The organism is Halomonas sp. H33-56 (genome assembly GCF_040147035.1).
Lineage (GTDB): Bacteria > Pseudomonadota > Gammaproteobacteria > Pseudomonadales > Halomonadaceae > Halomonas > Halomonas litopenaei.
In genome coordinates, this window is sequence record NZ_JAMSHP010000001.1 from 4,646,015 (window position 1) to 4,758,327 (window position 112,313).

Annotated in this window: 109 protein-coding genes and 2 pseudogenes (2 of these 111 running past the window's edge); 52 read left to right on the forward strand and 59 right to left on the reverse strand. The window is 62.8% G+C overall.

The features are described from left to right. Together trmL and pyrE are read right to left on the reverse strand one after the other, a co-directional pair. A protein-coding gene (gene trmL, locus NFH98_RS19920) for a tRNA (uridine(34)/cytosine(34)/5-carboxymethylaminomethyluridine(34)-2'-O)-methyltransferase TrmL (RefSeq protein WP_108131999.1) crosses the window boundary here: on the reverse strand, positions 1-57 show its start. Its footprint begins 444 nt before the window's first position; the window shows 57 of its 501 coding nt (coding positions 1-57); it begins with the start codon at positions 55-57; its stop codon lies off the left edge, out of view. A gap of 98 nt (positions 58-155) precedes the next feature. Continuing rightward, complete coding sequence (gene pyrE, locus NFH98_RS19925) at positions 156-845, reverse strand: orotate phosphoribosyltransferase (protein WP_045992106.1); 690 nt, start codon at positions 843-845, stop codon at positions 156-158. 118 nt (positions 846-963) lie between these two features. On the opposite strand from pyrE, the gene NFH98_RS19930 reads away from it, so the two are divergent. Further along, the gene (locus NFH98_RS19930) at positions 964-1,731 is read left to right on the forward strand and encodes an exodeoxyribonuclease III (protein ID WP_045992107.1); all 768 of its coding nucleotides are present in this window, start codon (positions 964-966) and stop codon (positions 1,729-1,731) included. Between the two features lie 109 nt (positions 1,732-1,840). On the opposite strand, the gene rph is transcribed toward NFH98_RS19930, so the two are convergent. Next, complete coding sequence (rph, locus tag NFH98_RS19935) at positions 1,841-2,578, reverse strand: ribonuclease PH (RefSeq protein ID WP_045992108.1); 738 nt, start codon at positions 2,576-2,578, stop codon at positions 1,841-1,843. Between the two features lie 223 nt (positions 2,579-2,801). Between rph and NFH98_RS19940 the strand changes: the two genes are divergently transcribed. From NFH98_RS19940 to NFH98_RS19950, 3 genes are all read left to right on the forward strand, one after another. Further along, entirely contained in the window at positions 2,802-3,665 is an 864-nt protein-coding gene (locus NFH98_RS19940) for a YicC/YloC family endoribonuclease (RefSeq protein ID WP_108131998.1), read from the forward strand. A 375-nt stretch (positions 3,666-4,040) separates the two neighbouring features. Next, entirely contained in the window at positions 4,041-5,261 is a 1,221-nt protein-coding gene (locus NFH98_RS19945) for a tyrosine-type recombinase/integrase (protein WP_152480003.1), read from the forward strand. Positions 5,262-5,322: 61 nt separating this feature from the next. Next, positions 5,323-5,508 carry a helix-turn-helix transcriptional regulator gene (locus NFH98_RS19950; RefSeq protein ID WP_035414227.1) on the forward strand — a complete coding sequence of 62 codons (186 nt, stop codon included), beginning with the start codon at positions 5,323-5,325 and terminating at the stop codon, positions 5,506-5,508. A 213-nt stretch (positions 5,509-5,721) separates the two neighbouring features. Here NFH98_RS19950 and NFH98_RS19955 read toward each other — a convergent pair whose 3' ends face one another. The 5 genes from NFH98_RS19955 to NFH98_RS19975 all read right to left on the reverse strand — a co-directional run bounded on the left by NFH98_RS19955 (position 5,722) and on the right by NFH98_RS19975 (position 8,864). Then, entirely contained in the window at positions 5,722-6,333 is a 612-nt protein-coding gene (locus NFH98_RS19955; RefSeq protein ID WP_035470208.1) for a lambda exonuclease family protein, read from the reverse strand. 60 nt (positions 6,334-6,393) lie between these two features. Continuing rightward, positions 6,394-7,131: an ERF family protein gene (locus NFH98_RS19960; RefSeq protein ID WP_035470206.1), complete on the reverse strand. Its 738-nt coding sequence runs from the start codon at positions 7,129-7,131 to the stop codon at positions 6,394-6,396. An 11-nt stretch (positions 7,132-7,142) separates the two neighbouring features. Continuing rightward, on the reverse strand, positions 7,143-7,328 hold the full coding sequence (locus tag NFH98_RS19965) for a hypothetical protein (RefSeq protein ID WP_035470203.1): 186 nt from the start codon (positions 7,326-7,328) through the stop codon (positions 7,143-7,145). A gap of 96 nt (positions 7,329-7,424) precedes the next feature. After that, positions 7,425-8,393 carry a DUF932 domain-containing protein gene (locus NFH98_RS19970; RefSeq protein WP_035470200.1) on the reverse strand — a complete coding sequence of 323 codons (969 nt, stop codon included), beginning with the start codon at positions 8,391-8,393 and terminating at the stop codon, positions 7,425-7,427. A 138-nt stretch (positions 8,394-8,531) separates the two neighbouring features. Then, positions 8,532-8,864, reverse strand: coding sequence for a hypothetical protein (locus NFH98_RS19975; RefSeq protein WP_035470198.1), 333 nt, complete (start codon positions 8,862-8,864; stop codon positions 8,532-8,534). Between the two features lie 766 nt (positions 8,865-9,630). On the opposite strand from NFH98_RS19975, the gene NFH98_RS19980 reads away from it, so the two are divergent. Together NFH98_RS19980 and NFH98_RS19985 are read left to right on the forward strand one after the other, a co-directional pair. Further along, entirely contained in the window at positions 9,631-10,326 is a 696-nt protein-coding gene (locus NFH98_RS19980) for a YagK/YfjJ domain-containing protein (protein WP_035470195.1), read from the forward strand. Positions 10,327-10,542: 216 nt separating this feature from the next. Next, positions 10,543-10,710, forward strand: coding sequence for a helix-turn-helix domain-containing protein (locus tag NFH98_RS19985; protein ID WP_349623124.1), 168 nt, complete (start codon positions 10,543-10,545; stop codon positions 10,708-10,710). A 122-nt stretch (positions 10,711-10,832) separates the two neighbouring features. Here NFH98_RS19985 and NFH98_RS19990 read toward each other — a convergent pair whose 3' ends face one another. Both NFH98_RS19990 and NFH98_RS19995 read right to left on the reverse strand, forming a co-directional pair. Then, entirely contained in the window at positions 10,833-12,650 is a 1,818-nt protein-coding gene (locus NFH98_RS19990) for a hypothetical protein (protein WP_253554685.1), read from the reverse strand. A gap of 499 nt (positions 12,651-13,149) precedes the next feature. After that, a complete protein-coding gene (locus tag NFH98_RS19995; RefSeq protein ID WP_502878755.1) occupies positions 13,150-13,425 on the reverse strand; it encodes a MerR family DNA-binding protein in 276 nt (91 codons plus the stop codon). Between NFH98_RS19995 and NFH98_RS20000 the strand changes: the two genes are divergently transcribed. After that, the gene (locus NFH98_RS20000) at positions 13,397-13,984 is read left to right on the forward strand and encodes a hypothetical protein (RefSeq protein ID WP_349623069.1); all 588 of its coding nucleotides are present in this window, start codon (positions 13,397-13,399) and stop codon (positions 13,982-13,984) included. The two genes, NFH98_RS19995 and NFH98_RS20000, sit on opposite strands and share 29 nt — an antisense overlap. A 173-nt stretch (positions 13,985-14,157) precedes the next feature. Here NFH98_RS20000 and NFH98_RS20005 read toward each other — a convergent pair whose 3' ends face one another. The 7 genes from NFH98_RS20005 to NFH98_RS20035 all read right to left on the reverse strand — a co-directional run bounded on the left by NFH98_RS20005 (position 14,158) and on the right by NFH98_RS20035 (position 21,578). Then, the gene (locus NFH98_RS20005) at positions 14,158-14,721 is read right to left on the reverse strand and encodes an SCO family protein (protein WP_240184316.1); all 564 of its coding nucleotides are present in this window, start codon (positions 14,719-14,721) and stop codon (positions 14,158-14,160) included. 25 nt (positions 14,722-14,746) lie between these two features. Next, the gene (locus NFH98_RS20010) at positions 14,747-15,211 is read right to left on the reverse strand and encodes a copper chaperone PCu(A)C (RefSeq protein ID WP_035470183.1); all 465 of its coding nucleotides are present in this window, start codon (positions 15,209-15,211) and stop codon (positions 14,747-14,749) included. Continuing rightward, on the reverse strand, positions 15,189-15,962 hold the full coding sequence (locus NFH98_RS20015; RefSeq protein ID WP_071211138.1) for a cytochrome c oxidase assembly protein: 774 nt from the start codon (positions 15,960-15,962) through the stop codon (positions 15,189-15,191). Before NFH98_RS20015 ends, NFH98_RS20010 begins: the two co-directional genes overlap by 23 nt. Before the next feature lie 313 nt (positions 15,963-16,275). Beyond that, positions 16,276-17,274 (reverse strand): L,D-transpeptidase family protein, encoded by a 999-nt coding sequence (locus NFH98_RS20020; protein ID WP_035470177.1) that lies wholly within the window; start codon positions 17,272-17,274, stop codon positions 16,276-16,278. Positions 17,275-17,372: 98 nt separating this feature from the next. Beyond that, positions 17,373-18,845, reverse strand: coding sequence for an apolipoprotein N-acyltransferase (gene lnt / locus NFH98_RS20025; RefSeq protein ID WP_157033094.1), 1,473 nt, complete (start codon positions 18,843-18,845; stop codon positions 17,373-17,375). A 34-nt stretch (positions 18,846-18,879) separates the two neighbouring features. Beyond that, the gene (lspA, locus tag NFH98_RS20030; protein ID WP_035470171.1) at positions 18,880-19,383 is read right to left on the reverse strand and encodes a signal peptidase II; all 504 of its coding nucleotides are present in this window, start codon (positions 19,381-19,383) and stop codon (positions 18,880-18,882) included. Further along, positions 19,380-21,578, reverse strand: coding sequence for a heavy metal translocating P-type ATPase (locus NFH98_RS20035; protein WP_035470168.1), 2,199 nt, complete (start codon positions 21,576-21,578; stop codon positions 19,380-19,382). Before NFH98_RS20035 ends, lspA begins: the two co-directional genes overlap by 4 nt. A gap of 89 nt (positions 21,579-21,667) precedes the next feature. Here NFH98_RS20035 and NFH98_RS20040 point away from each other — a divergent pair, with 89 nt between their 5' ends. Next, on the forward strand, positions 21,668-22,126 hold the full coding sequence (locus NFH98_RS20040; protein WP_045993872.1) for a MerR family transcriptional regulator: 459 nt from the start codon (positions 21,668-21,670) through the stop codon (positions 22,124-22,126). Between the two features lie 306 nt (positions 22,127-22,432). On the opposite strand, the gene NFH98_RS20045 is transcribed toward NFH98_RS20040, so the two are convergent. The 3 genes from NFH98_RS20045 to NFH98_RS20055 all read right to left on the reverse strand — a co-directional run bounded on the left by NFH98_RS20045 (position 22,433) and on the right by NFH98_RS20055 (position 25,345). Next, positions 22,433-23,656: a M23 family metallopeptidase gene (locus NFH98_RS20045; RefSeq protein ID WP_197037084.1), complete on the reverse strand. Its 1,224-nt coding sequence runs from the start codon at positions 23,654-23,656 to the stop codon at positions 22,433-22,435. Beyond that, positions 23,653-24,291: a DsbA family protein gene (locus NFH98_RS20050; RefSeq protein ID WP_231498567.1), complete on the reverse strand. Its 639-nt coding sequence runs from the start codon at positions 24,289-24,291 to the stop codon at positions 23,653-23,655. Before NFH98_RS20050 ends, NFH98_RS20045 begins: the two co-directional genes overlap by 4 nt. A 139-nt stretch (positions 24,292-24,430) precedes the next feature. Beyond that, entirely contained in the window at positions 24,431-25,345 is a 915-nt protein-coding gene (locus NFH98_RS20055) for a cation diffusion facilitator family transporter (protein ID WP_045993874.1), read from the reverse strand. Between the two features lie 206 nt (positions 25,346-25,551). Here NFH98_RS20055 and NFH98_RS20060 point away from each other — a divergent pair, with 206 nt between their 5' ends. After that, complete coding sequence (locus NFH98_RS20060; protein ID WP_045993875.1) at positions 25,552-26,934, forward strand: DegQ family serine endoprotease; 1,383 nt, start codon at positions 25,552-25,554, stop codon at positions 26,932-26,934. A 280-nt stretch (positions 26,935-27,214) separates the two neighbouring features. On the opposite strand, the gene cadR is transcribed toward NFH98_RS20060, so the two are convergent. After that, positions 27,215-27,622, reverse strand: coding sequence for a Cd(II)/Pb(II)-responsive transcriptional regulator (cadR, locus tag NFH98_RS20065; protein WP_045991695.1), 408 nt, complete (start codon positions 27,620-27,622; stop codon positions 27,215-27,217). A 97-nt stretch (positions 27,623-27,719) separates the two neighbouring features. Here cadR and NFH98_RS20070 point away from each other — a divergent pair, with 97 nt between their 5' ends. Next, entirely contained in the window at positions 27,720-28,616 is an 897-nt protein-coding gene (locus NFH98_RS20070) for a cation efflux transmembrane domain-containing protein (RefSeq protein ID WP_349623070.1), read from the forward strand. Positions 28,617-28,848: 232 nt separating this feature from the next. After that, positions 28,849-29,031 (forward strand): hypothetical protein, encoded by a 183-nt coding sequence (locus NFH98_RS20075; RefSeq protein WP_035470154.1) that lies wholly within the window; start codon positions 28,849-28,851, stop codon positions 29,029-29,031. On the opposite strand, the gene NFH98_RS20080 is transcribed toward NFH98_RS20075, so the two are convergent. From NFH98_RS20080 to NFH98_RS20095, 4 genes and pseudogenes are all read right to left on the reverse strand, one after another. Then, on the reverse strand, positions 29,032-29,664 hold the full coding sequence (locus tag NFH98_RS20080; RefSeq protein ID WP_349623071.1) for a class I SAM-dependent methyltransferase: 633 nt from the start codon (positions 29,662-29,664) through the stop codon (positions 29,032-29,034). Positions 29,665-29,719: 55 nt separating this feature from the next. Further along, the gene (locus NFH98_RS20085; protein ID WP_035470148.1) at positions 29,720-31,372 is read right to left on the reverse strand and encodes a multicopper oxidase family protein; all 1,653 of its coding nucleotides are present in this window, start codon (positions 31,370-31,372) and stop codon (positions 29,720-29,722) included. A 38-nt stretch (positions 31,373-31,410) separates the two neighbouring features. Next, positions 31,411-33,810, reverse strand: a pseudogene (locus tag NFH98_RS20090) (heavy metal translocating P-type ATPase). Positions 33,811-33,910: 100 nt separating this feature from the next. Next, positions 33,911-34,633, reverse strand: coding sequence for a cytochrome c biogenesis CcdA family protein (locus NFH98_RS20095; RefSeq protein WP_124804560.1), 723 nt, complete (start codon positions 34,631-34,633; stop codon positions 33,911-33,913). A gap of 252 nt (positions 34,634-34,885) precedes the next feature. Here NFH98_RS20095 and NFH98_RS20100 point away from each other — a divergent pair, with 252 nt between their 5' ends. From NFH98_RS20100 to NFH98_RS20160, 13 genes and pseudogenes are all read left to right on the forward strand, one after another. Then, positions 34,886-35,518, forward strand: a complete 633-nt coding sequence (locus NFH98_RS20100) for a peroxiredoxin (protein WP_045991690.1) — start codon at positions 34,886-34,888, stop codon at positions 35,516-35,518. An 82-nt stretch (positions 35,519-35,600) separates the two neighbouring features. Beyond that, positions 35,601-36,008, forward strand: a complete 408-nt coding sequence (locus NFH98_RS20105) for a heavy metal-responsive transcriptional regulator (protein WP_045991689.1) — start codon at positions 35,601-35,603, stop codon at positions 36,006-36,008. Between the two features lie 87 nt (positions 36,009-36,095). Next, positions 36,096-38,585, forward strand: coding sequence for a heavy metal translocating P-type ATPase (locus NFH98_RS20110; protein ID WP_349587721.1), 2,490 nt, complete (start codon positions 36,096-36,098; stop codon positions 38,583-38,585). Between the two features lie 26 nt (positions 38,586-38,611). Continuing rightward, entirely contained in the window at positions 38,612-38,746 is a 135-nt protein-coding gene (locus NFH98_RS20115) for a hypothetical protein (RefSeq protein ID WP_275886765.1), read from the forward strand. 63 nt (positions 38,747-38,809) lie between these two features. After that, positions 38,810-39,640, forward strand: a complete 831-nt coding sequence (dsbG, locus tag NFH98_RS20120) for a thiol:disulfide interchange protein DsbG (protein WP_348827301.1) — start codon at positions 38,810-38,812, stop codon at positions 39,638-39,640. Between the two features lie 30 nt (positions 39,641-39,670). Then, positions 39,671-40,396, forward strand: coding sequence for a TVP38/TMEM64 family protein (locus NFH98_RS20125; protein WP_349623072.1), 726 nt, complete (start codon positions 39,671-39,673; stop codon positions 40,394-40,396). A gap of 59 nt (positions 40,397-40,455) precedes the next feature. Continuing rightward, complete coding sequence (locus NFH98_RS20130; RefSeq protein WP_348827303.1) at positions 40,456-42,444, forward strand: heme lyase CcmF/NrfE family subunit; 1,989 nt, start codon at positions 40,456-40,458, stop codon at positions 42,442-42,444. Next, positions 42,441-42,965 carry a DsbE family thiol:disulfide interchange protein gene (locus NFH98_RS20135; RefSeq protein ID WP_031217685.1) on the forward strand — a complete coding sequence of 175 codons (525 nt, stop codon included), beginning with the start codon at positions 42,441-42,443 and terminating at the stop codon, positions 42,963-42,965. The genes NFH98_RS20130 and NFH98_RS20135 overlap by 4 nt, the downstream gene beginning before the upstream one ends. Further along, the gene (locus NFH98_RS20140; RefSeq protein ID WP_348827304.1) at positions 42,956-43,432 is read left to right on the forward strand and encodes a cytochrome c-type biogenesis protein; all 477 of its coding nucleotides are present in this window, start codon (positions 42,956-42,958) and stop codon (positions 43,430-43,432) included. Before NFH98_RS20135 ends, NFH98_RS20140 begins: the two co-directional genes overlap by 10 nt. Then, a pseudogene (gene ccmI, locus NFH98_RS20145) lies at positions 43,429-44,675 on the forward strand (c-type cytochrome biogenesis protein CcmI). The gene NFH98_RS20140 and the pseudogene ccmI overlap by 4 nt, the downstream one beginning before the upstream one ends. A gap of 62 nt (positions 44,676-44,737) precedes the next feature. Next, a complete protein-coding gene (gene lgt / locus NFH98_RS20150) occupies positions 44,738-45,550 on the forward strand; it encodes a prolipoprotein diacylglyceryl transferase (RefSeq protein WP_124804555.1) in 813 nt (270 codons plus the stop codon). After that, positions 45,547-46,056, forward strand: a complete 510-nt coding sequence (locus NFH98_RS20155) for a protein-disulfide reductase DsbD N-terminal domain-containing protein (protein ID WP_240184315.1) — start codon at positions 45,547-45,549, stop codon at positions 46,054-46,056. The genes lgt and NFH98_RS20155 overlap by 4 nt, the downstream gene beginning before the upstream one ends. A gap of 31 nt (positions 46,057-46,087) precedes the next feature. After that, positions 46,088-46,819, forward strand: coding sequence for a sulfite exporter TauE/SafE family protein (locus NFH98_RS20160; RefSeq protein WP_108450074.1), 732 nt, complete (start codon positions 46,088-46,090; stop codon positions 46,817-46,819). Here the strand turns inward: NFH98_RS20160 and NFH98_RS20165 are convergent. Beyond that, the gene (locus tag NFH98_RS20165) at positions 46,816-47,244 is read right to left on the reverse strand and encodes a MerR family transcriptional regulator (protein ID WP_083970235.1); all 429 of its coding nucleotides are present in this window, start codon (positions 47,242-47,244) and stop codon (positions 46,816-46,818) included. The two genes, NFH98_RS20160 and NFH98_RS20165, sit on opposite strands and share 4 nt — an antisense overlap. Before the next feature lie 256 nt (positions 47,245-47,500). On the opposite strand from NFH98_RS20165, the gene NFH98_RS20170 reads away from it, so the two are divergent. From NFH98_RS20170 to NFH98_RS20205, 8 genes are all read left to right on the forward strand, one after another. Next, positions 47,501-47,740, forward strand: coding sequence for a hypothetical protein (locus NFH98_RS20170; RefSeq protein ID WP_349623074.1), 240 nt, complete (start codon positions 47,501-47,503; stop codon positions 47,738-47,740). Positions 47,741-47,856: 116 nt separating this feature from the next. Next, positions 47,857-48,510: an SCO family protein gene (locus NFH98_RS20175; protein WP_124804653.1), complete on the forward strand. Its 654-nt coding sequence runs from the start codon at positions 47,857-47,859 to the stop codon at positions 48,508-48,510. A 64-nt stretch (positions 48,511-48,574) separates the two neighbouring features. Next, positions 48,575-49,015, forward strand: coding sequence for a DUF411 domain-containing protein (locus tag NFH98_RS20180; protein WP_035414165.1), 441 nt, complete (start codon positions 48,575-48,577; stop codon positions 49,013-49,015). A gap of 15 nt (positions 49,016-49,030) precedes the next feature. After that, complete coding sequence (locus tag NFH98_RS20185; protein WP_071211088.1) at positions 49,031-49,594, forward strand: TlpA family protein disulfide reductase; 564 nt, start codon at positions 49,031-49,033, stop codon at positions 49,592-49,594. Further along, positions 49,591-49,971, forward strand: a complete 381-nt coding sequence (locus NFH98_RS20190; protein WP_185696437.1) for a hypothetical protein — start codon at positions 49,591-49,593, stop codon at positions 49,969-49,971. Before NFH98_RS20185 ends, NFH98_RS20190 begins: the two co-directional genes overlap by 4 nt. 18 nt (positions 49,972-49,989) lie before the next feature. Beyond that, on the forward strand, positions 49,990-50,733 hold the full coding sequence (locus NFH98_RS20195) for a cytochrome c biogenesis CcdA family protein (RefSeq protein WP_349623076.1): 744 nt from the start codon (positions 49,990-49,992) through the stop codon (positions 50,731-50,733). 23 nt (positions 50,734-50,756) lie between these two features. After that, a complete protein-coding gene (locus NFH98_RS20200) occupies positions 50,757-51,623 on the forward strand; it encodes a WD40/YVTN/BNR-like repeat-containing protein (protein ID WP_035470136.1) in 867 nt (288 codons plus the stop codon). Between the two features lie 31 nt (positions 51,624-51,654). Continuing rightward, on the forward strand, positions 51,655-52,074 hold the full coding sequence (locus NFH98_RS20205) for a c-type cytochrome (RefSeq protein ID WP_231498565.1): 420 nt from the start codon (positions 51,655-51,657) through the stop codon (positions 52,072-52,074). A gap of 826 nt (positions 52,075-52,900) precedes the next feature. Here the strand turns inward: NFH98_RS20205 and NFH98_RS20210 are convergent. Beyond that, positions 52,901-53,737: a LysR family transcriptional regulator gene (locus NFH98_RS20210; protein ID WP_349623077.1), complete on the reverse strand. Its 837-nt coding sequence runs from the start codon at positions 53,735-53,737 to the stop codon at positions 52,901-52,903. Positions 53,738-53,851: 114 nt separating this feature from the next. Here NFH98_RS20210 and NFH98_RS20215 point away from each other — a divergent pair, with 114 nt between their 5' ends. Beyond that, positions 53,852-55,618 carry a SulP family inorganic anion transporter gene (locus tag NFH98_RS20215; RefSeq protein ID WP_349623078.1) on the forward strand — a complete coding sequence of 589 codons (1,767 nt, stop codon included), beginning with the start codon at positions 53,852-53,854 and terminating at the stop codon, positions 55,616-55,618. 42 nt (positions 55,619-55,660) lie between these two features. Here the strand turns inward: NFH98_RS20215 and NFH98_RS20220 are convergent, their stop codons facing one another. After that, complete coding sequence (locus NFH98_RS20220) at positions 55,661-56,950, reverse strand: aminotransferase class V-fold PLP-dependent enzyme (protein WP_349623079.1); 1,290 nt, start codon at positions 56,948-56,950, stop codon at positions 55,661-55,663. A gap of 330 nt (positions 56,951-57,280) precedes the next feature. On the opposite strand from NFH98_RS20220, the gene NFH98_RS20225 reads away from it, so the two are divergent. Then, positions 57,281-57,997, forward strand: a complete 717-nt coding sequence (locus NFH98_RS20225; protein ID WP_349623080.1) for a GntR family transcriptional regulator — start codon at positions 57,281-57,283, stop codon at positions 57,995-57,997. 138 nt (positions 57,998-58,135) lie between these two features. On the opposite strand, the gene NFH98_RS20230 is transcribed toward NFH98_RS20225, so the two are convergent. The 6 genes from NFH98_RS20230 to NFH98_RS20255 all read right to left on the reverse strand — a co-directional run bounded on the left by NFH98_RS20230 (position 58,136) and on the right by NFH98_RS20255 (position 64,011). Beyond that, positions 58,136-59,380: a cysteine desulfurase-like protein gene (locus NFH98_RS20230; protein ID WP_349623081.1), complete on the reverse strand. Its 1,245-nt coding sequence runs from the start codon at positions 59,378-59,380 to the stop codon at positions 58,136-58,138. 101 nt (positions 59,381-59,481) lie between these two features. Next, entirely contained in the window at positions 59,482-60,228 is a 747-nt protein-coding gene (locus tag NFH98_RS20235; RefSeq protein ID WP_045991702.1) for an amino acid ABC transporter ATP-binding protein, read from the reverse strand. An 82-nt stretch (positions 60,229-60,310) separates the two neighbouring features. Then, positions 60,311-60,982, reverse strand: coding sequence for an amino acid ABC transporter permease (locus NFH98_RS20240; protein WP_108131989.1), 672 nt, complete (start codon positions 60,980-60,982; stop codon positions 60,311-60,313). 77 nt (positions 60,983-61,059) lie between these two features. Further along, positions 61,060-61,884 (reverse strand): transporter substrate-binding domain-containing protein, encoded by an 825-nt coding sequence (locus NFH98_RS20245; protein WP_349623082.1) that lies wholly within the window; start codon positions 61,882-61,884, stop codon positions 61,060-61,062. Positions 61,885-61,951: 67 nt separating this feature from the next. Beyond that, complete coding sequence (locus NFH98_RS20250; protein WP_108131988.1) at positions 61,952-62,866, reverse strand: allantoinase PuuE; 915 nt, start codon at positions 62,864-62,866, stop codon at positions 61,952-61,954. 290 nt (positions 62,867-63,156) lie between these two features. Then, entirely contained in the window at positions 63,157-64,011 is an 855-nt protein-coding gene (locus NFH98_RS20255) for an aminoglycoside phosphotransferase family protein (protein ID WP_349623083.1), read from the reverse strand. A gap of 349 nt (positions 64,012-64,360) precedes the next feature. On the opposite strand from NFH98_RS20255, the gene NFH98_RS20260 reads away from it, so the two are divergent. From NFH98_RS20260 to hpaI, 3 genes are all read left to right on the forward strand, one after another. Next, positions 64,361-65,836, forward strand: a complete 1,476-nt coding sequence (locus tag NFH98_RS20260) for a peptide MFS transporter (RefSeq protein WP_349623084.1) — start codon at positions 64,361-64,363, stop codon at positions 65,834-65,836. 96 nt (positions 65,837-65,932) lie between these two features. Further along, positions 65,933-67,207, forward strand: a complete 1,275-nt coding sequence (locus NFH98_RS20265; protein WP_349623085.1) for an alpha/beta fold hydrolase — start codon at positions 65,933-65,935, stop codon at positions 67,205-67,207. Positions 67,208-67,228: 21 nt separating this feature from the next. Next, the gene (gene hpaI / locus NFH98_RS20270) at positions 67,229-68,086 is read left to right on the forward strand and encodes a 4-hydroxy-2-oxoheptanedioate aldolase (protein WP_349623086.1); all 858 of its coding nucleotides are present in this window, start codon (positions 67,229-67,231) and stop codon (positions 68,084-68,086) included. A gap of 65 nt (positions 68,087-68,151) precedes the next feature. Here the strand turns inward: hpaI and NFH98_RS20275 are convergent, their stop codons facing one another. From NFH98_RS20275 to NFH98_RS20290, 4 genes are all read right to left on the reverse strand, one after another. Beyond that, positions 68,152-69,093, reverse strand: a complete 942-nt coding sequence (locus tag NFH98_RS20275) for an ATP-grasp domain-containing protein (RefSeq protein WP_108131984.1) — start codon at positions 69,091-69,093, stop codon at positions 68,152-68,154. A gap of 58 nt (positions 69,094-69,151) precedes the next feature. After that, positions 69,152-70,762 (reverse strand): M43 family zinc metalloprotease, encoded by a 1,611-nt coding sequence (locus NFH98_RS20280; RefSeq protein ID WP_349623087.1) that lies wholly within the window; start codon positions 70,760-70,762, stop codon positions 69,152-69,154. A gap of 108 nt (positions 70,763-70,870) precedes the next feature. Next, entirely contained in the window at positions 70,871-71,176 is a 306-nt protein-coding gene (locus tag NFH98_RS20285; protein WP_045991662.1) for a hypothetical protein, read from the reverse strand. Between the two features lie 149 nt (positions 71,177-71,325). Next, positions 71,326-72,819 (reverse strand): M28 family metallopeptidase, encoded by a 1,494-nt coding sequence (locus tag NFH98_RS20290; protein ID WP_349623088.1) that lies wholly within the window; start codon positions 72,817-72,819, stop codon positions 71,326-71,328. 576 nt (positions 72,820-73,395) lie between these two features. Between NFH98_RS20290 and NFH98_RS20295 the strand changes: the two genes are divergently transcribed. Then, positions 73,396-74,616 (forward strand): MFS transporter, encoded by a 1,221-nt coding sequence (locus NFH98_RS20295; RefSeq protein WP_045991661.1) that lies wholly within the window; start codon positions 73,396-73,398, stop codon positions 74,614-74,616. Between the two features lie 140 nt (positions 74,617-74,756). Here the strand turns inward: NFH98_RS20295 and NFH98_RS20300 are convergent, their stop codons facing one another. Both NFH98_RS20300 and NFH98_RS20305 read right to left on the reverse strand, forming a co-directional pair. Beyond that, on the reverse strand, positions 74,757-75,713 hold the full coding sequence (locus tag NFH98_RS20300; protein WP_108131982.1) for a phosphatidate cytidylyltransferase: 957 nt from the start codon (positions 75,711-75,713) through the stop codon (positions 74,757-74,759). Continuing rightward, entirely contained in the window at positions 75,706-76,494 is a 789-nt protein-coding gene (locus NFH98_RS20305) for a lysophospholipid acyltransferase family protein (RefSeq protein ID WP_222567978.1), read from the reverse strand. Before NFH98_RS20305 ends, NFH98_RS20300 begins: the two co-directional genes overlap by 8 nt. A gap of 331 nt (positions 76,495-76,825) precedes the next feature. Here NFH98_RS20305 and gmk point away from each other — a divergent pair, with 331 nt between their 5' ends. From gmk to NFH98_RS20335, 6 genes are all read left to right on the forward strand, one after another. After that, complete coding sequence (gmk, locus tag NFH98_RS20310; RefSeq protein ID WP_045991659.1) at positions 76,826-77,443, forward strand: guanylate kinase; 618 nt, start codon at positions 76,826-76,828, stop codon at positions 77,441-77,443. A gap of 243 nt (positions 77,444-77,686) precedes the next feature. Continuing rightward, entirely contained in the window at positions 77,687-77,944 is a 258-nt protein-coding gene (rpoZ, locus tag NFH98_RS20315) for a DNA-directed RNA polymerase subunit omega (protein WP_045991658.1), read from the forward strand. A 63-nt stretch (positions 77,945-78,007) separates the two neighbouring features. Further along, positions 78,008-80,140, forward strand: a complete 2,133-nt coding sequence (locus tag NFH98_RS20320; RefSeq protein WP_348827322.1) for a RelA/SpoT family protein — start codon at positions 78,008-78,010, stop codon at positions 80,138-80,140. An 84-nt stretch (positions 80,141-80,224) separates the two neighbouring features. After that, a complete protein-coding gene (gene ridA / locus NFH98_RS20325) occupies positions 80,225-80,614 on the forward strand; it encodes a deaminase RidA (RefSeq protein ID WP_108131980.1) in 390 nt (129 codons plus the stop codon). Between the two features lie 72 nt (positions 80,615-80,686). Next, positions 80,687-81,196, forward strand: coding sequence for an RNA 2',3'-cyclic phosphodiesterase (thpR, locus tag NFH98_RS20330; protein WP_124804546.1), 510 nt, complete (start codon positions 80,687-80,689; stop codon positions 81,194-81,196). 383 nt (positions 81,197-81,579) lie between these two features. After that, positions 81,580-82,074, forward strand: coding sequence for an acyloxyacyl hydrolase (locus NFH98_RS20335; RefSeq protein WP_052704262.1), 495 nt, complete (start codon positions 81,580-81,582; stop codon positions 82,072-82,074). Positions 82,075-82,456: 382 nt separating this feature from the next. Here the strand turns inward: NFH98_RS20335 and NFH98_RS20340 are convergent, their stop codons facing one another. Continuing rightward, a complete protein-coding gene (locus NFH98_RS20340) occupies positions 82,457-83,335 on the reverse strand; it encodes an SDR family oxidoreductase (RefSeq protein WP_222567980.1) in 879 nt (292 codons plus the stop codon). A 116-nt stretch (positions 83,336-83,451) separates the two neighbouring features. Here NFH98_RS20340 and NFH98_RS20345 point away from each other — a divergent pair, with 116 nt between their 5' ends. Together NFH98_RS20345 and recG are read left to right on the forward strand one after the other, a co-directional pair. Beyond that, on the forward strand, positions 83,452-84,369 hold the full coding sequence (locus NFH98_RS20345; RefSeq protein ID WP_108132191.1) for a hydrogen peroxide-inducible genes activator: 918 nt from the start codon (positions 83,452-83,454) through the stop codon (positions 84,367-84,369). Then, positions 84,366-86,447: an ATP-dependent DNA helicase RecG gene (gene recG, locus NFH98_RS20350; RefSeq protein WP_222567981.1), complete on the forward strand. Its 2,082-nt coding sequence runs from the start codon at positions 84,366-84,368 to the stop codon at positions 86,445-86,447. The genes NFH98_RS20345 and recG overlap by 4 nt, the downstream gene beginning before the upstream one ends. 45 nt (positions 86,448-86,492) lie before the next feature. Here the strand turns inward: recG and NFH98_RS20355 are convergent, their stop codons facing one another. The 3 genes from NFH98_RS20355 to NFH98_RS20365 all read right to left on the reverse strand — a co-directional run bounded on the left by NFH98_RS20355 (position 86,493) and on the right by NFH98_RS20365 (position 88,719). After that, positions 86,493-86,849 (reverse strand): hypothetical protein, encoded by a 357-nt coding sequence (locus NFH98_RS20355; RefSeq protein WP_045991653.1) that lies wholly within the window; start codon positions 86,847-86,849, stop codon positions 86,493-86,495. Positions 86,850-86,940: 91 nt separating this feature from the next. After that, positions 86,941-87,216, reverse strand: coding sequence for an HU family DNA-binding protein (locus NFH98_RS20360; protein ID WP_045991652.1), 276 nt, complete (start codon positions 87,214-87,216; stop codon positions 86,941-86,943). 342 nt (positions 87,217-87,558) lie between these two features. Then, positions 87,559-88,719, reverse strand: a complete 1,161-nt coding sequence (locus NFH98_RS20365) for an FAD-dependent oxidoreductase (RefSeq protein WP_349623089.1) — start codon at positions 88,717-88,719, stop codon at positions 87,559-87,561. Positions 88,720-88,880: 161 nt separating this feature from the next. Here NFH98_RS20365 and NFH98_RS20370 point away from each other — a divergent pair, with 161 nt between their 5' ends. The 4 genes from NFH98_RS20370 (at position 88,881) to phoR (ending at position 92,803) form a co-directional block, all read left to right on the forward strand. After that, the gene (locus tag NFH98_RS20370; protein WP_349623090.1) at positions 88,881-89,519 is read left to right on the forward strand and encodes a chorismate--pyruvate lyase family protein; all 639 of its coding nucleotides are present in this window, start codon (positions 88,881-88,883) and stop codon (positions 89,517-89,519) included. 197 nt (positions 89,520-89,716) lie between these two features. Then, positions 89,717-90,610, forward strand: coding sequence for a 4-hydroxybenzoate octaprenyltransferase (gene ubiA, locus NFH98_RS20375; RefSeq protein ID WP_045991650.1), 894 nt, complete (start codon positions 89,717-89,719; stop codon positions 90,608-90,610). A gap of 114 nt (positions 90,611-90,724) precedes the next feature. After that, positions 90,725-91,414 (forward strand): phosphate regulon transcriptional regulator PhoB, encoded by a 690-nt coding sequence (gene phoB, locus NFH98_RS20380; protein WP_045991649.1) that lies wholly within the window; start codon positions 90,725-90,727, stop codon positions 91,412-91,414. A 60-nt stretch (positions 91,415-91,474) separates the two neighbouring features. After that, positions 91,475-92,803, forward strand: coding sequence for a phosphate regulon sensor histidine kinase PhoR (gene phoR / locus NFH98_RS20385; protein ID WP_349623091.1), 1,329 nt, complete (start codon positions 91,475-91,477; stop codon positions 92,801-92,803). Positions 92,804-92,977: 174 nt separating this feature from the next. Here the strand turns inward: phoR and NFH98_RS20390 are convergent, their stop codons facing one another. From NFH98_RS20390 to NFH98_RS20420, 7 genes are all read right to left on the reverse strand, one after another. Further along, positions 92,978-93,313: a YnfA family protein gene (locus NFH98_RS20390; protein WP_197037082.1), complete on the reverse strand. Its 336-nt coding sequence runs from the start codon at positions 93,311-93,313 to the stop codon at positions 92,978-92,980. Between the two features lie 112 nt (positions 93,314-93,425). Then, the gene (cysZ, locus tag NFH98_RS20395; protein WP_108449564.1) at positions 93,426-94,154 is read right to left on the reverse strand and encodes a sulfate transporter CysZ; all 729 of its coding nucleotides are present in this window, start codon (positions 94,152-94,154) and stop codon (positions 93,426-93,428) included. Positions 94,155-94,293: 139 nt separating this feature from the next. Next, positions 94,294-95,028 (reverse strand): phosphate signaling complex protein PhoU, encoded by a 735-nt coding sequence (gene phoU / locus NFH98_RS20400; protein ID WP_108131973.1) that lies wholly within the window; start codon positions 95,026-95,028, stop codon positions 94,294-94,296. Positions 95,029-95,060: 32 nt separating this feature from the next. Continuing rightward, positions 95,061-95,834: a phosphate ABC transporter ATP-binding protein PstB gene (pstB, locus tag NFH98_RS20405; RefSeq protein WP_348828149.1), complete on the reverse strand. Its 774-nt coding sequence runs from the start codon at positions 95,832-95,834 to the stop codon at positions 95,061-95,063. 86 nt (positions 95,835-95,920) lie between these two features. Continuing rightward, positions 95,921-97,486, reverse strand: a complete 1,566-nt coding sequence (gene pstA / locus NFH98_RS20410; RefSeq protein ID WP_348827326.1) for a phosphate ABC transporter permease PstA — start codon at positions 97,484-97,486, stop codon at positions 95,921-95,923. Beyond that, positions 97,483-98,691, reverse strand: coding sequence for an ABC transporter permease subunit (locus NFH98_RS20415; protein WP_045994486.1), 1,209 nt, complete (start codon positions 98,689-98,691; stop codon positions 97,483-97,485). Before NFH98_RS20415 ends, pstA begins: the two co-directional genes overlap by 4 nt. Before the next feature lie 84 nt (positions 98,692-98,775). Beyond that, positions 98,776-99,717 (reverse strand): PstS family phosphate ABC transporter substrate-binding protein, encoded by a 942-nt coding sequence (locus NFH98_RS20420; RefSeq protein WP_349623092.1) that lies wholly within the window; start codon positions 99,715-99,717, stop codon positions 98,776-98,778. 244 nt (positions 99,718-99,961) lie between these two features. On the opposite strand from NFH98_RS20420, the gene NFH98_RS20425 reads away from it, so the two are divergent. Continuing rightward, on the forward strand, positions 99,962-100,369 hold the full coding sequence (locus NFH98_RS20425; RefSeq protein WP_124804648.1) for an acyl-CoA thioesterase: 408 nt from the start codon (positions 99,962-99,964) through the stop codon (positions 100,367-100,369). Positions 100,370-100,551: 182 nt separating this feature from the next. On the opposite strand, the gene NFH98_RS20430 is transcribed toward NFH98_RS20425, so the two are convergent. From NFH98_RS20430 to hexR, 4 genes are all read right to left on the reverse strand, one after another. Then, complete coding sequence (locus tag NFH98_RS20430) at positions 100,552-101,652, reverse strand: TRAP transporter substrate-binding protein (RefSeq protein ID WP_108131970.1); 1,101 nt, start codon at positions 101,650-101,652, stop codon at positions 100,552-100,554. Between the two features lie 190 nt (positions 101,653-101,842). Then, positions 101,843-102,058: an aquaporin gene (locus NFH98_RS20435; protein WP_258183932.1), complete on the reverse strand. Its 216-nt coding sequence runs from the start codon at positions 102,056-102,058 to the stop codon at positions 101,843-101,845. 39 nt (positions 102,059-102,097) lie between these two features. Then, positions 102,098-104,302 (reverse strand): DNA helicase II, encoded by a 2,205-nt coding sequence (gene uvrD / locus NFH98_RS20440; RefSeq protein WP_108449567.1) that lies wholly within the window; start codon positions 104,300-104,302, stop codon positions 102,098-102,100. A gap of 84 nt (positions 104,303-104,386) precedes the next feature. After that, entirely contained in the window at positions 104,387-105,247 is an 861-nt protein-coding gene (hexR, locus tag NFH98_RS20445; RefSeq protein WP_045994481.1) for a transcriptional regulator HexR, read from the reverse strand. Between the two features lie 298 nt (positions 105,248-105,545). Between hexR and NFH98_RS20450 the strand changes: the two genes are divergently transcribed. Further along, positions 105,546-105,758, forward strand: coding sequence for a PA3496 family putative envelope integrity protein (locus NFH98_RS20450; protein ID WP_045994480.1), 213 nt, complete (start codon positions 105,546-105,548; stop codon positions 105,756-105,758). A 446-nt stretch (positions 105,759-106,204) separates the two neighbouring features. On the opposite strand, the gene NFH98_RS20455 is transcribed toward NFH98_RS20450, so the two are convergent. The 4 genes from NFH98_RS20455 to NFH98_RS20470 all read right to left on the reverse strand — a co-directional run. Next, a complete protein-coding gene (locus tag NFH98_RS20455; protein WP_222567988.1) occupies positions 106,205-107,545 on the reverse strand; it encodes a sodium-dependent transporter in 1,341 nt (446 codons plus the stop codon). Positions 107,546-107,851: 306 nt separating this feature from the next. After that, positions 107,852-108,700, reverse strand: coding sequence for a DUF72 domain-containing protein (locus tag NFH98_RS20460; RefSeq protein WP_348827329.1), 849 nt, complete (start codon positions 108,698-108,700; stop codon positions 107,852-107,854). A 194-nt stretch (positions 108,701-108,894) separates the two neighbouring features. Next, a complete protein-coding gene (locus NFH98_RS20465; RefSeq protein ID WP_185696434.1) occupies positions 108,895-110,199 on the reverse strand; it encodes a DcaP family trimeric outer membrane transporter in 1,305 nt (434 codons plus the stop codon). 1,048 nt (positions 110,200-111,247) lie between these two features. Next, positions 111,248-112,313, reverse strand: partial view of a BCCT family transporter gene (locus NFH98_RS20470; RefSeq protein WP_108131965.1) — the 3' portion only. It continues 584 nt past the right edge of the window; only the last 1,066 of its 1,650 coding nucleotides appear in the window; its start codon lies beyond the right edge, outside the window; its stop codon occupies positions 111,248-111,250.

Genomic DNA, 112,313 nt, shown 5'->3' on the forward strand with positions numbered 1-112,313 from the left:
TATCAGATTGCCGGTGTTCGGCGGAATCTCGGGTTGATAGAGCACCACGTCGAGCATTGGACATCACCAGGATCGCGGCGGAGGACGATGTGAGGCAGGGAGATCACCGAGGCCCTCCTGGGAGGAAGACCTCGGCGCAAGGAAGCCATAGCGACTCAGGCGCTGACGCCGTAGCGTTCGCGGTAGGCGCGGATGGCCTCGGCGTGGGGTTTGAGGGTGTCTCCCCCGCTCTGTTCGAGGTAGGCCAGCACCTGGTCGAGGCCGACGATGCTGACCACCGGGATGCCAAACTCGGCCTGCACCTGCTGGATGGCGCTCTTGTCGGTGTCGTCGCTGGCGCGCTCCTGGCGGTCCAGCGCCACCACCACCCCGGCGGCCTGGGCGCCGGCGCCGTCGATCAGCCCCATCACCTCACGGATCGCCGTACCGGCGGTGATCACGTCATCGATGATCATGATGCGACCGTCGAGCGCGGCCCCGACGATGTTGCCGCCTTCGCCGTGGTCCTTGGCCTCCTTGCGATTGAACGCAAAGGGCAGATCACGGTCATGATGGTCAGCCAGTGCCACGGCGGTGGTCGCCGCCAGCGAAATGCCCTTGTAGGCCGGACCGAACAGCACGTCGGCCTCGATCCCGCTTTGCTCGATGGCCTTGGCGTAGAAGCGCCCGAGGCGCGCCAGGGCGCGGCCGGTCTTGAACAGGCCGGCGTTGAAGAAGTACGGGCTCACCCGCCCCGACTTCAGGGTGAACTCACCGAAACTGAGCACGCCCTCGCCGATGGCGAACTCGATGAACTCCCGCTGGTAGGGATGAAGGCGCGCCGCGCCTGGCGGTTGAGGTGCCATGTCAGCCACAAGGCCTCCTGTCCAATTGCCTGGCCTTATCACGTTTTTCTCGACCGGCCATTTACCCAAACGTCGAAACGTCGGGTATCATACACGCGCGACGCAAAAGGGACCACGTATGAAAATCGCCACCATCAATGTAAACGGCATCCGCGAGGCCGTCGGTCGAGGCTTTCTCGACTGGCTCGCCAACCAGGACGCCGACGTTGTCTGCGTCCAGAACATCAAGGCCAAAAGCTTCGAGCTGGACGACAGCATTCTTTATCCTGAGGGCTACGAGGGTTACTTCCTCGACGCCGAACAGGACGGTTTCTCAGGGGTCGGCCTCTACTGCCGCAAGATCCCCAAGGCCATCATGTACGGCCTGGGCTTCCCCCAGTGCGACCATGAAGGACGCTTTCTGCAGGCCGACTACGATCGCTTCTCGATCGCCAGCTTCCTGATGCCCGACGGCAGCGATCCTGACGCCAAGCAGGCGTTCATGGCCCAGTACCAGGAGTACCTGTCGAAGATGGCTCGCAAGCGCCGCGAGTACATCATCTGCGGCACCTGGCACATCGCCCACAAGACCATCGATCTGGCCAACTGGGCCGACAACCAGACGACGCCCGGCTTCAAGGCCGAAGAGCGCGCCTGGATGGACCAGGTGTTCGGTCCCACCGGCTTCATCGACACCTTCCGCGAGATCAACCGCGACGGTGACGAGTACACCTGGTGGCCGGCGCTGGACCAGGATCAGCCGCGCTCCCGTCAGGAGGGCTGGCGCCTGGACTACCAGATCGTCGGGCCGAACTTCCGTCGCCATATCACCGACGCCTGGATCGACTACGACGCCACCTTCTCGGAGTTCGCGCCGCTGATCGTCGAGTACGACCTGCAACTGTAAGCCTCCCTTCGTCGCCGTCTGGCCCGGGTCCGGGGCCGGACACGAAAGCGCCGGCCCCTCAGGGGGCCGGCGCCTTCGTTCATGCGACTCATCTCGTCACGGCGACCGCTCAGGCGCGATTGCCGAGCGCCTCACGCTGGTGCTCGAACAGCTCGTTCCCGGCCTTTTCGGCCAGATCCAGCATGGCGTTGAGCTGACCACGGGTGAAGGTGCCGGACTCCGCGGTGCCCTGGACCTCGATCAGCTCGCCGGATTCGCTCAGCACCACGTTCATGTCGGTATCGGCGCTGGAGTCTTCCGGGTAGTCGAGATCCACCACCGGCTGACCGCGATAGAGCCCCACCGATACTGAGCTTACCAGCTGCGAAAAGGGGTCGGTCTTGATCAGCTTCTCGCGCTGCAGGTAGCGGATGGCGTCGATCAGCGCCACGCAGCCCCCGGTAATCGAAGCCGTACGCGTGCCACCATCGGCCTGGATCACGTCGCAGTCCACGGTGATAGTGAACTCGCCAAGCTTCTTCAGGTTCACCGCCGCACGCAGCGAACGCCCGATCAGACGCTGGATCTCCAGGGTGCGGCCGCCCTGCTTGCCGCGTGACGCCTCGCGCCCGCTGCGCGAGTGGGTCGCCCTCGGCAGCATGCCGTACTCGGCGGTGACCCAGCCCTGCTTCTTGCCCCGCAACCAGCGCGGCACGCCGGCCTCGACGCTGGCGTTGCACAGCACCTTGGTGTCACCAAACTCGACCAGCACCGAGCCTTCGGCGTGGCGGGTGTAGTCACGGGTGAGACGAATCTCGCGGGTCTGGTCAAAAGCGCGTCCGCTGGGACGACGGATGTCCGTGGACATGGCACCTCTCTTGGTCGACACGCCTCTTGCCGCGGCATCGCCTGGCGCAGCGAAGGGGACGACGTCGATCATGGAATGGAAAACGAAGGCCGCCCATTCTACACGCCTTGACCGATGAATCGGGTACACTGCGCTCACCGGTGTCGAGCCCACCCTCGACGGCCTTGCGACACCACCGCGCCCGACGCCAGGAATTCGCCAGGAAATCGCCAGGAGACCCGCCATGGTTCACAGCATGACCGCCTTTTCGCGCCAGGACCTCGAGGCCGACTGGGGCAGCCTGCAGCTCGAGCTGCGCAGCGTGAACCAGCGCTACCTGGAGCCGCACTTCCGTCTGCCCGAGGCCCTGCGTGACCTGGAACCCGGCTTCCGCGATGCCCTGCGCAAGCGCCTGGCACGGGGCAAGATCGAGTGCACCCTGCGCTTCGATGCCAGCGACAAGAGCGACAGCCTGAGCGTCAACCATGAGCGCCTCGCCGCCCTGTCATCGGCCCTGGCCGAGGTACGCGCCACCCTGCCCGAGGTGCACATGCCCGACGCCCTGGCCATGCTCGGCCATCCTGGGGTGCTCGAAGGCGGAGGCCTCGATCTGGACGCGGTCAAGCAAGCCGCCAACCAGATGTTCAAGCAGGCCCTGAATGACCTGGTGGAAGGCCGAGCCCGGGAAGGCGAGCAGCTCAAGGCGCTGATCGAGGAGCGTCTGGCGGCCATCCATGAGCTGGTGGCCGAGGTACGCGAAAGGATGCCGCAGATCCTCGAACGTCAGCGCACCCAGCTCGAGGAGAAGCTCGCCAACCTCAATGTCGAGCTCGACCCCCACCGGCTCGAGGCCGAGGTGGTGCTGATGGCCCAGAAGGCCGACGTCGCCGAAGAGCTCGACCGCCTCGACACCCACGTCACCGAAGTCGGCCGCCAGCTTAAGCAGAAAGGCCCCATCGGCCGTCGCCTGGACTTCCTGATGCAGGAGCTGAACCGCGAGGCCAACACCCTGTCGTCCAAGTCCGTGGTCGCCGACACCACGCGCTGCGCGGTGGAATTGAAGGTACTGATCGAGCAGATGCGCGAGCAGATTCAGAACATCGAGTAGCATCCACCAAAGGCCATCAAAAACCATTAAACTACTGTTTTTCAAAGAAACAAAGACATAAGAAATCCACCAAGACCCACCAGCATCCCCGGAAATCCAGATCATATCGGGGAGTAAACCGGGGAGAAAAAGCATTGCCTCTCCTCCCTCAGACACATACCCTTGAAGATACTCCCCAACCATGTCGATCCGAGTGCATGACCGGGAGAAAGTGGGGGAGGTGCCCGCTGGCACTCTAAATGCCGTTGCAAAAAGGCCCACTGGGCGCCAGTGACGAGCTCATATGACATTGAGCCGCCTATCTAGCCCAAGCCTAGCCCGAGCAGCTATCAAACGGTCGTTTGTTTTATTTTCCACGGGGGACGAGAGGAAATAATGGGAAGCCTTACCGCCAAGAAGAGCCAGTCGCTTGTCAAGGAGGGTAAAGCAGGGCGCTACAGCGACGGCAACGGCCTGTACCTGATGATACCGAGGAAAGGAACTCCTTACTGGATGTTGCGATACACGCTGTTTGGCAAGCGGCGTGAGATGACACTGGGCAAACATGCCCACCTCTCTCTCGCCGAGGCTCGGACGAAAGCGGTTGAAAACCAGAAGTCTATCCGCAAAGGCCTTGACCCCATCGAGGAACGCAAACGCGATAGCCAAGCCTTGATCAGGACAGTGGAGGACCTGTTTGCTGACTGGTACCCGGAGCTAGAGAGAAGACTCAAGCACCCAGCTATTCCAAAGCGGATATACAAAAAAGAAGTGGCGCCCCTCATCGGGGGTAGATCGCTGGATGCTGTCACTCCAATTGATATCCGTGAAATAATTAGACGAGTAACAAATAGTGGTAGGCCGACAATAGCTAATGACACACTGATGTATCTTAAACAGATGTTCAACCACGCCATAAAACTGGGAATTTTAACTTACAACCCAGCATCAGCCTTCAACGTCAACGACGCAGGCGGTATTGAGAAAAGCCGCGATAGGGTTTTGAGCCTCGATGAGATTCGCAACGTTTTCCAAGCATTCAGAGACAATAGCGACAGCTTCAGCCGCGACAACTACCTCGCCTGCGCGCTACTGCTCGTCCTGGGAGTACGTAAGACCGAACTTACCGAAGCCCAGTGGTCAGAATTCGACCTGAAGAACGGCCGGTGGAACCTGAGCGGTGAGCGCAGCAAGACAGGCGCCGGGATCGTCATTCCCCTCCCACCGCAAACCATCGGCTGGCTGGAAGAGCTCAAGATCCGTGCCTGCGGCTCGGACTATGTCTTTCCTAATCGCCGCAGCAGTAAGCGGGCCCACATGGGCAAAGACACGCTGAATCGTGCCATTGCCAAGCTATTTGGCAAGGAGCCTGGCAAGAAGCCGCAACCAGAGAACCGGATGGGCGATATCACCGAGTTTACTGTGCATGATCTGCGCCGCACCTGCCGCAGCTTACTCGCTGCGGTTGGTGTACCGGGGCATGTCGCGGAGCGTTGCTTGAATCACAAGCTCAAGGGCGTCGAAGGCATCTACGACCGTTACGACTACTTCGACGAGCGAAAAGAAGCGATTATCAAGGTCGCAAACCTTCTTGGCCCTGCAATAAATCTGCCCTAACTCACAACGTAAATTTCTACACACCAACAACATCTCATGAGCCAATTCTGGAGAAAGCGCCATGAGACTAATCAAGCTTAAAGATGTCACCAGCCTTACAGGTCTTGCACGCTCCACCATTTACAAATACATTTCCGAAGAAAGATTCCCAAAACCAGTATCCTTGGGAGAAAGAAATGTCGCCTGGGTAGAGGAAGAAATTCAGGACTGGATCCTAGAAAAAATAGCCGAAAGAGACCTTGCATAAATAGGGTAAAAAAACACGCTCGTCATTCCACCTAGCCGCAACATTCCCGCCGACTAAAAAAATACCGCTCCACCAGCCGACACAGCTTCCTAAGCAGGAAGCTGTGTCGGCATTATCATGTTATTTTTTCAAAGGCATCCCCTCTCAGCGAAGGACACCACCTCCTCACTGCCAACCACTAGGCGTGTAAATCCACCAGGTTTTCATCAGGCATCAGGCCGCCATGACCATGGCCATGCGACGATCAAGCTCCTCGTAGAAGGCCTCGACCCGCTCGGCGATGGTGCGAATCATCACCTCGTCCCGGTAGGCCCGCTTCACGAACAGCGGCATCCCCGGCCAGTAGCTAACGAAGTCGATCCATTCCCGCTCGCTGACCCACAGGCCGCCCTGGCACTGAGCGACGTGCTCTTGAGGTAGCTCGTCGGCCAGCAGCAGCTCGATCTGGTACTTGGGCAGCTTGGTCTTGATCTCCACCAAGCCATTGGTATCCACCAGGCAGTCCGGCGAATAGCCCACACCGTGGTTGAGGATGATGCCGACCTGCGCCAGGCGGGGCAGACCGGTGGCCTCGTGATAGAGCTCCCGGGCCACGGGCTCCAGCTCATGGCCGCGCTGGGTGTGGGCATTGCCCTGAAAGGCATCGGACGGCTCGCCGGTGATGCGCTCTCCGATCAGTTGATGCATGTAGCTGAGGGCCCCGGCACCGAAGCCGCCCGGTCCCTTGCCCTTGACCAGCAGAGTCTTCAGCTCGGACATGGTGACGATACCCAGACGGGCGGCATGCCACTCGGGCGTGCCCTGGTCCAGCGCCAGTATCTGCATGACGTTCTCCTTCTCGATGACACGGCATAGGCCGCGAGGGGAGGTCCCTTCGCCGCCCGATCAGTGATGTTGATGGTTGGGCTGCGCCCGCTTCTGCAGGGAGGCACGCAATCTGTCGAAGTCGCCGCGCGGCACCTGCTCAGCGTCGCCGTACTTGCCGACGAACCACTCCTGGGTCGCAGGAGGACAGGCGGCGATCAGCTGCCGGATCTGCCCGGCCTGGAAAGGGGTGACGAGTTTGACCGGGGCGGCGGCCTGACCGTTGTCGTCCTGGCCGCGGGTGGTGATGTTGAGCAGTGCGCAGAGCACGTAGCGCTTGCCGTAGCTGGTAGAGGAGCCGAAGGCCTGAACGGCGTTCTTGCTGCCGCTGGTATCGGCCGGCAACAGCATGCTGGTCTCTTCCCGATGGCCGTCCTGGTGCATCAGCACGCCGGTGACCTGGATGCCGCGTTCCTGGGTCTGAATGCGGAAGCTCACCGCGAAGCCGTACTTTTTCATGATCGGGCGCACGGTATCGACGATGTCCTCCAAGGTGGCGTAGTGACCGTTGTTGGTCTTGCCACGCTCGGCGATGCTCGGCAGTTCGGTCTGCATGGCCGCCATCGCGGCGCTGTAGGCCATCAGCGCCTGGCGGTCGAGCACACGCTCCTGCATCTGGAGCAGACGCTCCATCTTGTCGATGTCGACCTCGGGATTGAGTGCGGCCCGCTCGATCACCTGGATGATCGCGGTGCTGTCCTGGGTGGCCTGTGCGACCGGTGCCTGGTTGGCGGTCTTGGGATGAATAGGGGTTGCCATGATGGCCTCCGTTATCGATAGCGTTGGATGACGTCAGGGAGCTGCTCGATCGGGACCGGCTCCAGGGACACGGCCACGCGATAGACCTGCCCCTTGGCCAGAACGTGGGTTTCGGTTGCCTGTTCGCCGGCCTCCAGCAGCTGACGGGTCAGCTGGGTCAGGGCCCGGCATATCTCGAACGTCATGGGCGATTGCATTGGTATCTCCTGAAACAGTAGCGCCCGGCCTTTGAAGGGGCCGGGCGCTCTGCCGCGATGAGGGAAAGGCTGGGTGGATGTTTTGCTGAGTGATGATCAGCCCACCAGCGCAAGGGCAGACTCCAGCGCCTTGTCCTTGAGGCCGGCGCCCTGGCCGAACCAGGCGGAGTCCATGCGGTAGTCGTTGCTGCGGGCGCGCTTCTCGTGATCCACGTACTCGGTGACCGCATTGAGTAAGCCCCAGGCGGTGCCTTGCGCCGTGCACAGCTGAGAGCCGCGCCCCTCACCCTGATAGAGCTTCTGGACGCGATTGAGGGCGCGAACGTTGGGCAGCTTGGACGGATCGTCCATCGGCGCCTCGGCGTTGCAGACCACCGACTGGAAGTAGGTTCTCGCTTCCTCCTGGCTGACCTTGCGCTCAGCCAGGGTCTTCAAGCGGTACATGAAGTCGTCCCACTGGGACACGGAGATCCCCAGCTGCTGCTTGACCAGCTGAGGGCGAAACTCGGTGCTATGTGGCACTTTCACGCCCTGGGAGGTGCCATCCACCGCGATGGTCAGGGTGTTGTTGCAGACCACCCGCACGGACGTCGGGGTGGCGACGGTGGCCAACGAGCCGTCGCAGGAAGTGGCCAGCAGCAGGTAGTCGTTGACCTGATCCTGGCCCTTCAATGCCCCGCCCAGGCCGCTGCGCGCCAGGGCCCAGAACTTGCGGCCACCCTTGAGCACCCCGGCCGTCTCCAATTCGTATCCCGCGTATTCCGTGAGATCACGGTAGAACTCCAACACCTCCTCCGGTTGCACCACCTTGTAACGCTGGGAGACCACCGACAGTGGATCCTTGGTATCGGAGCGGTAGAGCACTTTCTGCTCGGGGAAGGAATGGATGCTGCCCAGGTGGCCAGCGCCGTCGGCAATGAAGCGCACCAGGGATTCCTCGATGTGCCAGTCCATGCCGGCCTGCTGTCGCCAGACTTCCAGCGGCTGATGACGAGACAGCTGCTGGCCCAGGCCATGCCAGGGGGTATCGCCAACGTAGGCCATTTGTTCGATCAGGTGTGCCATGGGGAAAGCTCCTTGAGAGTCGAGCACTGCATAACAGCCCGCTCCCCAAGGAAGCAGGCCGACCGTGAGCATGTTGATAAAGGGAGTCGCGGGATCATCGCTGAGCAGCGATGGACTCGTGAGACGGATCTTTAGGGGTCAATCGATATGGGGACGAAAGGTGTGGCCGCAGGCACGGCACTCGAGATTGTCGAGCACCTGATCATCCAGCTGACTACCCAGCCGTGCCCCAGCGACACCGCCTGCCGTGCCACCGACCAATCCACCAAAGACGGCTCCGGCGATACTGCCGACAGCGATCCCGACCGGACCGCCTACTGCGCCCACCAGGGCTCCGGCCTCGGCGCCACTCCAGGCGCCGGCCGCCCCACTGGCGGTACCGGCCACCGCCCCCGTGGAGCCTCCTACCTTCCGCCCGCGATGGCGCGACACGACCCGCAACGCGCCACAGCTGGGACAAGACATGGACATGACATTACCTCTTCCATCGAAAAAGACATGAGAACGAAGCCACCCGTCTGGGGCTTCAAGGAGGTAGTACAGGTTTGAAATTCGATTGAATCGACAACGGGCAAGATCCTGGGCGACACACCCGCAACATCATCGAGGTATACGTCAGCTACGGGAAAAAGCCGGGTTTTCCGGCCTCCGTCGGCTTCCTGAGCATGTTTCAGAACATCCGTCCGATGTTTCCCAGGATGACAAGCCAGGACGACGTAATATTTTACAGCGCTGTGAGATGGGATGCAGCGAAACCGTGACGTCATCGCGTCGCGGTGTCTTGTACGGATCGATAACGGAATTTCCCGAGAAAGTTAGTGACACCTCATTCGCCAGAAAACTGGGGCGATTGGCATGTCCAGGGATAGCGTTTCCCTGGGGTTCCGACATGCGTCACTGACGGGTAAGTATTATAGGGAGATTCACTAGACTCCTAACAGGGTCTACAGGGATAGGTCACTAGGTCATGATGGGCTCACTTGTGAAAGCCCATCCAGGATCATGAAGGATCATCCGAGGAGTGGTCCCATACAGACCACTCCCAATGAAACCATCACCCAACATGACCTTCTAGGGATTGACCTCACAGGCGACTGGAAAACGCCTGATGATGAAGTTCAAGTGAGCGACAGCATCACATCAAGGTCAGTACATACCGCTTCCTATTATCCTCCTATCGATCGACAAGACCATCGCTGCGGAATCTTTCACCATTCCCACAGCGAGGTATCTCCTCATGTTTCAACATCACCCCCTCTGCCATCCGCTTAACGACAAGCTGCGCCTTCACTACGAAGACATCTATCGAGGCTTTGACGTCCAGCATTGGACAGATGGCCCACTGGTCGTGAACTACCTGGAACGGTCCTTGCAGACCCTTGACGCCGTGACACGGATCAACCATTCCACCTTCATCTTTCGCGTGGATCTCCACTTCCCGGATGAGATGCCGCGTCTGCCGATGCATGAGACCAACGCCGTGCTGGCACGGTTCTTCTACTTCTTCCGCTACGAGCTCAAGCGGAGGCAAACCAAGTACCCGACCCAGCTGCACTACCTGTGGGCACGCGAGCAGGTCAACAGCGACAAGCCGCACTACCACCTGATGATCATGCTCAACAGGAACGCCTACGACAGCCTGGGGGCGTTCGGTCCAGATTGGTTCGGGGTCTACTCATTCAACAACCTCTACCACCGCATGATGCGTTCCTGGTTGAAGGCAATGGGGTTCGATCATGACGATCCACGCTTCCATCAGCTGATCCATGTCTGCAAAGACCCGGTCACAAAAGAGCCCTGGTCCTGCGCCCTGCATCGGGATGACTGGATAGCCATGAATGAGGCGGTATTCATGGCCAGCTATCTGTGCAAGGCCTTCAGTAAACCGTTCGGCCAGAGGGCGCATGTCTTCGATGGCAGTCGTCTTTGGTGATTGAGTGACATGGTATGGGTCCGTCCTAGGCGGACCCGTCCTACCTCTCTCAACATGGTGCCTGCAATGTTTCCGACTTCGATGTTTCCCTCCCTCTCGTTCCCTCACAACACCCGTGGCAGCCAAGAAGAATCGTCATCCCACGATCCCTGGGGAGATCGTCGCCTCGCCAGGATGGAACGCAAGGAACCGACCCGTCGACTGCTACGTGACGTCATGGCCCTACGCCGGATTCGTGGCATGAGCCAGACAGCGCTGGCGGCCGATCTGGGAGTCAGCGTGCGAACCTTGCAGGAGTGGGAGCAGGGGCGACGACTGCCCTCGGGGGTTGGCCATGCCCTGCTCAGACAGTGGGTAGAGACCCACCAAAGCGATGGAGATTGAGACATTGCGATGGATTATCGTACAACATGAGCGCCGCAGGATGTCGATTTTCATGTTTTTTTAGATTTATAAGTCACAATGTCTAACCCAATACCAGTTTGCACGCTCTAGGCAGCCCATCGCTACTTCTGGCGAGAGGCATCGCATGAGGCACGCCAGCGCCCATAGGGGCCACGTTTCTCGAGAGGGACAAGCTGAACCCCGAACGTCGCAAGCAAGGCCCTGCTCTGCTTGAACTTGGCCGCCAACCCTCGGGACGTGACAGGCCAGGAACCTGAAGGATCAGGCTCAGGGCGATACCCATCGAGCAGCACAAGCCAATCCTTGACCGTGGCCTCTATCCGTCCATCTTCCGACGCATCGATGAGACGCTTCACGGCCATCGCGACAGGATTTTCCTCCAGCTCATAATCGCGACGACTTTGCTGGTTGGCATCAAGTTGTTGCCAGAATTCGGCAGTATCTCGACCCAAAGCATCAGCCACCAGTACACCTATCCGGCATAGGTCTCGCAAACCACCATAGCGGTCGCATTGTCGATCATTTTCAACATGGCTCCAGAACTGGTTAACATAGCCAAATATTTGGAGAAGGCCATGAATGATGGTTCTCTCCGCCATGCTGCGATCCTCCACAGCATTTTGAGATTTGCCCCCTCCTGCATCATCCAGCTCTATGCTCAAGGTAGCGTCGGATAGCGGTGCATAGGTCACTACACTCTCGCTGCTATTCAGCATGACCGCACAACGGACGGAAAGATCTACCCCAGAACGCTTCGTTTTCGTGCGCCACTCCATTGCCTTTCCCTGCATGATCGAAAGCAAGCCTTTCTGCTGTGTTTTGGACAGCGAATCCACTCGATGGAAACTCATCAGGTAATGGCACTGCGCCCGAATATCCACTTGCTTTATCGACTTGGGAACCTCGATCTCAAACAGACTACTCGCCGGGTCTATGACCGTCTTCAGCATCTTCTGTGAATCGATCAGCTCAGGAGTAGGCTCACCTAACAACTCAAGCAACACGGGCGCACTATCTGAGCGCCAGGCCATGACCATCCAGGCAATCACCAACAGGTCACTATCTTTCGGCAGCGAAGTGACATCGAATAAAGTAGATATCGATTGAGGAAGCACATTCCCAACGTTATCAGGAACACACACCGGCAAGCTTTCTCGAGGCATGACATGGGGAATCCCAGTCCGTATCTCATAGCTCGATAAGCCCGGTGAAAAAATCAAGCATTGATTCCCCAAGATCAGCGCACGTCGACCACTGTTCAAGTCAACGCCTGCACGACCGTAAACCGGTAGAACAGCCTCGGGGATAGCACCATAAACAAAATTGCTGATGGCAGACCTGATGACACCATAGGAGACATCCTGCTGCCTTCCTATGGAGGTTCTCCAATACTCTCCCTTCAGCCTCTCAAGGATCTTTGGGTCCAAATGTGGCAAAGTCTCGCCCGTAAACTTATCAGTCAGCAGTGGGCTTCTCGACTCATTAGTAGTGAGATAAAACTGTCCTTGAAGCATGGACATGACATCGGCTACTTGTCTATCGTGACGAGATTGCTTTGGCGCTTGGCGCGCTCCAAATAACCCCATGCCCCCAGCACCAGATTCACTGCTCAAATCAGGCGCTGCCGGCCAGGAAGGCCAAGGAGCATTGAGCGCAGCTTGGAGATCGGGGTCACTAAAGAGGGACTTTAAAGTGGCCGGTGGCTCATCATCGTGTGATGCATTGGGAAATGAGGAAGAGGGTCCTGTATCGGGCGTAGGCGAAGTCTCTGCGGCATCATCAAGCTCACCAGAAGCCACCTTCCGAGCTTGCTCACGCCAATGCTCACTCAGGCCAAACCTCTGCCGCCGGTGCTTGGTATTGGCTACCTCGTGTCCCACTGGATGAGACTCGTGGTTATCCTGACCATGATCCGTCATTCCCTACCTCGTGCCTTTTCGCCATCGAATATCTCGCAAAGCCTATCACACGGACCTCTGACATCCGCTCTTCCCGATCCCCCTCGTTAGCTGTGATACCTCAGGCTTCTTAAGCCAGGCGGCTACATGGCCGAGACAGTAGAGGCGACTTGTCGTCTCGATCACCACCCCCTGCCTTACAAATGGCGCACAGCGGCCCCGGGCCGCTTTTATACCGTGAGATACGAAATCATCAGGTAGCGGCATAAACGCCGCACAGAGCGGCATGGCGCGATAACGTCGCCGTCTCTACCCACAGCCCACTGACCACGGCGGCCACGCATGAAATTTCCACCCAACAGCCGTATCAACTCCATCATGGACGACCGGCTGGCCGCCAACAGCTGTCAAGGTCTTCGCTGCACCGCATGTCGGAGTTCTTCGAGACTGTCAGTTTCAACAGATGGCTGCATGGAATGCCAGAAGCTGGCAGCACCACATTGACGAGCCCCGTCATGACCTACCAGTCATGCAGGGCAGCGATCAACGGGCACGACACCTTTCTTTGATGCACATGGCATTCATCGACCAGCCGGGATAAGGCCGCCTCGATGCGGGTCAGATCAGCCAGCCTGGCGCGCACGTCGTCAAGTCGCTGTGACGCTAGTTCCGCCGCCTCGCTGCAATGAGCACCATCCTCCAGAGCCAGTAGCTGCCCGATCTCGTCCAGGCTGAATCCCAGCCGCTGCACCGCTTTCACGAATTTCATGCGCGCCACGTCGGCGCTGTTGCTCATGCAGTTGCTGGCTTTACCGGTCTATCTCTGGCTCTTTCTGGGCGCGGAGTGGTTCCAGGCAGCGATCAGCACCCACCTCCTCAGCGCCTTCGCGGGATTGATTCTCACCCCCTTGGCCCTGGCCTGGGTGACCGAGCGGCTGGCCGAGCGTCACCTCAATGCCAGACGGTGGGTTCATGGCCTGGGCCTACTGCCCGTACCCCTGCTGGCACTGGTGGTCTTTGTCATCGCGGCCTCCCAGGTGACGACCGTGGCCGGCCTCGGCGGGGTCTTGCTGCAAGTGCTGCCGATCTTCGTCGCCTACCTGGCCTTTGCCGCCATCCTGGGCAAGACCCTCGGCAAGCTCTTCCGGCTCTCCGCGCCATCAGCCAGGACTCTGACCTTCAGCTTCGGCACACGCAACTCCTTCGTGGTGCTACCCATCGCCCTGACGCTGCCCGATGCCTGGCAAGCCGCCGTGGTGGTCATCGTCTTCCAGTCGCTGGTCGAGCTGTTCGGCATGGTGGTGTACCTGAGATGGGTGCCAGGCAAGTTGATCCCGGAGCCCTCTCACACATAGCCCTTGCAGCTCCCCATCCAATTTCCAGGAGTAAAATGTGATCGAACGTGGTGTTCGGCTGCCTCAAGGCGCAACGACGAACCTTGCACCGTACTCCTAGCCAAGCCCCCCTCGGCAGCCCCCTGAACCGTACCGATCCTCTACGGAAGATAGGGGCGATGGACAGTGACTACTCAGGCACCGCTGGCAAGCCTTTCGAGGTCGGCAACCACGGCCTCCATAGGATCGCTGTCGCGGATCAGCAGGCGCGCCTCTCCCTGATCATTGAAGGCGAAAACAGCGCTGGAGTGCGACACATCATAGTTGCCTTCGCTGTCCTCTTCGCCATACCCGTAGGTCACCCGATAGCGGCGTGTCAGTTCATCGAGGGCCGCTTTATCCCCCGTGAGGCCGATGAACTGGGGGCCGAAGGCATCCGTGTACTCTCGCAACGTCTCGGCGTCATCGCGACGAGGGTCGACCGAGACGAAGAGCACCTGAATGTCGTCGCGCGCCGCCTCATCCATGCGTTGGGTGGCGGCGTCGAGGCGCGCGAGGGTGGTGGGACAGACATCGGGGCAGTGAGTGAAGCCGAAGAACAGCAGTGTGCTCTTGCCGAGGAACTGATCGGCGTTGACGTCTTTGCCGTTCTCGTCGACAAGCTCGAACGCCAGGGGAGGCATGAGCCCCGAGATATCCTTGGTCTGCCAAGGCGGCTCGCTGCAGCCCGCAAGCCATAGGGTCACGAATAGTGCCATGATCCATCGGTGCATCCTGCTCCCCCTACTGTGCTGTCGGCGCCACGGCGCGGAAGGTGACACGCTGTCGCTGCTCGCCGGCGAAATGAAGGTTCACCTCGATGTCGTCACTAACAACGAGGGGGCGAGTCCGTTTCATGAGCATGAGATGATAGCCCCCCGGTGCGAACTCGATCTGCTCCCCCGCTGCCAGTTCTAATTGGGCGACGGGTTGCATACTGGTGATGCCATCCTGATTGACAGTGCGATGCATGGTGACATTGCCGAAAGCGGGGCTATCCGCTCCTGTCAGGGTGACGCCCTTCTCACTGGTATTCGTGAGGGTGAAATAGCCTGCCGCGGGCAGGTCCCCGGGCAGAAGCCGAAGACGCGCCTCGCTGACCTGCAGTTCGGCAGCAGCCACCGTGCCGGGCGTCGCGATCAGCAGCAGGAAGGCCCAGCACCAGCGTTTCGCCAGGCGCGGCAGACTAGCGTGTGGCGTGAGAGACATCAGCGGCATCCTCCTTGCGGGCGTCACGGAACAGAAAGCTGAGAATGATCAGAACCCCAATGGCACTCATCATCGAGGCGGGAATCCAGGTCAGCAGGCCGCCGAGGAGTTGGTCAGTCAGAGGATCCAGCGGCCAGGCGCGACCGCAAACCTCGTAGACATCGAAGATCACGTCGCGACTGAAGGTGATATAGGCGCCCAGGAGAATTTGCGGGGGGATCACCGCCAACAGGATGGCGACACGCTTGCCATAGCCGAGACCGCCTTGTTGCGGCGAGCGGCGATCCAGGATCAGCCACCAGAACAGCAACCCATCCAGCGCCATGCTCCAGTTCATCACCTGATAGAGATCAGCGCTGAGCATGGCGTCGAAGTGGATCTCGGGAATCAGCCAGAAATAGATCAGCCCGACGAACAGTAGGGGGGCGATCAGTGGATGCTGCAGAGTCCGATAAACAGGACGCAGCAGGCGCGCGGCCAGGCTCCACCCGGGGAAGGGTCTGATTCGAGTCGGCAAGCCGTCTGCCAGTACCGGCAAGGGGGCGGCCAGGGCGATCAGGAGGGGGCCGGCGTGATGCAGCACCAGGTGCTGGGCCCGATGGGTAAAGAACATGTACTGGGCGAGGTAGTCGTAATGAGTCTGGGTGACGCCATAGATGGTGGCGACACCCAGCAGGTAGGCCAGGATTCGGCCCGCGCCGGTGGCCTCGCCGCGCCGTCTGCGCTGCCGCAGGCCTCGCAGGTAGAGCACGATGGCCAGCAGGCAGCTCGCCGACCAGGTCAGTGAGAACTCCCACGGCAGCAGGTAGCCCAGAGCGACGTCGAGCTCGATAGCCCTTCCCTCCCCAGAATCGGCACGCCAATGGTGAGCTTAGGAGCCCGCCGCACCATGCGGCAAGGTGGGCCTATAAACGCAGGCAAAGCCAGAGCCCGCACCTCGGTGCCTGGTAGGCGAGGAAGGCCGAGCCCCAACGCACCGCCAGTGGCCATGCAGAGGGCGATAGACCTTGGATAAGCCACGACCGAGTCAGCTCACGAGACTGACAAGACTCGCCATGTCGTCGTCATGGCCTACGCAGCGCGATTTCTGCGTAGATACCCTTGTAGCCAGTGTCGTGCTTTCTATCCGGTTCCGGCGCCGGCTTGGGGTTCAGGGACACCATGCGACCGCTGGGGTCATCCAATAGGCCGCGAAGCTGTCCATCATCGAAGCTCAAGCCCTCGACACCGCGTTGGTTGAGGCGTGTGACGGTGTCTTCCAACGCGGACATGCTGTGCCCTTCTTCTTCCAGCGGCGGGAATGCCTGAACCAGCGGCTGCTCTTCCTCCCAGCCGATCTTGATGGGTTGGTTGACGATTTGGACCTGGGTGTTCGGTGGCACGCGGTCGAAAATCGACTCGATGTCCTCAGGGAACATGCGAATACAGCCACGGCTGGCACGCATGCCGATACCATCCGGCTGGTTGGTGCCATGAATCAAGTAACCGTCGAAACCCAGGATAATGGCATGATCCCCCAGTGGATTATCCGGACCCGGAGGCACCACGCTGGGCGCCTTCTCACCGCGTGCCCTGGCTTCACGCTGGACCGACTCGGGTGGGTACCAGGCAGGGTTCTCGATATTCATGGTGGTTTCGGTGACACCGAGGGGGGTACCGAAGCCTTCACGACCGATGCCGATGGGATAGGTCTCAACGCGTGGCGTTTCACCATCGTCAACCTCCGGATAGTAGTAGAGGCGCAGCTCGGCGATGTTGATGACGATCCCGGTGCGCTCAGCATCGGGCAGGATGAAGCGCCCGGGTATGGTCACCTCGGTACCCTCGCCGGGAATCCAGAGACTCACATCCGGATTGGCGCGCACGATCTCCCTGTACCCCAGGTTGTGTCGCCTGGCGATATCGAGCAGGGTATCTCCTCGATCATCCACAGTTATGCGGTAGGTGTCGCCGATCACATTGCCTTCCTCAGGCAGCGGATAGTGGCCGCGGGGCCACTCGTTCTCCTCTTCGGCCTGAGCAACGCTAATGAGTGCCAGCCAACCGACCAGCACCCCCACCACTGAGCGTGCTCGGAGCTGCCACCATGGACCTTTCCTCGCTGTACTAGAGTGACGTTCCGATAAAGCCATTATTCTCTCCCTTTTCGACTGGACTATTATCATCCAGACCGACGTGTGTTGAGTTTCCATCCAAGCAGCACCAGTAAGGCGGCCAACACCCAGGTCGGCCAGCTACCGGTACGTGTGAACGGTGTGTTCCCCACCATGGGCAGCGCCTCGCCGCGGAGGCTCGTCGCCAGGAACTGTGGTGCGCGGGCCGTGACACGGCCCTGAGTATCGACGATGGCGGTCACCCCGTTGCTGGTGGCGCGGATCAGATAGCGGCCGTTCTCCAGGGCGCGCAGGCGGGCCATCTGCAGATGCTGCAGGGGGCCGATGGAGCGTCCGAACCAGGTGTCGTTGGAGACCGTCAGCAGCAGCTCGGCGTCGCGCGCCTGCTCGGCCACCCGGTCGGCATAGATGATCTCGTAGCAGATGGCGTTACCGATGGTGGTTCCGGCGGCGCGCAGCGGTTCCTGATCGTCGGTGCCAGGCGTCATGGTGGGCATGGGCAGGTCGAAGAAGGCGATGGTGCCGGCGAGCAGGCTCTCCAACGGCAGGTACTCGCCGAAGGGCACCAGGCGCGCCTTACGGTACTTTCCCTCGGCGTTACCCAGGCCGATCACGCCGTTGTAGTAGTCGCCGCCGTCGCGCTGCAGGATGCCGGTGAGCAAGGCGGTGTCGGGGGCGAGGTTGGACTGCACCCGCTCCAGTATTGGCCGGGCCTCCTCCTCGAGCATCGGCAGGGCCGCCTCGGGCCAGACAACCAGGTCGAGGTCGTTGGACTGTGCAAGGGTCAACGCCGTATAGATACTGGCCGCCTCGCGCTGCCCCTCGGGAGTCCACTTGATCGCCTGATCCAGGTTGCCCTGCAGCAGGGCGACCCGCAGCGGCTCGCCGGCCGGGAAGGTCCACTGGGTCGGCAAGGCCATCGGGGCTAGCCAGAGAACAGCGATGGGCGCCGCGGCCCACCAGCGTCGTCTCAGCAGTTCCACGCCCAGGGTGCCGGTCAGGGCGGTGATCAGCGACAGCAGATAGACCCCGCCCACCGGGGCCCAGGCCGCCAGCGGCGAGTCTACCTGGGACGTGCCCAGCAGCAGCCAGGGAAACCCGGTAAACAGCCAGGTGCGCAGCCACTCGCTGAGTACCCAGATGCCGGCGAAGCTGAGGAAGGCCAGGCGTGGGCCCGTGACGCGGCGATAGAGCCAGAAGGGGACGGCGAAGAACAGCGCCAGGCTGGCCACGAACAGGCCGGTGAGGAAGAGCGCCAGGGGCGCCCCCGTATAGCCGTAGTTGTGGATCGCGACGAAGACCCAGGAGGCACCGGAGCCGAACAGGCCCACCCCATAGCACCAGCCGCGGAGGCCGGCCTGAGCGGGTGTCAGGACATGGATGCCGGAATAGACCAGTGCCACCGCCACCGGGCCCAGCCACCACAGCGCAAAGGGCGCGGCGCTGAGAGTGGTCAGTCCCCCGGCGGTCAGGGCCAGGAAACAGCCGAGGGCCGGAGAGATCCGGCCGGCAAGCGTCATGTACCGGACTAGCAGGTTCTCTGCATCCATGCCGTTACTCAGACGCTCTGGGGGAGGGACGCTCACGTAAGGCCGCAATCGCAAAGGCGATGACACCCAGGAACAGGGCGATATCCGCCAGGTTGAAGGCGGGCCAGTGCCACTCATGCCAGTAGACGTCCAGGTAGTCTACGACATACCCTCGTACCAGGCGGTCGATGCCATTGCCCAGCGCGCCACCCAGCATCAAGCTGTACCCCAGCGCCTCCAGACGGGGCCTGGGCCTGCACAGCAGGATCGTCAGGACAATAGTCACCATCCCCGTCAGGCCCAAGAAGAGATAGCGCTGCCAGCCGCCTGCATCGGCGAGGAAGCTGAAGGCCGCTCCCGTGTTCCACCAGTGGCCCCAATTGAAGAACGGGGCTAGCGGGATGGTCTGGCCATACGGCATCAGCGCCTGCACCAGCCCCTTGATGGCCTGGTCGGCCAGGCCGACCATAACGGCCAATGCCAACCAGTACCAGCGGCGCGGCACTGTCGGTATCCGCTCTGTCCTCATGACGTGGCTTCCTGGTAGCGCGGGCTTGCCGAGCCAGTCGTGGCATTATTGCCTGGCGAGAAGCGATAGCCCAGCAGCCGCATGGCGTTCAGGGTCACCAGCACGGTGGCGCCGGTATCCGCCATCACCGCGATCCACATGCCGGTGATGCCCAGCGCCGTGGTCACCAGGAAGATGGCCTTCAGGCCCAGCGCCAGGGCGACGTTGGTCTTGACGTTGCGCAGCGTGGCCCGGGACAGGGCGATCAGCTCGGCGATGCCGCCGACGCGGTTCTTGAGCAGCGCCGCATCCGCGGTTTCCAGTGCCACATCCGTGCCGCCGCCCATGGCGATGCCCACCTCTGCCGCGGCCAGCGCCGGCGCATCGTTGATACCGTCGCCCACCTTGCCGACTGGGCCTCGGCCGGCGGCCTGCCAGTCACGAACGCGCTGGGCCTTTTCCTCGGGCATCAGCTCGCCATGTGCCTCGATGCCCAGGCTGTCACCGATGGCCGCGACGGTACGCGCATTGTCACCGCTGAGCATCACCGCCTGCACGCCCAGGCGCGACAGCGCCGTCAGCCCCTCCCGGGCATCGTCGCGAGGTTCATCGCGCACGGCGATCAGGCCCAGCGGGCGCTCGCCTTCGACCAGCACGGCGAGAGTCTTGCCGGCGTGTTCCAGCTCGGCGATCCGAGCGGTCAGATCGTGATCGAGGGCGGCCTGCTCTGCCAGGTGGCGGGGGGTGATCAGGCTCAACTCACGCCCCTCGACCCGACCGGAGACCCCTCGGCCCGACAGGGCGCGGCTCTCACTCGCCAGTGGAAGGGAAAGGCCCAACTGCTCAGCGTGGGCGAGGATGGCCGTGGCGATGGGGTGGCTGGAGTCACGTTCCATCCCAGCCGCCAGCCTCAGGATCTCTTGCGTGCCCTGGCCAGTGGCCCAGTCCTCCACGTCGGTGACCTTGGGGGTGCCGGCGGTGAGGGTGCCGGTCTTGTCCAGCGCCACCGTCCGCAGCTTACCCAGCTGTTCGAGCACCGCGCCGCCCTTGATCAGCAGGCCCCGCCGGGCGCCCGCCGAGAGGCCGGCAGCGATCGCCGCGGGGGTTGAGATCACCAGAGCACAGGGACAGGCGATCAACAGCAGGGCCAGGGCGCGATAGATCGATTCCGACCAGGCCATGGTCGAGACCAGCGGCGGCACCACCGCCATCAGCAGGGCGAGCCCCACCACCGCCGGCATGTAGTAGCGAGCGAAGCGGTCGATGAAACGTGCCACCGGCGCCTTGGCGGCCTGGGCCTCCTCCACCAGGCGGATGACCCGTGCGATGGTGTTGTCCTCGGCGCCGCGGGTTACCTCCACCTCCAGGGCGGCATCGAGGTTGACCGTGCCGGCAAAGACGTCGTCCCCCGGCGCCCGCGTGCGGGGCACCGACTCCCCGTTGATCGGTGACTCATCCAGGTCGGATTCGCCGGTCAGAATACGTCCATCGCAGGGCACGCGGTCGCCCGGTCGCACCAGGACTCGCTGCCCAGGCGTGAGCGAGGCGGCCGAGACCTCACGGGTATCCCCATCCTCCATCAGCCTCGCCGTGGACGGCGTCAGGTCCGCCAGGGCCGAGATGCTGCGTCGCGCCCTCGACGCGGCCACCCCCTCCAGCAACTCGCCTACGGCGAACAGGAAGACCACCACCGCCGCTTCGGCGGCGGCATTGATGGCCAGGGCCCCCAAGGCGGCGATGCTCATCAGCATCTCGATGGTGAAGGGGTTGCGCATCTTCAGCGCACCCCAGGCGCCTTGTGCAATGGGCACCAACCCCACCAGGGTGGCCGCTACGAAGGGCCAGTTGCCTAGGCTAGGCCAGACCAGGCGGAGAACGAAGGCCAGAGCCAGCAGCCCCCCCGTGACGAGCACCAAGCGTCCCTTGGCGGTCTGCCACCAAGAGGCCGGAGCGGCATCCGCCTCATCTCCCTCATCATCGGTGGCAAGCTGGTAGCCGAGCTCGTTAAGGATCCGCTCGATCGCCTCATGAGAAGGCGTCGTATCCTGTTGAGGGTGAATCCTCACCGATCCGGTGACCGAACTGGCCGACACCTCCCCGATGCCCTCCAGGCGGCCCAGAGCGGCCTCTACCTTGCGCTCGCAGCCGCCGCAGTCCATGCCTTCCACCTGCAGTGTCAGCGTCGACGGGATGGTGCCTTGCGTTGGTTCGGTCATGGCGCTGCCTCTCCGAATGTCTTAATCTTGTCCGGAAGCATAATCCCTGTAGCAACTACAGGTTCAAGTCATGCAAGAGGAGCATCAGGATGCCGGAGATTAGCCATGCCATCGGTATCGGGGAGTTGGCTCGCCGTACCGGCTGCCAGCCTGAAACGGTGCGTTACTATGAGCGCATCGAGCTGCTGGAAAACACCTTACGGACTGAAGGGGGTCAGCGTCGCTACGACGAGCGCGCCGTCAGACGGCTGACCTTCATTCGCCATGCCCGGGACTTCGGCTTCTCGGTGGATGCGGTACGTGAGCTACTGGCGATGTCCGACCAGCCCGACATGTCCTGTCAGGAGGTCGATGCCGTTGCCAAGCATCACCTGGAGGAAGTGGAGACACGTCTGCAGCGGCTCTCGGCACTGCGTGACGAGCTCAGGCGGATGGTGAGCCAGTGTGATGGGGGGAAAGTCGAAAGCTGCCGGATCATCGAGGTGCTGAGTGATCACCAGCTGTGTATCAGTGAGACAGCCCACAAAGGCGCTCACGACTTTGGGTAACCTCCTGCGCGTCCCAGCGTGCCCTAGTTGAGACATTCAGGAGCAGCATGATCACCATGCTCCATTGAGACTCCCAGGGTCGCCTTGTTCTGGTGACCGCTGCGATGGTCTCGGGAGTGATCTCATGGCCAATGACATACACCATCACGCCGGCGGTGAGGCTGCCTAAAAACCCAGCGTGACTGTCGAGATACCTTCCATAACCCCTTCCCGGGTGAAGCGATTGCCGCTGAGGCGGTAGGGTCTCATGACGATAGGCAGATCGTGCCCACCGAGGCGGGTTGCATCGCAAGCCCGCCTGGTGGCTTATCGATTGTCCAATGCGGCCAGATCGGGAGCAGCGGACGTTCCAATGTTTTTTTGCAGACGTGTCCGAGCCTCGAAAAGTGCGCTGCGATACTCCTGGCGTGTGGGTGACTCACTCAGAAGGATGAGCTGCCCTTCCTCGAGAGGATCCACGGGGCGGTCATCCACTCTCACCTCGTAGTGCAGGTTGGGCCCCGTGGCGAGTCCGGAGGCCCCTACCTCACCCAGTTTTTCGCCGGCTTTGATGGAGTCCCCGACCGCCAGCCTGGCGACGAACCGGCTGAGGTGCGTATAGCGACTGATGGTGCCCGTCTCGTGCTCTATCTCGACGACACGACCATAACCGCCCCGGCGACCGATGAAGGAAATGCGCCCCCGTGCGGTGGCCATGACCGGGGTGCCGCGAGGCGCGGCAAGATCGATACCGTCATGACGTCGGACCTCTCCGGATACGGGATGGCGCCGGTTGCCGAAGGGAGATGTCAGGCGTGCGCCGAGAACCGGAATCTGCAAGGAGTCCAAGAGGCTACCATTTTTAAATAGCATCACGGTGGTTCTCTGGTCCGCCGGCCACAGCACCTCCAGCCGCTCCCCCTGGTCAACCAACCTCATATAGGTCAGACGGGGAGGCCCGACTCGAGTGCCATCCTCACGGCGATCTTCTTCCCACAGTAATTGCAGGCGCTCGCCCCCCGCGATATCACGGCGTGTGTCCATGAGTCCGCCCAGCAGCATGTCAAGCTCTGCTGCGAAACGCCTGGGTATCTCCTCAGCCTCCAAGGCGGCATAGAGTGACGTCTTGACATCTACTTCACGACCCAAGGTCAGGGTGTCGAGGCGAGGCTGGACAATGCGCGTCGACGGACGCTCACCCAGGGTGACGACGTACTGAATACCCGAGTCACGCTCGATGGCCACCGACACCGGCTGTCCCGTCGCCATAGAGGTGAAAGTGATACGATCTCCGGGCAGCAATCGTCTCGGGTCGAACCTGTTCGCCAGCGAGGTCGCCGCTTGGGTGCGCATCTCGGCATCCACGCCAAGCTGCTGCAGCAGTGCGTCCAGGGTATCCCCTGGTGCCACAGTGAGCTCTTGGGCGACGCGACCTTGTGCCCTGGCCGATACCGGCTTGGCCGGTGATAATCCGGCACGCTCTTGCCAACGGGCTTCAGCCAACACGGGGCTCAGGACCATCAGTCCCGCTAGCAACCAGCGTCGTGTCATGATGCATCCCCTTCGCCGGAGACCTCGGCTACCTCACGGTTAACGGCGTCGACCAGCTCCTGCATGCCGAAGGGGTCCAACAGCTCGCCATTGACGAAGAAGGTCGGCGTCTTGCTGATCTGGTTGGCCTCGACGTCAGCCTTGTCCTGGTCGAAGACCGCCTGTACCTCTGGTGAATTGAGCTGCTCTTCGGCTGTGGCTCTGTTCAGTCCGGCCTCGCTGGCGATCTCCATGATCGCTTCCTCATCGACACTGCCATGAGCCGCCCACTGGCTCTGCCGAGCCAGCAGCGCCTCCAGCACCGGTTGGAAGGCATCCTGGCGCCTGGCCACTTCGAGCACGCGAATGGCGGTTTCGGATACGTCTCCGTGGAAGGGGGTGTAGCGCACCACCAGCCGCACCTTCTCGGGGTAGGCTTCCAGGATGCGTTTGGTCAGCGGATAGAAGGCACGGCAGGCCTCACAGGCCGGGTCGAAGAACTCCACGACCGTCACCGGTGCCTCTTCCGATCCTAGGACCGGCGAGTGCGCGCGCACCAGCGAATTCTCGGCCTGTGCACCCTCTCGGCTCGCCGTCTCGGCGCCCATGCCCAACAACGAGGGCCTCGACACGATCACGATGATGGCCGTCAGCATCAACGCTCCGGCCAGGATAAACGTCGCCTTTTTGTACATTTTTCTCTCAACTTCAAAGAGTTAGGTTTAAAAAAGCTCAGGATACTGCTGAGTGGAGCTCAGCCGCTGTTGGGTGCCTAAGTCGGCGAATAGTGGCGTGTTATCCATGCCCATAAAGGTTGGCATCCTGATGTGCATAATCAATATGCTCGAATTCCAAGCTGGAGTGGCCAATGCCAAAGCGCGCTTTCAGCTGAGCTTTGATATCCGCCTTGATCGCCTCGAGCTGCTGCCAGCCGGCTTCCGTCGTCACCACGTGGCAGTCAAGCGCGGCGGTATTCTCCTGCATTTGCCATAGGTGAACATGATGCACATCCTCAACCCCTTCGACGCTGCGCAGGAGATCAATGACGGATTGACCATCGACATCGGGTGGCGAGCCCAGCATCAGTGTCCGGATAGGGGTACCTATCTCCGTAAAGGCAAGATAGAGAATATAGAGTGCAATACCGATCGTAATCGCGGGGTCTACCCAACGCATGTCATACAGCAGAATCAGTGAGCCCCCGATGATCACGGCGATGGACGCAAAGGCATCAGACAGGTTGTGCAGGAAGAGGGCGCGGATATTGACGCTATGTTTTTGCATCGACCAGGTGAGCAAGGCCGTTAGCGCATCGACAAGAAGAGCGACAATGCCAATGATAACGACTATCCAGCCCTGAATCTCTGGCGGGTCGATCATGCGCATGAAGCCTTCGTAAATTAGATAAATGCCAACGATAATGAGGGTGGTGTAGTTGATCAGCGCTGCGACAACCTCGATTCGGCCATAGCCAAACGTCATCTGTGAGTCGGGCGGTCGTCTCGCGATCTTGCGGGCAGCAAACGCAATGACAAGCGCAGCCATGTCGGAAAAATTGTGCAGCGCATCCGCGATCAGCGAGAGGCTTCCCGCCAGAATGCCCCCAACGATCTGGGCAAGGGTCAATATCCCGTTGGCCCAGATGGCGATACTCACCCGACGGTCACCAGAGGTGGGGGCAAGATGGGGATGATCGTGATGATGTCCCATGCGTCATCCTTGTGGTGTCACCTGATGACCCAGCAGTATAAAACCTATAGCAACTCAAGCTTCAAGCCCGAACTCTGTTGAAGGCCGAGCCGGGGTTAGGAGTACGGAACTTTGCATAGTGGGCACTGTACCAAGTTGGCTACCATGTTCCATGCCCCCGGAAGGAGCCCATTGTGATACCCAAGCCTTACTCGCACGCCTGGCTGATGAGCTTAGCTTTACTGCTGATGGTGGCAACGCCAGCCCTCGCCGAGCCACAGCTGCCGGACTTCACGGAACTGGTCGACGAGGCCGCGCCGGCCGTGGTCAACATCTCCACCTCCCGCAAGGTCGAGAGGTCCATGACGTCCTCACGGCAATTTGGGGGGCAGGAGGTGCCGGAGATCTTCCGTGACTTCTTCGACGACCGCTTCCCGATGCCACCTGGCGGTGCGCCCAATCGCAATGAAGAGCCGCGTCGGTCACTGGGGTCGGGCTTCATCTTCGATCAAGACGGCTACATCATGACCAACGCGCACGTGGTCAAGGAGGCCGACAAGATTCTGGTGCGCCTCAACGACCGTCGCGAACTCTCGGCCGAGCTGGTGGGGGCCGACGAGAAGACCGATGTGGCGGTCCTCAAGGTCGAGGCGGATAACCTACCCACCCTGCAACTGGGCAACTCCGACAACCTCCAGGTCGGCCAGTGGGTCGCCGCCATAGGCTCACCCTTCGGCTTCGACCACTCGGTGACGTCCGGGATCATCAGTGCCATCAACCGCACCCTGCCCCAAGACGTCTACGTTCCCTTCATCCAGACCGATGTGGCGATCAACCCGGGCAACTCGGGCGGACCACTGTTTAACCTCGACGGTGAGGTCGTGGGCATTAATTCCCAGATCCTGACCCGTAGTGGAGGCTACATGGGCCTCTCCTTCGCCATTCCCATTGATGTGGCACTGGATGTGGCCAACCAGCTCCGTGAAGAGGGGTACGTGAGCCGCGGCTGGCTGGGCGTCAGCATCCAGCCGGTATCCAAGGACCTGGCGGAGTCCTTCGGCATGGAGCAGGCCGAGGGTGCCTTGATTGCCCAGGTCGAGCCCGGCAGCCCTGGGACAGAAGGCGGCCTCAAGGCCGGTGATGTCATCCTTGAGGTGAACGGCCAGGAAGTGGACCACTCCACCACGCTGCCGCGCCTGATCGGTGAGACGGCCCCCGGCGAAGACGTTGATCTCTCCGTGTTGCGCGATGGTCAGCAGGAGACCATCACGGTGGAAGTTGGCGAGTGGCCGGATGCCGGCCCCGGTCAATCCGATGGCGACCCGGTTCGACTGGGCATCGCGGTTCAGCCGTTGAACGACATGGAGAAGCGTCGGCTTGGCATCGATCACGGGGTGCGCATCGTCAAGGTGGCCCCCGCCGGACATGCCGCTGCCGTCGGCATTCGCCCCGGCGATGTGCTGGTCAGACTGGGCCAGCAGCCGGTAGAGAGTCCGGAACAGCTGAAGGAGATGCTGACCCGCCTGCCAGATGATCAAGCGGTGCCTGTTCTGCTCAACCGCGAAGGCCGCACCTACTTCGTGGCCCTGCGAGTGGGCAATGGTGACTAACCGCGACTGAGTAGCGTTCAATACATCAGCACAGCGGCGCCCTGGCGAACAGGATCGCTGGGGCGTTTCTTCAGACTCTCGTACATTCTAGGCTCTGTCCGAAAAGTCGGCGAGCGAAGGTTAGACAAGGCAAAAATCGGTGAGACAGCGCAGCTTACGGGGTGTAAATGAGCATGTTGATCCGATTTTTAACGCCGTATTACCGAGCGTAGGCACTTTTCAGACAAGCCCTAATGCACGGCTGGGGGGGGTATCCGGATTTAATGGTTGATGCGTCAACCTACTGTTGGTGCATGCTTCCCTCGCTAATTCCAGCAAGAACCCCACACGCCTCAACTTCCCGGCCATCGTTGCAACTCGCTCTCAGTGAAACGAGTTGTTTCTCAAGCGCCTGTAGAGCGGTTATCTGCGAGCGCACGTGAGAGATGTGATCATCGAGCAAAGCGTTCACGGCGGCACAAGGTTGGTGAGGGTCGTCCTGATACCTCTGTAGCTCGTGAATCTCTGCTAGCGACAGGTCCAGGATTCTGCAGCGACAAATGAAAGCCAGCCGCTCACCATGTTCCTCGGTATAGACACGGTAACCGTTCTCCTGCCGTTCAGGCGACGGTAACAGGCCCTGTCGTTCATAGAAGCGGATCGTCTGTGTATCGACCCCTACCAACTCTGCCAACTGACCAATACGCACCAAGCTCCTCCTCAACGGATTCTCTCCGCTCTGTTGACCTTATAGTGACTATATGGTTTTAAATGATAGCCCGATAATATTCAAGTGGAGTCGTATCATGAGCAAAACCTGTGGAGCCCCCTGTGACGGCGATGCGACGCCCATAGCGGATACCGATATGCGTCGCTCCTCCGAAGCATCGGGGAAATGGGTCAGCGTTTATGCCGTGCCGAAGATGGACTGTCCATCGGAAGAGCGAATGATTCGCCTTGCCCTGAACGGCTTTGAGGAGATTCGGGTGCTGTCCTTCGACTTGTCGAACCGCCGATTAGAGGTCGTGCATGACGGCGAGGTCGAGCCCATCACCGCAAAACTGACAACCTTGGGGCTAGGAGCCTCGCTTCAGGAAACGGCCGCTGCCGATCCTGAGTCGATCAAGGCGGTCGGTGACACGTCGGCCTCTGCCGCGCAGGAGTCCGGCACCCTGCGTTGGTTGCTCGGTATCAATGCGGTCCTGTTCGTGGTGGAAATGACGGCCGGCCTGATCGCGCACTCCACCGGCCTGATTGGAGAATCCCTAGACAATTTTGCCGATGCGGCCGTGTACGGGCTCGCCCTGTATGCGGTTGGGCATAGCGTAAAAATGCAGGTGCGTGCCGCGCATCTTGCAGGTGTGCTCCAACTGATTCTGGCGGTTGGCGTACTCGCAGAGGTGGTCAGGCGCTTTGTATTCGGTAGCGAGCCTGAATCGATGATGATGATGGCTATCGCATTCGTCGCATTGATTGCCAATACCAGTTGTCTGCTGCTGATATCCAAACATCGAGAGGGCGGGGCGCACATGAAGGCAAGCTGGATATTCTCGGCCAATGACGTGGTGATCAACCTGGGGGTCATCACCGCCGGCGCCTTGGTCGCGTGGACCGGAACCAATTATCCGGATCTGATTATCGGCACCATCGCGGGGGTCATTGTGCTCAACGGTGCCAGGCGCATTCTGGCGCTCAAGGGTTAAATAATGTCTATTAATAGCTATTCAGTGGCCTGCTGAGCCAGTTCACCTAGCAAAGTCACCTCAAGCACGACGCCAGTGTTGCGAAGACACTCTGGAGCCTGGTGGCCTCCCTCGCCACGGGCAATGGCGCGCGTCCGATCTGGACGCCTTTCGTCAGGATCCGGTCACGGCGAAGCTGCTGGGCATCGAGACCGTGCCGGCGAGAGGCCGCCTCGGCAAATACCTGGTACGCATGGGGACGGTCCACCTCGACGCGCTCCAGAGCATCGCTCGCTACTGGGCAAGGCACTTGGCGCCGCCGATCCTGGACTATCAGGTCAAGACCCTGAGCTATGTGCCAGTGTTCGTGGATGGCACCGCCATCGAAGTGGATGGCCAGTTGTTCGGGGAATCGCCTCATTACACGCGAGCTTGATCAGCGGGGAACAGCAGCCCCCCAGAAATTGAAGCCAGCGAACCTCGGGACCTTCGAAAGATAGCCCGTCTCCATCCGCTGGATACCGAAGCCTGCGTGCGCGATAAGCTCGGGTATGTCGCGGTTGAGATGGCAGCCCCCCGCCACTCTGCGCCACAGGGGATTGATACGGCGCTGCCACTGGCGTACGGCTTCGTCGGGCGCCGTGCCGTGTTCGCAGAACAGCAGTTGGCCACCCGGCTTGAGCACGCGACGCATCTGCTCCAACGCCCGGTGCCAGTCCGGAATCGTGCACAGGGTGTAGGTGAGCACTACGGTATCGACACTGTTGTCGTCGAGAGGGACCTCCTCGCCCGGCAGGTCCAGCCAGCGCACCTCGAACTGTGCGCTGGCGACGTTGTGGCGGGCCTTGCGTCGCATGCCTTCGGAAGGCTCGAGCCCCCAGACCAGCTCGACCCGGTCCGGATCGTAGTGGGGAATATTGAGCCCGGACCCCATACCCACCTCCAGAACACGGCCCCGGGCTTGCGGCACCACGGCCGCCCGCTGACGATCGACCACCGTGTTGCCACACGCCAGGTGGAGGAAATGCGGCAGAACACGATTCTCGTAGAAGGACATCTGTATCGTCATCCCGTGTGGTTGCCAGGTGATCGAAATACGGTGTGATCGAAACCAGACCGGTTCGTTATGCCACCACCTTGAAGTAGCGCATCATACCGGCATCCTCATGCTCCATGGTGTGGCAGTGGTACATGTAGAACCCCTCGAAGTCCTTGAAGGTCAGAGCGATGCGCACCCGTTCCTCCGGGAACACCAGCACCGTGTCATGCAATCCCGCGTCGATGATCCCATCGTGCAGGTCCGTCTTGCCGCCCGCCGATATCCGCTCCTGAACCAGGAATTGCAGTCCATGAACGTGCATGGGGTGCGGCATCATGGTGTTGTTGACGAACTCCCAGATCTCCGTCTGCGCCAGCCGGACGATCTCGTCATCTGCCACCGTCGCGCCCTCCATCTGCCGGCCGTTGATCGTGAACCCCTGCATCATGCGCATGCCCAGCTCGAAGCGGCGTACTGGCGTATCGGCCTGAACCGGGGAGGCCGGCAGGTCTTGAGCCAAGCGTTCCGGCAGGGTTTCCGCATCGTTCGCCCGTGCGACGACGGCGAAGGTAACTAGCGAGAGCCGCTCGCTTCCCATCATGTCGCGCATCATGCCTCGATCCATCATCTCGCCCATTCGATCACCCATCATCCCTCGATCCATCATGCCGCCCATTCGATCGCCCATCATGCCCCGGTCCATCATGTCGCCCATTCGCTCGCCCATCATGCCGAGTTGGTACTCCTCGCTCACCAGCTGTACGGACTCTCCCGGCTCGGTGTCGCCAAAATCGACCCACAGATCGATCCGTTGGGCCGGCGCCAGTGTGACCGAGCGGCGCCGCTCGGGCTTGGCGAGCAGGCCACCGTCGGTGCCGATGACGGTCACCGCCCGGCCATCGCTCCAGGCCAGCTTGTAGATGCGCGAGTTGGAGCCGTTGAGCAGGCGCAATCGATATGGCTGCGTGGACACCTCGCGTCGCGCGTCCGGGTGGCCGTTCACCAGTACCCGCTCCCCGCGAAAGCCCTGCATGCGGGTCATCATCGCCCCCATGCCACCATCGTCGATGTACTGAAGCTCATTGCCATTGCTAAAGGTGCGATCCTGCAGGATGAGGACCAGTTCCCGCTCTCCGTCGGGGAGCTCCAAGGCACGCTCGGCGTCGTCGTTGATGATCAGTGGACCGGCAAGGCCGGCGTAACTCTGAAAGCCAACCCGGCCACCATCGGGGCCGTGAGGATGGGGGTGGTACCAGTAGAGACCGGCACGATCCACGACATCGAAGGCGACCGCCATGCTCGTCGCTGGCGCGATCGGCAGGCGCGGTTGACCATCCACGTCCGGTGGTACGTGCAGACCATGCCAATGCACGGTGGTGTCTTCGGGGAGATCGTTGTCGATGCGTACCCGCAAGCGCTGACCACGACGCAGGCGAATCAATGGCCCCGTATAACTCTCACCCACGGGCGTCAGGGTATCTTCAGGCCCGACGATTCGCTCGGCCGTGTAGCGCCAGACGTCGCTCGGCGCACCGGGCAGGATAGCCACCTTGTCGGGACGGGCTCGCACACGCAGGTCGACGTCGAAGGGCCCCTCCATGGCCGTTGACGCGGACGCCGCCCGCAGAGCGGGGCGATATCTCCCGGTCCATACCCCGGCCCCCACCAGGGTCGACAACGCCGCCACACCGCCGATGCGGCGCAATACGCTACGTCGCTGCAGGTCGACATAAGCCATGATGCTCCCCCTCCTCTATGGTTGTCGGCGGCCCCGGCTCATAGCTTGGCGGCGCGTAGCCGCAGTGCGTTGGCGATGACCGAGACCGAGCTCAGGCTCATCGCGGCGGCGGCGTAGATGGGACTGAGCAGCCAGCCGGTGAACGGAAACAGCGCCCCGGCGGCCAGAGGCACCCCCAGGCTGTTGTAGACGAAGGCGAAAAACAGGTTCTGGCGGATATTGCGCATCACCCGGCGACTGAGATGCCGGGAGCGAACAATGCCGGAGAGATCCCCTCTCACCAGAGTCACCCCCGCGCTCTGGATGGCGACATCGGTCCCCGTGCCCATGGCGATACCGAGGTCAGCCTCGGCCAGGGCGGGGGCGTCATTGACGCCGTCGCCGGCCATGGCGACCACGCGCCCGGCCTCGCGATGCTCGCGCACGATACGCCCTTTATCTTCCGGCAGTACGTCCGCTTCAATTTAGTCGATACCAAGTTGGCGCGCCACGGCTTCGGCGGTGGTACGGTTGTCGCCGGTGAGCATAACCAGGCGCAGGCCATCCTCTTTGAGCGTCCGGATCGCCTGTGCGGTGGTTTCCTTGATCGGGTCCGCGACACCGATGAGTCCCATGACCTGATCATCGGCCACCAGGAACATCACGGTTTGCCCTTCGGCTTGCAGCGTCTCGGCACGCTGCGTCCATTCCCGCGCCTCCACACCACGTGTTTCGAGCAGCCGGGCATTGCCAAGCGCAAGCTCGCGTCCTTCGACCCGACCGGTGACCCCCATGCCGGTCACCGCCTCGAAATCGCTGGCATCGCTCAGCTCGACATGATGCTCTTGCGCAGCACTGACAATGGCCTCGGCCAACGGATGTTCGCTGCCTCGCTCGAGGCTGCCGGCAAGTTGCAGCAACTGCGCTTCATCACTGCCGGAAACGGGCTTGAGGGATACGACCCGGGGTTTACCCTCTGTGAGGGTGCCGGTCTTGTCGACGACCAGGGTGTCGACTTTCTCGAAACGTTCCAGTGCCTCGGCATTCTTGATCAACACGCCCGCCCGGGCCCCGCGACCGACCCCAACCTGGATCGACATCGGCGTCGCCAAGCCGAGCGCACAGGGACACGCGATGATCAGCACCGATACCGCGGCGATCACCGCGTAGGCCATCGCCGGCGGTGGCCCCCAGATCCCTCAGGCAATAAATGCCAGGATCGCCACGATAACCACCGCGGGGACGAAATAGCCGGCGACCACATCGGCAAGCCGCTGAACGGGCGGCTGCGAACGCTGCGCTTCGGCCACCATTTCCGCGATCTGCGAAAGCACCGTGTCCTCGCCGACCTTGTCGGCGCGCATGACGAAGCTGCCCTGACCACTCACGGTGCCGCCGATGACCGTGTCGCCCTCGCGCTTCTCGACGGGAAGGGACTCCCCGGTCACCATCGACTCGTCCAGCGTGCTGTGGCCTTCGAGCACCTCGCCATCGACCGGCACCTTGTCACCGGGGCGTACCCGTAGACGGTCACCGGTACACAGCTCGTCGAGCGAGACCTCCTCGTCATTGCCCTCGGCATCGATGCGTCGTGCGGTCGGCGGCGCGAGATCGAGGATCGCGCGCAGCGCACTGCCGGTCTTCTCGCGGGCGCGGGCCTCGATCACTTGACCGAGCAGGATCAGCACGACGATCACCGCCGCCGCCTCGAAATACACGCCGACCGAGCCATCGGCGTCACGGAAAGTGGCCGGGAATATCCCAGGGGCGAGCGTGGCGACGACACTGTAGCCATAGGCCGCCCCCACACCGAGGGCGATCAGCGTGAACATGCTGAGGTTGCGTGTGACGAGGGACTTCCAGCCACGCAGGAAGAATGGCCATCCGGCCCATAGCACCACGGGCGTGGCAAAGATCAGTTCGATCCAGTGACCACTGCCGGCGGGCAGCACCTCATCCACCCAAGGGCCGATACCGGGCAGCACGCTGCCCATGGCGACGAACAACACCGGCAGCGTCAGCAGGCCGCCCACCCAGAAGCGTCGGAACATCTCGAGAAACTCGAAGCTGCGTTCCTCTCCGGAAACGCGGGTGAGCTCGAGTGCCATGCCACACTTGGGGCAGTCGCCGGGCTCATCCTGCCGCACCTCCGGATGCATGGGGCAGGTATACTGGACCCTCGACGACGGTTGCGGCTTGACGGGTTCCAGCGCCATGCCGCACTTGGGACACTCCCCCGGCTCCTCGCTCTCTACGCCAGAACACATGGGGCAGAAATAATTGGCCTTGCCACTGGGCTTCGACGCAGCCGCCGAGGTGGCGGCAAGCACGGCGCCTGGATCCTCGCGAAAGTGCTCGGCGCACTGCTTGCTACAGAAATAGTAACGCTCACCGCGATGCTCGACGCTCTCCGTCGAGGCGGGATCGACGCTCATGCCACAAACGGGGTCTTTTTCCATGAAGAACCCTCCATTGTACAAAAGGTTTCTGTTGCGTGGTCGGTGGCGTTTCTCCTCGCTGATATGAACAGGTTACACCTTGCCACCGCCGCCGACCCGACTATCCCAGTGTCGCCAGCGAGGGAAACCAGTCGACCATGATGCTGGAAAGCCGCGTCATGGTGCCCGAGACGATGGCGATGCCCATCAGGATAACGATCGTGCCGGCGACTGGGCGAGCATAGGCGCTCCACCTACCCAGACTTTGCCGATGCAGGGCGAATCGATTGATCAGCAGGGTGCTGGCGAGAAAAGGCAGCGCCAGGCCCGCCGAGTAGGCGCTGAGATAGAGCATGCCGGCCTGGGCACTGGCGGCGCTGGAGGTGGCCATCAGGATGGCGCCCAGGATGGGGCCGATACAGGGCGTCCAGCCGATGGCGAAGGAGATCCCGAACACCGTCGCCGACAGCGGGGAGCCACCCTGGACGTTCGGTGTGAACTGAAGGGTGCGCTGGAACAGCGGCAACCGGAACACACCGGTCATGAACAGGCCCAGCACGATCACCGCCGAGCCGGCGACCCAGTTGAATTCCTGGCGATACCCCCGCATCAGCTGGCCGATACCACTGGCGCCGAGTCCCAACAGGATGAACACGATGCTGAAGCCGAAGACGAAGAAGGCACTGAGGATCAATGCCTCCAGGCGTCTATCGGCCTTGCCGGCACTCCCGCCCGTGACCACCGACAGGTAGGCCGGCAACAGCGGCAAGGTGCAGGGCGAGAAGAAGGAAACCAACCCGCCGGCGAAGGCGCCAATCAGACCGATAGAAGAGAGAGATTCCAAGGCGTTACGCTTCCTGGGGGGGGGCAAGGTGCTGGGCGCGAAGCAGCCTGGGGCCGGCCGCCTACTTCGGACATGGTTAGGCAGAGAATTCTAAGGGTTGCGCCTACCTCAAAGTCATCCATGAGTTAATGCCTTTTGATATAACGTAAAAGAATAGACTCCTTTCCTCGAAAGCCCTTGACCTTAAAGTTGACTTAAAGGTTATCGTGCGTAGTGCATCATCCGACACTTACCATAGATAAGGATAGTGAGATGACCCTACAGCTAGGGGAGATAGCTCCCGATTTCACGATCGAATCCACCGAAGGCACGCTTGGCTTTCATCAGTGGCTGGGCAAGGACTGGGCCGTACTGTTCTCGCACCCCGCCGATTATACGCCAGTCTGTACCACGGAACTTGGCGCGTTTGCCAGGCGAAAGGACGAGTTCGCCGCGCGTGGCGTCAAGCTGGTGGGGGTATCGGTCGACCCCCTCGCTTCTCACCACGACTGGGCGAAGGATATCGAGCAGACCCAGGGCGCGGCCCTGAACTATCCCCTACTGGCGGACGAAGACCAGGTGGTGGCGACGCTGTATGGAATGATCCACCCGAAAGCCGACCCCAAGGTGACGGTGCGTACCGTCTTCATTATCGATTCCGACAAGAAAATTCGCCTGACCTTGACCTATCCGCCCAGCACCGGGCGCAACGTCGACGAAATCCTGCGGGTCATCGACTCGCTTCAGCTAACCGACAAGCACAAGGTTGCAACGCCCGTCGACTGGCAAACCGGTGACGATGTCATCATCTTGCCATCGCTCACGGATGACGACGCCAGACAACACTTCCCCGACGGCTGGGATGCCAAGACACCCTATCTGCGGGTCGTGCGCCAACCGGACTAGTCGAAGTCACGACTCGTGACTCAGGCTGCCCGGCCCAGTCGGGCGGCTAGAAGCTCCGATTCACAGTGCGAGAGGTGAAGCCATGCAAACCCTCAGTATCGGTGAGCTTGCCGAACGTAGTGGGATCGCCAGTCAGGCGATCCGATATTACGAGAAAGAGAAGCTCATGCCCGCCCCCCCACGGACGGAAGCCAACTATCGGCGTTATCCCCTGGATGCCGTGGCCCGGTTGCAATTCATCGTCCATGCCAAGCAGTGGGGCTTTACGCTCGACGAGATCCGTGAGCTGTTGATCCTCCAGGATGCCAACGGCGACCGGGCACAGGCCAAGCGCATCGCCGGCGAGAAGCTGCACAAGATTCGCGAGCAGATCAAGCATCTCTCGCAAATCGAGGCTGTGCTGTCCAAAACGCTTGAAGAATGTACAGGCGAAGGACCGATGCAGGAAGGCTGCCCCATCGTCGACGCCATCGCCGATAGGGACGAATGAGCGGCCTCGTCGCTTCTGGCAGTGTAACGCAGGAGTCCCGAAGCGCGCACGCTGGGCTGATGAAGAACCAAGTTGGGGGAGACCGCAATGGCGGAAAACGTCGATATCGAGATTCGGGGCATGTCCTGTGCGTCCTGCGTCGGACGGGTTGAGCGGGCCCTCGGCCAGCAGCCGGGCGTGATTAACGCTCAGGTGAACCTGGCCACACAGAAGGCGGCGATCCAGATAGAGGGAGGCTCCACGACGGCCAGCCTGCTCGACGCTATCGTAACGGCGGGCTATCAGCCGGTGGTGGAGAGCCTCGAGATTCCCGTCGCCGGCATGAGCTGCGGATCCTGCGTCTCGCGGATAGAACGAGCGCTCGGCAAGCTGCCCGGCATGGTGGAGGTGAGTGTCAATCTCACCACCCAGAAGGCCTTCGTCCGTTTCCTGCCGGGGACCGTATCGCTGGCACGCATTCAGCATGCCATCCGCGAGGCGGGCTATGAACCGCAGGAAACCGAGTCGCAGCAGCAGGCGGACGACGAGGATCGCGAGGGACGACAGCTTCTCCACCGGGTCATTCTCGCGGCAGTGCTCACCATCCCGGTGGTCATCATCGCCATGGGAAAAGTGATTCCCGACTTTGATGCGCTCTTGGCGAGTCTGATGCCGCATCGCGGCTGGATGGGCGTCGAGTGGCTGCTGACCACGCCCGTGCAGTTCTATGCCGGGGCGCGCTTCTATCGCGGTGGTTATGCCGAACTTCGACATCTCAACCCGGGCATGAACAGTCTGGTCATGATCGGCTCGAGCGCCGCCTACTTCTATTCGGTCGTCGCTCTGCTGGTACCCGGCTTTTTCCCGGCTGATACCGCCGTGAGCTACTTCGAGGCGGCGGCGGTGATCGTGACGCTGATCCTGTTGGGACGCTACTTCGAGCACATCGCCAAAGGCCGTACCTCCGAGGCGATCAAGAAGCTCCTGCAGTTGCAGGCGAAAACCGCCCGCGTCATCCGCGATGGCGAAGCGGTCGAGGTGCCGATCGAGGCCGTCGTGCCCGGCGATCGCATCCTGGCCCGCCCGGGCGAGCGTATCCCGGTGGATGGCATCGTTGAAGAAGGCCATTCCTTCGTCGACGAGTCGATGATCAGTGGCGAACCGGTACCGGTTGCCAAGCAGCAGGATGCCGAAGTCGTCGGCGGCACCATCAACAAGAACGGCGCGCTTACCTTCCGCGCCACTCGGGTCGGTGCCGACACCGTGCTGTCACAGATCGTCAAGATGGTGGAAGCGGCACAGGCCGAGAAACCCCCGATCCAGCAGTTGGCCGACAAGATCGCCGGTGTCTTCGTGCCCGTGGTCATCGCCATCGCCCTGATCACCTTCGGGGTGTGGTTCGCCGTCGGGCCGGCCCCGGCGCTGTCCTTCGCCTTCGTCACCACGGTGAGTGTGCTGCTGATCGCCTGCCCCTGCGCGATGGGCCTGGCCACCCCGACTGCGATCATGGTCAGTAGCGGCAAGGGGGCCGAGATGGGGGTGCTGTTTCGCAAGGGCGCGGCGCTCGAGACGCTGGCCAAGATGGATACCGTCGTGCTGGACAAGACCGGCACCCTGACTCAGGGTCGCCCCGAGCTGACCGACTTCGAAGTGATCGAGGGGCACGAGAATGAGGTGCTGCGACTGGTCGCGGCAGTGGAAGCCCAGAGCGAGCACCCCATCGCCGATGCCATCGTGCGCGGCGCCCAGGCGCGTGGACTCGAGCTGCCGGCCGTCAGCCATTTCAGCGCCGAGCCGGGCTACGGCATCGAAGCCGACGTCGCCGGTCACCGGCTTTACGTAGGGGCCGATCGCTACATGAACCGGCTCGGGATTGGGCTCGGCAAGGCGGAAGAGCGCGCCAAGGCGCTTGCCGAGGATGCCAAGAGCCCCCTCTATGCCGCGGTGGACGGCCGACTCGCCGCGGTCATCGCGGTGGCCGATCCGCTCAAGGAGGGCTCGGCCGAAGCCATTTCAGCACTCAAGGCGCTGGGGCTGGAAGTGGCGATGCTCACCGGCGACAACCGCGCCACCGCCGACGCCATCGCCCGACAGGTCGGCATTCAGCGCGTACTCGCCGAGGTGCTGCCTGACCAGAAGGCAGACGAGATCAAGCGACTACAGGCCGAGGGCGGTAAGGTCGCCTTCGTGGGCGACGGCATCAACGATGCACCGGCGTTGGCACAAGCCGACGTGGGCATCGCCATCGGCACCGGGACGGATATCGCCATCGAGGCCGGCGACGTAGTGCTGATGCGTGGCGACCTGAGGGGAATCGTCAATGCCGTGGCGCTCTCCAAGCGTACCCACCGGACCATCATCGGGAATTTCGTCTGGGCCTATGGCTACAACGTGGCGCTGATCCCCGTGGCGGCGGGCGTGCTCTATCCGTTCATCGGCGTATTGCTCAGCCCCATGCTGGCGGCAGCCGCCATGAGCGTCTCCAGCGTCTTCGTGTTGACCAACTCGTTGCGGCTACGCCGCTTCACGCCGGATATCGATGACGCTTCGCCGGTGACGGGCGGTGAACCCCAGGCGGTTCGGGCCCGCCAAGTCTGAGTAGCAAAATTTAATAGGAGACCAAGATGATGGGAAGCGAAGCATGCACGTGGGGGATGGCAGGGATGGGGCTCATTTCCATCCTGCTGATTATCGCGCTGGTGTTTGGCGTCGCCGCGCTCGCCAAGTATCTGTTCTTCGGAAAGAAGCGTGATAGCTGACAGCCCATCGCTACAAGCAGGCACGATTCCGGGGTTGATCAGAGAGCGACAAAGAGACCGTTCATGAAGAAAATCATCTATTCCACTTATTGCCTTGTTATTGCAGGGCTGTTCGGTCTCATTACGCTCCCCGCTCTGGCGAAGGAAACGGGGGACGATTCGCTTGAAGGCCACCAGGCCATTAGTACAGCCGCTACTGGAGCCCCCCTACCCGCATCGATTACGGCATTATTGGATCAAGGACTCAAATTCCATGGAACCTTTAATGCCCCTGGAGATATACAAGGTTATGCCTTGTCCTATGATAATGAGCCCGTGGCGGCTTATATTCCCTCCACTTCCGACCACGCCATCATCGGTACCTTAATTGATCCTCAGGGCAACGCTGTAATGGAACACCAACTTCAAGCTCTGGTGCTGGAACCGATGCTGGAAGCTACCTGGAGCGCGTTCGAGGACACTCGCTTCATTCCGGAAGGTCCTGATAGTGCGTCACATATCGTGTATACGCTGACCGACCCCAATTGTCCCTACTGCAATGCGCTGTGGAAGAGCTCACGGTCTCTAATCGATCAAGGTGAGCTTCAGCTTCGTCATGTGCTGGTCGGCGCTCTGTCAGAGGATAGTCTCCGCAAGGCGGCCGCGATCCTTGAGTCGAATGCCCCAACCAAAGCCCTCGAAACCCATGAATTGAACTTCCGCAATGGCGGCATCAGTCCGGTAGTGCCGTCGGAGGAGAGTCGAGCGCTTCTTAGGCGGCATGCCCAGCTCATGCGCGAGGCCGGCGCCACGGGAACGCCGACCAGCTATTACCGCGATGATGAAGGTAATGTGCAGCGCATCAATGGTGCGGTGTCGACCGACCGGCTTCGCAACATATTAGGTGTCGAATGACGCGCCATAACGGCACAGGAGTGACATGAGATGTCACCTCACACAACTGAGATGAGTATGGCAAGTACGCTCGGTGTAAAACACAGGCTCATGTTGGGAGCTTCTGTGCTGATTGGCTTGGTGATCCTCTATTGGATCCTAATGGAGACCGGTGCCTTATCGACGCTCACCAATAAGCAGGCCCTGCGTGAGTGGGTTGGCCAGTTGGGGGTCTGGGGGCCATTGACCATTATCGCCATGATGATAGCGGCCATAGTCATGAGCCCGATACCCAGTGGGCCGATAGCCATGGTGGCCGGTGCGATCTACGGCCCTCTATGGGGGACGGCGTATGTGGTCATCGGTGCTGAGGCCGGCGCGTTGCTCGCCTTCGGCATCGCTCGCCTGCTCGGCTATGAGGTGATCCATCGCTGGTCGCGTACTAGTCCCATCCTCAACTGGCTGGGCAAAGAACGCTCTCAGACGGGGTTGATGCTCGTCGTATTCGCATCGCGATTAGTGCCATTCATTTCGTTTGATGCCGTCAGCTACGCGGCGGGCCTTACACCACTGGCCTTCTGGCGATTCTTGATTGCCACGCTGGCTGGCGTACTTCCGACGGCGTTCCTGATCGTCATGTTCGGCGAAGTCCTGATTACCGCCGACTCCCGCGTTCTCACGGTCGCGTTGATACTGCTCAGCGGTATCACGCTCCTGCCGCTCTTGGCGAAACTCGTTTGGGCCCTGCATCGAAAGCGACGGACTAGCTCCAATTGACGGCTGCCGATGCCGATTGCCTCGTCCCAAGAAATCAAGCGACTCAAGCCGGAATCACCATGCTCGTCAAAATCATTCCTGAACTCGGTCTCTTCGCGCTGATCATGGCGCTGGGCCTGGCGTTTATACAGGCGTTGGTTCCGTTAGCGGGTGTCACGCTCCGCCGCCCACTCTGGATGGCCTTCGCCGAGCCCATGGCAGGGGGGCAGTTCGCCTTCTTGCTGGTGGCCTATGCCAGCCTGACCGCGAGCTTCCTGCTCGACGATTTCAGCGTGTCCTATGTGGCCAACAACTCCAACTCGATGCTGCCGTGGTATTACAAGCTCACGGCGGTGTGGGGGGGGCACGAAGGCTCGGTGCTGCTATGGAGCCTGATCCTCAGCGGCTGGGGCTTCGCCGTCAGCCTGTTCTCGCGGAACCTGCCGCGTGACATGCTGGCCCATGTCCTGGGGGTCATGGGCATGGTAAGCACCGGATTCTTGCTGTTCATCCTGATCACGTCGAGCCCTTTTGAACGTCTGCTGCCGGGAGTGCCTCAGGACGGCGCCGATCTCAACCCGCTGCTACAGGACGTCGGGCTGATCTTCCATCCCCCCATGCTCTATATGGGCTATGTGGGCTTCTCGGTAGCTTTCGCCTTTGCCATCGCTGCCTTGCTGGGAGGGCGGCTCGATGCCGCCTGGACACGCTGGGTGCGGCCCTGGACCAATATTGCCTGGGCCTTCCTCACCACGGGCATCGCGCTGGGTAGTTGGTGGGCCTACAACGAGCTGGGGTGGGGCGGCTGGTGGTTTTGGGACCCCGTGGAGAACGCTTCGTTCCTGCCTTGGCTGACCGGGACGGCGCTCATCCATTCGCTGGCAGTCACGGAAAAGCGTGGCACCTTCAAGAGCTGGACCGCCCTGCTGGCGATCTTTACCTTTTCGCTGTCGCTGCTGGGCACCTTCCTGGTGCGCTCCGGGGTGCTGACGTCGGTGCATGCCTTCGCCAATGACCCGTCACGGGGCATTTTCATTCTGGCACTGCTGGGGTTCACGGTGGGCGCTTCCTTGCTGATCTTTGCCCTGCGTGCGCCGCGGATGAGCGGCAATGTGGGCTTCGGCTGGTTGTCTCGTGATGCGCTGTTGCTGATCAACAATATCCTCTTGGTCGTCATGACCGTGACCGTTTTGCTGGGCACGGTCTATCCGCTGATTCTCGATGCCCTGGGGCTGGGCAAGATCAGCGTCGGCCCACCGTACTTCAATACGCTATTCGTGCCGCTGACCGTGCTGCTGTGTGCCTTCATGGGGCTAGGCCCCGTGGCGCGCTGGAAGCAGATGGCGGGGCGCGAGTTGATGCGCCGACTACTTCGGTCCGGCATCGCCGCGCTGATCATGGCGGCGGCGGTGCCGTTCCTCTACGGCGGAGAATGGAACGCCGCCGTGGCGCTGGGACTGGTCATGGCCCTGTGGGTCGTGCTGGCGTTGATCCGTGACCTGTTCGACAAGACCCGCCATGCCTCCTCCCCCCTGGCCGGCTTGCGCAAGCTGTCGCTGGCGCATTGGGGCATGGTAGTCGGCCATCTGGGCATGGCCATCACCATCGTGGGCGTGGCCATGGTGTCGAACTATGCCATCGAGCGTAACGTACGTCTTGCCGTGGGGGAGCGTGTCGAGATAGGCGGTTACAGCTTCACCATGACCGACCTGAGCGAGCGCCGCGGTCCCAATTTCCTGGCCGATACGGCAGCCCTTGAGGTGGCACGTGATGGCCAGCATGTCACCACCCTACGGCCCGAGAAGCGATTGTATATTGCCCGCGGTCAGCCCATGACCGACGTCGCCCTTCGCCCTGGGCTGCTGCAGGACATTTACGTGGCGCTGGGCGAAGACTTGGGTGACGGTGCCTGGGCCATGCGAATCCAGATCAAGCCGTTCGTACGCTGGCTCTGGCTGGGGGCGTTGTTGATGGCCACTGGCGGTCTGCTGGCGGTGGCGGACCGTCGCTATCGGCGTCAGCGCTCAGTGGCAGCTGACTCCACTCTCCTCCGTGAGGTCCATACATGAAACGGCGACTGTTACTGCTTTTCCCCTTGCTGGTTTTCCTGGGACTGGGTTTCTTTCTCTACCGAGGCTTGGCCATGGATCCCAGTGCCCGCAATTCGGCACTGCTAGCCCAGCAGTTTCCTGCCTTTTCCCTCTCGACACTGAAGGATCCCGGTGCCCGGGTCGATGAGTCGCTGTTGCACGGGCAGGTCACGCTGGTCAATGTCTGGGCCGAGTGGTGTCCGACCTGCAAGGAGGAAATGCCCCAGCTGCTGACACTCGCTGAGCGCGGCGTGCGCTTGGTCGGCATCAACTACAAGGACACCCGCGTCAAGGGGCGGGAGTTTCTCGACGAGTTCGGCGACCCCTTCGAAGTCAATATCTTCGATCCGGATGGCGATCTGGGGTTCGAGCTCGGCGTCTACGGTGTGCCGGAGACCTTCCTCGTCGATGCCGAGGGCATCATTCGCTATAAGCACACGGGCTATATCACTCCCGAGGATGTCGAACGTGTCGTGCAGGAGGTGGGCAAATGGCGTTGATGACCCGGGCCGGCCTGCTGTTGCTCTTGTTGATAACGTCGGTCCCTGTGCTGGCGGATTCGGCTATCGAGGTGCGTGACTTCGAGAGGCCAGTAATGGCCGAGCGCTATCGTGATCTTACTGCCTCATTGCGCTGCCCCAAATGCGATGCCCAGGCCATCGACAGCTCGGATTCCCCGGTGGCTGCCGACATGCGCGAACGCGTTGCAGATTTGTTACGCGAAGGGCGATCCGATAAAGAAATCCTCGATTACATGGTCGCACGCTTCGGCGAATTCGTGCTTTATAACCCGCGACTCGACGAGCGTACCTGGCTGCTATGGGGATTGCCGTTCGTGCTGGTGATGATCGGGGGGTTTATCGTGGCGGTCTTCGTCAGCAAACGAAAGCATGCCCAGGTTCGAGCGCTCAGCGCCGAGGAGCGCGAGTACCTCAATGCCCTGTTTAACCGCGAGGGGAGCGAATGAATCTGCTCTGGTTGGGCATCGCCCTGTTACTGTTGCCTGCCCTGTGGCTCGTGATCCTGCCGCTGAGACGGACCCGCCCGCTGCACGATGCTCAGCAGGCCTTCGAAACCAAGCAGCGCACCGATGCCCAGAACGTGGCGGTCTATCGTCAGCGCCTGGCCTCGCTGGAAACGGCCCATGCACGCGGCGAGCTCGACACCGCGCGAGTCGAGGAGGGTCGGCTGGAGCTCGAACGCAGCCTGCTCGAGGATACCCAGGTACGCCGACGCACACCGCTCAAATCCCCCCAGGCCGGACGGTTGTTGGTGCCGCTGGTGATGGTGGCGTTGGTGGTGGCCAGTCTGCTCTGGTATCAACGGGAAGGCGCCGAGGGCGATCTGGCACTGTATGCCGTGCATCAGGAGGTGCGCAACTCGCCTGACGGCTCGCTGGCGATGCTGATCGAGCGGCTCGAGGAGCAGGCCAAGCGACAGCCGGACAATCCCAAGGTGTGGATGTCGCTGTTTCCTCTGTACCGGGACAGCAATCGGGGACGTGATGCCATCGCCGCGCTTGAGCGCCTGATTGAGCTGGAGGGTCGACAGCCTTCCCTGCTGGCGCAATTGGCACAGATCCAATTCTTCGTCGCCAATCGCTCGATGACCGAGGAGGTCCAGGCACTGGTCGACGAGACCCTAGACAAGGATCCGCGTCAGCCGACGGTGCTCGGCATGCTGGGCATCCATGCCTTCGATCGCGCCCGCTATGAAGAGGCTATCGATTACTGGCGACGCGCGATCGCCGGCTTCGACGACCCCGGCTCGGCGGAAGCGCTGCGGGAGGGCATTGCCGTGGCACAACAGCGCCTGGACGCCTCGTCCGACCAGGTCGATGCCCATCAAGCCGCGCAGGACGGCGCGTCGCTCGCGGTCAGGGTCGGCCTCGCCGAATCGCTCCGCGAGCGGGCCGCGCCGGGCGACACGGTGTTCGTCATCGCCCGCGACGTGGCTGGTGAATTGCCGCCACTGGCGGTGGAGCGGGTCACGGTTAGCGACCTGCCACTCAAAGTGACCTTGGGCGACAACGATGCCATGACACCCCGAGCGCGACTCTCCCAAGTCAATGAGGTGCGCCTGACGGTGCGCGTCTCCGCATCGGGCGAAGTCACCCCGCAGCCAGGCGACCTGATCGGCGAGGCGGGACCGGTGACACTCGGCGAGCCGGACCCCCGGTCGAAGTCACCATCGGCCGCGTCGTCGAGTAATGCAGACCTATCGCAACCTAATCCGGCAACATCCATTGTCTGCCAAAACATAAGGAAGACTCATGCTGCAGTATCCGCAGATTGATCCCGTGGCCATTTCCCTTGGTCCCGTGCAGATTCACTGGTATGGCCTGATGTATGTGGTCGGGCTGGCCGCCGCCTGGTGGCTAGGGCGTCGTCGAGCCCATCGCCTGGGTTTGAGTCACGATGATATCGGCGATCTGATTTTTTACGCTGCCGTGGGGATCATCTTGGGTGGCCGCCTGGGCTATGCGCTGTTCTATGGGCTCGACCAGTTGCTGGCCAACCCCTTGTGGCTCTTCAGGGTCTGGGACGGGGGCATGAGCTTCCATGGCGGCCTTGCCGGTGTGCTCATCGCCGCCCTGCTGTTTGCCCGCAAGCATCGCCTGGCTTTTTTCCAGCTGACCGATTTCATCGCCCCGCTGGTGCCGATCGGCCTGGGCGCCGGGCGCCTCGGCAACTTCATCAATCACGAGTTGCCGGGACGTATCAGTGACGTTCCCTGGGCCATGGTCTTCCCCCCCATGATGGGGCTGGGGCCGGAGCCGCGGCACCCTTCAGCGCTTTATGAGTTCGCCCTGGAAGGCGTGGTGCTGTTTGCCGTGCTATGGTGGCTGTCGCGCCGACCGCGCCAGCGGGGCCTCATCTCCGGGCTGTTCCTGGTGCTGTATGGCGCCTTCCGCTTCACCGTGGAGTTCGTGCGCCTGCCCGATCCTCACCTTGGGTTCGTCGCCTTCGGCTGGCTGACCATGGGGCAGCTGTTGACCCTGCCGATGCTCATCGCGGGGCTGGCTCTGGTTGTCTGGTCAATGCGTCAGCCAGTGGATAGGGCGAAAACGGCGACGGCCTCATGAACACGGCCTTCACCTTTCTGCTGGTGCTGCTGTTCGTCGCCACACCGGTAGCGGCCCGTGGAGAGTTTCCCGCGGGCAGTGGCAAGAGCTCCCCCTTCGGTACCTCGGCTCAACGGGAATTCCTGGCGACTAAAGAAGCCTTCCGGGCCAGCGCCTGGCGAGACGATAGGCGGCTCTACGTCGGTTTCGTCATTGCCGAGGACTATTACCTCCACCGCCATCGGTTTGCACTGGAAAGTCGCTCTCCGGGCGTCAGTTTCGGTGAGCTGGCAATTCCCCCCGGCGAACCCATGGTGCACGCGTCTCTGGGGGAAATCGAGGTGTTCTATGACCAGGTGGTATTCAGTGCGCCCATCGAGGCGAGCGACACCGCTGCCGAGCCGCTGGCCATCACGGTGACCTTTCAGGGGTGTTCCGACCTGGGACTCTGCTATCCGCCCGAGCTGGTCGAGCTCGACGCGCTGTACGGTTCCCCCTCCGGCAGCCTTCGATTCTCCTCCTCGTGATACTGGGAATAGCGAAGAAGGAGCGCCTTGATTGGATCCCACCGACCTCAGCCTGCCGCCGCTGGCGGCGGCCTTCGTCTTCGGCCTGCTCGGAGGGGCGCACTGCATCGGCATGTGTGGCGGGATCATGAGTGCCCTGACCTTTGCCGTGCCCTCCAGCATGCGGCAGCCGGGACGCCTGGCCGGCCTGCTGCTCGGCTACAACCTGGGCCGCATCAGCAGTTACATGATCGCCGGCGCTCTGGTGGCGCTACTCGGCTCCGTGCTCAATCATGCCCTGGACGGCATCGCCCTGGTGCTGCGTATCCTGGCGGCGGTCATGCTGATTCTGATGGCGCTGTATATCGCCAACTGGTGGAAGGGGTTGCTACGTATCGAAGCCCTGGGTCGCTCCCTGTGGTGGCGTATCGAACCGCTAGGTCGAGGCTTGATGCCCGTCGTGAAGGTACCCCAGGCCTTCGCGCTGGGCTCGATCTGGGGCTGGATGCCCTGCGGGCTGATCTATTCAATGCTGGCCTGGAGTCTGGCCGTAGCCGAGCCGCTACGCGCCGCGGCGATGATGGGGGCCTTCGGGCTTGGCACCCTCCCCGTCGTCCTGGCGACCGGTATGGCTGCCCGGCGCATCTCGCTATGGATTCGCCATCCAGCGACCCGCACGCTGGCGGCGTTGCTGATCATCGCGTTTGCCGTCTGGCAACTCTGGCATCTGCACTCCATGACCGGCATGGACGATATGGCCAGCATGGCGCCGTCGCATCACTAATGGCAACCGCACGGGCCATCCGTCACGATAGCCGGTTGTGCCGATCCCAGCGATTCGATCAGTTGCTTCAGGCTAGGGGCCTCGGAACCATCATCATGGTCGATGCTTTCCAACCATCGCGCTATCGCCTGGAGTTCATGGATCCGCGAGCGAATGTAGCGCCCTTGTTCAGCCAGGGGAGCGTACGTATCGCTAACCGGAGGCATGTCGTGCTCCGCCCAGGTCAATATCTGCTTGATGTCTGGGAGACCGACTCCCAAAGAGCGAAGGCAATTAATGAGACGCAGGCGACCCAGTGCCTTCTCGTCATAGAGTTGATAGCCGTTGCGCGAGTCCCGTTGCGGTCGTAACAACCCCTCACGGGTGTAGTGGCGTACCGTTTCCGCAGTGACCCCACCAGCCCGAGCCAGTTCAGTGACTCGCATTGTCTTTTCCTCACCTGCCCGTTTTCAGACAGCCTACAACCGTGAGGCCGCCCAAAGGTCAAGGTATGGCTGTAGCGTTCAACTGGTGGCCTGCTGCATAAAGCGGGAACGCAAAAAATAAAGTCTTGACCTTGAAGTTGGCTTTAAGGATATCTTTCCAGCAAGCAGCGCTGCTGCCAGGTAGAAATCCAAGCCAGGCCTTCTATCAGCCTTGCTGGTGGAAAGGTGATTCCCAGAAAGATTGAGGAGAAGTGTCATGCGGAAACGTCACACAGCAATCTTGACTGCCGCCATCATCGTCGCCAGCAGCTTCGGAGCCGGCTCGCTTCTTGCGCAGGAAGAGAATCAGCAGACGCCAATGGAGGGCGACATGATGCAGGAGGGCAGCATGCACGACATGATGGGAATGATGCGTGAAATGAATACCATGCTGAAAAACTGCAATGCCATGATGGAAAATATGCAACAAGGCCATGAAACCGACAGCAACACCTGAAGTGGCACTGGCCGGGGCTGCTCCGCATAGGAGCAGCCTTCGTTAGAACTGGGTAACGCGAAGGGAGGACGGTACGTGAAAAAGAACTGTATACACCACTACTCGTCTTGGCATTGATGCCCAGTTCTCCTGTCTTTTCCCATTCCCTCGAAGATACCGAGGAAGAGCTGCAAGAGTGGGAACGTTACGCCCAATTCATCGACCAGCCATCGCCGGAATTTTCGTTGAATAATACAGACAGCAATGGCGTGTCGTCTTCCGACTTGGAACAAAGCGTCGTGGTGCTCAATATCATCCACTCGCGCTATCAAGAAGCCTGCCCGGTGCATATGAACCTGATTGCCGAGGTGCAAGAGCGAGTCAACGATACCGGCCTACGAGATGATGTTGAATTTATCACCATCGCTACCGACAGTGAGGACTTTGCCGGCACGCACAACAACATGCGGGCCTACGGTGAAAATTTCGATCTGGACCCCGCCAACTGGCGGTTTCTTTATCGAAGCGAAAATGAGTTTGTCGACACCACACGCCAGGTCGCGGAAGCCTACGGTCTGAAATTCGACGATGTGGCCGAGGGCGTCCAGGCGCATGGCGTTGTGACTCATGTCATCGACCAATCAGGACGGATACGGGCCCGCTTTCATGGGCTCAAATTCGATCCGGAGCACCTAGTTTACTATGTAAAGGTGTTGGCAGAAGGACCAGAGACATTATCCACCGGTGTGTGGGATCGCATTCGCCATACTGTCGTCAACACCTTCGATTAATGCCGCGAGAGTATAGCCGGCCTAGCTGCCGAACGTTCTCGTGAACTCTATGGAGCCTTAGCGTATGAAACACTGGAAAGCGCTGACCATCGCTTCTCTATTGACCTTCCCCCTGACAGGGTTGGCAGCCGAGACGTCGGCAACCCTCTACAAGAACCCCAACTGTGGCTGTTGCGCCGAATATGCCAAGTATCTCGAACGAAACGGGTTCGAAGTGGAGACAATCGATACTCACGATCTCGCGAAGATGAAAGCCGAACACGATGTTTCCGAGAAACTGCAGGGTTGCCATACCACGCTCATCGACAACTATGTCTTCGAGGGCCACGTACCCGTGGAAAGCGTCACCCAGGTACTCGAAGAGAAACCTTTCATCAAAGGCCTGAGCGTACCCGGAATGCCACTTGGCTCACCGGGGATGTCGGGCGAGAAACAGGGCCCACTGGAGGTTTACACCCTGGCCTTTCAGCCGACCGATACCCCTGAAGTTTACGCCACCCACTGAAGGTGAGCCTTGGTCATGAGACAACTGATCGGGACCAGTTGGGTAGCGGTGGCATTGTGGGGAATGATCACCTCTTTGGCCGTCGCCGAACCACCCAAACGTGTGGGGCCGAATGGGTTTCTTCTCTGGGAAAGCCCACGCGAGGTGTCGGAAATTAGCTTCGAGGCTGGCGACGGTACCCCGCTGACGCTGACCACTTTCGGAGGAAAGCTGATCCTGCTCAACATCTGGGCGACATGGTGTGGCCCTTGCCGCGAGGAAATGCCCACCCTGGATGCCCTCCAGGCTGAATTGGGTGGTACGGATTTCGAGGTCGTCGCACTCTCGATCGATCGCAAAGGCATCGAGGTCGTCAACGAATTCTATCAGGAGGTGGGGATCGAGCATCTCGCTCCCTACGTCGATCCAACCGGCATGGCCAGCGCGAACCTCAGTGCCGTGGGTATTCCCACGACGCTTCTGCTCGACCGCCAGGGCAGGGAGATCGGACGCCTGGTCGGGGAGGCCGAGTGGGATACCCCTGAAATGATCGACTTTCTTGCCGAAACCATAGAAACCACCCAGGAGGACGCGCCATGAGTTGCTGTGACGACAAGCCCCAAAAGGGCCAAGAGAAAGCCGGACTGAAAGGCCTGGTAACAGGCCCACGCCGCTGGATGCTGCTGGGCGCTGTGGCGGTGGCTGGTGGTCTTGCCATGGGCTGGGATCAACTGGTCCTGCTGGGCATCGCCCCTATCCTGGTGACCCTGTTGCCTTGCCTAGTCATGTGTGGAGCAATGTGTATGCTGAAATGCAAGGACAAGAAAGGCAAGGCTACCGAGCCGGGCGAAGCCCCTGACGTCCAAGCCAACGTGGAAGCCTCTACCGCGGTAACCACGGAGACGGCATCTGCCAATCGCCAAGCAGCGGATCACCAGGTGCCATCCGAGCGCCCCGACTCCAAGCTCCAAGCCTAGCCACGGAATTAAGGGGGGATGTGGGAAGTTGCCAATATCGGCCTGGCCACGGCCTTTCTGGCGGGCCTGACCTCGTTCGCTTCGCCCTGTGTCTTGCCGCTCGTGCCTAGCTATCTCTCCTTCGTCGCCGGGCGCTCGCTGGGGCAGATACGGGAAGCGGATCGACGGGAGCGACTCCGGGTGTTAACCCAGTCGATCTGGTTCGTGCTCGGGTTCACCACGATATTCCTGATGCTGGGCGCCAGTGCCACGGCCATCGGGCGTCTGCTGCTGATCTATCGCCAGGAGGCGAACCTGGTCGGCAGTCTCATCGTCATCCTGTTCGGTGCCTTCATGACCGGGCTCATTCCGCTGCACTGGTTACAGCGGGAATGGCGGTTGATCGGCCGCCTCAAGGAAGCGGGCGGGGGGCCTGGTGCGGCCTACCTCCTAGGTGTGGCGTTCGCCTTCGGCTGGACCCCCTGCATCGGCCCGATCCTGGGCGCCATTCTGACCGTCAGCGCCTCGACGGCCAATGCCTCGAGCGGAATGGCGTTGCTCGGCATCTATTCGCTGGGCCTGGGGGTGCCCTTTCTGTTGACGGCGGTGTCGCTCGATCGCTTCCTGCACCACCAGCCATTCCTGCGCCGCTGGGGCCGAGTCATGCATCTGGCGGCCGGGCTGATCATGATCCTGATGGGCATCTTGATGATCACCGGCAAACTGACCGAGCTGTCCTATTGGTTATTGCGCACCTTTCCGGCGCTAGGCAGCATCGGCTAGCCATTATTCGAGGAAATATTGCAATGAACAAAATCACGGGTCGCTTCTGGCGTGCCCTGTCACTGACGAGCTGGGTCATGGCCAGTCTGAGCTTCGTCAGTATGGCCGGGGCCGCCGAGGAGGCATTGCCGTCGCTGAGTTATGACCAAACAGGCGAACGGCTGCTCAAAGTACAGGCCAACCAGCTTTTCGAAAGCACGGATGGCGGGGCGGCCTGGACGATGATTCCCTTGCCCGACGAAGTAGCGGAGGGACGGTTGGTAACGGTATCGGAACCGGCAACAGCCGAACAGGCCCTCTATATCGCCGGCCCCTCGATCGGGGTGCAGCGCAGCACCGATCATGGAGAAACCTGGCAGGAACTCAACGATGGCTTGCCTAACCAGGACGTTACCGCCTTGGACGTGCACCGCCATCAGCCCGAGACACTCTATGTGGTGATTGCCGACGACGGCCTCTACCAGAGTGAGGATGCCGGCACGACCTGGAAGAAGATGGATAGCGGTCCTGCCCAACCCGTTCGCCGGCTCATCCACTCCGATATGGAGGGGAGCATGCAGACTGGCTGGCTCTATGCGGTGTCCGACGATGCGGTTCGCCTGTCGATGGATTGCTTCTGCGGCTGGCGACCGACCGGGGAGCTCGATGCCGGCAGAGTCTATGATCTGGCCTACAAGCTCGACGATCCCGAACACGTCTATGTGGCCACGGAGCAAGGCCTGTGGCGCAGCGACAATGGCGGCCAGGAGTGGCAGCAAGTAAAGGGTGATGGCCCGACGTTCGTCACGCTTACGCTTGCGCCGCAGGGAACGCTCTATGCCCTGGATCGCGAGGGGGAGCTCATGCGCAGCGAAGATCAGGGCCAAACCTGGACACCCCCCGATGCGTAAGCTCTGGATCCTCGTCACAACGTGGCTGCTGATGAGTGCCGCCGGGCAGGCCATGGCGGGGGGTGGCCCCTCTTCGCGCGATACCTCTCGGCTGGAAGAGGGAGAAAGGATCTACCAGCAGTACTGTGCCAGCTGCCACGGCAGCGAGGGCGAGGGCCAGCCGAACTGGGAGCACCAGAATGCCCAGGGCGAATTGCCCGCTCCCCCTCACGGGCCGGAGGGGCATACCTGGAAACACTCCGATGCGATGCTCTACCGGATCATCGCCGAGGGATGGCGCGACCCCTGGAACAAGACCGAGCGACTGACGATGCCGGCCTTCGAGAATGTCCTGACCCCCGCCGAGATCCGCTCCGTGGTGAACTATCTCAAGACGTTATGGACGCCGGAGCAACGACGTCATCAGGCGGAAGAAAGCGAGGGAGCCCCATTTCCGTCGCAGAGTGAGTAGCTGTGGGGCTAGGGAAGCGCTGCGTAAACACCTCCGCAGCTGACGGAGAGTCAACCGCAGGGTAAAACCTGGCTTTCTTGCCACTGTCTGACCAAAGCCAACCGATGAAGCAGATTTCTGTCGCTCAGGCTCAGCAACAGAACAAGAAGAAGGTTCCCCGCAGCGAACGGTGTCTGGGAAGCCTTGAACAGGACATCATGCACGCCCCCAAGGTCAGTAGCGGCATTTTCACCACTACGCTGCTGACATTACTCTCAATACCAGCCCAGAGGTGGTGGACATTTCATCGCACGCACGAAGCCCCCTGCGAGAGCGTCACCTTGAGCTGATTGTGGTAGGTTTGCATTTGCTCTCAGCTAGGACTGTCTCTCTCCTACCAGATGGGGAGTAAGATGGGTAGGAACAAATAAAAAACTATGCACAAAATAAAACTAACCAACTGTTTTATAAATAAAAAATACATCAAATTACATCTTCAGATTCAGAATATTGAGTGAGGGCCTCTGTATCCGCCAAGGCCAGCCGAGCATTCAGCACAGAAGACGCCTTGACCCTGGTTAGCGCATCCACTTGACTGTGAATCAAGTGAATTGGGAGTTCCCGGTCGGCGCTACAGCCTCGGTGGTTTCACTGGGACTTTTCGCTTTTTGTATCCACCGTTTTTCCAAGTCGATCAGTGTGGGTAGGGGCGACTTGGCTCAACCGTGTTCCAGCGGTTTTTGGAGAACCGGATGGTCATGGTTCGATGATCCGACAGGGTGATGATGCCAAGACACCAGGCACGATGACGCAGCGACCTTTACAAGCCATCCGGCTCAACGGCAGATCACCCCAGATGCTCGATCAACTCGCCGATCAATTCGCGGTGCTCGCCGTGCCAGTGGTAGGCCACATAGGCCTTTAGCTCGATGACGGGCGCGTCCTTGACCACGAACAGCCGCTGCCGGTCACACCAAGGGGCGACGATGTCCTGGGGCAGGTAGGCGGCGCCGCCACACTCGAGCAGCAGCCCGAGGGCGATGCGGCCGCTGTTGACCCTGCCTCGCGCCAGTTGGCGCTGCGGAAAGCTGCTCTCGTGGATGCTGGCAAACGCCGTGCCCCACTCGACTCGGATGTAGCCTTCGCCCACCGCCTGCTCGGCGCTTCTATCCGGCTGGTTTGAGACCATCACCAGCGGGATGGTCGCCACCTCCTCGACCCCTACGCCACTGATGCGCGGGGTGTCGTAGAGGAAGCCGACGTCGACCATGTTGCGCTCCAGCTTCTCGACCACCCGCAGCGGGGTGCTTTCTTCGGCACGAACGCCCAGGGTCGGGTAGGCGCGATAGATGGTGGCGAGCCAGTCCTGCAGGAAGATATCCCAGAGGCTGGCGACCCCCGCCACCACCAGACGCCGCTGGTGCCGCTCGCTCAGGGCGGTGTCCTCGTAGGCTCTTTCCCAGGCGTCGAGCAGAAAGCGGGCGTGACGCTCCATGCGCTCCCCGGCCGGGGTCAAACCGATGTGGTGATGGCCGCGGCTGAACAGCGACAACCCCAGCTGCGCCTCGAGTTGACGAATGCGTGCGCTGACCGTCGAGGGCGAGACACAGAGGCTCTCTGCGGCCTTGCCGAAATTGCGCAGCCGGCTGACCTCGAGAAAGGTCTTCAGCAGTTGGGTATCCACGGCTCACCTATGCGGTTTTTTTGTTCATGAAGCGCAAAAAATTTTGTTTTTCAGGATACCCGCATTTCTCTAGGCTTGCCCGACCCCCTACTTCTGCCCACCTGAGGTTCCGCCATGGCGTCTTCCCCCAAGCGTTATCTGCCCTTCCTGCGCTGGGGACGCGGCCTCGACCGCCGCACCCTGTCGGCGGACATGATGGCGGGCCTGACCGGCGCCATCCTGGTACTGCCACAGGGCGTGGCCTATGCCTTCATCGCGGGGCTGCCACCGGAGGTCGGGCTCTACACGGCGATCGTCGCGGCCACGGTGGCCGCGCTGTTCGGCAGTTCCTGGCACATGATCTCAGGCCCCACCGCGGCGCTCTCCATCGTGCTGGCCAGCGTGATCGGCGGCCTCGGCACGCTGACACCCGACCAATACCTGGGAGCGGCGCTGACCATCACGCTCCTGGTCGGTCTGATCCAGCTGGCCATGGGGCTCTTGCGCCTCGGAAATCTGGTGAGTTTCATCTCTCACACGGTGGTCATCGGCTTCACCTCTGGTGCGGCCATCCTGATCGCCACCAGTCAGATGGAGCACCTGCTTGGCGTGTCCATCGACGCTCAGGGATTCCTGGCCGAGCTGTCAGCGCTGTTCCGGGCGCTGCCGGATATCAACCTCTACGCATTGGCCATCGGGCTGATCTCGCTGATCACCTCGCTGGTAGCACGACGCCTCCATCGTCGTAGTCCTCACCTGCTGCTGGGTCTGGCCGCCGGCAGCCTGGCCTGCTGGTTGATCGATGGCGCCGCCCACGGTGTGGCGCTGGTCGGCGCCCTGCCCGGGACCCTGCCACCCGTTACGCTGCCCGAACTGACGCCGGATAGCCTGCGCGTGCTGACCTCCGGCGCCTTCGCCATCGCCCTGCTGGGGCTGATCGAAGCGGTATCCATCGCCCGCGCCATTGCCCTGCGCTCGCGTCAGGTGATCGACGGCAATCAGGAATTCATCGGCCAGGGCCTGTCCAATATCGTGGGGGGCTTCTTCTCTTGCTACGCCAGTTCGGGCTCCTTCACCCGCTCCGGTGCCAACTATGACGCAGGCGCCCGCACCCCGCTGGCCTCGGTGTTCGCCGCCCTGCTGCTGTCGCTGATCCTGATCTTCGCCCCGGGGATCACCGCTTATCTGCCGCTACCCGCCATGGCTGGAGGCATCCTGTTGATCGCCTGGAACCTGATCGACATCCCGCACATCGTCCATCTGGTACGCGTCAGTCGCCACGAGGCGATGGTGCTGGTCACCACCGTCTCCGCCACCCTGCTCGTCGCACTGGAGTTCGCCATCTATATCGGCGTGCTGCTGTCACTGGTGCTCTATCTAAAGCGCACCTCGCGCCCTACCGTCATGGAAGTGGCGCCGCGCCAGGATCATCCCCGGCGGCTCATTCGCAACGTCAGACGCTACCAGCTCGAGCAGTGTCCACAGCTCAAGATACTGCGCATCGACGGCTCGCTGTTCTTCGGCGCCACCGACCACGTACAGCGGCATCTTCGCGCCTTCACCGCCGAGCCGGGCTCCCGTGCGCTGATCATCGGCAAGGGCATCAATTTCATCGACACGGCGGGCGTGGAGATGCTGCTGCAGGAGGTCCGTCGCCTGACGGACCAGGGGGGCGAGCTGATGATCAGCTCGCTCAAGGGTACGGTGATGGATGAGCTGTGCCGTCGCGGGGATCTGAAGCGAATCGGCGAAGCGCGCTTCTTCGAGACCACCGAGGCGGCCATCACCTCCATTACCCCGGCGCTGGATCCAGACGTCTGCCAGGGCTGCGCCAAGCGTGTCTTCGGCGAGTGCGCGTCGAAGCCCTCGCCTGAACTCGGTGTCCTGGCAAGCCAGATCTGATCAGCGGCGCCCGGAATGGGCAATTCGGCGGGGCCGCCAGATTCAGGCTCCGAGGACGTCCTTCAGCGCCGCCAGACAGGCGTCCACTTCGAGTGGGGTGTTGTAGTGGGCCAATGACACCCGGGTGACCGAAGGCAGGCCCAGGGGGCGCAGGATATTGCCGGAGTAGGCGTCGTCCTTGCGGGCGTGGACGCGAATGCCACGCTCGCCAAGCTCGGCGACGATCTCCAGTGCGTCTCGGTCCTTCACGCAAAACGAGACCGCCCCCTCCCGCCAGGGCGAATCCGCCTCACCGATCAGGGTCACGCCGGGCAGGTCCCGGAGTCCGGTGACGCCATCGGCTCCGTCGATCAGCCGACGCATCAGCGCCGCCTCCTGGTCATGCATGGCCTGGCCGGCGGCCAGCAGCCGCTGCCGGCGCTCGCTCTTGTCAGTGAAATGTCCTCCCAACCACTCGAGATAGCAGACCATCTCGCGGGCGCCGGCCCAGGCGGCAGGATCGCGGCTACCCAGCTCCCAGGCGTCGTCCGGCTTGCCCGCCAGGCGGTCGTGATCGGCGCAACCCAGTCGCGGCGAGACCCAGGCGTAGCCGTCGTTGAACGGGCAGAACACCTTGTACAGCGACACCGCGTAGGCATCGACGCCGTAGTGCGATACCGCCAACGCACCATGGGGGGCATGCTGGATGCCATCGACGATGATGTAGCAGTCCGGTGCGATGGCGCGAATCGCCTCGGCGATGGCGGCCACGTCCTGGGTCATGCCGGTCACCGGGCTGGTGTGCAGGATAGTGGCCACACGGGTCTCCGGCGTCACGACGCGGACATAGTCCTCGGCGGTGGCGCGCCCCTGATGCGGATCGAAGGGCACCGTCAACCGCTGCCTGCCGGTGCGCCTCGCCCACTGCGCGGTGGCGTCAAAGGTGGCGGGATGCTCGAGCTCGCAGGCGACGATGTTGCCACCCGCTGGCGCGGCACTGGCGGCGGCGCGAATTACCCGGAACAGGCACTCGGTGCCGGTCTCGCCGCCAAACACGATGCCGTCCTCTACCCCCAGCAGGCTGGCCATGGCGTCGCGACCGTCATCGATCATGCACGAAATGGCCCGGGAAGCGTCATTGTCGCGATGATCGTTGTCCGGTAATGCGGCGACTTCGGCCATGCGTGCCACTACGGCCTTGAGCGTCAGGGAACCGCCGGCGTTTTCGAAGAATATCCGGGGGCCTGTGTAGGGGCAGCGGTCGACGTGGTGAAAGCGAGCGCGCACCTGACTCATCAGGGCGTCGTCAAATACCGCCACGCTGGCCTTGATGGAAGGTTTCAATGTCTGCATCTGATCGTTCCTTGATGGCAGCGGAACAGCGAACCTCACCCCCAGCCGGGCGCCAGAACGAGGCAAGGGACGCTACCCGATCCCTCCTGGTTCGTCCGGAGTTATCGAGAAGCTTGCTCATAGTAGTACGCCCTGGCTGACCGGATGGCAAAAATGCAGCACACTGGACGCCTGAACTTTGTTCGATCCAACGTTACTGTTCGAGCGACATCGTGATAATCTGTCCCTTGAACGACGGCCGTAAATTGACGCTATTTCACCTTTCACAATGCTCAACCATCCCGGTGATTTTCCCCTGATGATGGGCGAGCCTTCTGGCGAGACAATGCCATGACGAGTGACGCCACCTCCGCTTCACCATCCAAGCCGGAAGCCCTGGCCGAGGAGCTCGTCTATGACCGCATCGTCGACGCCCTGATCGACAAGCGTCTGCGTCCTGGCGAGCGTTTGAACGAAGCCAAGCTCGCCAGCGCCTTCAAGACGCCGCGTAGCCGGGTACGTCGCGCGCTGAACCGGCTGACGGCGGAACGCCTGGTACGCTTCGAGATGCACCGGGGCGCCTTCGTCTCGCTGCCGTCGGTGAAGGAAGCCTACGATATCTTCGAGACACGGCTGCATATCGAGGGCGCGGTAGCGCGGATCGCCTGCGAGCGCATCGACGCCGAGGGTATCGCCACCCTGCGCCGCCACCTGGCGCTGGAGCATCAGGTGTTCGAGGAGCACCAGCCCAGCGTCAATCGCATCTCCGGTGACTTTCACCTGATGCTGGCGGAGCTGACCGGCAATGACGAGCTGATTGCCATCGTGCGCCCGATCATTCGACGCTTCTGCATCATCCAGTCGCTCTACGAACGCTCCACCGGCGTGCTGTGCCTTACCCATGAGCACCAGACCCTGGTCGATCTGATCGAGAAGCGCGACGCCGAGGGCGCCGCCGCGTCGATGATGGAGCACTGTCGCCACATCTTCTACAGCCTGGACCTGTCCGAGCGCCGCCGCGCCGAGGCCAACATCTACGATATCGACATCGACGATCCGCTGGGCTAAAGGGCCGGCCAGGCCGAAAAACCCGCGTAAGCAGGAGACAAGGCCGGCCCTGAGCCTGGGACATGCGTAGCAAAAAAGGGGCCAGAAGCCCCTTTTCTGCATTTCAACGACGTCATTGCCAGCTTCTGGCCCACACCCTCAGAGCGCTGCGTCCAGCGCCTCGATCAGTCGATCCACCTCGGCCTCGGTGTTGTAGTGCACCATGGACACCCGCACCACGCCCTGGATGTCCATCAGACCGAGGTCCTCGGTCAGGCGGCGGGCGTAGAAGTCGCCGTAGCGGATTCCTACCTTGGCCTCGTCGATCTTGCGCACGATCTCGTCAGACTGATGCCCTTCCACGGTAAAGCTGATGGTCGCGACGCGATGTTTGATATCGGCATCCCGCCTTCCGATGATGCGAACGCCTTCTTTTCCAGAGAGATAATCGAGCAGCTTCTTGCTCAATATAGCTTCATGCTTGGCGATGGCATCGAAGGCTGTTTCCAGCTTTTTCCGCTTGTCACCTTCACCATTATCGCCCGTCAGCGAGGTCAGATAATCCAGGATACCGGTTGCAGCGTAGGTCAGCTCGTAGTTGGGATTTCCCGGCTCCATCTTTCCTGGAATCTGCTCACGCGTGAAGAAGTGATGGTAGATATTATCCAACTCCAGCAGGCACTCCTTTTTCACATAGAGCACCGCGTGATGGGGGCCAAATACCTTGTACAGACTGAAGCCGTAGTAGTCGACATCCCAGTCCTGGACGTCGATGGCCCGGTGGGGGGCGAAGGCCACCCCATCGACACAGATGCGAGCACCGGCGTCGTGGGCCATGGCGGCGATCCGCTTGATCGGATTGATGGTGCCGAGCAGGTTGGAGACGTGGGTTACGCAGACCAGGCGGGTGCGCTCGTTGAGCAGTTCCGCCAGGGTGTCCAGCTCCAGCTCCAGGGTCTCGGGATTGCAGTTCCAGAAGCGCAGCTTGACGCCGCGCTGCTCGAGGCGCATCCAGGGGCCGACGTGGCTCTCGTGGTCGGTGTTGGTGACGATGATCTCGTCACCCGGGGCAAACTGGCTGGCCATGGCGTCGGCCAGCAGGCGGAACTGGATGGTCGAACTGGGGCCGAACACCAGCTCTTCCACGTGGCGTGCATTGACCAGCGTCGCCACCGCCTGACGGCCGGCGTCGACCTTGGCCTTGGAATTCTGGCTGGGGGCGTAGCTCGCGCCGAGCTGCACGTTGTCGCCCAGCAGGTAGTCGCTGATGCGCTCCACCACCATCTTCGGCACCTGGGCACCGCCGGCGTTGTCCATGAACACCCAGTCGCTTTCAAGCGAGGGAAACTGGGCTCTGACGTGTGTCAGATCAAGGCGAGCGTCTGAGGATGAATCGAGTGACATGGGAAGTCCTTGAATAGGGGTCGAGAGGCGATACATGGACGTCGAGAGACAAGGCAGGAGCGAAACAAGCCCCGAGCCAGCCGTCGAACAGGCGCCACGACTCAGTGAGCCAGCACCGACTGGAAAAAGGCGCGGGTTCGGTCTTCCTGCGGCGCCGAGAAGATCTGTTCGGGAGCGCCTTCCTCGACGATCTGGCCGGCCTCCATGAAGATCACCCGGTCGGCGACATGGCGGGCGAAGCCCATCTCGTGGGTCACCAGCAGCATGGTCACGCCGGTGCCGGCCAGGGTCTTGATGACGTCGAGCACCTCGCCGACCATCTCCGGGTCCAGCGCCGAGGTGGGCTCATCGAACAGCAACACGCGCGGCTCATTGGCCAGCGCCCGGGCGATGCCGACCCGCTGCTGCTGACCGCCGGACAGGGCGCTTGGATACTTGTACATCTGCTCGGCGATGCCGACCTTTTCCAGCAACTCCTTGGCCCGCGCCTGGGCATCCCCCGGGCTCATGCCGCGCACCCGAATCGGTCCCAGGGTCACGTTCTCCAGCACCGTCATGTTGGGAAACAGGTTGAAGCTCTGGAACACCATGCCGACGTCCTTGCGCACCTCGATCAGCTCGGGGCCGGGCTGGACCCGCACGCTGTCGACGTAGATGTCGCCGGCGCTGTAGGCCTCCAGATGATTGATGCAGCGGATCAGCGTCGACTTGCCGGAGCCCGACGGGCCGAGGATCGCCACCACCTCGCCTTCGCGTACCTTGAGGTCGATGTTCTTGAGGGCGTGGAAGTCGCCATAGTACTTGTTGACCCCTTCGAGCGAGATGATCGCTCTGGGCGCTTCGGGCAGACCAGCCTCGAGCGGGGGAAGGGTAGTGCCCTGGGTAGCGCCCTGGGTTGTCCGGGTTTCATTGATCATGGCAGTTCTCCTGTCAGGCCCGGCCCTGGGCGAAGCGTTTCTCGAGCAGACCGACCAGGCGCACCAGTGGCAGCAGCACCGCCAGGTAGAGTAGCGCCGCGCCGATCAGCGGTGTCGGGTTGGCCGCCAGCGCCTGGGCCTGGGTGGCCTGCTTGAGCAGGTCGGGCATAGCCACCACCGAGGCCAGGGCGGTGTCCTTCATCACGTTGATGCAGTTGCTGGTCAGCGGCGGAATGATCAGCCGGATCGCCTGGGGCAGGACCACGTCGCACATCACCCGATACTGGCTAAGGCCGATCGACTGGGCGGCCTCGAACTGGCCCCGCGGCACCGCCTCGATCCCTGCGCGGTAGATCTCGGCGGCGTAGGCGCTGGAGATCATGGTCAGGGCGGTACAGGCCGCGGCGAACGGTGACAGGGTGATGCCGACGAACGGCAGCGCGTAGTAGACGATGACCAGCCACACCAGCACCGGCAGTGAGCGAAAGACGTCGATGTAGGCGATGGTGAGAAAACGCAGCGGCTTGGGGCCGTAGAGGCGCAACAGCGCCAGTCCCAGACCGCCGATCAGCCCCAGCAGGATGCTCAGAAAGCCCAGCATCAGGGTCATGCCGAGCCCCTGCAGGAGCATCGGGAAGGTGCGCACCAGCACCTCCCAGTTGAAGAATGTCTGGACCAGGTCCATGGATCGTCTCCACGATCGAGGGTAATACGCTGGCCGCGGCGGTCACCGCCGCGGCCACGGGACTTGCCGGGCCAGGTTTACTGGGCGGAAGGCATATCGCGCACTTCGACGGTGCTGGTGCCGGCATCCGGAGCGGCGCCGAACCAGGTCTCGTGCAGCTCGGCAACAAAGCCTTCCTGCTTGAGTTCGCTGATCACTTCGCTGGCCTTGGTGGCAAGCTCGGCGTCCTTGGCGAACATCATCGAGTACTGCTCACCGCTGGGGATGCGGCTGACCACCTCGAGGCTGGGCTTGTCACGCACGTAGTACTGCACCGCCGGAATGTCGGAGATGTAGGCGTCCAGGCGGCCGCTGGACAGGTCCAGCATGGCCGGCTGCAGGCCTTCATAACGACGGATTTCCTTGATGCCGTACTGCTCCTGGTTCTCGCTGGTCCAGATGTCGCCGGTGGAGCCGGTATCGACGCCGACCACCTTGCCGTCCAGGTCCTCGAGCCCGCTGATGCCCTTGCTGGTGTGGGTCGCCAGGGACTGGTCGCTGTCGTAGTAGGGCTGGGCGAAGGACACCGACTCCAGACGCTCGTCGGTGATGGTGATAGAGGACACCGCCACGTCGATGCGCCCAGACTGTACCGCCGAGAACAGGCCATTGAACGGAATGTTGCTGATCTCTACCTCGTCGTAGCCCAGGCGGCTGCCGACCTCGTTGACCAGGTCGATCTCGAAGCCGACGTAGTCACCGCTGTCGTCCTGGAACTCCCAGGGCAGGTTGCCGATGTTGGCACCGACCTTGAGGGTTTCGGCCATCACGCCGCCTGCTGCCAGGCCGGCGGAAAGAGCGGTGGCCAGCACCAGGGAACGCTTGGAGAAGGTCTTGGAGAAGGTCTTGTAGGAAAGGCTCATGGGATATTTCCTCTGGTTATTGTCGTTGTTGCGGGTACAGCAGAAAACACGGGGTTCATCGGCGACGTCAGACGACGCCGGTCGCTTCACCTTCCCGGGCAAGCCAGGCCCGGGCGATCTCTTCACGGGTGGCGAACCATACGCCCTCGTGGGCCTGTGCATAGGCAATAAAGTCCTTGAGCGCGCGAATCTTGCCGGGGCGCCCGACCATGCGCGGATGCAGGCCGACGGACATCATCCTGGGGCCGCGGGCCGACTCCTCGAACAGCACGTCGAAGCCTTCCTTGAGGTTGTCGAGAAACTCGCGCCCCGAGGTAAGCCCAGGAGAAAGCCAGAAGCGGAAGTCATTCATGTCGGTGGTGTAGGGCACCACCAGCTGACGACTTCCCGCCACCTCGGTGAAGTAGGGTACGTCGTCGTTGTAGGCGTCGGAGTCATAGAGGAAGCCACCCTCTTCCACCAAAAGGCGCCGGGTGCGCACGCTGGGTCCGTAGCGGCAGTACCAGCCTACCGGGCGCTTGCCGGTGGTGGCGGTGATCGACTCGATGGCCAGGCGGATATGCTCGCGTTCCTCGTCTTCGCTGAGGCGAAAGACCTCCTCCCAGCGATAGCCGTGGCTGCAGAATTCGTGACCATCGGCGCTGGCGACACGGGCCACGCGGGGGTTCTGCTCCAGCGCCACCGCGCAGGCAAAGAAGGTCGAACGCACGTCGGCCTCGCGCAGGATATCGAGGATACGCCAGATGCCGACCCGCGAGCCGTACTCGTACATCGACTCCATCGCCAGATTACGGGTTCCAGCGGGAGTTACGTAACTCCCCCACTCGGTCATCGACTCCTGGTCGTCGTCGCCCATGGCGAAGGACCTTTCAGAGCCCTCCTCGTAGTTGACCACGATATTGACCGCCAGGCGGGCGCCATTGGGCCAGGCCCCGGTGGGGGGAGTATCGGCGTAGCCGACCAGATCACGCTGCGGGAGCATCCCGTTTCTCCTGAGGTCGCCAAGCATGCGACGACCCTGATTGTTGGTGTTGTTATCGACCGTCTGGCGGCCTTGTCAGGATTGCACGCAATTCTGCGTGCGATGTGAACAATAAAGCACAACCGTACTCGCAGCGCAAATGGCAACTAGCCAATGGTGGGGTATGGGGTATGGGGTTGGGGCCTGCTGAACAGGTAGTCGAACCCCGGCCAGGGACTCGACGGGAAGGAAAGCAATCGAGAGGCGGGAAGGCACTGCCGGCGGGGGCCTGCAGCGCCTTGTTGTGGGCATTACCAGCTCGGCGCGGTCTCGGCGTCCAGTTGCTCGATGGCGCGATGGAGCTTGCCGGTGGACAGCGCGGATCCAAGCAGACGCAGGCGCCAGGTCAGGTCGATGAAGGGGCGGATGGCCTCGGGCACGACGGGGGCGTCGGCCATGCTGCGCCGCTTGAGGAAGGAATTGTGCCAGTCGATGACCCAGCCCGGGCCGACCCCGACCAGTTCGTTGTCGATCACCACAAAGCGGCCGCTGCCTTCTTCCATCACGATATTGGCCAGCGACAGGTCAGGATGGCTGAGCCTGTCGCCCACCGCTGCGCGGTGGCGGTCGTCCTCACGCTGCCAGCGGGCCAGAAAGCCACCGATCGCATCCAGGTGCTTCCAGCCGTCCACCCGTCTGAGCAGGTAGTCGTCGATGTAACAGAAGGCCCCGGCGTGCTCGTCGGCCAGGGCGCGATAGCGCTCGTCCGACTGCGCCATCTCGAGAAAACGACTTACCGCCTCCGCCGCCGAAGCGATAGGCGCCTTGTCTGCCCTGGAGCGTTCGATCTGCTTGAGAGATGGCCCCTGGATCCACTCTTCGACGACCAGCTCGTCGTCGTGGGCGAGTATCGCCGGGAAGCTGAGCCCCGACGCCGGCAGTTCGCGAATGGCGTGACTCAACGCGATCTGACGCGGCGAGAAGGCGCTATAGACCTTGACCTTGCGACCGTTCATCCAGCCGGCAAACGACAGCCTGCCGGCCTTGGTCATGCCGGGAGAATGCTTGCTGCCCAGAGGCGTCAGATCGGTGATGGTCCGGTCCTGGACGGTGATGCTCCCAAGTGGCGTTTCGGCCACCTTTTTCTTGAAAAAAGTTCTTATCATGTCGCCTTCTGACGTTATCCCTGCACATTCGCGCGGATAGTAGCACGCTAAACGTGTACTACCTATGCGCCGAAAGGGGCGGGCTATGCGTCGAAAGGGGCGGGGCCCGTGCCGCCCAGCCAGGCAGGCCTTCTCCCCCACGACAGGCTGTCTCCAGAGCATCACTGTGCAGCAGCAGTTCCGCTCGTTTTGCTGTGAGCCAACGTCCTCGCTCCCGCTTGTCGTTTTTCGTCGCGGCCTTTCCGATCACGGACATGGGTTTTGCCCTGTAATTCGCAACGCTTTAGGGTTTTCATGGGCGGAAAATGTATTTTTCGTTCCGATTTTCTCGTCAAAGCAGGAGCTCCCGATGAAAACCACCGAGGCCGCCGCCCGCCAGCACGGCGACAGCGGCGAACGCCGCTTCTTCGGCCATCCCTGGCCTCTCGCCACCCTGTTCGGCATGGAGGTGTGGGAGCGCTTTTCGTTCTATGGCATGCAGGCGATCCTGTTGATTTACCTGTACTACGAGGCCAGCCGCGGGGGCCTGGCGATCGACCAGTCGGTGGCCATCGGTATCGTCGGTGCCTACGGCAGTTCGGTCTATCTGGCCACCATCCTCGGCGGCTGGTTCGCCGACCGGGTGTTCGGCGCCGAACGCACCCTGTTCTATTCGGGCATCGTGGTCATGCTCGGGCATATCGCCCTGGCCATCCTGCCCGGTGTCTACGGCGTCACCGCCGGCCTGATCCTGGTGGCGCTGGGCAGCGGCGGGGTCAAGGCCACCTGCTCGGCGCTGGTGGGGTCCCTGTACGAGCCCGGCAGCCCCCGGCGCGACGCCGGCTTCTCGATCTTCTATCTGGGTATCAATATCGGCGGCTTTGTCGGCCCGCTGCTGACCGGTCTGCTGCAGCAGAACGCCGGCTTCCACTATGGCTTCGGCATCGCCGCCGTGGGCATGGCGATCGGTCTGGCCCAGTACACGGCGGGACGCAAGGGGCTGCCCGATGATCAGAAGGCCGCACCGGACCCCATCGCGCCGGCGACCCTCAAGCGCTATCTGGGCATCGCCCTGGTGGTGCTCGCCCTCGTGGTCGGCGCGGCCCTGGCGGGCTGGATCCGTGCCGACAATCTGTCCGGGGTGATGCTTGGCATCATCGCGGTGGCCGCACTTTGCTACTTTGCGGTGATCCTGCGCTCCACCCACGTAAGCCCCGAGGAGCGCAGCCGGGTGCTAGCGTTCATTCCGCTGTTTCTGACCAGCGCCGCCTACTGGGCGCTTTACAGCCAGTCCTACACCGTAATCACCGCCTTCTTCGATCAGCGCGTGGATCGCAGCCTGTTCGGCTGGGAGATCCCGGTGGGCTGGCTGGTGTCGGTGCAGGCGCTGACCATCATCCTGTTCTCGGGGGTGTTCGCCTGGTTGTGGACGACGCTGGGCAAGCGCCAGCCGTCGTCGGCCGGCAAGTTCGTGATCGCCATGGCGATCATCGGCGCCACCTTCCTCGGCTACCTGCCGTTTCTCGGCAGCGAAGGGGCGAGCATGCCGCTGGCCATGCTGGTGCTGTTGCTGCTGGGCTTCACCGCCTCGGAGCTGTGCCTGTCGCCGATCGGGCTGTCGGTGACCACCAAGCTCGCACCGCGGGCCTTCCAGACCCAGATGATGGCGCTGTTCTTTCTCTCGCTGGCGCTCGGCTTCGCCGCCGGTGGCAAGCTCGGCGCCTTCTATACCGAGGACACCGAAGTCGGCTACTTTATTGCCATGGCGGCCATCGGTGGCATCAGCGCCCTGCTGCTGGCGGCCTGCCTGCCGTTCATTCGCCGGGCCATGCGCGGCGCGGACTGAGCTACCGCCAGGGTCGGCCAGCGCTGGCAGCAAGAAGCTGGCCGACCTTGTCTCTTTCGGCACTCTTTCGACTCTCTCTCGACACAGGATGCAGGCATGCCTTCCGACCACGCCATCCCGGGCCTTTCCATCAGCGACCATCGCCTCGAGGTGCCGCTGGACTGGTCCCACCCGGACAGCGGCGAGACCCTGAGCCTGTTCTACCGCGAGGTCTGCGCGTCAGACCGTGTCGACGAGGAGCTACCGCTGTTGCTGTTCCTGCAGGGTGGCCCCGGCGGCAAGTCGCCACGCCCCACCGCCAATGGACCGGGATGGCTGCATGAGGCGCTCAAGCACTATCGGGTGATCCTGCCCGACCAGCGTGGCACCGGGCGCAGTTCGCGCATCACCGAGGCCACCATGGCCGCCTTCGACAGTGACGAGGCAGGCGGTGACTACCTGGCCTGCTTCGACGCCCACGCGGTGGTCGCGGACTTCGAGCACCTGCGCAAGACCCGCTATCAGGGCGCCACCTGGACCACGCTGGGCCAGAGCTACGGCGGCTTTCTGACCCTGACCTACCTGTCCTACGCGCCTCAGGGACTGAGCCGCTGCTATATCACCGGCGGCTTGCCGGCGCTCGACGCCGACCCCGACGAGGTCTATCGGCGCACGCACCGTCGGGTGGAGCGCAAGCTTGAGGCGTATCTGGCGCGCTTTCCCGATGATCGCGAGCGGATCGACGCCATCGCCGATCATCTGCTGGACCACAATGTCCGCCTGCCCGACGGCGACCGACTGAGCGTGCGCCGCTTCCAGAGCCTGGGACTGATGCTGGGCATGGGTGACGGCGCCGAGCAGCTCCACTGGCTGCTCGAGGAGGCCTTCACCGACGACACGCGAAGCGCCCTCAACCATCACTTTCTGGTGGAGGTGATGAGGCTGACCGGCTTCGACGAGAATCCGCTGTTCGGCGCCATCCACGAGAACATCTACGCCAATCCTGAGCGCCTGTGCGACTGGGCCGCCGAGCGCCAGCAGGGGCCACAGTTCGACGAGCGTCATCGCCCGCTCAGGCTGACCGGCGAGATGATCTACCCCTGGATGTTCGACGAGATCCGTGCCCTCAAGCCCTTCCGTGGGGCGGTACACCAGCTGGCCCGGCGACCTCTGGCCAGCCCCTTCTACGACGCCAGACAGCTCGCCGCCAACCGGGTGCCGGTGGCGGCGCTGATCTACTTCGACGACATGTACGTGGACGCCGAGCTGTCGCTGGCCACCGCCGAGGCGATCCCGCGACTACGCTACTGGATCACCAACGAGTACGAGCACGACGGGCTGCGCCAGGACCCCGGGGTGTTCCGTCGGCTCAAGGCGATGCTGGACGATTGACACTCATCAAGGACGCTGCCCATGACCCCTTCCCACTGCGCGGGTGTCCCCGCCGGCAATCCCTTCAAGACCGCCATGGCCAGTGGCCAGGCCAGAATCGGCCTGTGGCTGTCGCTGGGCGACCCCTACTGCGCAGAGATGTGCGCCAGCGCCGGCTTCGACTGGCTGCTGATCGACGGCGAACACGGCCCCAATGATGTGCGCTCCATGCTCGCCCAGCTGCAGACGGTCGCCGCCTACGACAGCCACCCGGTGGTTCGGGTGGTGAACGGCGAGACGGCGCGGATCAAGCAACTGCTGGACATCGGCGCCCAGACCCTGCTGGTGCCGATGGTCGACACCCCGGAGCAGGCCCGCGCCATGGTCGCCGCCACCCGCTACCCACCGGCCGGGGTGCGAGGTGAAGCCTCCGCCATCGTCCGGGCGTCACGCTGGAATGCACGGCCTGACTATGTGCATCGGGCCAACGACGAGATCTGCCTGCTGGTCCAGGCGGAGAGCGTGACCGCGCTGGATAACCTCGAGGCGATCTGCGCGGTGGACGGCGTCGACGGGGTCTTTGTCGGGCCCGCCGACCTGGCCGCTTCCATGGGCCATCTCGGTGACGCGGGCCATCCCGAGGTCCAGGCCGCCATCGACGAGGCCATCGCCCGCATCGTTGCCAGCGGCAAGGCCGCCGGCGTGCTCACCGGTGACCCGGAGCTTGCCAGACACTATCTCTCCCTTGGTGCCAGCTTCGTGGCAGTGGGGCTCGACGTCAGCCTGATGATGCAGGCGGTGCGCCAGCGTGCATCAGAGTTTGCGCTTGGCCCGCAGGCGGCCGATTCGCAGGAAGACTCATCCACCAGCCCTGGCCACGGGTCCCAGGGACCGTACTGACCTAATACCGGCCGGGGGCCCTGATCACACCGACCGGGGGGCCCTGCTGCCACCGGCCGGGGACGTCACCACTCGCCGCCGCCGCGCTCCAGGGCGGCGGCGATGGCCTGGGGAATCGGCTGGCCGCTGCGTTCGCTGGCGAACAGGTACTCGCCGGCCGGATTGACCTCGAAGAACACATGACGCCCCTCGGGTGTGACCCTTAGATCGATGGCGCCGTAGGCCAGTCCGAGCTCTCTCATCAGCGCGCGCAGTCCCGCCTCCACTTCATCCGGCAGGGTATAGGGGAAAACCTCGGCGCTGCCCACGCCACTGCGGTAGTCGACCTCGTACTGCGGCTCGCTCCTGAAGGCGGTCGCGAACATCTCGCCGGCCACCGCGGTGACGCGCAGGTCCAGTGCCAGCGGGATGTATTCCTGAAAGATCACCGGCGCCAGACGAACCGCCTCGAGCCTGGCCATCTCGTCCTGGCCGACCTTGAGGGTCTCTCGCGGCGCCTCGACGATATTGCGAAAGGCCTTGCGCACCACTCCACCATCGCCGTGGCGGGCGATAAACTCGGCAGCGGCGTCCGGGCGATTGGTGATCAGGGTATCGGGAATCTCGAGCCCCAGCCGGTGGGCCAGACGATGCTGGGTCAGCTTGCGCTGGGCGCGTTCGTCGGCCAGCGGATGGTTCATCCAGAAGCTATCCAGGGCATACCACAGTCCAAGCACCGCCTCCTGGGTCTCGGACCAGGCAAACAGCCGTTCGGTGCCGTCGCCCAGGGCAGGGTCCAGGTCAAAGGAACGGATGCGCCGGTTCCATACCGAGCGCACCTCGTCCAGCGCCAGCCGGCGCCCGTCGCCAAGTTCCAGCCACAGGCTGTCACCGCTGGCACCTGCGTAGGCCAGGATTCCCAGGCGCCGGGGGAAGTCGGCGACGTCGATCACCTCCACCGGCGAGTGAAGATGGGGCAGTACCCGCTCGACATGGGCATTGTCGGCAAACGACAGGATCAGGATCATGCTCGGCTCCCTCGAAAAAGGCGGGCACCGACAGGGTGCCCGCGGGTCCTGTCATCGCTCACCGTCCACCAAGCTGCACGTAGGCCGCCCAGGCCTGCTGCCAGGCCAGCATCCCCTGCTGATCGAGCATGCCCTGCTGGTAGAGCTGGGCGTACTGCGCCAGCAGTTGAGCGTACTCGCCAAGCAACGCCTGGCTCTGATCCTGCTCGCCTCCGCCGTCCACCACCGGCGGCTTGAGCGAGGCGCCCGACGGCGCCTGACCGGTGGCCAGCACAAAGGGCTGCAGCGGCTGGGCTGGTTGCATTGGTTGCATCGGCTGGACGGGCTGGTTGCCCCAGCCCCCCGGTAGCGGATTCTCGAAGGCCTGCTTGCCGCCCACGGGGCCTTCCACCAGTTGCTTGGTCGGCACTTCGAAGATCTGCTTGGGAGGCGGGTCAAGCGGCTTCCATTTGCCCGGCTCCAGGCCTGGATCCTTGCCAAAGTCCTTGGGGTTGTCCTTGGGCAACTCCTTGCCGCCGTCCTTGATGCCATCCTTGATGCCATCCTTGATCCCGTCTTTGCCGCCGTCCTTGATGCCATCCTTGATCAGGTCCTTCGGTCCCTCCTTGACGCTCTCCTTGACCGGCTCCTTGACGAACTCCTTGGGGTTATCCTTGGGCCGCTCTTTTGGCGGATCCTTGATCGGTTCCTTGGTGAACTCCTTGGGGGCGTCCTTTGGCAGCGCCTTGGGGTGCAGCGGTGTGCACGACACCATCTCGCCGATGGCACTGCGGGGGCCATCCAGGCAGGCCTGCATCCGTGCCACCTGGCCCTCGGTGAACATCACCATGGTGTCGTCGTCGACGTAGTCCATGTAGTTCATGAACATGTCGCCATCGGGGCCGTTGTCGCAGGACACCTTGGGAAAGGTCGGCTTGCCCAGGTTGGCGCCGCCCTGGTTGGGGGTGTCGTCGACGAAGTCCGAGCCGGAGCAGCCGGTGCCGTCGTCTCCCCAGATATGAAAGAGATTGAGCCAGTGGCCTATCTCGTGGGTGGTGGTGCGCCCCAGGTCGAACGGCGCCCGGGCGGTGCCCATGTTGCCGAAGCCGGTGTAGGTCACCACCACGCCGTCGGTGGCGGCGGGTCCGCCGGGGAACTGGGCGTAGCCGAGCAGGCCACCGGAAAGCGGGCAGACCCAGATATTGAGGTATTCGTCTGCGGGCCAGGCATCCTTGCCGCCGCTGGCGTCGGCCTTGACCTTGTCGTCATCGACAAAACCGCTGACGTCGGTGCGGGTGCGGGTGATGCCATCGGTGGGGTTGCCGTCGGGATCGCTGGTGGCCAGCGCAAACAATAGCCTGGCATCGGCGGCCACCGGCGCGAAGGGCGCAGGTACCGTCGAGATGTCGGCATTGGCCTTGCGAAAGTCCTCATTGAGGATCTCGATCTGGCTGTCGATCTGCTCCCGCGAGATGTTCTGCTCGTCGGTGTTGTAGACCACGTGGACGACCACCGGGATGCGGGTGCACCCCGGACGCTGGACGATGGTGCCGCGCATGGCACGAAAGGCGTGTTCCTCGATGCGCGATCGCCGCCTGGCATAACCGGGGTCCTGGTCCAGCAGTCGCCGGTGAACCGCCATGGTGCCACAACAGCGACACCGTTCCGGATGGGTGGTGTTATCGGACATGCAAGCCTCCCCGCCGGCCAGCCGGTCGGCGTCGTGAGTACAGGTTCAATGGCCAGCAACTGGCCTCAAGTGGCCCCACAACGCACGGTATTGGCGGCGTTGGTGGCCTCAATGACGGGTAATGATCAGAAGATCGTCCTCCAGCGCATCGATATCGTAGTCACCGTCCCAACCGGGCAGTGTCAGGTGCAGTTGATCGCCATCACGCCGCCACTGGCCACGGGCATCGCAGGCAAGGCGGTCGGCGGCGTCTCCGGTGTGGAGCTCGACGGCGCCGTCCTGGTGCAGACACAGGCGCCTTCGCGGCATCCGCGAGGGGGTGACAGCCGGCGAATCCGGGTGCCGCAGCACCGTGCAGTCGCCGATGCCTTCCTCGCGCATCTCGATCCAGTCTCCGCACAGGTCCTTTGGCATCACATCCTCCGATCGGTCTTGTCTTGCTTTACCTGATCTTGTCTTGCCTGTTCTCGTCTCGCCGGGGCGTCACTCGATCACTGGCTGGGTTAATGGCTGGGTGAATGGCTGGCTGAGTGGCTGGGTGAGCGGCCTTGCCACTGGCTCGTTCAACGGCCTGTCGACCGAGACCGTCGCTCCCATCCCCTGCGCGAGCGCAGCAACTCCAACCGCTGCCAGGCCTGACGCCAGCCGGCGTCCAGCTGCGCCGACCAGACGCCTTGTCCCTGCCAGCGACGATACTGGGCCAGCAGTGCTTCATGGTGGGCCTCGAGCTGGCGCCAGGGGTCGCCCAGGTGGTGGCGCTCGTCGCCCCGACAGTGGCATTCCGGCAGGGGCGCGGCGTCGACCGCGTGCAGGCCGGCGCTGGTGGCCACAAACCCCAGGTTCATTGCCACGATCTTCATGGCGTAGGACGGATCCACCGTGGCCAGTACATCGTTCGGTCCGTGGATGGCGTCATTGGCGCCGTCGGCCCCTTCGATGGTCAGCACGGCGGGGATGCCGGCGTCGATAAAGGGCACATGATCACTGGCAAAGGGGTTGAGCGAGACCTGCAGTTCGAGATCGGTGAAGCGGCCTCCCGCCGCACTCAGGCCATCGATCATGTCCTGGCTGAGGGGCGCGCCTTCCAGCAGTACCGCCGCCGGTGTGGCGTTGATCGAGCCGATCATGTCCATATTGAGCACCCCGGCGATGCGCCCCCGCTCGGCAGCGGAGAGTCCCGCCACGAACTGGCGGCTACCGTGCAGCCCCTGCTCCTCGCCGCCGAACAGCACAAAGCTCAGGTCATCATCGAAACGCTGCCCGGCCAGCACCTCGGCCATCAGCATCAGCGCCGCCGAGCCACTGGCGTTGTCGTCGGCGCCCGGCGCCGGTGCGGACGGACCGCCCTGATGGTTGACGCTGTCCAGGTGAGCGACCACCAGCCAGTGACGGGGGCTGGCGGCCTGCCCCGGCAGCCGCGCCAGCAGGTTGATGCTGCTGGCGCCGCCGGGCAGCGATACCTGCTGGCGATCCACGGCCAGCCCCGCCGTGATCAGCTGAGACTCGGCCCAGTCCACCGCCTGGGCGTACTCGGCGCTCGATGATAGGCGCGTCGGATAGGACACCAGCTGACTCAGCAGGGTGACGTAGCGGGCCTGAGAGGCCGACGCGACGACAGCGTCGACGGCCCGGGATCCTGCGGCGTCGCGACGAGGCGCAACCTGGCGAAACAGACGGGTCGATTCGCTTAAAGGGAACAGGCGGAAGCAGGGCGCTTCACTTTGCTCAAGGGGCTTGTTGATCCTGTTGGCCTCGGACCTGGGCAGGTCCACCACCAGATAGCGCCCCGCATCCAGCAGCACCGGGACCTCGGGATGGGCCTGCTGGAACAGCCGGCCCTTCTGGCAGACACCGTGCAGCCTTCCCTGGCCCAGGTCCTGGACCATCGTGTCATCGGCGTCATGCAGGCTGGTGGCCTCGCGGACGGCCCGCCAGCGGGCGTTGGCGGCGACCAGCAGCCGTTTGCGTCCAGCCTCCACCAGCCAGCCACCGGCTTTCTCGACGCGCTCGGTCAGCGTCGCGTCGCCGCTCCTTGCCTGATGCAGTTCGACTTTCATGTCGACTCCCTGCCGTCAACGCGTGCGCCGAACCATCGGTTTCGGCGTCGCCACGACGACCGCCGCTGAACCGAGGAATGGGGCTCAACGGACTTAGTCGGGTGGTACTGAACTACTAAGGTAGTTCGTTCCTCACTCGCCGCCATCACTCGTCACGACAATAGCACCTCGACATCGGTACGATCACCTGCCGGCACATTCACGTCAGGCTATTGATTTTCAGGTAAATATTAAGCGCAGTGGAAAATATTGAAGAGATCAGCCTGCTGGTCGTGTCAAAAAAAGAGCACAGAAAAACAGTACACTGCGTATAGGTGAAACTTCTTCAACAGAAATGCGCTAAAGCTGAGCGCTTTTTCACAGTGGTAAAATTAACAACACGATAGCTCGCCGTGGCGCTGGAGAGCGCCCCGGCTCGACGACACATAACCGTCACTTACCCGCATTTTAGCCCTATCTAATCGACAAGATTGACGTTTTCGGCGCTAGAACCCACCTTTCGGATGCCTTATACTTTTGTCGTAAATTTACGATCTCAACACCCATCGGGATCGTTTTCGTTTTCCAGGAGGCCCGATGGCAATCTCCATCACCCATCTCAGAGCTCGTCATCCTCGCCTGGCGGAGCTCGCCCTGGCCCTCGGTGGCTTTGGCATCGGTACCAGCGAGTTCGTGATCATGGGCTTGATGGAGCGTGTCGCCCAGGACCTGTCGGTCAGCGCCGCCGACGTCGGCTACGCCATCTCCGCCTATGCCCTGGGGGTAGTGGTCGGTGCGCCACTGATCTCGGCACTAGCCGCGCGGGTGCCCCGGCGCACCCTACTGATCTGCCTGATGCTGGTGTTCGCCGTGGGCAACATCGCCAGCGCCCTGGCGACCAGCTTCTGGCCCTTTGTCGGTCTGCGTTTTCTTGCCGGCCTGCCCCACGGCGCCTACTTCGGCGTGGCCGCCCTGGTGGCCGCAGCAGCGGTACCGGTGGAAGAACGCGCCCGAGCCATCAGCCGGGTCATGCTGGGGCTGACCAGCGCCATCGTGATTGGCGCGCCGCTGGCCACCTGGGCCGGCCAGTGGTTCGGCTGGCAGTTCGCCTTCTTCGCGGTGGGCGTCGTGGCCTTTGTCACCATGGGCCTGATCAAGCTGTTCGTGCCGCGCCAGCCGCATGACGTCAAGGCCAGCCCCAAGCGCGAACTGACCGCCCTGGTCAAACAGCGGGTGCTCTACACCCTGGGCGTGGCCAGCATCGGCTTTGGCGGCATGTTCTCGGTGTTCAGCTATGTGGTACCGACCCTGCGCGCCCAGGCCGACATGCCCGAGATGGTCGGCCCCTGGGTGCTGGCGATCTTCGGCATCGGCGGCATCATCGGCAATCTGGTGGGCGCCCGGGCAGCAGACAAGAACCTGATGAAGGCGGTGCCACGCATCCTGCTGTGGTGCCTGGTGGTCCAGGGCGCCTTCTACTTTGCCGCCGACAACCTCTACACCGGCATCCTGTTCGTCGGTCTGGTCGGCACCAGCATGGCGCTGGGTCCGGCGCTGCAGACACGCCTGATGGACGTGGCCGGCGACGCCCAGACCATGGCCGCCTCGATGAATCACGCCGCCTTCAACTGCGCCAATGCGCTGGGCGCCTATCTGGCCGGGGTCACCATCAAGGCCGGTGCGCCCTGGTCCTCCAGTGGCCTGGTCGGCGCCGGGCTCGCCCTTGGCGGCCTGGTGGTGTTCTATATCGGCCTGCGCGCCGAGAAGCGCAGCGACAGACGCCGCGCCGCGGCCACCGACTGCGCCAGCGAGAGCTGATCGTCCGCCCCGGACTCAGGCACCGCCTTCGTTGAGCGGAAAGCGCAATGACAGGCTCCGCGCCCTTGCCCAGGCGGTCCAACCGCCCATGGCGATGAAGCCCACCAGTCCATGCATTGCGCTGTGACGCCACCAGGGCCTCATGCCACCGACCAGAAGTAGCGCACCACGTGGAAGAAGATCGGTGCCGAGAAGATCACCGAATCCAGACGATCGATAAAGCCGCCATGTCCCTCGATCAGGTGACCCCAGTCCTTGATCCCGCGATCGCGCTTGATCGCCGACATCACCAGCCCTCCGACGAAGCCGAGCAGCGCGATCATCAGCGCCAGCAGCGCCGCCTGGCCCATGGAAAAGGGGGTCATCCAGGCCAATCCGGCCCCGACCAGGGTGGCACTGGCCACCCCGCCGAGGAAGCCTTCCAAGGTCTTGGAGGGCGATAGCCTGGGGGCGATACGCCGGCGTCCGAGCAGCTTGCCCCAGACGTACTGCAGGACATCGCTGAGCTGCACCACCACGATCAGAAAGGCGATCAGCAGCACGTTGCGCCCCTCGTAGCCGGGGATGTCCAGGCTCAACAGCGCAGGCACGTGGGATACGCAGAAGACGCACACCATCAGCGCCCACTGGACCTCGCTGACCCGCTCGAGAAAGCCCTGACTATCCCCTCTCAGGGCCGCCACCACCGGCAACAGCAGGAACGCATAGACCGGAATGAAGATCGAGTACATGCCGTAGTACTGGTGCCAGATGAACAGGTACTGCACCGGCAGCACCACGAAGAACACCAGCGCCAGCGCCCAGTGGTCGGCCCGTCGTGACGGCACCAGGCCGATGAACTCGCGCAACGCGGAAAACGAGGCGAAGGCAAACAGCAGCACCACCCCGGTCCTGCCGCCTAGCAGGGCGATACCCATCAACAGCGTCATGATCCACCAGGAGCGGATGCGCTGGTTGAGGTTCTCGATCACCTCGTTTTCGCCCTCGGGCGAATAGCGGCGGGCCAGTACGAAGCCAACGCTACTGGCCACCAGCAAGATCCCGACGATGGCGGCGAGCAGGGTGCCGAGACCGGCGGGAATCACGATATCAGTCATTCGGCGCCCCCTCCCTGGGGCCAGATGCCTCGGTAGCGGAGCCTGGGGTGCTGGTAGCTGGGGTGGTAGCGCCAGGGGTGGTAGAACCTGGATGCGCGGTGTCGGGTGGCGCGGTGACGGGTGACAAGGGGTCGCTGGGAACGCTGGCCCCGGCCGGCGCCAGCGCCTGCAGCGCCCGCTTCGCCCGGGCGAGAAAATCGGCCTTGTCCTCGCCCTCTATCCGAGCCAGCGGCTCGCCGTAGTTGAGCGTGCATAGCAGCGGCAGCGGTACCACCTCGCCCTTGGGCAGCACCCGATTGAGGTTGTCGATCCATACCGGCACCAGTTCTACCTCGGGATAGTCGCAGGCCAGGTGGTAGAGCCCCGGTTTGAACGGCAAAAGGCCCTTGTCATCGGTATTGCGGGTGCCCTCGGGAAACAGGATCAGCGAGTCGCCGCCGTCGAGCGCCTCACGCAGCACCGCCAGGGGGTCAGGTTGGCCGGGCTTGCGCTGGCGGTCGACCAGCACCCCCTTGAAGACGTCGTGGATCAGAAAGCGCCGCAGCCGTGACGCCAGCCAGTAATCGGCGCCCGCCACGGGGCGGGTGCGCGCCCGCAGGCGCGGTGGCAGGGTGGTCCAGATCAGCACGAAGTCGCCATGACTCGAGTGATTGGCAAAGTACAGCCGCTGACGTGCCACCGGCGCGACCCCCGACCAGATCGGCCTGGGCGCCGTCACCAGCCGTGCCACCAGCCGGATCAGCACCCCCGTCAACGCCGCCCGCCAGGCTATTCCTTTCATGTCTTATGCTCCCTTGCCCATGCTCGGACGTTGTTCCGCCCCGGCTGAATGACGCTCCCCGGATCCACCGCCGCCATCGGCTTGCCTTTGTCCGATCTCGCCGCACGCCCAGGCGGTCCCGTTTCCCTCTCCACGGCGCTTTTTCACGGGAGTTCAGGGGGAATTCACGGAGAGTCCAGGGGGAGCGATGGCCCCACCGAGCGACGTCGCGGGTCAGCCTGGGCGGATGCAGGCCCAGGCCCAACTGTGCCATACTTCGCCACCTTGTCGCCCGCGAAGTCGCCCGCGAACGGCGCACGATCCCCAAGGCCTCCAAGTGAAGACCCCGCCCATGTCCCAAGGTACGCTGTTTATCGTTTCTGCCCCTTCCGGCGCCGGCAAGACCAGCCTGGTGCGTGAATTGATCGAGGGTCTCGACGGCATTCAGGTCTCGGTCTCCCACACTACCCGCCCCATGCGCCCGGGCGAGGTCGACGGCGTGAACTACCACTTCGTCGACATGGCCACCTTCGAGGCGATGATCGAGCAGGGTGACTTCTTCGAGCACGCTCGGGTCTTCGACAACTGCTACGGCACCTCGCGCAGCGCCGTGGAGACACTGCTGGCCGCCGGTCAGGACGTGATCCTGGAGATCGACTGGCAAGGCGCCCGCCAGGTTCGCGAGCAGATGCCAGAGGCTGTCTCGGTGTTCATCCTGCCGCCTTCGCGGGAAGAGCTTGAACGCCGCCTGTCGAGCCGCGGCACCGACGACCATCAGGTGGTCAGCGCGCGCATGCGTGAGGCGGTCAGCGAAATGTCCCACTACAGCGAATACGACTTCCTGGTCATCAACGACGACTTCACCACCGCACTGGACGAGCTGCGCGCCCTGGTAGTGAGCCAGCGCCTGGCCACACCGCGCCTTGGACAGCGCCATGCCCCGCTGCTCGAGGCGCTTCTGTCCGACTAGAACACGCTTTCAAAGGCAAGTCGCCGAGGAGCGCGGGCAACCCACGCCTCCCACGGCTCGCTTTTCGGCGCTGCAACCAGACCCCGGCGTCTTGTCACAGGCGGCGTGACTCGAGTAATCTAGCCTGTCACTTCGCAGGTGCAACCCCCGGGCGCAATCGTCGACGGGGGCACAGTCCGTCTCGCCGACCGCGAAAGGCCAGCACCTGCCCGACACACCGTCTGTCAGATCAGGAAGGGCCCAATGGCGCGAGTTACTGTCGAAGATTGTCTGGAACACGTCGAGAACCGTTTCAAGCTGGTGATGATTTCCACCCAGCGCTCCCGGCAGCTGGCCCGTGGCTCACGCGACGCGCTGCTTCCCTGGGAAAACGACAAGCCCACGGTCATGGCTCTGCGCGAGATCGCCGAGGGCCTGATCGACCACAGCGTGCTGGACGAGCCGGTCGAGGCGCCCAGCCGCTTCCGTCCCGAGTACCAGGCCTCGCCCTCCGAGGAATGATCGTGCCGAAGGCGGCCGCGAGTCGCCCTTCGGACCTCTCATCACGCAGTCAGGGCACGCCACATGTTCACGATCGACGATCTGTCTGACCGACTCGGAGGCTATCTGCCCGCCGAGGAAATCCAGCAGGTCAGGCGTGCCTTCTATTATGCCGAACAGGCCCACGACGGCCAGCGTCGTCGCTCCGGCGAACCCTATGTGACCCACCCGCTGGCGGTGGCCAACATCCTCGCCAACATGCACATGGACCATCAGAGCCTGATGGCGGCCATGCTGCACGACGTCATCGAGGATACCGGGGTCTCCAAGGATGCCCTCGCCGGGCAGTTCGGCGAAGCCGTGGCCGAACTGGTCGACGGCGTCTCGAAGCTCACCCAGATCACCTTCGAGGACAAGGCCGTCGCCCAGGCGGAAAACTTCCAGAAGATGGTCATGGCGATGTCCCGGGATATCCGGGTAATCATCGTCAAGCTGGCCGACCGGCTGCACAACATGCGTACCCTGGGCGCGCTGCGCCCGGACAAGAAGCGCCGCATCGCCCGGGAGACGCTCGAGATCTATGCCCGGGTGGCCAGCCGCCTAGGCATCAATACCATCAGGGTCGAGCTGGAGGACCTGTCGTTCCAGGCCATCCACCCGATGCGCGCCGAACGCATCAAGCGCGCCGTGGCCAGCGCCAGAGGCAACCGTCGCTCGGCCATCCGTCAGGTGCAGAACGCGCTGCAGACCCGGCTCGACGAGCACGAGCTCAAGGGCACGGTGATCGGCCGCCAGAAGCACCTGCTGTCGATCTATCGCAAGATGCGCGACCAGCGAAAGTCCTTCGCCGAAATCATGGACGTGTTCGGCTTTCGCATCATCGCCGACGACGTCGACAGCTGCTATCGCATCCTCGGTATGGTGCACAATCTCTACAAGCCGGTCCCGGGGCGCTTCAAGGACTACATCGCCATCCCCAAGGCCAACGGCTACCAGAGCCTGCATACCACCCTGTTCGGCAACAGCGGCATGCCCATCGAGGTCCAGATCCGTACCCGGGAAATGGAGGCGATGGCCAACAACGGTATCGCCGCCCACTGGCTGTACAAGGCCGGGCAGACCTCCCACCCGATCGCCGAAGGCAGCCGCGCCAGGGCCCGGGAATGGGTCAAGGGGCTGCTCGAGATGCAGCGCCATGCCGGCGATTCGCTGGAGTTCATCGAACACGTCAAGAACGACCTGTTCCCCGATGATATCTACGTGTTCACGCCGAAAGGCGACATCATGGAGCTGCCGCAGGGCGCCACCGTGATCGACTTCGCCTACGCCGTGCACACCGAGATCGGCAACACCTGCATCGCCTGTCGCATCGACCGCCATCTGGCCCCGCTGTCATCGCGCCTGGAGAGCGGCCAGACGCTGGAGATCATCACCTCTCCGGGCGGCAAGCCGAACCTCGCCTGGCTCAATTTCGTCGTTACCGCCAAGGCGCGTTCGGCCATCCGCCATGCGCTCAAGCATCAGCAGCATACCGAAGCGGTACAGCTGGGACGCCGCCTGCTGACCAAGGCGCTGGGCGAGTTCGGCGTGCATCTGGAGGACGTCGGCGAAGACGTCATGGCACGGCTGCTCAAGGAGATGGAGCTGCAGAGCGAATCCGCCCTGCTCGAAGCCATTGGCCTTGGCAATCGCATGACCCAGGTGATCGCCCGTCGTCTGGTGGAACTGCACCGTGGCGAGCGAATCGCCCATAGCGAGGCCGCCGAGGACAGCTCCAGGGTCACCATCAGCGGTGTCGAAGGCATGGTGATCAAGTTTGCCCGCTGCTGCCACCCGTTGCCGGGAGACCCGATCATCGGCCATCTGTCGGTGGGCAAGGGCATCGTGGTACACCGCTCCGAGTGCCGCAACCTCCAGGAATTGAAGAGCGACCCGGAGAAACTGCTGACGCTCAACTGGTCGGACACCATCGACGAGGACTTCCCCGTGGCGCTGCGCCTCGAGGTCGAAAGTCGTCGCGGCCTGGTGGCCGAGCTGGCCGGCCTGATCACCGACGCCGACGCCAATATCGAGCGCATCGGCATCGAGGAGCGTGACGCCCGTCTCTCGATCGTCAATCTGACACTTTCTGTGCGTAATCGGACCCATCTGGCACGCATCATCAAACGACTGCGTAACCTTTCGCATATCGGCAAGATCTCTCGACTTGGCAATTGAGCCCCGACGCCAGGGCCGTCATCCCGATGACGGCCCTGGTGGTGGTGTTGCTATTTGCCGCTGACACGACATCAGGAGTCAACAATGAGCAACAAGGCTGTCATCAACACCGACCAGGCGCCCGCCGCCATCGGCCCCTACGCCCAGGCCATCAAGGCCGGCAACACCGTCTACATGTCTGGCCAGATTCCGCTGGACCCGGCCACCATGGAGCTGGTTTCCGACGACTTCGAGGCCCAGGCGCGCCAGGTCTTCACCAACCTCAAGGCGGTGTGTGAAGAGGCCGCAGGCTCGCTGCAGGACATCGTCAAGCTCAACCTCTACCTGGTCGACCTGGACAACTTCGCCACCGTCAACAAGGTGATGGAAGAGGTCTTCACCAAGCCGTACCCGGCGCGTGCCGCGGTCGGCGTCAAGGCCCTGCCCAAGGGCGCCCAGTTCGAAGCCGAGGCGGTGATGGTCATCGGCGACTGATGGACGGAGCCTGAGGTCAGGGTCCGAGGCGTCTGGATTTCCGGCCTCGCTCCCTGCCTGGGCAATCCGGGGATGCGACTGTTTCTTGCGCTCACGCCGCCGACTGCGCTGCGCCAACGCCTCGGCGGGCTGGCCGACCGGCTGCACGCCGAACTGGGCGGGCGCCGCATCCCCGACGACAACCTTCATCTGACGCTGGCCTTCCTCGGTGAGCAGAGCGACACCACCGCCTTGAAGCTGCGTCGCTGGGTCCAGCGCTACCCCTGTGCGCCCGGTCGGCTGACCCTCGACCACGTAGGCTACTTCCACCGGCCCGGCATCGCCTGGATCGGTCCTTCCTCTCCCCCCGACTCCCTTCTCAAGCTGCAGAGCGACCTGTCGCAACAGCTCACCCGATGGGGCCTGCCCCACCAACCGCAGCAATTTCGTCCCCATGTATCGTTACTGCGTAGTGCGATGACTCAATCAGCACAACCTTTATCAGAAGATTGTTTCTGCTGGCCTTATACTTCAATTCAACTAATACAGTCATCAATTAGTCATGAAGGCAGCCGATATACCACGCTCGCAACCAGTCGATAACTCGGTATGGGTAGCTCTGCCATCTGACCGATAGTGGCACCCTTGAGCGTAGGCTCCGGCCAGGCACAGGAACACCACCTTTCGTACACCCGGAGGGTCTGCCTGTTGACCGATCTACCTGGGGTTGGCCTATCGACAAGAGCTTTTCCGCTGTGCAGAAACCTCACGGCTATGCAGAAGAATGTGACCTGAATCACGAACGATGGTGGGACCCGGGACTAGCGTATTGCAGCACATCTGCATCATCGATATCCGGGCAAGACGCGACAGTGGCACGAGTGCGAATGCCGGTGTCGAAAGCCATTTGCAAAAGACAATAACGAACAGCGCTCGGGCCAGCGGGATTCACGACCCGAGGACACAACAAGGATAGGGGAATCGCCATGACTACCTCACTCGCCCGCCCGCTGGCCTGCTGCCTGCTCATGGGACTCGCCTCTACCGCCACGGCAGGCCCCACCCTCGGCCTCGGCTCCACCAGCGAGGGCACCGGGGCACTGGATCTGGGCTATGACTGGACCTTCGACCTGAGTCGCTATCATCCCTCACTGGACCTGCGCCTGGGCACCGGGGTGATCCTGTTCGAAGGCGACGACCGTAGCGCCAACCAGGCCTTCTACCTGCGTCCTGCGCTGCGCTACAGCTGGGACCACGTCTTCGTGGAAGGTGGCATCGGTGCCTCGGCCTTTATCGATACCCATATCGAGGACCGTGATCTGGGGAGCTCCTTCCAGTTCGAGGATCGTCTCGCCCTGGGTCTACGGATGGGCCCCTACGGCGATCTTTCGATCAGTGCCACCCACTACTCCAACGCCAGTATCAAGGAGCCCAACGATGGCTTCGAGCTGTATGCGCTCAACTGGCGCCTTGCCTACTGAAGCCTTGCGGGATGTGACCGACAAGGGTCAGACCCTGGCGATGCATTCGGCGCACTCGAGACACCAAAACGAATACGCTTTTATCGGACAAGACGTGCGCTGCACGATCTTGTCATGCCATTTTTAGCGATGACTCCCCGTTCGTCCTGAACGAGGCGGGGCAAGCGATCGCCCCCGCGCTGCCACTACCGCAAAAAAAGTCCGCAAGAAAAAGCCTGCAAGAAAAGTCCGCAAGAAAAAGTCGATAAGAAAAAGCCCGCAACCTTGTTGCGGGCTTTTTCTGCTAACTGGCCGGCAGTTTTCCATTGCCGGCCATGCGCTGTCGGACCTTGCGCTGTCGGTCCTTTTGAAACCCTCGTCGATCCGGTGCTCGACGCCGGCCTTACTCCACCACGCCGGCCTTGAGAAAACCGCCTTCCTTCAGCACCTGGGTATAGCCGTCACGGAAGGTCGGGTAACGGAAGCGATACCCGCTGTCGATCAGCAGGCTGGAGTCGCAGCGCTTGCTGGCCCTGCGACGCAGCGGTGACTGAATGGTTTCGGTACATTCCACCTTGAGCTGTTTCGCCAGCCAGGTCATTACCTCGTTGAGCGGGGCCGGCTCGGTGTCACTGGCCAGGTACAGGGGCTCGAGGGTGGCTCCCTCCAGCGCCTTGCCGATCAGATGGGCCAGCACCCCGGCGCAGTCATCGCGGTGGATGCGGTTGGAGTACATAGTCGGTGACGCCGGCGCGATGCGGCCCTCGCCCACCTGGCGGATCAGGCGATCACGCCCAGGGCCGTAAATGCCGGAGAAACGCACCACGCTGCCGGGCAGATCATGTTCGATCAACGCCTGCTCGGCCTCTCGCATCAGCACACCGGAGAAACCGGTGGGTTCTGCCGGGCTGGTCTCGTCCACCACCTCGCCGTCGCGCTGGGCGTAGACGCTGGTGGAGGACACGAAGAACACGTGGCGAGGCGCCTTGTCACGGGTGGCCATGGTCGCCAGTACCGCCTTCAGGCCCTCGGGGTAGGCGGCGCGATAGGCTTCCTCCTCGAAGCGGTCGGCGCTGACCACGTAGACCAGGATGTCGGCATCGGGCAGTTCAGCCAGCGTCTCGGGGTCGGCAAGATCGACCTTGACGCCTTCGATACCCGAATCCGCCAGGCACTCGGGCCGGCGACGCGCGCCGATCACCCGGTGTCCACTGGCGAGCAGCTCGCGTCCCAGCGTTATGCCAATGTCGCCACAACCAACAATCAGTGTCGTTGTCTTCACCTTTACCGCGTCCCCCTGATATAAAATCCCTATGAGGCTCCGGCCCGGAGACCCGCGCGTCCAGCGTCTGGCGCCTCGATCAATACCCCGGATAGAGGATGCCGATCGGCACCATCATGACTCTAACAGAACTCCGCTATATCGTAACCTTGGCTCAGGAGCGCCACTTTGGCCGCGCCGCCGAGCGCTGTTTCGTCTCCCAGCCGACCCTCTCGGTGGCGGTGAAGAAGCTGGAAGAGGAGCTGGAGGTTGCCCTGTTCGAGCGCTCCAAGTCCACGGTACAGGTCACACCCCTCGGCGAAAAGATCGTGGAACAGGCCCAGCGCGTACTGGAGCAAAGCAGCGCCATCAAGGAACTGGCCACCGCCGGCCGGGACCAGTTGGCAAGCCCCTTGCGTATCGGTGCGATCTATACCATCGGGCCCTATCTGTTCCCGCACCTGATCCCGGAGCTGACCCGCGGCGCGCCCCAGATGCCGCTGTACATCGAGGAAGGCTTTACCGGCGGGCTGCGCCGCAAGCTCAGAAATGGCGAGCTCGACGCCATCATCGTGGCGCTGCCGTTCACCGAGACCGACGTCGTCACCAAGCCGCTCTATAAGGAAGACTTCGAGGTGCTGCTGCCGGCGGAGCATCCCTGGGCCGAGCGCGAGACCATCGCCAAGGAAGACCTCCTCGATGAACGCCTGCTGTTGCTGGGCGAAGGCCACTGCTTCCGCGACCAGATCCTCGAGGCGTGCCCGGCGATCAGCCACAAGCTCAACAGCCCCAACAATACCCTCACCGCCGAAGGCGGATCACTCGAGACCATCCGCCATATGGTGGCCTCGGGACTCGGCATCACGGTGCTGCCACGCTCGGCCATCGGCACCAGCCACTACGAGAGCGGCATGCTGATCAGCCGCCCCTTCACGGATCCCCCCGGACGTACCGTGGCGATCGCCTGGCGCGCCAGCTTTCCCCGGCCCAAGGCCATCGATGCGGTGACCGAAGCCATCGCGCGCTGCCGCGCCGCCGAATCGGAGACTCCGTGAGCGGGCTGGCGGACCCGGTCACGACGCTCAAGGGGGTCGGCGAGGCGCTGGCCCTGAAGCTGGCCCGGCTCAAGGTGGAGCGAATCGAGGACCTGCTGTTTCACCTGCCGTTGCGCTACCAGGACCGCACCCGGATCACCCCTATCGCCACCCTGCGAGGGGGACACGAGGCGGTGGTCGAGGGCGAGGTATCCGCCGCCGACGTGGTCCGCGGTCGCCGCCGCAGCCTGCTGGTACGACTACGTGACGGCAGCGGCATCCTCAGCCTGCGCTTCTTCCACTTCTCGCCGGCGCAGCAGCAGCAGTTTCGCCCCGGCGTGCGGGTGCGTGCCTTTGGCGAGGCCCGCGCCGGCGCGACCGGTCTGGAGATCTACCACCCGGAATATCGTCTGATCGGTGGCAGTGAACCGCCGGTGGAAGACCACCTGACACCGATCTACCCCACCACCGAGGGGCTTGCCCAGGCACGTCTGCGGGCGCTGATCGATCAGGCCATGACGCTGCTCGAAGAAACCCCCGAGGCGCTGCCGGACTACCTGCCGGAAAACCTGCGTCAGCGCTTCGGCCTGGCCTCGCTGCACGATAGCCTCGCCACCCTGCACCATCCGCCCCCCGACAGCGACGTCGAGGCGCTAAGCGACGGGCATCACCCGGCCACCCGGCGATTGGCCATGGAAGAGCTGCTGGCCCACCAGTTGAGCCTGCGCGAGGTGCGCCTGCGCATTCAGTCGGACGGCGCGCCGGAGCTGCCCAGCGGTCGCAGCCTGAAGACTCGCTTTCTGGCCCAGCTGCCGTTTTCGTTGACCGGCGCCCAGCGTCGCGTGCTCGACGAGATCGGAGCCGACCTGGCCAGGCCCGCGCCAATGCTGCGTCTGGTCCAGGGCGACGTCGGTTCGGGCAAGACCGTGGTGGCGGCGATGGCGGCACTGACGGCCATCGCCGGCGGCTGCCAGGCCGCCATCATGGCCCCCACCGAACTGCTGGCCGAGCAGCACTACCGCGCCTTCCGCGACTGGTTTGCGCCGCTGGACATCGACGTGGCCTGGCTGTCGGGCAAGCTCAAGGGCAAGGCGCGCCTGGACACCAAGGCCGCCATCGCCGACGGTCGAGCGCGCATGATCGTCGGCACCCACGCCATCTTCCAGGATGATGTGGTGTTCTCTCGTCTGGGCCTGGCGATCATCGACGAACAGCACCGTTTTGGCGTGCATCAGCGTCTGGCGCTACGCGAGAAGGGCGAACAGGGCGGGCTGACGCCCCATCAGCTGGTGATGACCGCCACCCCGATTCCTCGCACCCTGGCGATGAGCGCCTACGCCGACCTGGACGTCTCGGTGATCGATGGGCTGCCGCCCGGGCGTACCCCGGTGACCACCGCTGTGGTGCCGGACGAACGCCGGCCCGAGGTGATTCAGCGCATCCGCTCGGCCTGCGACGAGGGCCGCCAGGCCTACTGGGTCTGCACCCTGATCGAGGAGTCCGAGGCGATGACCTGCCAGGCCGCCGAGGTGACCCACGAGGAGCTGACCGAGGCTCTGCCGGGCCTGGCCGTCGGCCTGGTCCACGGGCGCATGAAGGCGGCCGAGAAGGCCGAGACGATGGCCGCCTTCAAGAGCGGCGAGCTGGACCTGCTGGTTGCCACTACGGTCATCGAGGTCGGTGTCGACGTGCCCAACGCCAGCCTGATGATCATCGAGAACCCCGAACGTCTGGGGCTATCGCAGCTGCATCAGCTGCGTGGCCGGGTGGGGCGCGGCAGTACCGAGAGCTACTGCGTGCTGCTCTACCATCCGCCGCTATCGGAGTCCTCCAAACAGCGCCTGTCGGTCATGCGCGAGACCACCGACGGCTTCCGCATCGCCGAGCGGGACCTCGAGATTCGTGGCCCCGGAGAGGTGCTGGGCACCCGCCAGACGGGGCTGGCCCAGATGAAGATCGCCGACCTGGAGCGTGATGCCGACCTGTTGCCGCGCATCACTCCACTGGCCGATGCCCTGCTCGAGCAGGCAGCAGAGGCCAGCAGGCCACTGATCAGGCGCTGGCTGGGCGAGGAAGCCGGCCGCTATGGCCAGGTGTGAACCGGGTGTAGACCAGGTGTGGGCCGGGTATGGATCAGGTGTGCCTCACAGGTGCTTGAGCAGACGCTGCAGCCGATCAAGATCCTGGGCGTCGCCCACCAGTCGAAGCTGGCCGGCCATCATGGCATCGAGGAAGGTGCGCTGGGAGGGGCGCCGGAGTACCTTGATCGCGGTCTGACTGTCCTGGAAGCGTAGTTCCAGATCGAGATCCACCGGCAGTCCACGCTGACTCTCGATCCCCGTGGGGCGCATGCGATAGTGGCGCGCGATGGACAGATCTTCGGTGGCGATGCCCCAGTCGAGCCCACCCCGGTCTTGCAGACGTTCGCGGAATCGCGCCTTGCGCTTGAAGGCCCGCTTGAGCATGACGCCCAGCAGCCACAGCATCAGTCTCAGGGTCATGTTGCCTCACCGGTCGACGGGTAGGCGCGGCCCGCTACCGGGCCGCGATATCGATCCACCGCCTGGAGGACAGGCGGTGGTAGTCGTCACCTCAGCGGGCGACTGCGTCCTTGAGCCCCTTGCCGGGCTTGAAGGCGACTGTCTTGCTGGCGGGAATCTTCAGCGGCTGGCCCGTCTGAGGGTTCTTGCCGGTGCGGGCGGCACGCTCGCGCACGGTGAAGGTGCCGAAGCCGATCAACGACACGTCCTGGCCGGAAGACACGCTACCGGTGATTTCGTCGAGGATGACGTTCAACACCTGGCTGGCCTTGTCCTTGGATAGATCGGCACGCTCGGCAATCGCCGCGGCGAGTTCTGGCTTGCGCATACAGCCCTCCTGGTTTGGCTTGATACTCCGGTGCCGTGACACCGGCATCATTGTTATGGAAACACTGTCCGAGTGTCCACACGGGCAGTCCCCGGCCCTGCGCCGTGACAACAGGATCGTTGACCACGACGATGAACATCACGGTGCGCTCAGCGCTTCCTGACTGTCTTTCGACTAACGAGAGCCACCGCCGACGGGACCTTGCCTCTTCCATCGGAACGAAATCGGCGATACGACACCGGCCAGCCACACGTCGTGGCGGTCGTCGCCGATAGAATTGCCCTGCCTCGGTGGCACCTTCAACGACGGCTGTATCGCGTACAACCCGCGCCGTTGACGAACCTAGCCTAGCAACGGCGGTGCCGCCCGCGCCAGTTCGACTTTCCGACGAACGCATTTTCCCGTCAACGCAAAGCCCTGCAGACGCCCTTCGTCATCCTCGGCCAGGGCGCTGATATCCTCGCCGTCAGCCTCGATTCGCCAATGCACCTTGTCGGTCATCGGCGGCAGCGCCACCACCGGCAGCAGCGGCGTCTTGACCAGCACCGGCCAGGGCCCGTAACGCACCTGGGTGGGACGACCACACAGGGTCGCAGCCAGCGCCTTGGCCGAAGCCTGCAGCGGCTGCACGTACATGGCATTGACGCCATCCACCGAGGCCACATCACCCAGCGCATGAACACGAGGATCGGAGCTTTTAAGGTAGTGATCGACGACGATAGCATCACCATTTGTCGCGATACCGGCCTCTCGCGCCAGCCGAGAGCGCGGCTTCAGACCGGTGGCCACCAGCACCATATCCGCCTCCAGCTCATGGCCGTCGTCGAGGTGCACACCGATGTCACCACCGGCACCTTCGAGCCTGCTCACCAGACGGCCATGGATGACGTCGATGCCGGCCTCGATGAAGGCCTGGCTCAGGGTCTGACCCAGCCGCCGGGGCAGCAACCTGGGCAGCAACGAGGGTTCAGGGCCGACCAGGCAGACGCGATGACCACCGGCGTGCAGATCGTTGGCAAATTCACAGCCGACCAGTCCGAGGCCGACGATGGCCACCCGAGCCGGGCGCCCCAGCGCCTCGAGGCCAGCCGAAAAACGCCGATAGTCGTCGAGATCATTGATCGAGAACACCCGTCCGGCCAAGGCATCGGGAATCTCGAAGGGCGCCACGGGGCTGGCACCGGTGGCAATCACCAGATCCGACCAGGGCAGGCGTTCCTGGCCCAGGCTCAGGGTGCGCGACGCCAGATCGATGGCATCGACCCTGGTGTGGGGACGTACCACCGCGCCCAGTTGGTCGGCCAGTTCCAGCGCCGAGCGCGCGGCCAGCCGGTCCGCCGCCAGGCCCTTGGCGAAGCCGGTGGACAGCAGCGGTTTGGAATAGTCATCGCCTGAGTCGGCGCTGATCAGGGTGATCGGTCGGTGGGAGTCCAGCGCCCGCACCTGGCGTGCCAGGCCTATGCCCGCCATGCCGGTACCGATGATGGTCAAGGGTCCTTGCATCGCTTCCTTCGACTCTGCCGACGACCGCCGGGCGGTCGCTGTTGAAGCTGGGCCGGCCCGCACGGGGCCACACCAGCGGGTGAGTGCTGGGCCACATGGTACACTATGCGCCGACCGACCGGAGCACCGCCCTCCGGTGACGACAGCCCTGCCGAGGCCGCATGACACAGCTTCCTTCCACATTCCGCTCCCTGGGGGAGCGCTCGGGGTCCGGACCGGGTAATCCCGCGCCAGCCACAGCCGCTTCGCCGAATGCCGACGCGGCCGATATCGTCGACCCCGGCTGGGTGTCGCTGGCCTCCGGTGGCATCGCGGTGCCCGCTGACTGGCACGCCTGGCTGGCCTCGCGGGACTCCCTGACAGAACGCCTGATCGAGGCGGCAGGCGCCGGGCACTTTCGCGTACGTCTGCTGGCGGAGGCCAAGGGACTGCCGTGGCCTGACGAGGCCCACGTGCTGGGCCTGGCCAGCGACGAGCAGGCCTGGCTGCGCGAGGTCGCCCTGTGCGTGGACGAGGAGCCCTGGGTGGTGGCGCGCAGCGTGGCACCGATCGTCGAGCGTCACGACGCTCCCTTCGAAGGCCTCGGCGAGACCTCTCTCGGCAGCTGGCTGTTTCGCCAGCCAGATCTCGAACGCAGCGCCATTCAGGTCGGCCGTAACACCAGGCCGATCCACGGCTATACCGGGCTGTGGCAACGCCGCTCGGTATTTCGTCACAGCGGTTGGGTGCTGCTGGTGCAGGAGAGCTTTATGCCGGCCATGGGCCGAGCGTTGTCGCTGTCGACCTCTGCCACCGGCTGACTAGCTGTCGCTCACCGGCTGTCACCCCGCCATCGCCCTTCCGTCGCCACCTTCGGAGCGAGCCGCCTGGCTGGTCATGGCCGTCGGCTCGCGCTAGGCTGCGCCAAGGCTTCTCGGCGATGTTTCTCCGAGGAGCGACTGTTGCCCGGCTTACGCCTCATTTTCGCCTGACCTGCGCCAGAGCATGAGAGAGACCGATGGATCGTTCGCTGCTGCGTCCCCCTGGATACCTGAACCGAATTCCCGACTTTCTGGCGCTGATGCGTCTGGATCGCCCCATCGGTACCTGGCTGTTGATGTGGCCGACCCTGTGGGCGCTGTGGGTGGCCTCCGAGGGCATTCCGGCCCGTGACACCCTGCTGATCTTCGTCGCCGGCGTCTACCTGATGCGGGCGGCGGGCTGCGTGGTCAATGACTACGCCGATCGCCACTTCGATGGCCACGTCAAACGCACCAAGAACCGACCGCTGGCCACCGGCCGCATCAGTGAGCGGGAGGCCAAGGTGCTGTTCGTGTGCCTGCTGGGATCGGCCTTCGCGCTGGTCTGGCTGACCAACGGCTTTACCGTGTGGCTGTCGTTGATCGGAGCGGTGCTGGCCGCCAGCTATCCCTTCATGAAGCGCTACACCCACTTCCCCCAGGTGGTGCTGGGCGCGGCCTTCTCCTGGGCCATTCCGATGGCCTTCGGCGCGGTGCTCGGCGAAGTCCCGATGGTCGCCTGGCTGCTGTTTACCGCCAACGTGCTGTGGACGGTGGCCTACGACACCGAATACGCCATGGTGGACCGCGACGACGACCTCAAGATCGGCATCAAGTCCACCGCGGTGCTGTTCGGCCGCTGGGACACCCGCATCATTGCGCTATTGCAGCTGGCTACCCTGGGGCTGCTGGCCTGGGCCGGCAGCCTGCTGGCGCTGGGCGGCTTCTTCTGGCTCGGCTGGCTGGCCATGGGCGCGACCTTTGTCCACCAGCAGCGGCTGATCAAGAGCCGTGACCGCGACCGTTGCTTCCAGGCCTTTCTCAACAACCACTGGTCGGGCCTATTGCTGTTCGCCGGACTCGGACTGAGCCTCTATCCCTCCCTCGGGTGAGGGAAATGCCCGTCTCGGTCGCTCGACAATGGATACAATGTCATCTAATTGTCACATTGACGTGGTGTCATTTGTCACCGTCGAGTGTAAGACCCTGACCAAGAGGCTCCTGGGATGACCGCCAAGACCGTACTGATCGTCGATGACGAAGCCCCGATCCGCGAAATGATCGCGGTGGCGCTGGAAATGGCCGACTACCGGGTGCTCGAGGCGGACAATGCTCAGGCCGCCCACGCCATCATCGTCGATGACCAGCCCGACCTGCTGTTGCTGGACTGGATGATGCCGGGCACCAGCGGCATCGAACTGGCCCGCCGGCTCAAGCGCGAGGAAACCACCGCAGAGCTGCCGATCATCCTGCTCACCGCCAAGGGTGAGGAGGACAACAAGATCCAGGGCCTCGAAGCCGGCGCCGACGACTACATCACCAAGCCATTCTCGCCGCGAGAACTGGTAGCCAGACTCAAGGCAGTGCTGCGACGCGCCACTCCGCGGGGCGTCGAGGACCCGGTGGAGGTGGAAGGCCTCAAGCTCGACCCGGTCAGCCATCGCGTCAGCGTCGACGGCAAGTCACTGGACATGGGCCCCACCGAATATCGCCTGCTGCAGTTCTTCATGACCCACCAGGAGCGCGCCTACACCCGTGGCCAGTTGCTCGATCAGGTCTGGGGTGGCAACGTCTACGTGGAAGAACGTACCGTCGACGTGCATATCCGCCGCCTGCGCAAGGCCCTGGGGGAACCCCATCAGCAACTGATCCAGACCGTACGCGGTACCGGTTATCGCTTTTCGGCCAAGGTCTGAGCGAGCCATCGACGCAACGCAGCACCAGGAGGGATGAGGTGAACGGAGCCGAGAACTGACGTGGGTCGTCTGTGGAGACGAGAAGTCTGGCGCCTGGCCGTGCTGGTGGGTCTCGGCGCCTTGCTGGGCTGGCCCTTCTCGCTGTCCAGCGTAGGCATCGGCCTGGGCCTGGCGCTTGGGCTCAGCTATCACCTGCGCAACCTGCACGCGATGCACGAATGGCTGACCCACCGCCCCCAGCAGGAACCTCCCACCGCCAGTGGCCTGTGGGGCGAGCTGTTTGATCGCCTCTATCGCTATCAAAAGGGCCAGCGGATCACCCAGCGCCGCCTGCGCTCGACCCTCCAGCGTATCCAGGAGTCATCCGAGGCAATGCGCGACAGCGTGGTGATGCTCGATCGCCACGGCGACCTGGAGTGGTGGAACAGCTCCGCCGAGCGCATGCTCGGCCTGAAGCCGGCGCTGGACCGCGGCCAGCACATCACCAACCTGCTGCGCGACCCGCGCTTCGTCGGCTACTTCAATGCCCGTGACTACCGCGAACCGCTGAGCCTGCCCTCCCCCATCGACGAGAACATGATCCTGCAGTTCCAGATCACCCTGTACGGTGACGATGAACGCCTGGTCATGGCCCGCGATATCACCCGTCTGCATCGCCTGGAACAGATGCGCCGCGACTTCGTCGCCAACGTCTCCCACGAGCTGCGCACGCCGTTGACCGTGCTCACCGGCTACCTGGAGACCTACAGCGACATGGCCGGCATGCTGCCGGAGCGCCTGGGCAAGGGGGTCGCCCAGATGCAGAGCCAGACGCGCCGCATGCAGAATCTGGTCAACGACCTGCTGCTGCTGTCACGACTCGAGAACGACCAGGGCGGCAGCGATCACGTTCGCCTCGACCCCACCACCCTGCTGCAGGCGGTCAAGCGCGACGCCGAGGCGTTGTCAGGCGGGCGCCAGCAGATCGAGGTCGTCGTCGAAGAATCGCGCAGTCTCACCGGCAGCGAGAAGGAGATGCACAGCGCGGTCTCCAACCTGGCCTTCAATGCGGTGCGCTACGCCGGTGACGGCGCCCATATCACGCTACGCTGGCGTGCCTACGGCGAAGGCGCCTGCCTCGAGGTGGAAGACGACGGCGAAGGCATCGATCCGAGGCACCTGCCACGCCTTACCGAACGCTTCTACCGGGTCGACAAGGGCCGCAGCACCGCCACCGGTGGTACCGGCCTGGGGCTTGCCATCGTCAAGCATGTGCTGCTGCGCCACGAGGCACGCCTGGATATCGACTCCCGACTCGGCGAGGGCGCAACCTTCCGCTGCATCTTTCCCTCGAGCCGGCTGGCAGCGGCCGACCCGGTGGCGCTCGGCCGCGCCGGCGCTGTGCACTAGGGCTTGTCTGAAAAGTGCCTGCGCTCGGTAATACGGCGTTAAAAATCGGATCAAAATGCTCATTTACACCCCGTAAACTGCGCTTTCTCACCGATTTTTGCCTTGTCTAACCTTCGCTCGTCGACTTTTCGGACAGCGCCTAGGCCCCGCCAGAACGAACAGGGCGTGCTCCCATCAGCTCCTGGGCCCCAGCAGGATCACCGCGGCACCCACCAGACACAGCACTCCCCCGATCAGGTCCCAGCGATCCGGCAGGCGCTGCTCGACCCACCACAGCCAGCCCAGCGACGCCACGATGTAGACGCCCCCGTAAGCGGCAAAGGCACGCCCGGCGTAGTCGGCATCGATCTGACTGAGCAGCCAGGCGAAGGCCACCAGACTCGCCACCGCGGGCAGCAGCCACCAGGCCGAGGCGTCATCTCGCCACCAGCGCCACACCGCAAAGCAGCCGGCGATCTCGGCCAGCGCCGCCGCGATATAGAGCAAAAGACTTGGCAACAGCGCCGTCATGGCCACTCCCTGCTATCCCCTTTTGACGCCGTACGGCCATCGACAGCGCCGATAGTGCTGCTCAACGCCTTACAACCAACAACAGCGCCGATAGCGGTGCTCAAACTGCTGCTCAACGCCTTACCACCGGCAACTGCCGATAGTGCTGATCCCACATCAGCACCGCGCCGGCCACGGCCCCGGGGATCAGAAACAGGTTGGCCAGCGGGATCCAGGTGATCAAGGTCACCAGGCCACCAAAGCTGAGACTCGGCCACCAGCGCGCCGACAGGCGCTTGCGCATATCGGCGAAGCTGACCTTGTTGTTATCCATCGGGTAGTCGAGGTAGGTGATCGCCATGACCCAGGCACTGAAGGCCGCCCACAACAGCGGCGCGATCAGGTTGACCACCGGAATCCAGCTCAGGATAAACAGCCCGATCATGCGCGGCAGGATATAGGCCAGCTTCAACAGCTCCCTGCCCAGGGCGTCGAGACCGGTCTTGAGCCAGCCACGATCATCGATGGGCTCGCGGCCGGTCAGCTCGACCTCGGCCCGGGCCGCCAGAAAGCCGTAGAAGGGGGCGGCGATCAGGTGGGTGACCAGGGTAAAGCTGAAGAACACGATCAGCACGAGGCTGACCACAAACAACGGCCAGATCAGCCAGTCGAGCCATTCCAGCCAGCTCGGCACCATGGCCATCCAGCTATCGAGCCAGCCACCGAACTCACCGAGCACGTAGCTGAGCATGCCGGCGTAGACCAGCAGGTTGACCAGAATGGGAAGAAATACATAACGACGCAGGCCCTGGCTATAGACCAGGCGGGTTCCGCGGCGGACCGCCTCGAGGGCATTCAGCATGACATCGATCCTTGGCAGTGGCTGAAGATGACAGTGCCCCAACGACATCGGGCCATCGTCTCGACGATGGCCCGATGCTCAGAGTGCAGGCAACGACCCTGACGGGGCCGGCCTATTGACGCCGCTCAGGGCGTCGAGGTCAAGACGTGCTGCTGTCGTCGAGCAGTTCCTGGTTGAGGTCGTCAGGGGCGATGTGACGGATATCAAGGCCCTTGACCAGATAGATGACGTACTCGGCCAGGTTGTTGGCGTGATCGCCGACACGCTCCAGCGCGCGCAGGATCCACATGATGCCCAGTACCGGAGAGATCGAACGCGCATCTTCCATCATGAAGGTCATCAGCGAGCGCATGGCGCTCTGGTACTCGCTGTCGACCCGCTCGTCTTCCTGCACCACCTGCATCGCCAGCTCGGTGTCGAAACGCGCGAAGGAGGTCAGGGCGTCACGCATCATGTGGCGCACGTGCTCGCTGATATTGCGCACCTCGACGAAGCCGCGGGTGCCGTTGTTGCCGTCGACCAGTTCGATGGCGTTGCGCGCGATCTTGCTGGCCTCATCACCGATACGCTCGAGATCCGACGCCGCACGAATCACCGCCAGTACCAGTCGCAGGTCAGAGGCCGCCGGCTGACGGCGTGCCAGCACGCGGGTGCACTCGTCGTCGATCTTGACCTGCATGTCATTGACCGCACGGTCGTTGTCGACCACACGAGAGGCCAGTGCAGAGTCGGCGTCGAGCAACGAACTGACGGCATCCTGCACCTGCTTTTCCACCAGGCCACCCATGGCCATCAGGTGGGTCTTGAGTTCCTCGAGCTCATGATTGAACTGCCTCGAGATGTGCTGGCTGTGGGTATCGCTGGTGATATCCATGAAGGTCTCCTGAAGAAGCATGGGACGGGACGCTAGCCCACCATGCGTCCAGTGATGTAGTTTTCGGTGCGCCTCAGGCGCGGATGCGTGAACAGGGTGTCGGTCGGGCCGTACTCCACCAGCTCACCGTTGTGCAAAAACGCCGTATAGTCCGACACCCGCGCCGCCTGCTGCATGTTGTGGGTCACCAGCACCAGGGTCAGGTGCGGCTTGAGTGTGCGAATCAGCTCCTCGATCTTCAGCGTCGAGATCGGATCCAGGGCCGAGGCCGGCTCATCGAGCAACAGCACCTCGGGTTCCACCGCCAGGGTCCGGGCAATGACCAGACGCTGCTGCTGGCCTCCCGAGAGCGACCAGGCCGACGCCCGTAGACGCCCCTTCACCTCCTCCCACAGCGCCGCCGACTTCAGCGCCCATTCGACCACGTCGTCGATGCGACGCTTGCTCAAGCCTCCCTGCAGGCGCAGGCCAAAGGCGACGTTGTCGTAGATCGACATGGGGAAGGGATTCGGTGCCTGAAACACCATGCCCACCCGACGCCTGAGCTCGGCCACCGCCACCCTGGGGTCATGGATATCGTGGCCATCCAGATGAATCTGACCCTGACGACTGACGTCCTCATTGAGGTCGTGCAGACGATTCAGGGCGCGCAACAGCGTCGACTTGCCGCAGCCGGACGGCCCGATAAAGGCCGTGACCCGATGGCGTGGAATGCGCAGGGTCAGATCCTTGAGCGCCGTCTTGCCGCCATAGGCCAGGGTCAAACCCTGGATATCCAGGCAGGTATCGGCCGCGGAAAACTCCATGACCGCCCCGCGTCGATTTCCCAGTCTTGCCTGGGCCAGCTGACGCTTGGGCAGCTCGCCATCGATGGACATTGCCTCTCCCTGCATCATCGGCGCACCGGGGCACCATGACGCTTACGCAAATAGTGACGCATGAATATTGCAGTCAGGTTAAGCACCAGAATCACCGTGACCAACAGTAGCGCTGTGGCATATACCAGCGGCATCGCCGCCTGGACATCGCTGGAGTGAAAGGCCGCGTCATAGATGTGATACCCCAGGTGCATGAACTTCCTTTCAAGGTGGAGGAAGGGGAACTCCCCGTCCAGCGGCACCTGTGGCGCCAGCTTGGCGACCCCGACCAGCATCAGCGGCGCTACCTCGCCGGCGGCCCGGGCCACCGCCAGGATCAGGCCGGTCAGCATCGCCGGCGTGGCCATCGGCAACACCACCCGGGTCAAGGTCTCGAAGCGCGTGGCCCCAAGCGCCAGAGCGCCTTCACGCTGGTGCAGCGGGATCCGCGAAAGACCTTCTTCGGTGGCCACGATCACCACCGGCAAGGTCAACAGCGCCAGGGTCAGCGAGGCCCACAGCAGCCCGCCGGTGCCGAAGGTCGGCGAGGGCAGCGTCGATTCGAAGAACCAGCGATCGATGCTGCCGCCGATGCCATAGACGAAGACCCCCAGGCCGAACACGCCGTAGACGATGGACGGCACCCCGGCCAGATTACGCACGCCGATCCGGACCAGTCGGGTCAATCGACCCTGGTGGGCGACCTCATTGAGATAGACCGCCGCCAGCACCCCAAAGGGCGTGACCAGAATCGACATCAACAGCACCATCAGGATGGTGCCGAAGATCGCCGGCCAGACGCCACCAGCGGTATTGGCGTCGCGTGGCCCCTGGGACAGAAACTGCCACAGCTCCCGCACCCAGTGGCCGAGTTTTTCATGCCAGGCCATGGCGTTGGGGCGCCAGGCCTCGAGTATCTCGGCAAGGGCTTGTTCCTGACGGCGCCCTTGACCATTCTCGAGCACCACCAGGTCACCCTGCATGCGCTGCTGAAGCTCACTGGCCCGGCGCTGCAGGTCGGCCAGACGCCGATCCTCCGAGCGGTGGCCATCCTGGTCTTCCATGCTGCGGATCAGCGGTAATATCTCGTCGTGGGTCAGACGCCGACGTTCGTCGCGCAGGGCATTGATCTCCTTCAGCCGGGACTCGAGCACCGTCCAGGCATCCGGACCGGTCAAGCGCTGATCACCCGACTGCAAGGCCACCAGACGCCCCAGGAAGGTGCCCCAGTGGCGCCGCTCCAGCACCACCAGATCCTCCGGCGTGGTGTCTTCGGTGATCTGGTCATTGGCGAGCCACCGCCAGATGCCACCGCCGTCATCACGATTGGCGGTCAGATAGCGCCGCTCCAGCCCCTGCCCGGAGGGTAGTTCGCGGGTCTCCAGGGGAACCCCTATCACCATCTCACCGCTCTTCAGGGTCAACTGGTGGACCGTCGCTGGCCAGAAATTGGCCAGGCCCTTGACGCTCAACAGCACCAGCAAGGCCCCCAGCATGATCAGCGACAGCGCCACCGAGGCCGCTGCCAACCAGGCCCAGGGGCCCTCTCGGGTGCGCCGCTTGCCGGGCATGCCCACCGCGGTGTGGCCGGGAATCTTCATGCGTCCCCCTTACGCCGGGTAAAACGACGCTTCAGGCGGGCGCGCACCACCTCGGCCAGGGTGTTGACCAGAAAGGTGAAGGCAAACAGGGCCAGCGCCGCCAGCAGCAACAGCCGATAGTGGCTGCCCCCGGGTGCGGCTTCCGGCAGTTCGATGGCGATGCTCGAGGCCAGCGACCTCAAGCCATCCAGCGGGCTCGCCGTCATCAGCGCGCTGTTGCCGCTGGCCATCAGCACGATCATGGTCTCGCCCACGGCGCGCCCGGCGCCGATCATGATCGCCGAAAAGACACCTGGCAGCGCCACCGGCAGCATCACCCGGGTGAGCGTCTGCCAGCGGGTCGCGCCCATGGCCTGGGCGCCTTCGGCCAACTCCCGAGGCACATCGCTCAGCGCATCCTCGGCAAGCGCGTAGATGCCGGGAATCACGGCAAAACCCATGGCCAGCCCGACGATCAAGGCGTTGCGTGCCTGCACGTCGAGCCCCCAGGACTCCTCGACCCACAGGCGCAGGTCGCCATCGAACCACCATCCTTCCCACATCGGCGCCACACTCATCGCCAGCCACACCAGCAGCAACAGACAGGGTATCAACCACAGGGCCGCCCAGCGTAACGTCAGGGCAGCCTTCAGCCGATCGGGCAACCACCGGTAGCCCAACGCCAGCAGCACCACCGCCGCGGGCAGCACCACCACAATCGACAGCGACTGCGCCAGGTGACGTTCGACCCAGGGCCCCAGCGCCAGACCCGCGATAAACCCCAGCACCACGCTGGGCATCGCCTCCATCAGCTCCAGCGTCGGCTTGAGCCGTGCGCGCAGGCCGGGAGACATGTACAGGCTGGAGTGCGCCGCAGCACCCAGGGCCAAGGGAATCGCCACCACCAACGCCCAGGCGGCCGCTTCCAGGGTGCCCCACAACAGCGGGGCCAGGCTCGCCTGGGGCACCGCGGCGTCATCCAGCCGATGGGGCAGCCAGCGATACTCGGGCTCGCCGCTCACGTCTGGCGATGACCACAGCGCCTCCAGCGGAAAGCTAGCGCCATCCGGCCAGAACAGCGGCAGCACTTCGACCAGCAGAAATACCGCAATGGCGACCACCGCCAACAGCACGCCAACCCCTCCGGCCGTGATCAGCATGGTCGCCAGGCGGTCACGTCGCTGTCTCGTCTGGTGCAGTGAGGTTATCGGAGAAGGGTCAGACATTGATCTTGGGCCATCGGTGTATAGCGAAAGATTACGACAACTTCATGACACCCAGATGACAACCCGGCCGGGGCCTGGCATCTCTCAAGGCCCGTCCCGTGGCAGTTCAGCCAGCCCCAGGGCATGTCGCTGAGCGGCCAGCACAGACGGCGGCAGCGCCACGAAACCCAGCTCCTTGACCACCCGTTGGCCCGAGGGTGACAGCACCATGTCGAGAAAGGCCCGTTCGACGTCGGGAAGCTCGCCCTCGGGTGGGCGATTGACGTAGATCAACAGGTCCCGTGACAACGGATAGCCGCCGCTTCGCAGCGATTGTCGGCGCGGAAGAATCCCGCCTTCGGCGTTGCCGATCGCTACCGCCTTGACGTCCGCATTCAAGTGATTCAGGCCGGCGTAACCGATGCCTGCGGGATCGTCACCCACGGCGGCCACCACGGCGGCAGAGCCCGCCGACACCATGACCGATACCTTGAATTCGCCGTCACACAGGGCGCGGCGACGAAACAATCCATGGGTGCCGGAGACCGCGTTGCGGCCATACAGGTGGATGGTGCCCCCCGGGCGCTCGAGCCCCAGCTGCTGCCAGCGCTCGATGCTCTCGCTGGCACCGCACGCGAGGGTGTCGGAAAAGATCGCATCGAGCTCTGCTCGAGACAGTCGAGACAAGGGGTTGTGGCGATTGACCACCACCACCAGGGCATCCTTGCCGACCACCACCGGCGTCGGCGCGTAGCCATGGCGCTCGAGAAAGGCCGCGGACTCGTCCTCCTGCATGGGTCTGGACATGGGGCCCAGCAGGGTGGTGCCGGCGATCAGGGCAGGCGGTGCACTGGCCGAACCGGCCACCTGAAGCTGCAGCCTGACCCCCGGTCGCTGTTCTTCGAACTGCTCGCCCCAACGTAGCATCAACTCCGCCATGGTATCCGAGCCTACCGCATCGAGAGAGCCGGCCACGTCATGGGCGGCAACCTTCGCCGACACCAGCATGGCGGAAAGCACCAGGCCCGAGACCAGCCTCGACGCCACTCTTGGCGCCACTCCCGGCGCCACTCTCGACACCGCTGCCGGCGCTTCGCTCGACACCGCTATCGACAGCGTTCTCGGCCCCCGGCTGGGAGCCAACAGCGTGCGCTTGAGCGCACCTATGCAACGCGACAACCTAGACATGCGCTCCCCTGGGCGTTTCATGACACCAACGGTAGAGAAAGACTGACCCGGGTGGGTACCATGACGACACAACAACATCCACGACCAGGCGCCGCCCACCATGATGACAGAACTCGATGACGTTCCCGTGCCAAAGGGACAGCTGACGCTCCAGCTGGCCGCGACACGACAGCATACCAATGCCCACGGCGATATCCCGGCAGGTTGGCTGGTGGGCCTGATGGATCAGGCCGCGGAATGGACCGCCAGCCGCGAGGCGATGGGACGTACCGCCACCGTCGCCATCGAAGGCATGGACTTTCTGTGCCCGGTGCGTGTCGGCTCGCTGGTCTGCGTCTACACCGAGGTGCGCGATATCGGCCACAGTTCCATCAAGATCGACGTGGAGGTCTGGATCCGGTCCCTCCAGGACGCCGAAGACGCCGACCTGCATAAGGTCACCGAGGCGCGCCATGTGATGGTGGCACTGGATGACAACGGGCGTATACGCGGCGTCCGATCCGATACCTGAGCGATACCTCAGCAAGAGCTGGGAACGCGACCGGCGAGAGAGAGGTGCGAGCTAGACCTGCAAGATAGCCCTTCAAGAGAGGCGCGCCCGTGGCGCGCCTGGTTTTCCGTCGCTAGCCTTCATCACCTCGCCAGGCCCGTCACCGCCGGGTCTGCGCCACCACTTTTGAGCCTTGCCTGGCGTCAGGACTCGCCTTGGCCAAGCACGCTATCGCGGGCCTTCAGGTAGGCGAACTCACCGACGTCAGAGAACTTGCGGACCTGGCGCTGGAAATTGCGATAGGACTCGTAGATCCGCGCCGACGCCTCGTCGTTGTCGACCTGCTTCTGCAGTACCTGCTGCGAGGAGTCATGCAGGGCCGCCAGTACTTCCTCCGGAAACGAGCGCAGCTTGACGCCATGCTCGTTGACCAGAGCGTCCAGGGCCTCGGCGTTGCGGAAGGCAAATTCGCTGATCATGGCCAGGTTGGAGGCCTTGGCGGCTTCGTTGACCACCGCCTTGAGGTCATCGGGCAGCGCATTCCAGGCATCCAGGTTGACCGTGCCTTCCAGCACCGCGCTGGGTTCATTCCAGGCCGAGGTGTAGTAGTAGTCCGCCACCTGATGCAGACCAAAGGCCAGATCATTGTAGGGCCCCACCCAGTCGGCGGCATCGAGCACGCCGGTCTGCAGGGAGGTGAAGATCTCGCTACCCGGAATGGTCAGGGTGGTCACGCCGATCCCGGCCATCGCCTCGCCGGCGAGCCCTGGCAGACGCAGCTTGAGGCCCTGCATATCCTCGAGCGAGTTGATTTCCTTCTTGAACCAGCCAGCCATCTGGGTGCCGGTGTTACCCACCGCGAAAGGCTTGAGGTTGTGGTCGGCGTAGAGCTCGTCCCACAGCTCCTGGCCGCCGCCGTAGTACAGCCAGGCGTTGGTCTCGGTGGTGGTCATGCCGAAGGGCACGGCGGTAAAGAACTGAGAAGCCGCGACCTTTCCCCGCCAGTAGTAGGAAGCGGAGTGGCCCATCTCGGCGGTTCCCTGGGACACGGCGTCAAAGACCTCCATCGGCGGTACCATCTCGCCGGCACCATGGACCCTGACCTTCATGCGTCCGCCGGACATCCGCTCGATACGCGCTGCCAGATCGTTGGCTCCGGTGCCGAGGGCCGGAAAGTTCTTGGGCCAGGACGTCACCATGTTCCAGGTGATGGTTTCCTGTGCGCTGGCGGTATTGACGAAGGGGGCGGCGGCCACGCCGGCGGCGCCGAGGCCGGCTGTCCTGAGGAAGGAACGACGTTCCATGGGGCGAGCTCCTGAAGCTTGTAGTGTCGACGCCGGGAGCGCAGAGAGCCGCGCTGAAGCGCCATTCCCCGCGCTCGGCGTGGTGTCCGCCAAGCAGTATGCGGCAAAGCGAAATTCGCCTGCAAGCCACCACCATGCAGGTCGGCCCGGCGATGGCCGGGCCGGTTTCCTGCGTCTTGCTCAAGTCACCTCAGGTCGCCTGCTCGCCCACCGGTCGAGCGCTTCCGATCAGGCGGTAGACAAGCGCACCCAGCACACCACCGATCAGCGGCGCCACCCAGAATAACCACAGCTGCGCCAGCGCCCAGTCACCCACGAACACCGCCACCGCCGTGCTGCGCGCCGGATTGACCGAGGTGTTGGTCACCGGGATGCTGATCAGATGGATCAGTGTCAGCAGGCCCATGGCGGTCACCGGCGCCTTGATGACTAGACTGAGACCCCGCTACAGTGCCTCCAGCTTGGCGAAGCCCAGCACCAGCCACTTGTCGCCGTGGCCTTCGAAGCTGACCTGGACACGGGCCCGCTCGCCCTCTCCTTCGGCGTTGAGGATGACCCCCTCACCGAATACCGGATGGCGCACCCGCTGGCCCAGCGACAAGGCAGGTAGATCGCCGCTCGCCTCCACGGTCGTCTGGGCGAAGCGCGACGGCGCTGGCCGGGCGCTGACCGGACGCGATACCTGGCCACGCAGACGCACCTCCTCGAGCAGCGACTCCGGCAGCTCACGCAGAAAGCGTGACGGGCGCTGAAAGGTCTCCTTGCCATGCATGCGCCGGATCTCGGCGTGGGTGAGGTAGAGCTTCTGCATGGCGCGCGTGACCCCGACGTAGCAGAGCCTGCGCTCCTCCTCCAGGCGCCCGGGTTCTTCCAGCGACATGCGGTGGGGAAACAGGCCTTCCTCGACCCCGGCCACGAACACGATGGGAAATTCGAGTCCCTTGGCCGAGTGCAGCGTCATCAACTGGACGCTGTCCTCGAATTCGTCGGCCTCGTGCTCGCCGGCGTTGAGGGCAGCTTCGGCCAGAAAGGCTTCCAGCGCGGCCATGCCCTCCCCCGCTTCGACGTTGTCCAGCGTCTCACCCTGGGTGAAGGCACGGGCGGCGTTGATCAGCTCTTCCAGGTTCTCGACCCGGGCCTGCCCCTTTTCACCCTTCTCGCTCAGATGATGGTCGATCAGTCCACTGCGCTGATTCACGTGGGCGATGATCTCGTGAAGCGCCATCCCCGAGGTGTCGTTGTCGAGGCCTTCGATCAAATTGGCAAAGGCACCCACGGCGTTGGCCGCACGCCCCTTGAGCGAGCCTTCGGCCAGGGTGTCGTGGATCGCCTGCCACAGCGACACTTCGGTACGACGGGCACGATCGCGCAGTCCCTCCACGGTGCGGGTACCGATACCGCGGGCAGGGACATTGATCACCCGCTCCAGCGAGGCATCGTCGTCGCGGTTGAGCAGCAGCCGCAGGTAGGCCAGGGCGTTCTTGATCTCGAGGCGCTCGTAGAAGCGCTGGCCCCCGTAGATGCGGTAGGGCATGCCCTGGCGGATCAGGGTCTCCTCGATGACGCGGGACTGGGCGTTGGAGCGATAGAGGATGGCCACCTCCTGGCGCTTGAACCCCTCGTCGACCTTTTCCTTGATGGTGTCGACGATGAAGCGCGCCTCCTCCATGTCGTTGAAACCGGCGTAGACCGAAATCGGTTCGCCACGACTGCCGGCGGTCCACAGCTCCTTGCCCATGCGATCCGAGTTCTGCTTGATCAGGGCGTTGGCGGCGTCGAGGATGGCGCTGGTGGAGCGATAGTTCTGCTCCAGGCGCACCGTTTTGGTGTCGCTGAACTCCTGCTCGAAGCGACGAATGTTCTCCACCCGTGCCCCGCGCCAGCCGTAGATCGACTGGTCGTCATCGCCGACTACCGTCATCGGCGTGCGCTGTCCGGTCAACAGCTTCAGCCAGGCATACTGCAGGGTGTTGGTATCCTGGAACTCGTCGACCAGTACGTGGGCGAAGCGCTCCTGATAGTGGGCCAGCAGAGCAGGATTGTCGCGCAACAGCTCGAGGCTCCTGAGCAGCAGCTCGCCAAAGTCGACCAGGCCGCCACGTTCGCAGGTCAGCTGGTAGACGTCATACAGCGCCACCATCTGCTCCACGTAGGCGTCACCGTTGATCCGGACCTGGTGAGGACGCAATCCCTCCTCTTTGCAGCCGCTGATAAACGACTGCACCTGACGGGGCGGAAAACGCTCGTCGTCGATCTTGTTGTCCTTCAACAGGCGCTTGATCAGACGTAGCTGATCATCGGAGTCGATGATCTGGAAGTGCTGGGGCAGACGAGCGTCCTGCCAATGGGTACGCAGCAGGCGGTGGGCGATGGAGTGAAAGGTACCCACCCAGACGTGGCGCAGCGAGATCCCCAGCAACGCCTCCAGGCGAGTGCGCATTTCCCTGGCGGCCTTGTTGGTGAAGGTCACCGCCAGCACCGCGTAGGGCGAGAGACCTTCCGCCTGCATCAGCCAGGCGATGCGATGGACCAGCACGCGGGTCTTGCCAGAACCGGCGCCGGCGAGCACCAGCATATTGCCCTGGGGAGCGCAGACCGCCTCATGCTGCGCCGCATTGAGGCCGTCGATGATCGCCGTGACGTCGTCCATGGAGAAGGCACCGCTCGAGATCGAAAATGGGCGCCCAGTCTATCACAGCGATGCTGGATAAATGGACAGGCAGGGCGCCCTCGGTCAGGAAGGATCGGACTCCGGATAGCGCAGTGGGTTGAGGCTGCGCTTTACCGCCTTGAGCTGCTCGGCGAGCTTGGGGCCCCGGGTCTTCGCCACTCCCACCGCCAGCACGTCGACCAGTACCAGATGGGCGATGCGGGAACTCATGGGCGTGTAGATCTCGGTGTCTTCGGGCACATCGATGTACAGCGGCAGGTCGACTTCGTCCGCCAGGGGGGAGCCGCTGGGACAAAGACCGACCACGGTGGCGCCCGCCTCCCGTGCCAGCTTGACGCTGGCCACCAGTGCCCGGGTGCGGCCGGTCTGCGAGATCGCCACCACCACGTCGCCTTCCTTGAGGGTCACCGCCGACATGTTCTGCATGTGCGGATCGGCGTAGGCGGCGGTGGAAATCTGCAGCCTGAAAAACTTGTGCTGAGCATCGAAGGCCACCGCACCGGAAGCTCCGTAGCCGTAGAACTCGACGCGATTGGCCATGGCCAGGGCGTTGATCGTCTTGTTCAACGCCTCGTTGTCGAGCCGGTCCCTGATCGACAGCAGGGTCCCCACCGTGGAATCGAAGATGCTGTGGGAAAACTCGGCCACGGAGTCGCTGTCATTCATCGAGAACTGCGCGAACTGGCTGCCCGACGCCAGCATCTGCGCCAACTTCAGCTTGAAGTCCTGAAAGCCGTTGCAGCCCAGGGCCCGGCAGAAGCGTACCACCGTGGGCTCGCTGACCTTGGCCTCGGTGGCCAGATCGACGATACGCATGTGGATAACTTCGTCGGGGTTGCGCAATACGAAGCGTGCGACCTTCTGCTCCGACCGACGGAAGTGCTCCATGCGACGTCGCATTTCATCAAACAGCGCGCGACTCACCCTCTACTCCTTTGACTGGCTGGGAGGACCCGGAGCTGGCAGGGCGCAATGCCCGTCGCTATCGATCCGGTCTGGTTCCAGTATGCCCCATGACGGCGTCAAATGCGCCCTGTGCTGCGTCATGCATCGAGCCCCCAGGCCGCCCCTGCTCAACCGGATGGATTTTTTTCTAGCGTTGGCAGAACGTTGCAGGATTGACGTCCACACCGTCATCTTTTTGTCAACTGGGGTATAGTAAAAGGGCAGTGTCGCGCAGCGTCCTGGATGCCGGCACATTCACTGCATAGGAGAATCGATCATGCGTAATGTCGAAAGGTTATCCTCCGTCAAGAGTGAACTCCTCGACATCTTCATGAGCATGGAAGTCGCCGAACACGAAAGGCGCTCCCGCACCGCGGCCCAACGCAACCTGCGAGCCCGCCGCGGCATCGAGCTTCATCGGGAATTCAAGCGTCTATCCGAAGACATCGCCGAACTGCCAGAAGACGGCAACGACGACGAAATGCACTGACCCGGTAGACTGAACCAGCACGCGTGGCCGCCGGCCCGACGTGCGCCAGACCGCCAACAACGCGGGTCTGTACCATAATTCGGGGCCTGGCCGCTGGCTCGAGCGACGGCCGGCCCATCCCTTGCGAGAATCGCACCGACGAGACTCGCCATCAGGTGTCTGTCGCCTGAAAGCCCCAGGCGCGTCAAAGGCACCGCCAAGCGTCCCTCCTGGCATGCTCTCCCAAATGCATGCCTTTGGCTGCAGGCATCAATGAACAAGCACTGACGTCTCGTTGGGCTCCCGCTGAGGCCCCACTGCCACCTCGTTGACGTCCGCCTCTGGTCACTCTGTACGGGCAGTCTTGCCCTGCCGCCCGGTTCCGATGGATCGCCTGGCATTGCCTGTCAACGCAGAGACCCGGCACAAGGCCGGGTCTCTGGTCTGGCATGCAGCAATGACGCCTGTTACAGGCTGGAGATGAACACCACCGCCACACCGATGGGCGCCACGAAGCGGGTCAAGGCGACCCACAGGGCTTCCTTGCCACCGGACAGACCGAGGTCTTCGGCCACGCCTTCGCGGTTGAGGAACCAGCCCGCGAACAGGATGGCACCCAGGCCGGTCAACGGCAGCATGAACTTGCTGGTCAGCTTGTCCAGCAGGTCGAACACCCCGAGGCCAAACAGTACCGGGTCACTCCACACGTTGAAGGACAGCAGAGCGGCGATACCCAGCGCCCAGGCGCCGATGCCGGAGACCACCGCCGACGCGGAACGCGACAACGGCGTGCGCTCTTCGACAAACTCGACCACCGGCTCGAGCAGCGAAATGGCCGAGGTCAGGGCGGCGAAGGTCAGCAACAGGAAGAACATCAGGCCCAGGATCAGGCCACCGCCCATATTGCCGAAGGCCAGCGGCAGGGTGACGAAGATCAGGCTCGGGCCGGAGGCCAGGTCGAGCTGATTGGCAAACACGATCGGGAAGATCGCCAGGCCCGCGCCGAGTGCGATCACGGTATCCATGATCACCACGGTGCGCGCGGTCTTGATCAGGTCGACCTTCTCGCCGAGGTAGGAACCGTAGGCGATCATGATGCCCATGCCCAGTGACAGGGTGAAGAAGGCGTGTCCCAGCGCTGCCAGTACCACCTCACCATTGAGTGCTGTCCAGTCCGGGTTGAACAGATAGTTCAACGCCTCACCGAAATGGCCGGTGGTCATGCCGTAGCCCACCAGCACCACCAGCAGCAGCGCCAGGGCCGGCATCAACACGTTGACCGCGCCTTCCAGGCCCTTGGTCACGCCGCGAGCAACGATACCGATGACCAGCAGCATGAAGATGGAGTGCCACAGCAGCAGCAGACCGGGGCTTGCCAGCATGCCGCTGAACAAGGCGCCGATACCGTCGGCGTCCTGGCCGCTGAAGTCACCGGTCACGCTGCCGAGGGTGTAGTACAGCGACCAGCCACCGATCACGCTGTAGAACGACAGGATCAGGAAGGCACCGATGACCCCGGCGACGCCGACCAGGGCCCAGACCTTGGGCTGACCGGCCTTGGCCGCGACGCTGGCCATGGCATTGACCGGATTGCTTTGCCCACGCCGACCGATCATCCACTCGGTGACCAGGATCGGCAGGCCGATCAGGCCGATGCACAGCAGGTAGACGAGCACGAAGGCGGCACCACCGCTCTCGCCCACCATGTAGGGAAACTTCCAGATATTACCAAGCCCGACAGCGGAACCGGTGGCGGCGAGGATAAAGGAAAAGCGCGATGACCACTGCGCGTGTGTCGTTTTGGACATAAATCACCCTTCGGATACGTGTCGTCATCGATCGATCGGATGCAATGACGGCGTTGTGTTTGTAGTCGCCACGTCCTCGATGGTCCGGGTCACGGATCCACCGATGTACAAGGGGTCTGACGGATGTCAGCAGGATCACTGCCGGCACACCACTCTTCCCCAGCGCAGGGTTCGCGCTGGTCGAGACCGGTGGGTCCAGGCGAGTCACCATCCAAGGATAAGGAGGCGACCGTCTCTGGCCCGTGGCAAGTGACGAACAGCCGACAAAACTAGCGTATGACAATAACAAACGCCAGCCAACAATGGTCAAAGCAGCTGATTCTGTCGATCTCCCGGAAACCCGGGCAATGCTTGCCACCCCATTCTATCGGCGACTCTGGCGTACAGGTTTCTGGCCAGTTCCGGAGCCTCGCGATTATCCGCCGTATGCACAAAAAGAAAAGGGGTTTTCCCCTGTTTTATCCACAAGGCGAGCTGGTCTATCCAGGGGGTGAAATAGTGCTCGTTGATGGCGCTGTCAAGATGGCCAATGAAACGTATCACAGGAAATTTTGCTGTAGAGATCACGTGTAGTGGGCGTCTTGGCTTTTCCGCACGAGCCTGGATCAATCCCGAATGGGCCTCGGGCGGTCCGGAAAACAACGGCCTGACATCCAGCATCACGCGATCGGCGCCATGACTTATCAACAGGGCGTTGATATCTCTCTCGGCGCTCCCCTTGTGGAAAAATTCACTGTGGCGCAGTTCTACTGCGCAGGGTACGTCTTGTGGCCAATCTCTTAGAACCTTCTCCAGAGCAGGCACCTCCTCAGGACCAAAGTCCCTGGGGAGCTGAATCATGACCGGCCCGAGGCGGTCCTTCAGTGGCCACAGGGCCTCGACGAAGTCACCCACATCGGTCTCGACCTGGCGTAATCGTTTTGCATGTGTCAGCGCCTGGGGCAGCTTGAAGCAGAAGCGAAAGCCCGGTGGCGCTTGGCGGGACCAGCCTTCCACCGTCCGTGGCCTGGGCGCCCCGCTGTAGAAGGTGGTATTTCCCTCGACGGCGTTGAATACGGCGGCGTAGTCGTTGAGCCAACCCTCGCGCCCGGCGTGGGGTGGGTAGAGACCACCACGCCAGTCTGGATTGGCCCACATCGGCAGACCAATGTACATGGGTGGTTGCGCTGATCGATCGTTCAAGAAGGCAGACTCGACGGTTTCAGGGGCGCCAGCATAGCATCGCCCCGCCCGGTGTTGCCGAACGGGGCGATGCTGACAAGCTTCAAGCGGCACCGAGCGTCGGAGCTTCTCGCCCTCAGCCGGGACTCTGTCCGAAAAGCCGACGGGTACAGGGGATTTTGAGCCTCCTAGAAGTCGTACTTGGCGGAGAACTGAACCCTGTCCAGGTCGAAGGTATCGCCGTCCACCTCATCCAGGTCGTAGCGCTGGTACTCCGCCGACAGCGTGGTATTGGCAAAGGGCGACCACATCAGGTTGAGAAAGAAGCTGTCGTAGCTGTCGGTGTCATCGCCGGTACCGTTGCTGTCGAGTTCAGTCGCCGAGTAGGCGATGCTCGAGCGCAGCGTGTCGGTCCAGTAGTGACGATAGATGGCCGAGGCGCCCCAGGACTCCACCATCTTGATCTGGCCGTCCTCCACCTTGGCGTTGGGGTAGGCGCCCAGCGCCATGTAGCGTCCCAGGTTGCCATAGTTGGCCTGCAGCATGAGGTCGTCTTTTTCGAACACCGGGAATCGTCCGGTCAGGCTGTAACCGGCCCCCCAGCGACTGTCGTCGTCCTCGGCGTCATCCAGGCTGAAGCGCCTGACCACGGTGGCCGCTGAAACATGCCCCCACTCCTGGTCCACATTGACCCGGGCCACCATGTCCGGGGTGTCCTGGTCGTCGTCGCCGTCCTCGGGGTTCTCCACCGCGAACTGCAGGCTGCCCCAATCCAGCGGATAGGTATAGCGAAGCTGTGGCTGGCGCACGAAGATCGAGCCGGTATGGGTACTGAAGGCGTCGATCTCGCCAAGCCCCTTGAGATCCATGAAGGTTGACCAGTACTGCCCGGCCAGCCAGTTGCCCCAGCTCAGGTAGGCGTGGCGCAGCCGCGGCGCGTAGGAGTGGGAAACAAATTCGTTGGCTTCATCGTCGGCGCCATAGAAGTCCGTCTCGATATAGGTCTTCATGGTATCGCCACCCAGCGGTGTACTGGTACCGAAGCTCAGACGCGTTTCCCGCGCACTGAAACTGACGCGGTTGTCGGCGTCATCGTCGGTGGCGCGCAACAGCCCCGCCGTCACCGTCTCGTTGGCCTTGCCGTCGCTGAGTCCATTGTCGGAGAACGCCGCCTGAGCCTTGATGTAGCCGCCAAAGGACACTGTGGTATCTCCCACCAGGAAGTCGCCACTGTCGGTGCGCTTGACCACGTTCTCGCTGACGTCGGCGACGTCCTGCTGCATGCTGGCCTGCTGGTTGATCAGGTTATCGATCTGGGCCTGCTGCTGTTCAACCAGTTGCATGGCCGCCTGCTGTTGGGCCTTGAGCTGTTCGATCTGGGCCTTCAGGTCATTGAGTTCCTGCATCGACGTCTGCGCCTCGGCCGCGATCGGCATCAGCAGACAAAGGCCCGTTCCCGTCAGCAAGGCGCTTGTGGATCGTAATCCGCTCATCGCCGTCCCCCTTCATTATCGTTGTCGTGGCGGTCGTCATGGCGGCTGTCGCTGAACTGAATCACCGACGCCTGCACGCTCGGAGACCCAGGCATGACCGGCAAACCACTCGCAGGAATGGCGACCACGTATAACCAAGCGCTTAACTAACGACTATAGAAACGAAGGTTCGAGAACGGCGTTTGATATTGTGCCAAATGAAGCACGAAAAAGAAGTATCCGAATTAGCAAAACAATAGAAATATATCTTACAAATTCATAATGCTAGAACCGGAAAATATGGAAAATTCCGAGCTTTCTTCTTTATCAAGTACCGGTACAGCATATATCGATAGGCAGTAGAAGCGGCGCCTGGCCGACCTCAAGAAAATACCACTGCATCAACGTGCTGTTTTTGTGATCTGGTTCTCGGACCGGCAGCGCGGAGCCTGTCAACACAGATGACACATGAAATGATTCTGACTCTTTAACACCCTGCCGCCAGGGGCGCCGCATTCCTCTCGGGATTCAGGTGCACTACCTCTGGCAGGCCGAGGTTTCCGATGTCCCAGGACCAACACTCCGGATAAAGCTGCTTTGTCGCCTCAAGACCTCCCGGCGCTGCGCCGGGACACCTTTGGCCTCGCAGCTATGACGCTGACTCGTCGCGCCGTCGGCGATACCTCGCGGCCGACGTCACTCTGGAAAGAGCTCTTCGTCACTTCATGTGGATTTGGGCTGCCGCCTCCGATCGCGTCACTCTTCAAGCGACTATCTAGAAAAGCTGTGTTAATTACCATCAATGACTTGAACATTGATCTATCGAGCTAAGGGGAGCCATACCCCGGTAGACGGAATATCGCGTTGTCCTCGACCGCACCTCCTGGATCTGCGGCGACACTTGAGCCTACGCTTCCCTCAGCACTACACAACAGGAAGGGAACAAGCCCGATCTCGTGAGGCCGGGCAAAGCTGGATGCAGCAAAACGGGGTCAGTCGACGTTGTTGTGCCAGCAGATAGAGCATCTACAACCAAAGAAAGCCGACAGATTTCGCATGATGAGAGGACTCAGCCACCCCGACGGCGTAACTGACGAAGCTCGCCGTTCAGCGCCTTGATGATGGTGTAGCACATCACAATCATCACCACCGAGAAGGGGATCGCGGTGGCCGTGACTCCGGCCTGGAGCGCCGAGAGTCCGCCGCCGATCAGCAGTACGATGGCAATCAGGCCTTCCACCGTGGCCCAGAACATGCGCTGAGGGCGCGGTGCATCGATCTTGCCACCGGCGGTGATGGTATCGATCACCAGCGAGCCGGAATCCGACGAGGTGACGAAGAAGATCAGCGCCAGGATAATGCCCAGGGTCGACATCAGGCCCGACAGCGGCAGCTCGTTGAGCATGGCGAACAGCGACAGCTCGGGACTGTAGCTGTCGATCACGTACTCCTTGACCAGGCTGCCGGCCGGATTGGCATATAGCTGGTCGAGGGCGGTGGCGCCGAACACGCCCATCCAGATGAAGATGAACAGACTCGGGATCACCAGCACACAGATCACGAACTCACGCACCGTGCGCCCCCGGGAGACGCGGGCGATAAACATGCCGACGAAAGGCGCCCAGCTGATCCACCAGGCCCAGTAGAAGATGGTCCAGGATTGGCGATAGGCGTCGTCCTCGCGGCCGAAGGGGGCCGACAGCGGGATGAACTTCGTCACGTAGGTCTCAAGGCCGGCCCAGAAGCCGGCGAGCGCCGCCAGGGTCGGGCCGGCGAACAGCACGAAGAAGAAGAACAGCACGGCCATTCCCATGTTGATCTCGGAAAGCCGCTTCACGCCACCTTCCAGACCGCGCCACACCGAGACCAGCGCCACTGCGGTGACGGCTGCGATCACGACCACCTGAGTGGTGATGCTGACGTCCAGGCCGAAGACGAAGTTCATGCCGGCGTTGGCCTGCTGAGCGCCGAGGCCGAGCGAGGTGGCCAGGCCAAACAGGGTCGAGAATACCGCCAGGATGTCGATGACGTGGCCCCACCAGCCCCAGACGCGGTCACCCAGCAGCGGGAAGAACGCCGAACGGATGGAGAAGGGCAGGCCCTTGTTGTAGGTAAAGATGGACAGCGCCAGCGCC

What these genes read in the sequence shown, in the direction of transcription:
- NFH98_RS20125 (WP_349623072.1), top strand. Translation starts at nt 39,671, where the DNA reads ATGTCACCTCACACAACTGAGATGAGTATGGCAAGTACGCTCGGTGTA.
- NFH98_RS20190 (WP_185696437.1), top strand. Translation starts at nt 49,591, where the DNA reads ATGAGTTGCTGTGACGACAAGCCCCAAAAGGGCCAAGAGAAAGCCGGA.
- NFH98_RS20450 (WP_045994480.1), top strand. Translation starts at nt 105,546, where the DNA reads ATGCGTAATGTCGAAAGGTTATCCTCCGTCAAGAGTGAACTCCTCGAC.
- NFH98_RS20050 (WP_231498567.1), bottom strand. Translation starts at nt 24,291, where the DNA reads ATGCTGACGGCCATCATCGTGATCGTGTCGAGGCCCTCGTTGTTGGGC.
- NFH98_RS20045 (WP_197037084.1), bottom strand. Translation starts at nt 23,656, where the DNA reads ATGACACGACGCTGGTTGCTAGCGGGACTGATGGTCCTGAGCCCCGTG.
- NFH98_RS19965 (WP_035470203.1), bottom strand. Translation starts at nt 7,328, where the DNA reads ATGCAATCGCCCATGACGTTCGAGATATGCCGGGCCCTGACCCAGCTG.
- NFH98_RS20205 (WP_231498565.1), top strand. Translation starts at nt 51,655, where the DNA reads ATGAGTGCCGCCGGGCAGGCCATGGCGGGGGGTGGCCCCTCTTCGCGC.
- NFH98_RS20110 (WP_349587721.1), top strand. Translation starts at nt 36,096, where the DNA reads ATGGCGGAAAACGTCGATATCGAGATTCGGGGCATGTCCTGTGCGTCC.
- NFH98_RS19985 (WP_349623124.1), top strand. Translation starts at nt 10,543, where the DNA reads ATGGCCCTACGCCGGATTCGTGGCATGAGCCAGACAGCGCTGGCGGCC.
- NFH98_RS19930 (WP_045992107.1), top strand. Translation starts at nt 964, where the DNA reads ATGAAAATCGCCACCATCAATGTAAACGGCATCCGCGAGGCCGTCGGT.
- uvrD (WP_108449567.1), bottom strand. Translation starts at nt 104,302, where the DNA reads ATGGACGACGTCACGGCGATCATCGACGGCCTCAATGCGGCGCAGCAT.
- NFH98_RS20105 (WP_045991689.1), top strand. Translation starts at nt 35,601, where the DNA reads ATGCAAACCCTCAGTATCGGTGAGCTTGCCGAACGTAGTGGGATCGCC.
- NFH98_RS19955 (WP_035470208.1), bottom strand. Translation starts at nt 6,333, where the DNA reads ATGCAGATACTGGCGCTGGACCAGGGCACGCCCGAGTGGCATGCCGCC.
- NFH98_RS20000 (WP_349623069.1), top strand. Translation starts at nt 13,397, where the DNA reads ATGCGCGCCACGTCGGCGCTGTTGCTCATGCAGTTGCTGGCTTTACCG.
- lspA (WP_035470171.1), bottom strand. Translation starts at nt 19,383, where the DNA reads ATGAGGACAGAGCGGATACCGACAGTGCCGCGCCGCTGGTACTGGTTG.
- NFH98_RS19975 (WP_035470198.1), bottom strand. Translation starts at nt 8,864, where the DNA reads ATGTCCATGTCTTGTCCCAGCTGTGGCGCGTTGCGGGTCGTGTCGCGC.
- NFH98_RS20165 (WP_083970235.1), bottom strand. Translation starts at nt 47,244, where the DNA reads ATGCGAGTCACTGAACTGGCTCGGGCTGGTGGGGTCACTGCGGAAACG.
- NFH98_RS20280 (WP_349623087.1), bottom strand. Translation starts at nt 70,762, where the DNA reads ATGTCCGATAACACCACCCATCCGGAACGGTGTCGCTGTTGTGGCACC.
- NFH98_RS19990 (WP_253554685.1), bottom strand. Translation starts at nt 12,650, where the DNA reads ATGACGGATCATGGTCAGGATAACCACGAGTCTCATCCAGTGGGACAC.
- pstB (WP_348828149.1), bottom strand. Translation starts at nt 95,834, where the DNA reads ATGGAGTTTTCCGCGGCCGATACCTGCCTGGATATCCAGGGTTTGACC.
- NFH98_RS20055 (WP_045993874.1), bottom strand. Translation starts at nt 25,345, where the DNA reads ATGGGACATCATCACGATCATCCCCATCTTGCCCCCACCTCTGGTGAC.
- NFH98_RS20135 (WP_031217685.1), top strand. Translation starts at nt 42,441, where the DNA reads ATGAAACGGCGACTGTTACTGCTTTTCCCCTTGCTGGTTTTCCTGGGA.
- NFH98_RS20295 (WP_045991661.1), top strand. Translation starts at nt 73,396, where the DNA reads ATGGCAATCTCCATCACCCATCTCAGAGCTCGTCATCCTCGCCTGGCG.
- NFH98_RS20250 (WP_108131988.1), bottom strand. Translation starts at nt 62,866, where the DNA reads ATGCTCCCGCAGCGTGATCTGGTCGGCTACGCCGATACTCCCCCCACC.
- NFH98_RS20175 (WP_124804653.1), top strand. Translation starts at nt 47,857, where the DNA reads ATGCCCAGTTCTCCTGTCTTTTCCCATTCCCTCGAAGATACCGAGGAA.
- NFH98_RS20335 (WP_052704262.1), top strand. Translation starts at nt 81,580, where the DNA reads ATGACTACCTCACTCGCCCGCCCGCTGGCCTGCTGCCTGCTCATGGGA.
- NFH98_RS20455 (WP_222567988.1), bottom strand. Translation starts at nt 107,545, where the DNA reads ATGTCCAAAACGACACACGCGCAGTGGTCATCGCGCTTTTCCTTTATC.
- NFH98_RS20305 (WP_222567978.1), bottom strand. Translation starts at nt 76,494, where the DNA reads ATGAAAGGAATAGCCTGGCGGGCGGCGTTGACGGGGGTGCTGATCCGG.
- NFH98_RS19940 (WP_108131998.1), top strand. Translation starts at nt 2,802, where the DNA reads ATGGTTCACAGCATGACCGCCTTTTCGCGCCAGGACCTCGAGGCCGAC.
- pstA (WP_348827326.1), bottom strand. Translation starts at nt 97,486, where the DNA reads ATGAAGATTCCCGGCCACACCGCGGTGGGCATGCCCGGCAAGCGGCGC.
- lnt (WP_157033094.1), bottom strand. Translation starts at nt 18,845, where the DNA reads ATGACGCTTGCCGGCCGGATCTCTCCGGCCCTCGGCTGTTTCCTGGCC.
- rph (WP_045992108.1), bottom strand. Translation starts at nt 2,578, where the DNA reads ATGTCCACGGACATCCGTCGTCCCAGCGGACGCGCTTTTGACCAGACC.
- ridA (WP_108131980.1), top strand. Translation starts at nt 80,225, where the DNA reads ATGAGCAACAAGGCTGTCATCAACACCGACCAGGCGCCCGCCGCCATC.
- NFH98_RS20180 (WP_035414165.1), top strand. Translation starts at nt 48,575, where the DNA reads ATGAAACACTGGAAAGCGCTGACCATCGCTTCTCTATTGACCTTCCCC.
- NFH98_RS19950 (WP_035414227.1), top strand. Translation starts at nt 5,323, where the DNA reads ATGAGACTAATCAAGCTTAAAGATGTCACCAGCCTTACAGGTCTTGCA.
- NFH98_RS19980 (WP_035470195.1), top strand. Translation starts at nt 9,631, where the DNA reads ATGTTTCAACATCACCCCCTCTGCCATCCGCTTAACGACAAGCTGCGC.
- NFH98_RS19970 (WP_035470200.1), bottom strand. Translation starts at nt 8,393, where the DNA reads ATGGCACACCTGATCGAACAAATGGCCTACGTTGGCGATACCCCCTGG.
- lgt (WP_124804555.1), top strand. Translation starts at nt 44,738, where the DNA reads ATGCTGCAGTATCCGCAGATTGATCCCGTGGCCATTTCCCTTGGTCCC.
- NFH98_RS20345 (WP_108132191.1), top strand. Translation starts at nt 83,452, where the DNA reads ATGACTCTAACAGAACTCCGCTATATCGTAACCTTGGCTCAGGAGCGC.
- NFH98_RS20140 (WP_348827304.1), top strand. Translation starts at nt 42,956, where the DNA reads ATGGCGTTGATGACCCGGGCCGGCCTGCTGTTGCTCTTGTTGATAACG.
- NFH98_RS20365 (WP_349623089.1), bottom strand. Translation starts at nt 88,719, where the DNA reads ATGCAAGGACCCTTGACCATCATCGGTACCGGCATGGCGGGCATAGGC.
- NFH98_RS20075 (WP_035470154.1), top strand. Translation starts at nt 28,849, where the DNA reads ATGGGGACGGTCCACCTCGACGCGCTCCAGAGCATCGCTCGCTACTGG.
- NFH98_RS20100 (WP_045991690.1), top strand. Translation starts at nt 34,886, where the DNA reads ATGACCCTACAGCTAGGGGAGATAGCTCCCGATTTCACGATCGAATCC.
- NFH98_RS20415 (WP_045994486.1), bottom strand. Translation starts at nt 98,691, where the DNA reads ATGTCTGACCCTTCTCCGATAACCTCACTGCACCAGACGAGACAGCGA.
- NFH98_RS20170 (WP_349623074.1), top strand. Translation starts at nt 47,501, where the DNA reads ATGCGGAAACGTCACACAGCAATCTTGACTGCCGCCATCATCGTCGCC.
- NFH98_RS20320 (WP_348827322.1), top strand. Translation starts at nt 78,008, where the DNA reads ATGTTCACGATCGACGATCTGTCTGACCGACTCGGAGGCTATCTGCCC.
- NFH98_RS20460 (WP_348827329.1), bottom strand. Translation starts at nt 108,700, where the DNA reads ATGTACATTGGTCTGCCGATGTGGGCCAATCCAGACTGGCGTGGTGGT.
- NFH98_RS20230 (WP_349623081.1), bottom strand. Translation starts at nt 59,380, where the DNA reads ATGTCACTCGATTCATCCTCAGACGCTCGCCTTGATCTGACACACGTC.
- NFH98_RS20465 (WP_185696434.1), bottom strand. Translation starts at nt 110,199, where the DNA reads ATGAGCGGATTACGATCCACAAGCGCCTTGCTGACGGGAACGGGCCTT.
- thpR (WP_124804546.1), top strand. Translation starts at nt 80,687, where the DNA reads ATGCGACTGTTTCTTGCGCTCACGCCGCCGACTGCGCTGCGCCAACGC.
- NFH98_RS20155 (WP_240184315.1), top strand. Translation starts at nt 45,547, where the DNA reads ATGAACACGGCCTTCACCTTTCTGCTGGTGCTGCTGTTCGTCGCCACA.
- rpoZ (WP_045991658.1), top strand. Translation starts at nt 77,687, where the DNA reads ATGGCGCGAGTTACTGTCGAAGATTGTCTGGAACACGTCGAGAACCGT.
- hpaI (WP_349623086.1), top strand. Translation starts at nt 67,229, where the DNA reads ATGACCCCTTCCCACTGCGCGGGTGTCCCCGCCGGCAATCCCTTCAAG.
- cysZ (WP_108449564.1), bottom strand. Translation starts at nt 94,154, where the DNA reads ATGCTGAATGCCCTCGAGGCGGTCCGCCGCGGAACCCGCCTGGTCTAT.
- NFH98_RS20300 (WP_108131982.1), bottom strand. Translation starts at nt 75,713, where the DNA reads ATGACTGATATCGTGATTCCCGCCGGTCTCGGCACCCTGCTCGCCGCC.
- NFH98_RS20220 (WP_349623079.1), bottom strand. Translation starts at nt 56,950, where the DNA reads ATGCAGACATTGAAACCTTCCATCAAGGCCAGCGTGGCGGTATTTGAC.
- NFH98_RS20265 (WP_349623085.1), top strand. Translation starts at nt 65,933, where the DNA reads ATGCCTTCCGACCACGCCATCCCGGGCCTTTCCATCAGCGACCATCGC.
- NFH98_RS20435 (WP_258183932.1), bottom strand. Translation starts at nt 102,058, where the DNA reads ATGGGCCTGCTGACACTGATCCATCTGATCAGCATCCCGGTGACCAAC.
- NFH98_RS20215 (WP_349623078.1), top strand. Translation starts at nt 53,852, where the DNA reads ATGGCGTCTTCCCCCAAGCGTTATCTGCCCTTCCTGCGCTGGGGACGC.
- NFH98_RS20390 (WP_197037082.1), bottom strand. Translation starts at nt 93,313, where the DNA reads ATGACGGCGCTGTTGCCAAGTCTTTTGCTCTATATCGCGGCGGCGCTG.
- NFH98_RS20245 (WP_349623082.1), bottom strand. Translation starts at nt 61,884, where the DNA reads ATGAGCCTTTCCTACAAGACCTTCTCCAAGACCTTCTCCAAGCGTTCC.
- NFH98_RS20285 (WP_045991662.1), bottom strand. Translation starts at nt 71,176, where the DNA reads ATGCCAAAGGACCTGTGCGGAGACTGGATCGAGATGCGCGAGGAAGGC.
- NFH98_RS20370 (WP_349623090.1), top strand. Translation starts at nt 88,881, where the DNA reads ATGACACAGCTTCCTTCCACATTCCGCTCCCTGGGGGAGCGCTCGGGG.
- NFH98_RS20360 (WP_045991652.1), bottom strand. Translation starts at nt 87,216, where the DNA reads ATGCGCAAGCCAGAACTCGCCGCGGCGATTGCCGAGCGTGCCGATCTA.
- gmk (WP_045991659.1), top strand. Translation starts at nt 76,826, where the DNA reads ATGTCCCAAGGTACGCTGTTTATCGTTTCTGCCCCTTCCGGCGCCGGC.
- NFH98_RS20070 (WP_349623070.1), top strand. Translation starts at nt 27,720, where the DNA reads ATGAGCAAAACCTGTGGAGCCCCCTGTGACGGCGATGCGACGCCCATA.
- NFH98_RS20185 (WP_071211088.1), top strand. Translation starts at nt 49,031, where the DNA reads ATGAGACAACTGATCGGGACCAGTTGGGTAGCGGTGGCATTGTGGGGA.
- NFH98_RS19995 (WP_502878755.1), bottom strand. Translation starts at nt 13,425, where the DNA reads ATGAGCAACAGCGCCGACGTGGCGCGCATGAAATTCGTGAAAGCGGTG.
- NFH98_RS19945 (WP_152480003.1), top strand. Translation starts at nt 4,041, where the DNA reads ATGGGAAGCCTTACCGCCAAGAAGAGCCAGTCGCTTGTCAAGGAGGGT.
- pyrE (WP_045992106.1), bottom strand. Translation starts at nt 845, where the DNA reads ATGGCACCTCAACCGCCAGGCGCGGCGCGCCTTCATCCCTACCAGCGG.
- ubiA (WP_045991650.1), top strand. Translation starts at nt 89,717, where the DNA reads ATGGATCGTTCGCTGCTGCGTCCCCCTGGATACCTGAACCGAATTCCC.
- NFH98_RS19960 (WP_035470206.1), bottom strand. Translation starts at nt 7,131, where the DNA reads ATGGCAACCCCTATTCATCCCAAGACCGCCAACCAGGCACCGGTCGCA.
- NFH98_RS20115 (WP_275886765.1), top strand. Translation starts at nt 38,612, where the DNA reads ATGATGGGAAGCGAAGCATGCACGTGGGGGATGGCAGGGATGGGGCTC.
- NFH98_RS20085 (WP_035470148.1), bottom strand. Translation starts at nt 31,372, where the DNA reads ATGGCTTATGTCGACCTGCAGCGACGTAGCGTATTGCGCCGCATCGGC.
- NFH98_RS20200 (WP_035470136.1), top strand. Translation starts at nt 50,757, where the DNA reads ATGAACAAAATCACGGGTCGCTTCTGGCGTGCCCTGTCACTGACGAGC.
- NFH98_RS20275 (WP_108131984.1), bottom strand. Translation starts at nt 69,093, where the DNA reads ATGATCCTGATCCTGTCGTTTGCCGACAATGCCCATGTCGAGCGGGTA.
- NFH98_RS20240 (WP_108131989.1), bottom strand. Translation starts at nt 60,982, where the DNA reads ATGGACCTGGTCCAGACATTCTTCAACTGGGAGGTGCTGGTGCGCACC.
- NFH98_RS20260 (WP_349623084.1), top strand. Translation starts at nt 64,361, where the DNA reads ATGAAAACCACCGAGGCCGCCGCCCGCCAGCACGGCGACAGCGGCGAA.
- NFH98_RS20195 (WP_349623076.1), top strand. Translation starts at nt 49,990, where the DNA reads ATGTGGGAAGTTGCCAATATCGGCCTGGCCACGGCCTTTCTGGCGGGC.
- NFH98_RS20225 (WP_349623080.1), top strand. Translation starts at nt 57,281, where the DNA reads ATGACGAGTGACGCCACCTCCGCTTCACCATCCAAGCCGGAAGCCCTG.
- NFH98_RS20005 (WP_240184316.1), bottom strand. Translation starts at nt 14,721, where the DNA reads ATGGCACTATTCGTGACCCTATGGCTTGCGGGCTGCAGCGAGCCGCCT.
- NFH98_RS20130 (WP_348827303.1), top strand. Translation starts at nt 40,456, where the DNA reads ATGCTCGTCAAAATCATTCCTGAACTCGGTCTCTTCGCGCTGATCATG.
- NFH98_RS20430 (WP_108131970.1), bottom strand. Translation starts at nt 101,652, where the DNA reads ATGGAACGTCGTTCCTTCCTCAGGACAGCCGGCCTCGGCGCCGCCGGC.
- NFH98_RS20080 (WP_349623071.1), bottom strand. Translation starts at nt 29,664, where the DNA reads ATGACGATACAGATGTCCTTCTACGAGAATCGTGTTCTGCCGCATTTC.
- NFH98_RS20255 (WP_349623083.1), bottom strand. Translation starts at nt 64,011, where the DNA reads ATGATAAGAACTTTTTTCAAGAAAAAGGTGGCCGAAACGCCACTTGGG.
- NFH98_RS20060 (WP_045993875.1), top strand. Translation starts at nt 25,552, where the DNA reads ATGAGCTTAGCTTTACTGCTGATGGTGGCAACGCCAGCCCTCGCCGAG.
- phoB (WP_045991649.1), top strand. Translation starts at nt 90,725, where the DNA reads ATGACCGCCAAGACCGTACTGATCGTCGATGACGAAGCCCCGATCCGC.
- NFH98_RS20290 (WP_349623088.1), bottom strand. Translation starts at nt 72,819, where the DNA reads ATGAAAGTCGAACTGCATCAGGCAAGGAGCGGCGACGCGACGCTGACC.
- NFH98_RS20355 (WP_045991653.1), bottom strand. Translation starts at nt 86,849, where the DNA reads ATGACCCTGAGACTGATGCTGTGGCTGCTGGGCGTCATGCTCAAGCGG.
- phoU (WP_108131973.1), bottom strand. Translation starts at nt 95,028, where the DNA reads ATGGATATCACCAGCGATACCCACAGCCAGCACATCTCGAGGCAGTTC.
- NFH98_RS20040 (WP_045993872.1), top strand. Translation starts at nt 21,668, where the DNA reads ATGCCGGAGATTAGCCATGCCATCGGTATCGGGGAGTTGGCTCGCCGT.
- NFH98_RS20010 (WP_035470183.1), bottom strand. Translation starts at nt 15,211, where the DNA reads ATGTCTCTCACGCCACACGCTAGTCTGCCGCGCCTGGCGAAACGCTGG.
- NFH98_RS20425 (WP_124804648.1), top strand. Translation starts at nt 99,962, where the DNA reads ATGACAGAACTCGATGACGTTCCCGTGCCAAAGGGACAGCTGACGCTC.
- NFH98_RS20035 (WP_035470168.1), bottom strand. Translation starts at nt 21,578, where the DNA reads ATGACCGAACCAACGCAAGGCACCATCCCGTCGACGCTGACACTGCAG.
- dsbG (WP_348827301.1), top strand. Translation starts at nt 38,810, where the DNA reads ATGAAGAAAATCATCTATTCCACTTATTGCCTTGTTATTGCAGGGCTG.